Origin of the sequence: Escherichia sp. E10V5, assembly GCF_004212315.1 — a bacterium.
GTDB lineage: Bacteria > Pseudomonadota > Gammaproteobacteria > Enterobacterales > Enterobacteriaceae > Escherichia.
This window is the reverse complement of sequence record NZ_RHJM01000020.1, coordinates 57,672-173,014: the sequence shown is the minus strand read 5'-3', so window position 1 is coordinate 173,014 and position 115,343 is coordinate 57,672. Positions and strand designations below refer to the sequence as shown.

95 protein-coding genes and 3 pseudogenes (1 of these 98 only partly in view) are annotated in these 115,343 nt (G+C 51.7%); 64 read left to right on the top strand and 34 right to left on the bottom strand.

The genetic code is table 11. The features are described 5' to 3' along the window. Both yfbR and alaA read right to left on the bottom strand, forming a co-directional pair. Positions 1-358, bottom strand: the 5' portion of a protein-coding gene (gene yfbR, locus D9738_RS15345) for a 5'-deoxynucleotidase (RefSeq protein ID WP_130207221.1). 242 nt of this gene lie to the left of the window's left edge; the window shows 358 of its 600 coding nt (coding positions 1-358); its start codon is at positions 356-358; the stop codon falls past the left edge of the window. Between the two features lie 83 nt (positions 359-441). Continuing rightward, on the bottom strand, positions 442-1,659 hold the full coding sequence (alaA, locus tag D9738_RS15340) for an alanine transaminase AlaA (protein ID WP_064526608.1): 1,218 nt from the start codon (positions 1,657-1,659) through the stop codon (positions 442-444). 924 nt (positions 1,660-2,583) lie between these two features. On the opposite strand from alaA, the gene lrhA reads away from it, so the two are divergent. From lrhA to nuoN, 14 genes are all read left to right on the top strand, one after another. After that, the gene (gene lrhA / locus D9738_RS15335; RefSeq protein ID WP_130207219.1) at positions 2,584-3,522 is read left to right on the top strand and encodes a transcriptional regulator LrhA; all 939 of its coding nucleotides are present in this window, start codon (positions 2,584-2,586) and stop codon (positions 3,520-3,522) included. Positions 3,523-4,142: 620 nt separating this feature from the next. Continuing rightward, positions 4,143-4,586: an NADH-quinone oxidoreductase subunit NuoA gene (nuoA, locus tag D9738_RS15330; RefSeq protein WP_000062997.1), complete on the top strand. Its 444-nt coding sequence runs from the start codon at positions 4,143-4,145 to the stop codon at positions 4,584-4,586. A 15-nt stretch (positions 4,587-4,601) separates the two neighbouring features. After that, positions 4,602-5,264 carry an NADH-quinone oxidoreductase subunit NuoB gene (gene nuoB, locus D9738_RS15325; protein ID WP_000386733.1) on the top strand — a complete coding sequence of 221 codons (663 nt, stop codon included), beginning with the start codon at positions 4,602-4,604 and terminating at the stop codon, positions 5,262-5,264. A 93-nt stretch (positions 5,265-5,357) separates the two neighbouring features. Then, complete coding sequence (gene nuoC / locus D9738_RS15320) at positions 5,358-7,160, top strand: NADH-quinone oxidoreductase subunit C/D (protein WP_000247878.1); 1,803 nt, start codon at positions 5,358-5,360, stop codon at positions 7,158-7,160. 2 nt (positions 7,161-7,162) lie between these two features. Then, a complete protein-coding gene (gene nuoE / locus D9738_RS15315; RefSeq protein WP_000545042.1) occupies positions 7,163-7,663 on the top strand; it encodes an NADH-quinone oxidoreductase subunit NuoE in 501 nt (166 codons plus the stop codon). Then, complete coding sequence (nuoF, locus tag D9738_RS15310) at positions 7,660-8,997, top strand: NADH-quinone oxidoreductase subunit NuoF (RefSeq protein ID WP_000789507.1); 1,338 nt, start codon at positions 7,660-7,662, stop codon at positions 8,995-8,997. The genes nuoE and nuoF overlap by 4 nt, the downstream gene beginning before the upstream one ends. Before the next feature lie 52 nt (positions 8,998-9,049). Then, complete coding sequence (nuoG, locus tag D9738_RS15305) at positions 9,050-11,776, top strand: NADH-quinone oxidoreductase subunit NuoG (protein ID WP_130260562.1); 2,727 nt, start codon at positions 9,050-9,052, stop codon at positions 11,774-11,776. Then, a complete protein-coding gene (gene nuoH / locus D9738_RS15300; protein ID WP_000118507.1) occupies positions 11,773-12,750 on the top strand; it encodes an NADH-quinone oxidoreductase subunit NuoH in 978 nt (325 codons plus the stop codon). The genes nuoG and nuoH overlap by 4 nt, the downstream gene beginning before the upstream one ends. 14 nt (positions 12,751-12,764) lie before the next feature. Then, on the top strand, positions 12,765-13,307 hold the full coding sequence (gene nuoI, locus D9738_RS15295) for an NADH-quinone oxidoreductase subunit NuoI (protein ID WP_000172749.1): 543 nt from the start codon (positions 12,765-12,767) through the stop codon (positions 13,305-13,307). 11 nt (positions 13,308-13,318) lie between these two features. Then, a complete protein-coding gene (nuoJ, locus tag D9738_RS15290) occupies positions 13,319-13,873 on the top strand; it encodes an NADH-quinone oxidoreductase subunit J (RefSeq protein ID WP_000393511.1) in 555 nt (184 codons plus the stop codon). Then, a complete protein-coding gene (gene nuoK / locus D9738_RS15285; RefSeq protein WP_000612644.1) occupies positions 13,870-14,172 on the top strand; it encodes an NADH-quinone oxidoreductase subunit NuoK in 303 nt (100 codons plus the stop codon). The genes nuoJ and nuoK overlap by 4 nt, the downstream gene beginning before the upstream one ends. Then, positions 14,169-16,010: an NADH-quinone oxidoreductase subunit L gene (nuoL, locus tag D9738_RS15280; protein WP_130260561.1), complete on the top strand. Its 1,842-nt coding sequence runs from the start codon at positions 14,169-14,171 to the stop codon at positions 16,008-16,010. Before nuoK ends, nuoL begins: the two co-directional genes overlap by 4 nt. A 230-nt stretch (positions 16,011-16,240) precedes the next feature. Next, a complete protein-coding gene (gene nuoM / locus D9738_RS15275; protein ID WP_130260560.1) occupies positions 16,241-17,770 on the top strand; it encodes an NADH-quinone oxidoreductase subunit M in 1,530 nt (509 codons plus the stop codon). Positions 17,771-17,776: 6 nt separating this feature from the next. After that, positions 17,777-19,234, top strand: coding sequence for an NADH-quinone oxidoreductase subunit NuoN (gene nuoN, locus D9738_RS15270; RefSeq protein ID WP_000156701.1), 1,458 nt, complete (start codon positions 17,777-17,779; stop codon positions 19,232-19,234). A gap of 52 nt (positions 19,235-19,286) precedes the next feature. On the opposite strand, the gene D9738_RS15265 is transcribed toward nuoN, so the two are convergent. Continuing rightward, on the bottom strand, positions 19,287-20,624 hold the full coding sequence (locus D9738_RS15265) for a hypothetical protein (protein WP_130260559.1): 1,338 nt from the start codon (positions 20,622-20,624) through the stop codon (positions 19,287-19,289). After that, positions 20,569-20,991 carry a hypothetical protein gene (locus tag D9738_RS15260; protein WP_130207206.1) on the bottom strand — a complete coding sequence of 141 codons (423 nt, stop codon included), beginning with the start codon at positions 20,989-20,991 and terminating at the stop codon, positions 20,569-20,571. The genes D9738_RS15265 and D9738_RS15260 overlap by 56 nt, the downstream gene beginning before the upstream one ends. 208 nt (positions 20,992-21,199) lie before the next feature. Between D9738_RS15260 and D9738_RS15255 the strand changes: the two are divergent. Further along, positions 21,200-21,910 (top strand): annotated as a pseudogene (locus tag D9738_RS15255) (hypothetical protein); the annotation flags it as partial. Positions 21,911-22,199: 289 nt separating this feature from the next. Here D9738_RS15255 and D9738_RS15250 read toward each other — a convergent pair. Both D9738_RS15250 and D9738_RS15245 read right to left on the bottom strand, forming a co-directional pair. Further along, positions 22,200-22,703, bottom strand: coding sequence for a YfbM family protein (locus D9738_RS15250; protein WP_130260558.1), 504 nt, complete (start codon positions 22,701-22,703; stop codon positions 22,200-22,202). 102 nt (positions 22,704-22,805) lie between these two features. Beyond that, complete coding sequence (locus D9738_RS15245) at positions 22,806-23,768, bottom strand: M28 family metallopeptidase (RefSeq protein ID WP_130260557.1); 963 nt, start codon at positions 23,766-23,768, stop codon at positions 22,806-22,808. A 147-nt stretch (positions 23,769-23,915) separates the two neighbouring features. Between D9738_RS15245 and D9738_RS15240 the strand changes: the two are divergent. Beyond that, positions 23,916-24,700: pseudogene (locus D9738_RS15240) on the top strand (von Willebrand factor type A domain-containing protein). Positions 24,701-24,821: 121 nt separating this feature from the next. On the opposite strand, the gene rbn reads toward D9738_RS15240, so the two are convergent. Next, a complete protein-coding gene (rbn, locus tag D9738_RS15235) occupies positions 24,822-25,739 on the bottom strand; it encodes a ribonuclease BN (RefSeq protein ID WP_130260556.1) in 918 nt (305 codons plus the stop codon). A gap of 64 nt (positions 25,740-25,803) precedes the next feature. Here rbn and D9738_RS15230 point away from each other — a divergent pair, with 64 nt between their 5' ends. From D9738_RS15230 to pmrD, 9 genes are all read left to right on the top strand, one after another. Then, complete coding sequence (locus D9738_RS15230; protein ID WP_130260555.1) at positions 25,804-26,265, top strand: GNAT family N-acetyltransferase; 462 nt, start codon at positions 25,804-25,806, stop codon at positions 26,263-26,265. 54 nt (positions 26,266-26,319) lie between these two features. Continuing rightward, positions 26,320-26,625, top strand: coding sequence for a stress response protein ElaB (gene elaB / locus D9738_RS15225; protein ID WP_000070621.1), 306 nt, complete (start codon positions 26,320-26,322; stop codon positions 26,623-26,625). A 78-nt stretch (positions 26,626-26,703) separates the two neighbouring features. Next, positions 26,704-27,999: an isochorismate synthase MenF gene (menF, locus tag D9738_RS15220; RefSeq protein ID WP_130207196.1), complete on the top strand. Its 1,296-nt coding sequence runs from the start codon at positions 26,704-26,706 to the stop codon at positions 27,997-27,999. A gap of 88 nt (positions 28,000-28,087) precedes the next feature. After that, on the top strand, positions 28,088-29,758 hold the full coding sequence (gene menD / locus D9738_RS15215) for a 2-succinyl-5-enolpyruvyl-6-hydroxy-3-cyclohexene-1-carboxylic-acid synthase (protein WP_130260554.1): 1,671 nt from the start codon (positions 28,088-28,090) through the stop codon (positions 29,756-29,758). Next, positions 29,755-30,513: a 2-succinyl-6-hydroxy-2,4-cyclohexadiene-1-carboxylate synthase gene (gene menH, locus D9738_RS15210; RefSeq protein ID WP_130260553.1), complete on the top strand. Its 759-nt coding sequence runs from the start codon at positions 29,755-29,757 to the stop codon at positions 30,511-30,513. The genes menD and menH overlap by 4 nt, the downstream gene beginning before the upstream one ends. Before the next feature lie 14 nt (positions 30,514-30,527). Beyond that, positions 30,528-31,385 carry a 1,4-dihydroxy-2-naphthoyl-CoA synthase gene (gene menB, locus D9738_RS15205; RefSeq protein WP_000639996.1) on the top strand — a complete coding sequence of 286 codons (858 nt, stop codon included), beginning with the start codon at positions 30,528-30,530 and terminating at the stop codon, positions 31,383-31,385. Beyond that, a complete protein-coding gene (gene menC / locus D9738_RS15200; RefSeq protein WP_130260552.1) occupies positions 31,385-32,347 on the top strand; it encodes an o-succinylbenzoate synthase in 963 nt (320 codons plus the stop codon). The genes menB and menC overlap by 1 nt, the downstream gene beginning before the upstream one ends. Continuing rightward, the gene (menE, locus tag D9738_RS15195; RefSeq protein ID WP_130260551.1) at positions 32,344-33,699 is read left to right on the top strand and encodes an o-succinylbenzoate--CoA ligase; all 1,356 of its coding nucleotides are present in this window, start codon (positions 32,344-32,346) and stop codon (positions 33,697-33,699) included. The genes menC and menE overlap by 4 nt, the downstream gene beginning before the upstream one ends. Before the next feature lie 109 nt (positions 33,700-33,808). Beyond that, on the top strand, positions 33,809-34,072 hold the full coding sequence (gene pmrD, locus D9738_RS15190) for a signal transduction protein PmrD (RefSeq protein ID WP_130260550.1): 264 nt from the start codon (positions 33,809-33,811) through the stop codon (positions 34,070-34,072). On the opposite strand, the gene arnF is transcribed toward pmrD, so the two are convergent. From arnF to arnB, 7 genes are read right to left on the bottom strand one after another with little or no spacing between them, the layout of a single operon-like run. After that, complete coding sequence (arnF, locus tag D9738_RS15185) at positions 34,069-34,455, bottom strand: 4-amino-4-deoxy-L-arabinose-phosphoundecaprenol flippase subunit ArnF (protein WP_130260549.1); 387 nt, start codon at positions 34,453-34,455, stop codon at positions 34,069-34,071. The two genes, pmrD and arnF, sit on opposite strands and share 4 nt — an antisense overlap. Next, a complete protein-coding gene (gene arnE / locus D9738_RS15180; protein ID WP_130207182.1) occupies positions 34,455-34,790 on the bottom strand; it encodes a 4-amino-4-deoxy-L-arabinose-phosphoundecaprenol flippase subunit ArnE in 336 nt (111 codons plus the stop codon). The genes arnF and arnE overlap by 1 nt, the downstream gene beginning before the upstream one ends. Then, positions 34,787-36,439 (bottom strand): lipid IV(A) 4-amino-4-deoxy-L-arabinosyltransferase, encoded by a 1,653-nt coding sequence (arnT, locus tag D9738_RS15175; RefSeq protein WP_130260548.1) that lies wholly within the window; start codon positions 36,437-36,439, stop codon positions 34,787-34,789. Before arnT ends, arnE begins: the two co-directional genes overlap by 4 nt. Beyond that, positions 36,436-37,329, bottom strand: a complete 894-nt coding sequence (gene arnD / locus D9738_RS15170; protein ID WP_130207178.1) for a 4-deoxy-4-formamido-L-arabinose-phosphoundecaprenol deformylase — start codon at positions 37,327-37,329, stop codon at positions 36,436-36,438. Before arnD ends, arnT begins: the two co-directional genes overlap by 4 nt. Further along, a complete protein-coding gene (gene arnA, locus D9738_RS15165) occupies positions 37,326-39,308 on the bottom strand; it encodes a bifunctional UDP-4-amino-4-deoxy-L-arabinose formyltransferase/UDP-glucuronic acid oxidase ArnA (RefSeq protein ID WP_130260547.1) in 1,983 nt (660 codons plus the stop codon). The genes arnD and arnA overlap by 4 nt, the downstream gene beginning before the upstream one ends. Next, positions 39,308-40,276 carry an undecaprenyl-phosphate 4-deoxy-4-formamido-L-arabinose transferase gene (gene arnC / locus D9738_RS15160; RefSeq protein WP_130257477.1) on the bottom strand — a complete coding sequence of 323 codons (969 nt, stop codon included), beginning with the start codon at positions 40,274-40,276 and terminating at the stop codon, positions 39,308-39,310. Before arnC ends, arnA begins: the two co-directional genes overlap by 1 nt. A gap of 3 nt (positions 40,277-40,279) precedes the next feature. Beyond that, entirely contained in the window at positions 40,280-41,419 is a 1,140-nt protein-coding gene (arnB, locus tag D9738_RS15155) for a UDP-4-amino-4-deoxy-L-arabinose aminotransferase (RefSeq protein ID WP_130260546.1), read from the bottom strand. Between the two features lie 318 nt (positions 41,420-41,737). On the opposite strand from arnB, the gene ais reads away from it, so the two are divergent. Then, a complete protein-coding gene (gene ais / locus D9738_RS15150; RefSeq protein ID WP_130260545.1) occupies positions 41,738-42,340 on the top strand; it encodes a lipopolysaccharide core heptose(II)-phosphate phosphatase Ais in 603 nt (200 codons plus the stop codon). A 38-nt stretch (positions 42,341-42,378) separates the two neighbouring features. Here the strand turns inward: ais and nudI are convergent, their stop codons facing one another. Then, positions 42,379-42,804, bottom strand: a complete 426-nt coding sequence (gene nudI / locus D9738_RS15145) for a nucleoside triphosphatase NudI (protein ID WP_130207172.1) — start codon at positions 42,802-42,804, stop codon at positions 42,379-42,381. A gap of 279 nt (positions 42,805-43,083) precedes the next feature. Here nudI and D9738_RS15140 point away from each other — a divergent pair, with 279 nt between their 5' ends. From D9738_RS15140 to yfaU, 6 genes are all read left to right on the top strand, one after another. Further along, complete coding sequence (locus D9738_RS15140; RefSeq protein WP_130207171.1) at positions 43,084-43,626, top strand: YfaZ family outer membrane protein; 543 nt, start codon at positions 43,084-43,086, stop codon at positions 43,624-43,626. Between the two features lie 99 nt (positions 43,627-43,725). Further along, on the top strand, positions 43,726-44,928 hold the full coding sequence (locus tag D9738_RS15135; RefSeq protein WP_130260544.1) for a nicotinamide mononucleotide deamidase-related protein YfaY: 1,203 nt from the start codon (positions 43,726-43,728) through the stop codon (positions 44,926-44,928). Positions 44,929-45,144: 216 nt separating this feature from the next. Continuing rightward, the gene (locus D9738_RS15130; protein ID WP_130260543.1) at positions 45,145-45,927 is read left to right on the top strand and encodes an IclR family transcriptional regulator; all 783 of its coding nucleotides are present in this window, start codon (positions 45,145-45,147) and stop codon (positions 45,925-45,927) included. A 14-nt stretch (positions 45,928-45,941) separates the two neighbouring features. After that, a complete protein-coding gene (gene rhmD / locus D9738_RS15125) occupies positions 45,942-47,147 on the top strand; it encodes an L-rhamnonate dehydratase (protein ID WP_130260542.1) in 1,206 nt (401 codons plus the stop codon). Positions 47,148-47,203: 56 nt separating this feature from the next. Further along, positions 47,204-48,493: an MFS transporter gene (locus tag D9738_RS15120; protein ID WP_130207167.1), complete on the top strand. Its 1,290-nt coding sequence runs from the start codon at positions 47,204-47,206 to the stop codon at positions 48,491-48,493. Positions 48,494-48,509: 16 nt separating this feature from the next. Next, a complete protein-coding gene (yfaU, locus tag D9738_RS15115) occupies positions 48,510-49,313 on the top strand; it encodes a 2-keto-3-deoxy-L-rhamnonate aldolase (protein ID WP_130260541.1) in 804 nt (267 codons plus the stop codon). Positions 49,314-49,355: 42 nt separating this feature from the next. Here yfaU and D9738_RS15110 read toward each other — a convergent pair. From D9738_RS15110 to glpA, 5 genes and pseudogenes are all read right to left on the bottom strand, one after another. Beyond that, a pseudogene (locus D9738_RS15110) lies at positions 49,356-49,565 on the bottom strand (hypothetical protein); the annotation flags it as partial. Further along, positions 49,566-50,465 carry an ISNCY family transposase gene (locus D9738_RS15105; protein WP_130260539.1) on the bottom strand — a complete coding sequence of 300 codons (900 nt, stop codon included), beginning with the start codon at positions 50,463-50,465 and terminating at the stop codon, positions 49,566-49,568. A gap of 193 nt (positions 50,466-50,658) precedes the next feature. Beyond that, positions 50,659-51,849: an anaerobic glycerol-3-phosphate dehydrogenase subunit GlpC gene (gene glpC, locus D9738_RS15100; protein WP_130260538.1), complete on the bottom strand. Its 1,191-nt coding sequence runs from the start codon at positions 51,847-51,849 to the stop codon at positions 50,659-50,661. Next, positions 51,849-53,105 (bottom strand): glycerol-3-phosphate dehydrogenase subunit GlpB, encoded by a 1,257-nt coding sequence (glpB, locus tag D9738_RS15095; protein ID WP_130260537.1) that lies wholly within the window; start codon positions 53,103-53,105, stop codon positions 51,849-51,851. The genes glpC and glpB overlap by 1 nt, the downstream gene beginning before the upstream one ends. After that, entirely contained in the window at positions 53,095-54,723 is a 1,629-nt protein-coding gene (gene glpA / locus D9738_RS15090) for an anaerobic glycerol-3-phosphate dehydrogenase subunit A (RefSeq protein WP_130260536.1), read from the bottom strand. Before glpA ends, glpB begins: the two co-directional genes overlap by 11 nt. 271 nt (positions 54,724-54,994) lie before the next feature. Here glpA and glpT point away from each other — a divergent pair, with 271 nt between their 5' ends. The 3 genes from glpT to inaA all read left to right on the top strand — a co-directional run bounded on the left by glpT (position 54,995) and on the right by inaA (position 58,239). Then, the gene (gene glpT / locus D9738_RS15085; RefSeq protein WP_064526704.1) at positions 54,995-56,353 is read left to right on the top strand and encodes a glycerol-3-phosphate transporter; all 1,359 of its coding nucleotides are present in this window, start codon (positions 54,995-54,997) and stop codon (positions 56,351-56,353) included. Positions 56,354-56,357: 4 nt separating this feature from the next. After that, positions 56,358-57,437, top strand: a complete 1,080-nt coding sequence (gene glpQ, locus D9738_RS15080) for a glycerophosphodiester phosphodiesterase (protein WP_130260535.1) — start codon at positions 56,358-56,360, stop codon at positions 57,435-57,437. 151 nt (positions 57,438-57,588) lie between these two features. Continuing rightward, complete coding sequence (inaA, locus tag D9738_RS15075; protein ID WP_130260534.1) at positions 57,589-58,239, top strand: lipopolysaccharide kinase InaA; 651 nt, start codon at positions 57,589-57,591, stop codon at positions 58,237-58,239. A gap of 53 nt (positions 58,240-58,292) precedes the next feature. Here inaA and yfaE read toward each other — a convergent pair whose 3' ends face one another. The 3 genes from yfaE to nrdA form a co-directional block, all read right to left on the bottom strand. Next, positions 58,293-58,547: a ferredoxin-like diferric-tyrosyl radical cofactor maintenance protein YfaE gene (gene yfaE / locus D9738_RS15070; protein ID WP_130260533.1), complete on the bottom strand. Its 255-nt coding sequence runs from the start codon at positions 58,545-58,547 to the stop codon at positions 58,293-58,295. Beyond that, a complete protein-coding gene (nrdB, locus tag D9738_RS15065; RefSeq protein WP_130207160.1) occupies positions 58,547-59,677 on the bottom strand; it encodes a class Ia ribonucleoside-diphosphate reductase subunit beta in 1,131 nt (376 codons plus the stop codon). Before nrdB ends, yfaE begins: the two co-directional genes overlap by 1 nt. A gap of 154 nt (positions 59,678-59,831) precedes the next feature. Further along, positions 59,832-62,117: a class 1a ribonucleoside-diphosphate reductase subunit alpha gene (nrdA, locus tag D9738_RS15060; protein WP_130207159.1), complete on the bottom strand. Its 2,286-nt coding sequence runs from the start codon at positions 62,115-62,117 to the stop codon at positions 59,832-59,834. Between the two features lie 688 nt (positions 62,118-62,805). Here nrdA and yfaL point away from each other — a divergent pair. Further along, positions 62,806-66,546 carry an AIDA-I family autotransporter adhesin YfaL/EhaC gene (yfaL, locus tag D9738_RS15055; RefSeq protein ID WP_130260532.1) on the top strand — a complete coding sequence of 1,247 codons (3,741 nt, stop codon included), beginning with the start codon at positions 62,806-62,808 and terminating at the stop codon, positions 66,544-66,546. Positions 66,547-66,686: 140 nt separating this feature from the next. Here the strand turns inward: yfaL and ubiG are convergent, their stop codons facing one another. After that, positions 66,687-67,409, bottom strand: a complete 723-nt coding sequence (gene ubiG, locus D9738_RS15050) for a bifunctional 2-polyprenyl-6-hydroxyphenol methylase/3-demethylubiquinol 3-O-methyltransferase UbiG (RefSeq protein ID WP_130207157.1) — start codon at positions 67,407-67,409, stop codon at positions 66,687-66,689. 146 nt (positions 67,410-67,555) lie between these two features. Between ubiG and gyrA the strand changes: the two genes are divergently transcribed. The 6 genes from gyrA to D9738_RS15020 all read left to right on the top strand — a co-directional run bounded on the left by gyrA (position 67,556) and on the right by D9738_RS15020 (position 79,609). Then, positions 67,556-70,183, top strand: coding sequence for a DNA topoisomerase (ATP-hydrolyzing) subunit A (gyrA, locus tag D9738_RS15045; protein WP_130260531.1), 2,628 nt, complete (start codon positions 67,556-67,558; stop codon positions 70,181-70,183). Between the two features lie 148 nt (positions 70,184-70,331). Next, positions 70,332-72,020 carry a DUF2138 domain-containing protein gene (locus tag D9738_RS15040; RefSeq protein ID WP_130260530.1) on the top strand — a complete coding sequence of 563 codons (1,689 nt, stop codon included), beginning with the start codon at positions 70,332-70,334 and terminating at the stop codon, positions 72,018-72,020. After that, complete coding sequence (locus D9738_RS15035; RefSeq protein ID WP_130207155.1) at positions 72,017-72,640, top strand: DUF1175 domain-containing protein; 624 nt, start codon at positions 72,017-72,019, stop codon at positions 72,638-72,640. Before D9738_RS15040 ends, D9738_RS15035 begins: the two co-directional genes overlap by 4 nt. A gap of 23 nt (positions 72,641-72,663) precedes the next feature. Then, positions 72,664-77,178, top strand: coding sequence for an alpha-2-macroglobulin (locus tag D9738_RS15030; RefSeq protein WP_205712959.1), 4,515 nt, complete (start codon positions 72,664-72,666; stop codon positions 77,176-77,178). Next, a complete protein-coding gene (locus D9738_RS15025) occupies positions 77,179-78,828 on the top strand; it encodes a YfaQ family protein (protein WP_130260529.1) in 1,650 nt (549 codons plus the stop codon). It begins immediately after the preceding gene. A 4-nt stretch (positions 78,829-78,832) separates the two neighbouring features. Further along, the gene (locus D9738_RS15020) at positions 78,833-79,609 is read left to right on the top strand and encodes a YfaP family protein (RefSeq protein ID WP_001225847.1); all 777 of its coding nucleotides are present in this window, start codon (positions 78,833-78,835) and stop codon (positions 79,607-79,609) included. A gap of 73 nt (positions 79,610-79,682) precedes the next feature. On the opposite strand, the gene atoB is transcribed toward D9738_RS15020, so the two are convergent. The 6 genes from atoB to atoS form a co-directional block, all read right to left on the bottom strand. Continuing rightward, the gene (gene atoB / locus D9738_RS15015) at positions 79,683-80,867 is read right to left on the bottom strand and encodes an acetyl-CoA acetyltransferase (RefSeq protein ID WP_130260528.1); all 1,185 of its coding nucleotides are present in this window, start codon (positions 80,865-80,867) and stop codon (positions 79,683-79,685) included. Positions 80,868-80,891: 24 nt separating this feature from the next. Further along, positions 80,892-82,214 carry a TIGR00366 family protein gene (locus D9738_RS15010; RefSeq protein WP_130260527.1) on the bottom strand — a complete coding sequence of 441 codons (1,323 nt, stop codon included), beginning with the start codon at positions 82,212-82,214 and terminating at the stop codon, positions 80,892-80,894. Further along, a complete protein-coding gene (locus tag D9738_RS15005) occupies positions 82,211-82,861 on the bottom strand; it encodes a 3-oxoacid CoA-transferase subunit B (RefSeq protein WP_130217054.1) in 651 nt (216 codons plus the stop codon). The genes D9738_RS15010 and D9738_RS15005 overlap by 4 nt, the downstream gene beginning before the upstream one ends. Further along, positions 82,861-83,523 carry an acetate CoA-transferase subunit alpha gene (gene atoD, locus D9738_RS15000; protein WP_000850521.1) on the bottom strand — a complete coding sequence of 221 codons (663 nt, stop codon included), beginning with the start codon at positions 83,521-83,523 and terminating at the stop codon, positions 82,861-82,863. The genes D9738_RS15005 and atoD overlap by 1 nt, the downstream gene beginning before the upstream one ends. A 194-nt stretch (positions 83,524-83,717) precedes the next feature. Further along, positions 83,718-85,103, bottom strand: a complete 1,386-nt coding sequence (gene atoC / locus D9738_RS14995; RefSeq protein ID WP_130260526.1) for an acetoacetate metabolism transcriptional regulator AtoC — start codon at positions 85,101-85,103, stop codon at positions 83,718-83,720. After that, positions 85,100-86,926: a two-component system sensor histidine kinase AtoS gene (gene atoS, locus D9738_RS14990; RefSeq protein ID WP_130260525.1), complete on the bottom strand. Its 1,827-nt coding sequence runs from the start codon at positions 86,924-86,926 to the stop codon at positions 85,100-85,102. Before atoS ends, atoC begins: the two co-directional genes overlap by 4 nt. A 168-nt stretch (positions 86,927-87,094) precedes the next feature. Here atoS and rcsC point away from each other — a divergent pair, with 168 nt between their 5' ends. Further along, positions 87,095-89,944, top strand: a complete 2,850-nt coding sequence (rcsC, locus tag D9738_RS14985) for a two-component system sensor histidine kinase RcsC (RefSeq protein ID WP_130260524.1) — start codon at positions 87,095-87,097, stop codon at positions 89,942-89,944. A 286-nt stretch (positions 89,945-90,230) separates the two neighbouring features. Here rcsC and rcsB read toward each other — a convergent pair whose 3' ends face one another. Both rcsB and rcsD read right to left on the bottom strand, forming a co-directional pair. Beyond that, complete coding sequence (gene rcsB, locus D9738_RS14980; RefSeq protein WP_042290573.1) at positions 90,231-90,881, bottom strand: response regulator transcription factor RcsB; 651 nt, start codon at positions 90,879-90,881, stop codon at positions 90,231-90,233. A gap of 16 nt (positions 90,882-90,897) precedes the next feature. Then, complete coding sequence (gene rcsD, locus D9738_RS14975; protein WP_130260523.1) at positions 90,898-93,570, bottom strand: phosphotransferase RcsD; 2,673 nt, start codon at positions 93,568-93,570, stop codon at positions 90,898-90,900. Positions 93,571-94,306: 736 nt separating this feature from the next. On the opposite strand from rcsD, the gene ompC reads away from it, so the two are divergent. The 6 genes from ompC (at position 94,307) to mqo (ending at position 101,948) form a co-directional block, all read left to right on the top strand. After that, positions 94,307-95,410: a porin OmpC gene (ompC, locus tag D9738_RS14970; protein ID WP_130260522.1), complete on the top strand. Its 1,104-nt coding sequence runs from the start codon at positions 94,307-94,309 to the stop codon at positions 95,408-95,410. Positions 95,411-95,520: 110 nt separating this feature from the next. Then, positions 95,521-96,576 (top strand): FAD:protein FMN transferase ApbE, encoded by a 1,056-nt coding sequence (gene apbE / locus D9738_RS14965; RefSeq protein ID WP_130260521.1) that lies wholly within the window; start codon positions 95,521-95,523, stop codon positions 96,574-96,576. A 73-nt stretch (positions 96,577-96,649) separates the two neighbouring features. Next, the gene (gene ada, locus D9738_RS14960; protein WP_130260520.1) at positions 96,650-97,714 is read left to right on the top strand and encodes a bifunctional DNA-binding transcriptional regulator/O6-methylguanine-DNA methyltransferase Ada; all 1,065 of its coding nucleotides are present in this window, start codon (positions 96,650-96,652) and stop codon (positions 97,712-97,714) included. Further along, positions 97,714-98,364: a DNA oxidative demethylase AlkB gene (gene alkB, locus D9738_RS14955; RefSeq protein WP_130260519.1), complete on the top strand. Its 651-nt coding sequence runs from the start codon at positions 97,714-97,716 to the stop codon at positions 98,362-98,364. The genes ada and alkB overlap by 1 nt, the downstream gene beginning before the upstream one ends. A gap of 75 nt (positions 98,365-98,439) precedes the next feature. After that, positions 98,440-100,083: a microcin J25 efflux ABC transporter YojI gene (gene yojI / locus D9738_RS14950; RefSeq protein ID WP_130260518.1), complete on the top strand. Its 1,644-nt coding sequence runs from the start codon at positions 98,440-98,442 to the stop codon at positions 100,081-100,083. A 218-nt stretch (positions 100,084-100,301) separates the two neighbouring features. Next, positions 100,302-101,948, top strand: coding sequence for a malate dehydrogenase (quinone) (mqo, locus tag D9738_RS14945; RefSeq protein ID WP_130260517.1), 1,647 nt, complete (start codon positions 100,302-100,304; stop codon positions 101,946-101,948). A 149-nt stretch (positions 101,949-102,097) separates the two neighbouring features. Here the strand turns inward: mqo and eco are convergent, their stop codons facing one another. Both eco and D9738_RS25455 read right to left on the bottom strand, forming a co-directional pair. Next, the gene (eco, locus tag D9738_RS14940; protein ID WP_130207134.1) at positions 102,098-102,586 is read right to left on the bottom strand and encodes a serine protease inhibitor ecotin; all 489 of its coding nucleotides are present in this window, start codon (positions 102,584-102,586) and stop codon (positions 102,098-102,100) included. A gap of 132 nt (positions 102,587-102,718) precedes the next feature. Continuing rightward, positions 102,719-102,883 carry a hypothetical protein gene (locus tag D9738_RS25455; protein ID WP_276320297.1) on the bottom strand — a complete coding sequence of 55 codons (165 nt, stop codon included), beginning with the start codon at positions 102,881-102,883 and terminating at the stop codon, positions 102,719-102,721. A gap of 108 nt (positions 102,884-102,991) precedes the next feature. Between D9738_RS25455 and napF the strand changes: the two genes are divergently transcribed. The 15 genes from napF to ccmH are packed head-to-tail and all read left to right on the top strand — an operon-like array spanning position 102,992 to position 115,133. Next, the gene (napF, locus tag D9738_RS14935) at positions 102,992-103,486 is read left to right on the top strand and encodes a ferredoxin-type protein NapF (protein WP_000686723.1); all 495 of its coding nucleotides are present in this window, start codon (positions 102,992-102,994) and stop codon (positions 103,484-103,486) included. Continuing rightward, the gene (napD, locus tag D9738_RS14930; RefSeq protein WP_000557378.1) at positions 103,476-103,739 is read left to right on the top strand and encodes a chaperone NapD; all 264 of its coding nucleotides are present in this window, start codon (positions 103,476-103,478) and stop codon (positions 103,737-103,739) included. Before napF ends, napD begins: the two co-directional genes overlap by 11 nt. Then, positions 103,736-106,222 (top strand): periplasmic nitrate reductase subunit alpha, encoded by a 2,487-nt coding sequence (napA, locus tag D9738_RS14925; RefSeq protein WP_000778067.1) that lies wholly within the window; start codon positions 103,736-103,738, stop codon positions 106,220-106,222. The genes napD and napA overlap by 4 nt, the downstream gene beginning before the upstream one ends. Positions 106,223-106,228: 6 nt before the next feature. After that, the gene (gene napG / locus D9738_RS14920; RefSeq protein ID WP_130260516.1) at positions 106,229-106,924 is read left to right on the top strand and encodes a ferredoxin-type protein NapG; all 696 of its coding nucleotides are present in this window, start codon (positions 106,229-106,231) and stop codon (positions 106,922-106,924) included. Further along, the gene (gene napH / locus D9738_RS14915) at positions 106,911-107,774 is read left to right on the top strand and encodes a quinol dehydrogenase ferredoxin subunit NapH (protein WP_130260515.1); all 864 of its coding nucleotides are present in this window, start codon (positions 106,911-106,913) and stop codon (positions 107,772-107,774) included. The genes napG and napH overlap by 14 nt, the downstream gene beginning before the upstream one ends. Beyond that, positions 107,771-108,220 carry a nitrate reductase cytochrome c-type subunit gene (gene napB / locus D9738_RS14910; RefSeq protein WP_000835174.1) on the top strand — a complete coding sequence of 150 codons (450 nt, stop codon included), beginning with the start codon at positions 107,771-107,773 and terminating at the stop codon, positions 108,218-108,220. Before napH ends, napB begins: the two co-directional genes overlap by 4 nt. A gap of 9 nt (positions 108,221-108,229) precedes the next feature. After that, the gene (gene napC, locus D9738_RS14905) at positions 108,230-108,832 is read left to right on the top strand and encodes a cytochrome c-type protein NapC (protein ID WP_130260514.1); all 603 of its coding nucleotides are present in this window, start codon (positions 108,230-108,232) and stop codon (positions 108,830-108,832) included. A 14-nt stretch (positions 108,833-108,846) separates the two neighbouring features. After that, on the top strand, positions 108,847-109,470 hold the full coding sequence (gene ccmA, locus D9738_RS14900; RefSeq protein ID WP_240780593.1) for a cytochrome c biogenesis heme-transporting ATPase CcmA: 624 nt from the start codon (positions 108,847-108,849) through the stop codon (positions 109,468-109,470). Beyond that, positions 109,467-110,129 carry a heme exporter protein CcmB gene (gene ccmB, locus D9738_RS14895; RefSeq protein WP_000971724.1) on the top strand — a complete coding sequence of 221 codons (663 nt, stop codon included), beginning with the start codon at positions 109,467-109,469 and terminating at the stop codon, positions 110,127-110,129. Before ccmA ends, ccmB begins: the two co-directional genes overlap by 4 nt. A gap of 41 nt (positions 110,130-110,170) precedes the next feature. Continuing rightward, entirely contained in the window at positions 110,171-110,908 is a 738-nt protein-coding gene (gene ccmC, locus D9738_RS14890; protein WP_001295447.1) for a heme exporter protein CcmC, read from the top strand. Continuing rightward, on the top strand, positions 110,905-111,114 hold the full coding sequence (gene ccmD / locus D9738_RS14885; protein ID WP_000186540.1) for a heme exporter protein CcmD: 210 nt from the start codon (positions 110,905-110,907) through the stop codon (positions 111,112-111,114). Before ccmC ends, ccmD begins: the two co-directional genes overlap by 4 nt. Next, positions 111,111-111,590 (top strand): cytochrome c maturation protein CcmE, encoded by a 480-nt coding sequence (ccmE, locus tag D9738_RS14880; protein WP_001026416.1) that lies wholly within the window; start codon positions 111,111-111,113, stop codon positions 111,588-111,590. Before ccmD ends, ccmE begins: the two co-directional genes overlap by 4 nt. Then, on the top strand, positions 111,587-113,530 hold the full coding sequence (gene ccmF / locus D9738_RS14875) for a cytochrome c-type biogenesis heme lyase CcmF (protein WP_130260513.1): 1,944 nt from the start codon (positions 111,587-111,589) through the stop codon (positions 113,528-113,530). Before ccmE ends, ccmF begins: the two co-directional genes overlap by 4 nt. Then, positions 113,527-114,084, top strand: a complete 558-nt coding sequence (gene dsbE, locus D9738_RS14870; protein ID WP_033545454.1) for a thiol:disulfide interchange protein DsbE — start codon at positions 113,527-113,529, stop codon at positions 114,082-114,084. The genes ccmF and dsbE overlap by 4 nt, the downstream gene beginning before the upstream one ends. After that, on the top strand, positions 114,081-115,133 hold the full coding sequence (gene ccmH, locus D9738_RS14865; protein WP_130260512.1) for a cytochrome c-type biogenesis thiol:disulfide oxidoreductase CcmH: 1,053 nt from the start codon (positions 114,081-114,083) through the stop codon (positions 115,131-115,133). Before dsbE ends, ccmH begins: the two co-directional genes overlap by 4 nt. Positions 115,134-115,343: the final 210 nt, after the last annotated feature.

The following is a 115,343-nucleotide window of genomic DNA, read 5'->3' as shown; positions in this document are numbered from 1 at the left end:
TTAATGGCGCGAAAATATCCCGCAACTCCTCCGGAACCATATCGACCAGCTTTTGTTGGGCGATTTTTTCAATGGCTTTGTATTCCTGAGCGATTTGCGAGTTGAAATATTTCACTGGGGTAGGGAGATCGCCGGTGAGCACTTCAGAGGCATCGTGGTACATCGCCAGCAGAGCGATGCGTTCAGCGTTGACATTTCCGCCAAACTTACGGTTTTTAATGGCAGCCAGCGCATGGGCGACCATCGCCACCTGCAAACTGTGCTCAGACACATTTTCTGTCCGTACATTGCGCATTAACGGCCAGCGGTTAATGAGTTTCAGACGGGAGAGATGGGCAAAAAAATGGCTCTGCTTCATAACGACCTTGCGTGTGATGACTTCATGAGATCATTGTGGGGGGATAACACTGCCGGACGCAATCTCCGGCAGTGAATTTAAGATTACAGCTGATGATAGCCAGAAAGGAAACGAGCGAATTTACTTAATGACAGTTCGATATCATCAACGCGCGGCAGCGTAACTATGCGGAAGTGGTCCGGCCACGGCCAGTTAAAAGCCGTCCCCTGAACCAGCAGAACTTTTTCCTGTAACAGGAAGTCCAGCACCATCTTCTGGTCGTCGTGAATATTAAAACGTTTGGCGTCGATTTTTGGGAACATGTACAGCGCGCCGCGTGGCTTCACGCAGGAAACGCCTGGAATGTCGTTAATCAATTCCCATGCGCGATTACGCTGCTCGTAAAGACGCCCGCCTGGTAAGATAAATTCACTGATACTCTGATAGCCACCCAATGCGGTCTGAATCGCGTGTTGTGCGGGAACGTTGGCGCAAAGTCGCATTGAGGCCAGCATCTCCAGACCTTCGATGTAGCCTTTGGCGTGTTTTTTCGGCCCGTTCAGCACCATCCAGCCCTGACGGAAGCCTGCCACGCGATACGTTTTCGACAGACCGTTAAAGGTAATGGTCAGCAGGTCAGGCGCCATCGCCGCGATCGAGTGATGCTCGGCGTCGTCGTAGAGAATTTTGTCGTAAATTTCATCGGCGAAGATAATGAGATTATGCTGACGCGCAATCTCCACAATTTCCATTAAAAGCTCTTTGGAATAAACCGCGCCGGTAGGGTTGTTCGGGTTGATAATAACGATACCGCGCGTACGAGGCGTAATTTTAGCGCGAATATCATCAAGGTCCGGAAACCAGTCAGAGGACTCGTCACAAAGGTAGTGCACCGCTTTACCGCTGGAGAGCGAAACCGCCGCGGTCCATAGTGGGTAATCAGGTGCAGGAACCAACATTTCATCCCCGCTGTTCAGCAAGGCCTGCATTGCCTGAACGATAAGCTCCGATACACCATTGCCGATGTAAATATCTTCCACGGTAACATCACGCATGCCTCGCGCCTGATAGTGCTGCATGATGGCTTTACGCGCAGAGTAGAGGCCTTTTGAATCACAATAGCCCTGAGCGGTCGGGAGGTTGCGTATCACGTCAACCAGGATCTCATCAGGAGCGTCAAAACCGAACGGGGCTGGGTTGCCGATGTTCAGTTTCAATACCTTGTTACCTTCTTCTTCCAGGCGTTTTGCTTCTTTCAGCACCGGACCACGGATGTCATAACAGACATTCTCTAACTTGCTGGATTTTTCAATGGGTGACATGAATCTTGACCTTTTTTGCTGTTATCGCCACTCCCTGCCGTGGAAGTCAGCTTAGAACAATGTACTCCCCCGAGGCGGTGTTTTGAAGTTCTGCAGAACAAGATTTTGCGAGAGTAAAAGAAGGGAATGTGCTGTTAATAACTTAATAATCGTTAAATATTGAGATGCATATGCTTAATGATTTGTGTTTTGTAGTGATTTATTCTAAGTATTAATCTAATGCATAGTTTTTTGTCTGGTAGATAAATGTGCGAATTTCCTTTGATTTAAGAAATCACGAACATAACATATTCATGATATTTTCATTATAAGTGAAACATTAACAGAGTAGTGATTGCCGAAGTGTCGTATAGGTGATGACGTGCGAAACTATTGTTAAGCGTAATTAATGAATGCAGGGTGTGCTAATTAATTATTATTTAATATTCAAAAAGGTTTTGTTGTGCTTATTAATAATAGAAGATTACTTTGCCTAACATAACATAACTTTGCATCAGATAATTCGCAATGGCCCTTATAAATAAATGGGTTTTAGGGTAAAATGCTCGCTTAAATGACGGAACCCCCACTTTTGATGCAGACAAATCATCGCCGCTTATGCGTGTTCACGCTGGGTTGGCGCCGCTTTGCTAGTAGTGGAACAAGGATCAACATTTACATTTACACAAACACTCGCATGTCATAAATAGAAAAGAGTGAGTAACTTAATAGATATGCGATTCCTGAAGATATATTCTGTGAACTACTTCAGGCATTATAACGGAACAATGTGAGTCGTTCTTATTAGTGCAACTCATATGCATTTTAACTTTCATCCAGACTTCCGGATGAAACTGCCAGGGAGGCACATTACAAATGGAATTGCTTGTTTGTGTGTGCACAGCATTAACCAGCTCAGTATGAGCCGCCAGTAAGTGATAATATATGATAAGTGCAAATCGTCCGATAATTAACCTCGACCTCGATCTGCTGAGAACATTTGTTGCTGTTGCCGATCTGAACACTTTTGCTGCCGCAGCTGCCGCCGTGTGTCGTACTCAGTCCGCTGTTAGTCAGCAAATGCAACGTCTTGAACAACTCGTTGGGAAAGAACTGTTCGCTCGGCATGGTCGTAACAAACTGTTAACTGAACATGGCATTCAGCTTCTTGGCTATGCCAGGAAGATCCTGCGTTTTAATGATGAAGCTTGCTCATCATTAATGTTCAGTAATCTTCAGGGCGTGTTAACAATCGGCGCTTCAGATGAATCTGCTGATACGATCTTACCTTTCCTGCTTAATCGCGTGAGTTCGGTTTATCCGAAACTTGCGCTGGATGTCCGCGTTAAGCGTAATGCTTATATGGCAGATATGCTGAAGTCCCAGGAAGTGGATTTAATGGTTACCACAAATCGTCCTGATACCTTTAAGGCGTTGAATCTGAGAACTTCTCCAACGCACTGGTATTGCGCTGCGGAATACGTATTGCAAAAAGGCGAGCCGATCCCTCTGGTGTTGTTGGATGATCCTAGTCCGTTCCGCGATATGGTTCTGGCAACACTCAATAAAGCAGATATTCCATGGCGTCTGGCTTATGTCGCCTCCACGTTGCCGGCGGTCCGTGCTGCCGTGAAAGCGGGATTGGGTGTAACAGCCAGGCCGGTTGAGATGATGAGTCCGGACCTGCGCGTCTTGAGTGCTGTGGACGGTTTACCACCACTGCCAGATACCGAATATTTGCTCTGCTATGATCCGTCCAGCGGTAATGAACTGGCCCAGGTGATATATCAGGCTATGGAGAGTTATCAGAATCCATGGCAGTTCAGCGCGACAGGAGCCCATGAAGGGGATGATTCTCTGTTAATTGAAGGCGATTACGAATAATTGCCTGGTACCAGGTAACCACATTTGTAAAAACAAGCCACTGATGTTTTTTTGAACGTCAGTGGCTTTTTTTTACAATAAATGATGACGACTTTTCCTGATTTTGAACAAATGTGTTCATTTTTCAATCGACCTCCATTCTCTATACGCGCGAACAAAAAATCGCCTGATAAAAATCTCCTGCTACAATAATGTTAAAAAATACGTGAACTTGTTGCTGTATTTTTGTTATGGATTAACAAAAGCGTGTCACAGATCAAGAAAATACTCTCTTTTAGGGGGAGGAATCGACACAAATTCCTGTCAAAATAGGCCCGTATTTTTTCCATTGCTTCACAACGGACACGATTCAACAACATCTAATTTTCCTGGAGTCGTCAATGATCTGGGATGAAGAGCATTAAATGCAAGGGTTGTTGGTATTATGTAAATTAATGTGAAGAAACTTTTGTTAAAGTTGACAAAAGGTTATAGAAAGGGGTAAAAGACCACATCAATTCACTGTATAAAATTGTTATTACAGTAGTTGTAAGGTTTTTTTTATTCCTCCCCATGAATCGATGTGGCGTCCATCTGCCGTGAAGAGCAGTGAATCTGGCGCTACTTTTGATGAGTAAGCAATGAGTATGTCAACATCCACTGAAGTCATCGCTCATCACTGGGCATTCGCTATCTTTCTTATCGTTGCCATTGGCCTGTGTTGCCTGATGCTGGTAGGCGGTTGGTTTTTAGGCGGTCGCGCACGCGCGAGGTCGAAAAACGTGCCGTTTGAATCCGGTATCGACTCGGTCGGCTCCGCCCGCTTACGCCTGTCCGCCAAGTTTTATCTGGTGGCCATGTTCTTCGTTATCTTCGACGTTGAAGCGCTGTATCTGTTCGCATGGTCAACCTCTATTCGCGAAAGCGGCTGGGTAGGCTTTGTGGAAGCTGCAATTTTTATTTTTGTGTTACTGGCAGGTCTGGTTTATCTGGTGCGTATTGGCGCGCTGGACTGGACGCCCGCGCGTTCACGCCGCGAGCGTATGAACCCGGAAACGAACAGTATCGCTAATCGTCAACGCTAACCGCGAGGCATTAAGATGGATTATACGCTCACCCGCATAGATCCCAACGGTGAGAACGACCGTTACCCCCTGCAAAAGCAGGAGATCGTAACCGACCCTCTGGAGCAAGAAGTTAACAAAAACGTGTTTATGGGCAAGCTCAATGACATGGTTAACTGGGGTCGTAAAAACTCAATTTGGCCGTATAACTTCGGTCTTTCCTGCTGTTACGTTGAGATGGTGACTTCGTTTACCGCGGTGCATGACGTGGCGCGTTTTGGCGCAGAAGTATTGCGTGCTTCGCCGCGTCAGGCTGACCTGATGGTGGTGGCAGGAACCTGCTTTACAAAAATGGCACCGGTTATTCAGCGTCTTTATGACCAGATGCTGGAACCAAAATGGGTTATCTCAATGGGTGCCTGTGCCAACTCCGGCGGTATGTACGATATTTATTCCGTTGTGCAGGGCGTCGATAAATTCATCCCGGTTGATGTGTATATCCCGGGCTGCCCGCCGCGTCCTGAAGCGTACATGCAGGCACTGATGCTGTTGCAGGAATCTATCGGTAAAGAACGTCGTCCGCTCTCCTGGGTGGTTGGCGATCAGGGCGTTTATCGCGCCAATATGCAATCAGAGCGCGAACGCAAGCGCGGTGAACGCATTGCCGTAACCAACCTGCGTACACCTGACGAGATTTAATTTGCGCCTGTCGGCAAAGGGATTTTTCTTCGCTTATTCCTAAATCTATTTCGCGAAGCTTACTGTGCCGACAGTCACCACGGACCATTTGCAATGGTGAACAATATGACCGACTTAACCGCGCAAGAACCCGCCTGGCAGACCCGCGATCATCTTGATGATCCGGTGATTGGCGAACTGCGCAACCGTTTTGGGCCGGATGCCTTTACTGTTCAGGCGACTCGCACCGGGGTTCCCGTTGTGTGGATCAAGCGTGAACAATTACTGGAAGTTGGCGATTTCTTAAAGAAACTGCCGAAACCTTACGTCATGCTGTTTGACTTACACGGCATGGACGAACGTCTGCGCACACACCGCGAAGGGTTGCCTGCCGCGGATTTTTCCGTTTTCTACCATCTGATTTCTATCGATCGTAACCGCGACATCATGCTGAAGGTGGCGCTGGCAGAAAACGACCTGCACGTACCGACCTTTACCAAACTGTTCCCGAACGCTAACTGGTATGAGCGTGAGACCTGGGATCTGTTTGGCATTACTTTCGACGGTCACCCGAACCTGCGCCGCATCATGATGCCGCAAACCTGGAAAGGTCACCCGCTGCGTAAAGATTACCCGGCGCGCGCTACCGAATTCTCGCCGTTTGAGCTGACCAAAGCCAAACAGGATCTGGAGATGGAAGCCCTGACCTTCAAACCGGAAGAGTGGGGGATGAAGCGCGGCACCGAAAACGAGGACTTCATGTTCCTCAATCTCGGTCCGAACCACCCGTCGGCGCACGGGGCTTTCCGTATCGTTTTGCAACTCGATGGCGAAGAGATTGTCGACTGCGTACCCGACATCGGCTACCACCACCGTGGCGCTGAGAAAATGGGCGAACGCCAGTCCTGGCACAGCTACATTCCGTATACCGACCGTATCGAATATCTCGGCGGCTGCGTTAACGAAATGCCTTACGTGCTGGCGGTAGAGAAACTGGCCGGGATCACCGTGCCGGATCGCGTTAACGTCATTCGCGTAATGCTCTCCGAACTGTTCCGCATCAACAGTCACCTGCTCTATATCTCCACCTTTATTCAGGACGTCGGCGCAATGACGCCAGTGTTCTTTGCCTTTACCGATCGGCAGAAAATTTACGATCTGGTGGAAGCAATCACTGGTTTCCGTATGCACCCGGCGTGGTTCCGTATTGGCGGCGTAGCGCACGACCTGCCGCGTGGCTGGGATCGTCTGCTGCGTGAGTTCCTCGACTGGATGCCGAAACGTCTGGCGTCTTACGAGAAAGCGGCGCTGCAAAACACCATTCTGAAAGGTCGTTCCCAGGGCGTTGCCGCCTATGGCGCGAAAGAGGCGCTGGAGTGGGGCACCACCGGTGCTGGCCTGCGTGCTACCGGGATCGACTTCGACGTGCGTAAGGCGCGTCCTTATTCTGGCTATGAAAACTTCGACTTTGAAATCCCGGTGGGTGGTGGTGTTTCTGACTGCTACACCCGCGTAATGCTTAAAGTGGAAGAGCTGCGCCAGAGTCTGCGCATTCTTGAGCAGTGCCTCAACAACATGCCGGAAGGCCCGTTCAAAGCGGATCACCCGCTGACCACACCGCCGCCGAAAGAGCGCACGCTGCAACATATCGAAACCCTGATCACCCACTTCCTGCAAGTGTCGTGGGGTCCGGTGATGCCTGCCAATGAATCTTTCCAGATGATTGAGGCGACTAAAGGGATCAATAGTTACTACCTGACCAGCGACGGTAGCACCATGAGTTATCGCACCCGTATCCGTACGCCGAGTTATGCGCATTTGCAGCAAATTCCGGCGGCGATCCGCGGCAGCCTGGTGTCTGACCTGATTGTTTATCTGGGCAGTATCGATTTTGTTATGTCAGATGTGGACCGCTAATTATGCACGAGAATCAACAACCACAAACCGAGGCTTTTGAGCTGAGTGCGGCAGAGCGTGAAGCGATTGAGCACGAGATGCACCACTACGAAGACCCGCGTGCGGCGTCCATTGAAGCGCTGAAAATCGTTCAGAAGCAGCGTGGCTGGGTGCCGGATGGCGCGATCCACGCGATCGCCGATGTGCTGGGTATTCCGGCGAGCGACGTCGAAGGTGTGGCAACGTTCTACAGCCAGATCTTCCGTCAGCCGGTAGGCCGCCATGTGATCCGTTATTGCGACAGCGTGGTTTGTCACATCAACGGTTACCAGGGCATTCAGGCGGCGCTGGAGAAAAAGCTGAACATCAAACCAGGGCAAACGACATTTGATGGCCGCTTTACGCTGCTGCCAACTTGCTGCCTGGGGAACTGTGATAAAGGGCCAAACATGATGATCGATGAGGACACTCACGCGCATCTGACCCCGGAAGCGATCCCTGAACTGCTGGAGCGGTATAAATGAAAAACATTATCCGTACTCCCGAAACGCATCCGCTAACCTGGCGTCTGCGTGATGACAAACAGCCAGTATGGCTGGACGAATACCGCAGCAAAAACGGTTACGAAGGCGCGCGTAAGGCGCTGACCGGGCTGTCTCCGGACGAGATCGTTAATCAGGTTAAAGACTCTGGTCTGAAAGGGCGCGGCGGTGCAGGCTTTTCAACTGGCCTGAAGTGGAGCCTGATGCCGAAAGACGAATCCATGAACATCCGTTACCTGCTATGTAACGCCGATGAAATGGAGCCTGGCACTTATAAAGACCGTCTGCTGATGGAGCAACTGCCGCACCTGCTGGTGGAAGGCATGCTTATTTCCGCGTTTGCGCTGAAAGCCTACCGTGGCTACATCTTCCTGCGTGGCGAATATATTGAAGCAGCCGTGAATCTGCGCCGTGCCATTGCCGAAGCGACCGAAGCGGGTCTGCTCGGTAAAAATATTATGGGAACAGGTTTTGATTTTGAACTGTTCGTCCATACCGGGGCAGGGCGCTATATCTGCGGTGAAGAAACGGCGTTAATCAACTCCCTGGAAGGGCGTCGCGCTAACCCACGCTCGAAACCTCCCTTCCCGGCAACCTCCGGCGCATGGGGTAAACCGACCTGCGTCAACAACGTCGAAACTCTGTGTAACGTTCCGGCAATCCTCGCAAACGGCGTGGAGTGGTATCAGAACATCTCGAAAAGCAAAGATGCTGGCACCAAGCTGATGGGCTTCTCCGGTCGGGTGAAAAATCCGGGCCTGTGGGAACTGCCGTTCGGCACCACCGCACGCGAGATCCTCGAAGATTACGCCGGTGGTATGCGCGATGGCCTGAAGTTCAAAGCCTGGCAGCCAGGCGGCGCTGGGACTGACTTCCTGACCGAAGCGCACCTTGACCTGCCGATGGAATTCGAAAGTATCGGTAAAGCGGGAAGCCGTCTGGGTACGGCGCTGGCGATGGCGGTTGACCACGAGATCAACATGGTGTCGCTGGTGCGTAACCTGGAAGAGTTTTTCGCCCGTGAGTCCTGCGGCTGGTGTACGCCGTGCCGCGACGGTCTGCCGTGGAGCGTGAAAATTCTGCGTGCGCTGGAGCGTGGCGAAGGTCAGCCGGGCGATATCGAAACACTTGAGCAACTGTGTCGATTCTTAGGCCCGGGTAAAACTTTCTGTGCCCACGCACCTGGTGCAGTGGAGCCGTTACAGAGCGCCATCAAATATTTCCGCGAAGAATTTGAGGCGGGAATCAAACAGCCGTTCAGCAATACCCATTTGATTAATGGGATTCAGCCGAACCTGCTGAAAGAGCGCTGGTAACCGAATTTCGATTAACGCTCGGTCCCTGACCGAGAAAACTGGAAGCATGCTAATGGCTACAATTCATGTAGACGGCAAAGAATACGAGGTCAACGGAGCGGACAACCTGCTGGAAGCTTGTCTGTCTCTGGGCCTTGATATTCCTTACTTTTGCTGGCATCCGGCGCTGGGAAGCGTCGGTGCTTGCCGCCAGTGTGCGGTGAAGCAATACCAAAACGCGGAAGACACGCGTGGTCGCCTGGTGATGTCCTGTATGACACCGGCTTCCGATGGCACCTTTATTTCCATTGACGACGAAGAAGCGAAACAGTTCCGTGAAAGTGTGGTCGAGTGGTTGATGACTAACCATCCGCACGACTGTCCGGTATGTGAAGAAGGCGGTAACTGCCATCTTCAGGATATGACCGTGATGACCGGGCATACCTTCCGTCGCTACCGTTTCACCAAACGTACCCACCGCAATCAGGACCTGGGGCCGTTCATCTCTCACGAAATGAACCGCTGCATCGCCTGCTACCGCTGCGTGCGTTACTACAAAGATTACGCTGACGGTACAGATCTGGGCGTTTATGGCGCGCACGACAACGTCTACTTCGGTCGCCCGGAAGACGGCACGCTGGAAAGCGAATTTTCCGGTAACCTGGTCGAAATTTGCCCGACCGGCGTATTTACCGACAAAACGCACTCCGAGCGTTACAACCGTAAATGGGATATGCAGTTTGCGCCGAGCATCTGCCAGCAATGTTCCATCGGCTGTAACATCAGCCCCGGCGAGCGTTATGGCGAACTGCGTCGTATCGAAAACCGTTACAACGGTACGGTAAACCACTACTTCCTCTGCGACCGTGGTCGTTTCGGTTACGGCTACGTCAACCTGAAAGATCGTCCGCGTCAGCCAGTACAGCGTCGTGGCGATGATTTCATTACCCTCAACGCCGAACAGGCAATGCAGGGCGCGGCAGATATTCTGCGTCAGTCGAAGAAAGTGATCGGTATTGGTTCTCCGCGCGCCAGCGTGGAAAGCAACTTTGCGCTGCGTGAGCTGGTGGGCGAAGAAAACTTCTATACCGGTATCGCTCACGGTGAGCAGGAACGTCTGCAACTGGCGCTGAAAGTACTGCGTGAAGGCGGCATTTATACTCCGGCTCTGCGCGAAATCGAATCTTACGATGCGGTACTGGTGCTGGGCGAAGACGTTACCCAGACCGGCGCGCGCGTCGCGCTGGCAGTGCGTCAGGCGGTGAAAGGTAAAGCGCGCGAAATGGCGGCAGCACAGAAAGTGGCTGACTGGCAGATTGCGGCAATCCTCAACATCGGTCAACGTGCGAAGCATCCGCTGTTTGTTACCAACGTTGATGACACCCGCCTGGATGATATCGCGGCGTGGACTTACCGCGCACCGGTTGAAGATCAGGCGCGTTTAGGTTTTGCCATCGCTCATGCGCTGGATAACTCTGCACCAGCGGTTGACGGTATTGAACCTGAGCTGCAAAGCAAAATCGACGTCATCGTGCAGGCACTGGCTGGTGCGAAGAAACCGTTGATTATCTCCGGGACGAACGCCGGTAGCGCTGAAGTGATTCAGGCTGCGGCTAACGTGGCGAAAGCCCTGAAAGGTCGCGGCGCTGACGTCGGTATCACCATGATTGCCCGTTCTGTAAACAGCATGGGGCTGGGCATTATGGGTGGTGGTTCGCTGGAAGAAGCGTTAACCGAACTGGAAACCGGACGCGCCGACGCGGTGGTGGTGCTGGAAAACGATCTGCATCGTCACGCTTCCGCTACCCGCGTGAATGCTGCGCTGGCTAAAGCGCCGCTGGTGATGGTGGTTGACCATCAACGCACAGCGATCATGGAAAACGCCCATCTGGTGCTTTCTGCCGCCAGCTTTGCTGAAAGCGACGGTACGGTAATTAATAATGAAGGCCGCGCCCAACGTTTCTTCCAGGTTTACGACCCGTCCTATTACGACAGCAAAACTGTCATGCTGGAAAGCTGGCGCTGGTTGCACTCGTTGCACAGCACCCTGCTGAGCCGAGAAGTGGACTGGACGCAGCTCGACCACGTGATTGACGCCGTTGTGGCGAAAATCCCGGAACTGGCGGGTATCAAAGATGCTGCGCCGGATGCGACATTCCGTATTCGTGGGCAGAAACTGGCCCGTGAGCCGCACCGTTACAGCGGTCGTACTGCCATGCGCGCCAACATCAGCGTTCATGAGCCGCGTCAGCCGCAGGACATTGACACCATGTTCACCTTCTCGATGGAAGGTAACAACCAGCCGACCGCGCACCGTTCGCAAGTGCCGTTTGCCTGGGCGCCAGGCTGGAACTCCCCGCAGGCGTGGAACAAATTCCAGGACGAAGTGGGCGGCAAACTGCGCTTTGGCGATCCGGGCGTGCGTCTGTTTGAAACCAGCGAAAACGGTCTGGATTACTTCACCAGCGTACCGGCACGCTTCCAGCCGCAGGACGGGAAATGGCGTATCGCGCCTTACTACCACCTGTTTGGCAGCGATGAATTGTCACAGCGTGCTCCGGTCTTCCAGAGCCGTATGCCGCAGCCGTACATCAAACTCAACCCAGCGGATGCCGCGAAGTTAGGTGTGAACGCAGGTACACGCGTCTCCTTTAGTTACGATGACAACACGGTCACGCTGCCGGTTGAAATCGCCGAAGGGCTGACGGCAGGGCAGGTTGGCTTGCCGATGGGTATGTCCGGCATTGCTCCGGTGCTGGCCGGCGCGCATCTTGAGGATCTCAAGGAGGCACAACAATGAGTTGGATATCACCGGAACTGATTGAGATCCTGCTGACCATCCTCAAAGCGGTGGTGATCCTGCTGGTGGTTGTCACCTGTGGGGCATTCATGAGCTTTGGCGAACGTCGCCTGCTGGGTCTGTTCCAGAACCGTTACGGACCTAACCGTGTTGGCTGGGGCGGTTCGCTCCAGCTGGTTGCGGACATGATCAAAATGTTCTTTAAAGAAGACTGGATCCCGAAATTCTCGGATCGCGTCATCTTTACCCTGGCACCGATGATTGCTTTTACCTCGCTGCTGCTGGCCTTTGCGATTGTGCCAGTCAGCCCAGGTTGGGTGGTTGCCGACCTGAACATCGGGATTTTGTTCTTCCTGATGATGGCCGGTCTGGCGGTTTACGCGGTGCTGTTTGCGGGCTGGTCAAGTAACAACAAATACTCGCTGCTGGGTGCGATGCGTGCTTCTGCGCAGACCCTGAGCTACGAAGTGTTCCTAGGGCTTTCCCTGATGGGCGTGGTGGCGCAGGCCGGTTCATTCAACATGACCGACATCGTCAACAGCCAGGCGCATGTGTGGAACGTCATCCCGCAATTCTTTGGTTTTATTACCTTTGCCATCGCGGGCGTGGCGGTGTGTCACCGTCACCCGTTTGACCAGCCGGAAGCCGAGCAGGAACTGGCGGATGGTTACCACATTGAATATTCCGGCATGAAGTTCGGTCTGTTCTTCGTGGGTGAATACATCGGGATTGTGACCATCTCTGCACTGATGGTGACGCTGTTCTTCGGTGGCTGGCAAGGCCCGTTGTTACCGCCATTCATCTGGTTCGCGCTGAAAACCGCGTTCTTTATGATGATGTTCATTTTGATTCGTGCGTCGTTACCGCGTCCGCGTTATGACCAGGTAATGTCCTTCGGCTGGAAAATCTGCCTGCCGCTGACGCTGATCAACTTGCTGGTAACGGCGGCTGTCATTCTCTGGCAGGCGCAATAAGGGGCAATAAGACCATGACCTTAAAAGAATTGTTAGTAGGTTTCGGCACCCAGGTTCGTAGTATCTGGATGATCGGCCTGCACGCGTTCGCCAAACGCGAAACGCGAATGTACCCGGAAGAGCCGGTCTATCTGCCGCCCCGTTATCGTGGTCGTATCGTTCTGACCCGCGACCCGGACGGCGAAGAGCGTTGCGTAGCCTGTAACCTCTGCGCGGTAGCCTGCCCGGTCGGCTGTATCTCGCTGCAAAAAGCAGAAACCAAAGACGGTCGCTGGTATCCGGAATTTTTCCGCATCAACTTCTCACGCTGCATTTTCTGTGGTTTGTGCGAAGAAGCCTGTCCGACCACGGCGATTCAGTTAACCCCGGATTTCGAAATGGGGGAATACAAGCGCCAGGATCTGGTTTACGAGAAAGAGGATCTGCTGATCTCCGGTCCGGGCAAATACCCGGAATATAACTTCTACCGGATGGCAGGTATGGCAATCGACGGCAAAGATAAGGGCGAAGCAGAGAACGAAGCCAAGCCTATCGACGTCAAGAGCCTGTTACCGTAAGGAGAGGGGCAATGGAGTTCGCTTTTTATATCTGTGGCCTGATAGCCATACTTGCGACCTTGCGAGTGATCACCCATACCAATCCGGTACACGCACTGCTGTACCTGATTATTTCGCTGCTGGCGATTTCCGGGGTGTTCTTCTCGCTGGGCGCTTACTTCGCCGGTGCGTTGGAAATTATCGTCTACGCGGGTGCCATTATGGTGCTGTTCGTGTTCGTGGTGATGATGCTCAACCTGGGCGGTTCGGAAATCGAACAAGAACGCCAGTGGCTGAAACCGCAGGTGTGGATTGGTCCGGCAATTTTGTCGGCCATCATGCTGGTGGTGATTGTTTACGCCATCCTCGGTGTTAACGATCAGGGTATCGACGGTACGCCAATCAGTGCTAAAGCAGTGGGTATTACGCTGTTCGGGCCTTATGTACTGGCGGTAGAACTGGCTTCTATGCTGCTGCTCGCGGGTCTGGTTGTGGCCTTCCACGTCGGTCGTGAAGAGCGTGCGGGTGAAGTGCTGAGCAATCGTAAAGACGACAGCGCGAAAAGAAAAACGGAGGAGCACGCATGATCCCCTTACAACATGGACTGATCCTCGCGGCAATCTTATTCGTTCTTGGCTTAACCGGTCTGGTTATCCGTCGCAATCTGCTGTTTATGCTGATTGGTCTGGAAATCATGATTAACGCCTCCGCGCTGGCCTTTGTGGTCGCCGGAAGCTACTGGGGCCAGACCGACGGTCAGGTGATGTACATTCTCGCCATCAGCCTCGCGGCGGCAGAAGCGAGTATCGGCCTTGCGCTGCTGCTGCAACTTCACCGTCGTCGCCAGAACCTGAACATCGATTCAGTAAGTGAGATGCGCGGATGAACATGCTTGCCTTAACCATTATTTTGCCATTGATTGGCTTCGTCCTGCTGGCATTCTCCCGTGGGCGCTGGTCTGAAAACGTCTCGGCGATCGTCGGCGTTGGCTCTGTGGGCCTGGCGGCGCTGGTAACTGCCTTTATCAGCGTTGACTTCTTCGCTAACGGTGAGCAGGCATACAGCCAGCCGCTGTGGACGTGGATGTCGGTAGGCGACTTTAACATCGGTTTCAATCTGGTGCTGGACGGCCTGTCGCTGACCATGCTCTCGGTGGTTACCGGTGTGGGTTTCCTGATCCACATGTACGCCTCCTGGTACATGCGCGGTGAAGAGGGCTACTCTCGCTTCTTCGCCTACACCAACCTGTTCATCGCCAGCATGGTAGTTCTGGTGCTCGCCGATAACCTGCTGCTGATGTACCTCGGCTGGGAAGGCGTGGGCCTGTGCTCCTATCTGCTGATCGGTTTCTATTACACCGATCCGAAGAATGGCGCAGCGGCAATGAAAGCGTTCGTCGTGACCCGTGTGGGTGACGTGTTCCTCGCTTTCGCGCTGTTCATTCTCTACAACGAGCTGGGTACGCTGAACTTCCGCGAAATGGTGGAACTGGCGCCTGCGCACTTTGCTGACGGCAATAACATGCTGATGTGGGCGACGCTGATGCTGCTGGGCGGTGCGGTTGGTAAATCTGCGCAGTTGCCGTTGCAGACATGGCTTGCCGACGCGATGGCGGGCCCGACGCCTGTCTCCGCGCTGATCCACGCCGCAACGATGGTAACCGCGGGTGTCTACCTGATCGCCCGTACCCACGGCCTGTTCCTGATGACCCCGGAAGTTCTGCATCTGGTAGGCATTGTTGGGGCGGTTACGCTGCTGCTGGCCGGTTTTGCCGCGCTGGTACAGACCGACATCAAACGTGTTCTCGCTTACTCTACCATGAGCCAGATTGGCTACATGTTCCTCGCGCTTGGCGTGCAGGCATGGGATGCGGCGATTTTCCACTTGATGACCCACGCGTTCTTTAAAGCGCTGCTGTTCCTGGCATCCGGTTCCGTCATTCTGGCCTGCCATCACGAACAGAACATCTTCAAGATGGGCGGTCTGCGTAAATCTATTCCGCTGGTTTATCTCTGCTTCCTGGTGGGCGGCGCAGCACTGTCGGCACTGCCGCTGGTCACTGCGGGCTTCTTCAGTAAGGATGAGATCCTCGCGGGTGCGATGGCGAATGGTCATATCAATCTGATGGTGGCAGGTCTGGTCGGTGCGTTTATGACCTCGCTCTACACCTTCCGTATGATTTTCATCGTCTTCCACGGAAAAGAACAAATTCACGCTCACGCCGTGAAAGGGGTAACTCACAGCCTGCCGCTGATTGTGCTGCTGATCCTTTCCACCTTCGTTGGCGCACTGATTGTACCGCCGCTGCAGGGCGTGCTTCCGCAAACGACGGAACTGGCGCACGGCAGCATGTTGACCCTGGAAATTACCTCTGGCGTGGTCGCGGTTGTCGGCATTCTGCTGGCAGCCTGGCTGTGGCTGGGTAAACGTACTCTGGTGACCTCCATCGCCAACAGTGCGCCGGGCCGCCTGCTGGGCACCTGGTGGTACAACGCCTGGGGCTTCGACTGGCTGTATGACAAAGTATTCGTCAAGCCGTTCCTGGGGATTGCCTGGTTGCTGAAACGCGATCCGCTGAACTCAATGATGAACATCCCGGCGGTTCTTTCCCGCTTTGCAGGTAAAGGTCTACTGTTAAGCGAGAACGGCTACCTGCGCTGGTATGTGGCATCCATGAGCATCGGTGCGGTCGTGGTGCTGGCACTGTTGATGGTACTGCGTTGAGTTGTTGGCTGAGTGAATATACCCGGCGCTGAGCCGGGTCTGTGAACTAAGAATAAATTTTAGGTAACTGTTCCTGAAGTACAGGCGTCATCGGCGAAGTCAGACCGGATACCGCCAGCGCACAGCAACCGGAACGTACTTAAGTACGTGAGGATTGCGAGCACTGCCGGGATTCGGGCTGGCGAGTGAGATAGCCTGAGCAGGAGTAAATATAAGGGACATACTTAGCTATGTTATTACCCTGGTTAATACTAATCCCCTTTATCGGCGGCTTCCTGTGCTGGCAGACCGAACGCTTTGGCGTCAAGGTGCCGCGCTGGGTAGCGCTGATCACCATGGGATTGACGCTGGCGCTGTCGCTGCAACTGTGGTTGCAGGGCGGTTATTCACTGACGCAATCCGCCGGAATTCCGCAGTGGCAGTCTGAATTCGACATGCCGTGGATCCCGCGTTTTGGTATCTCTATCCATCTCGCCATTGACGGTCTGTCGCTGCTGATGGTCGTGCTGACCGGTTTGCTCGGTGTGCTGGCGGTACTCTGTTCGTGGAACGAGATCGAAAAATATCAGGGCTTCTTCCACCTCAACCTGATGTGGATCCTGGGCGGCGTTATCGGCGTGTTCCTTGCCATCGACATGTTCCTGTTCTTCTTCTTCTGGGAAATGATGTTGGTGCCGATGTACTTCCTGATCGCACTGTGGGGGCATAAAGCTTCTGACGGTAAAACGCGTATCACGGCGGCAACCAAGTTCTTCATTTATACCCAGGCGAGTGGTCTGGTGATGTTGATCGCCATCCTGGCGCTGGTCTTTGTTCACTACAACGCGACCGGCGTCTGGACCTTCAACTATGAAGAGCTGCTGAATACGCCAATGTCTGGCGGCGTGGAATACCTGTTGATGCTGGGCTTCTTCATCGCCTTTGCGGTGAAAATGCCGGTGGTTCCGCTGCATGGCTGGCTGCCGGATGCGCACTCCCAGGCACCAACTGCGGGTTCCGTTGACCTCGCGGGGATCTTGCTGAAAACCGCCGCTTACGGTCTGCTGCGTTTCTCCCTGCCGCTGTTCCCGAACGCGTCGGCAGAGTTTGCACCAATTGCTATGTGGCTGGGTGTTATCGGCATCTTCTACGGTGCGTGGATGGCCTTCGCCCAGACCGATATCAAACGTCTGATCGCCTACACCTCGGTTTCCCACATGGGCTTCGTGCTGATTGCCATCTACACCGGCAGCCAGTTGGCCTACCAGGGCGCGGTAATTCAGATGATTGCGCACGGCTTGTCAGCGGCGGGTCTGTTTATTCTCTGCGGTCAGCTCTATGAACGTATCCATACCCGCGACATGCGCATGATGGGCGGTCTGTGGAGCAAGATGAAATGGCTGCCAGCACTGTCGCTGTTCTTTGCGGTGGCAACGCTTGGGATGCCAGGCACCGGTAACTTCGTCGGCGAATTTATGATTCTGTTCGGCAGCTTCCAGGTTGTCCCGGTGATTACCGTTATCTCTACCTTTGGGCTGGTCTTTGCATCTGTTTATTCGCTGGCAATGTTACATCGCGCTTACTTCGGTAAAGCGAAAAGCGAGATTGCCAGCAAAGAACTGCCAGGGATGTCGCTGCGCGAGCTGTTTATGATCCTGTTGCTGGTGGTGCTGCTGGTACTGCTGGGCTTCTATCCGCAGCCGATTCTGGATACCTCGCACTCCGCGATTGGCAATATCCAGCAGTGGTTTGTTAATTCCGTTACTACTACAAGGCCGTAAATCGCCATGACAATAACTCCACAAAACCTGATCGCACTGCTACCGTTGCTGATCGTCGGCTTGACGGTGGTGGTTGTGATGCTCTCCATTGCGTGGCGACGCAATCATTTCCTCAACGCTACGCTCTCGGTTATTGGGCTTAACGCGGCGCTTGTTTCGCTCTGGTTTGTCGGCCAGGCGGGCGCTATGGACGTTACGCCGCTGATGCGCGTTGATGGTTTCGCCATGCTTTACACCGGGCTGGTATTGTTGGCGAGCCTCGCCACCTGTACTTTCGCCTACCCGTGGCTTGAAGGCTATAACGACAACAAGGACGAGTTCTACCTGTTGGTGTTAATTGCTGCGCTGGGCGGGATCCTGCTGGCGAATGCCAACCATCTGGCGTCTCTGTTCCTCGGTATCGAACTGATCTCTTTGCCGCTGTTTGGTCTGGTCGGTTACGCTTTCCGCCAGAAACGTTCGCTGGAAGCCAGTATCAAATACACCATTCTTTCTGCCGCAGCGTCTTCTTTCCTGCTGTTTGGTATGGCGCTGGTGTATGCGCAGTCTGGGGATCTGTCGTTCGTTGCACTGGGTAAAAACCTCGGCGACGGTATGCTCAACGAGCCGCTGTTGCTGGCAGGTTTCGGCCTGATGATTGTTGGCCTCGGCTTCAAACTCTCTCTGGTGCCGTTCCACCTGTGGACGCCAGACGTATACCAGGGCGCGCCTGCGCCGGTTTCCACTTTCCTGGCGACGGCGAGCAAAATCGCTATCTTCGGTGTGGTGATGCGTCTGTTCCTTTACGCACCAGTGGGTGACAGCGAAGCGATTCGCGTGGTGCTGGCGATTATCGCCTTTGCCTCCATCATCTTCGGTAACCTGATGGCGCTGAGCCAGACCAACATCAAACGTCTGCTCGGTTACTCATCTATCTCTCACCTCGGCTATCTGCTGGTGGCGCTGATTGCGCTGCAAACTGGCGAGATGTCGATGGAAGCGGTAGGGGTTTACCTGGCCGGTTATCTGTTCAGCAGCCTCGGCGCGTTCGGCGTGGTCAGCCTGATGTCCAGCCCATATCGTGGCCCGGATGCTGATTCCCTGTTCTCTTACCGCGGTCTGTTCTGGCATCGTCCGATCCTCGCGGCAGTGATGACGGTGATGATGCTGTCTCTGGCCGGTATCCCGATGACGCTGGGCTTTATCGGTAAGTTCTACGTGCTGGCGGTCGGTGTCCAGGCACACTTGTGGTGGCTGGTGGGTGCCGTGGTTGTCGGTTCGGCAATCGGCCTTTACTACTACCTGCGCGTAGCGGTGAGCCTGTACCTGCACGCCCCGGAACAACCAGGTCGCGATGCACCGTCAAACTGGCAGTACAGCGCGGGCGGTATCGTGGTGCTGATCTCTGCACTGTTGGTACTGGTGCTGGGTGTATGGCCGCAACCGCTGATTAGCATTGTGCGGTTAGCCATGCCGCTGATGTAAGGTTGAATATTGATGTTAAAAAACCGCCGATTTCGGCGGTTTTTTTATGGTGTTATGATTTGATTGGGTTTGTGCAGGTTTTATTTTGGAAACGTTTATTGTATTTATAATTATAGTCTGAAGAGACAATAGTATTATAGTTTATGGTTGACGCACTTGCATAACACGCCACATCAACGTTTAAATCGTTAATGATGAAGTCGATCATGTCTTCTGTACCATTCATTATAATAAACTTTACTAATGTTATATTTTCACCAAAATCACCATATTCTTGACCAATCACGGAAGGTAGGTATTCTTTGTTCTTTATTTTTGATATTACGGACTGGTTATCACCTAAAACAACATGCATAGCGATAATGTCATTTTCATTTTCAGGTTGAACAAATTTTGAAAAATAAGAAGCACTAAGCTTATTTGAGTTTAAAATAGAATTATGCAAGTCTACCGGTTTGATAAATAAATGCTTTTGCCATTTTGGAACGAGCTTTAGTAGAAAATCGAGCATTTGGATTTTTTGTGCACTGCACTTTTCGTCTCTTAAACATCGCTTTAAATCAATTAATCTAGTGTCTATAATACCTTTATCATTCTGAATCTCTTTCTTTTTATTATCATCTATTTTGCTATATAGAAATTTTAAGAAATTAATGCTTGTTACGTTAGCAAAAGAATAGTTGACAGCATAATCGCTGGTAAAGTCGTCTTTAAATTCACTACACTGGATAACTTTCTCGAATGAAGTGATTGGGTAGTCAAAGTTATATGTTCTGTTATAGTTAAATTTCATATTGAACAAAAGTGAATTGATACCCTCCGGGCATGTTTTCCAAAGTTTATCCAATGCAGTACCATCCCCTTGTCTTAGTGCCGTATTCACAGCAGTGTCATAATCTGATTCGTTTTTCATGGGGAATAAATAGAATGTATGTAAAACAAATATAATGGCAAAGGCGCGCCAGCCTGTAAATAAAATCTTGCGTGGGCTGCAATATATGCTTTTCCTTAGAAAACACACATACCATAAAATTAATGTATAGGGTATCAGGTTGAAAATATATTCAAAGAAAGAATCGAAATACTTATTGAAATAAAACAAATAGGCTAATGCGGTAGTGCCGATTGGCAATTCCAGATAGATTAAAGAAATGAAACCGGTGTTATCCATTTTCTCTTTATCCCATCGAAGAAGAAACGGTACGATAAAGAGTATTGGTATGATAAAGGCTAATGCATAACACGCAAAAATGATAATTACAGCACCCGTTGAAAATGACAATATACATCCTCCATGAAGTATTTTAAAAATTTTTCGTAATGAGCAATATGTTTTAATCCCACCAACAATTAACCGGATGCATACCCGCAGGGACTTCAACCCATCCATGATCTGTATCTTCTTCCCATCCTTCCCGGCACTCATCAGGGGCAATTTCTTCTGCAAACCAATTCTGAACTTCTTCGGGTGAGGCAGAAGTGATAACTGAAATTCTTTCGCTAAAGGGCCAGTTAGGGTCATCGAACATCGTAATTTCTACCAAAACATCACTGACATCGTTACGCTCACGAATTTTCAGCAAATGGTGGTAGATAGCTTGCGGAGATTGTTCTGGAGTCACATTGCAACATATTGAACCGAGGATATTATTTCCGATAAAAAAATCCTCAAGAGATAACAATGGACGGGGGGTAGCAGGCTCGTTAACATCACCATTGATATTAACAAGTTGGGTAATGCGTTCTAAAGGTGTCATAATTATTCCCTGAAATAATTCATTCATCAAATGAATGGCATTGTTTGAATTCAATAGCGGATAAATAGTGACAATGCCACACGTCTTATTAGTTTCAGGCACATCATAGCATGGATGTTAAGCAGGGAAAGGTGAAATATTCAGTCAGGCTGGGTCGTGATCCAGACGTTGTTATATATAACATCATAAATATTTAAAGGGGTTTGACATGGAATGGTTAAGTGAAATTCGCAAACTTCGGGAGCACGTACCTGTCGGTATCCAGTCTGCCAGACGTTTGCTAGAGAGGACTGGCGGTAATGTTGATGAGGCCATTAAATTCTTTCATATTGATCAAATCAATATATTGACTGCAAAAGCAGACGTCACACATCAGGAAGCAGAGAATGTTTTGTTGGCTACAAACTATGATATTGCAGAAACTCTTCGGCGTATTGATGAACAACGCTATACACTGACGGAATTGATTTTGCGTAAAAATAAGGATGCCGGAGATGCCTTAAACAAAATAGCATTGGCGATTGAATATGAGTGGGATCTCAAGCGTAAGTTTTGGTTTAGTTTTGCAGATATCCAATTATTACAGCCAGTTTTACAAACTTTTATGCTGGTTTATGAATGGCATGAATATGTTGGTTGGGAAGGAATGGATTGTGGGATCTTTTTTGAAAGTGATCATATTCACCAACAATTGCAAGCGTTGGGATTGTTAGAACTTGCCAAAAAAATGGTTACTGCAAGAATCCGATATAATGAGTTAAAAGAGAAGGTAGAAAATTTTCATGAGATTACAAAGGATGAAATATTCAAAATGCTTATCACACATTGTGACCAACTTGCAAAAGATGTTGATTCTGTGTTACTGCAATTTGTGGAGGATAATATTGAGTTTTTCCCATGTCGTCACAATGGACACGATTTTTTAAAAAATCATCTCAAAATTGAACAGGCTTTTTATCTGCCTGGTAATTTCCAGGTAATGACAGGTTGAGTTCCGTTTTCATCCAAGATTCCAAATCGTTGCCAGCACAGATGACATCGCTGTTATATACCGAATACACGGCATTGCTTTAAGAATGCGACTAAGCAAGCATTTAGCGATATTTATACAAGGGGATAAAAACCGGACCATGGTTAAATATTTTTTCAAGATGATCTTGGCGTAAATTTTAACTAATGGGTATTTCTCCCCCAGGCATCAAGCTATATCACCCAACAATAACCGTCAGCGCATGATTCCCTTGTCGCAGCATACGTCGATACGCGCTAATCAGCTTTTCCATATCAAGCATGATCGAAGCAAAGAGTTGCCCCTCTAACTCTTCTGAAAAGGTCACTCCCGGATAAATCTCCATTTCATTGAGTCGCTGAATGGAAAACTGTTTACGCAGCTCACTTCGATCCAGTGATTCCAGGCGGTCGATTGTCGCGGCTAACTCCTGATTCCAGGTCAATCCCAGGAAACCATCTATGCCATCTTCGAGGCTGTGTTCACCAAGCACGGCACGACTCAGCGGATCATTCTTCGCTGGATCAAAAGCATAGGTACCCGTTAGGCCAAAATGTAAAAAATCCCAGCGTTTATCAATATCCAGTCGCCGTAAACCTGAAAGCGTGTCATGAATATTGTCCATTAAGGGTTTTTCAGTAGACTCAAGCAGTCGGTTAATTCTTTCTGAGTCAATTTCTGCAAAATAGCCAATCATTCCCATTTGTTTTTCCTCCGTTGAATTTAATTTTTCGCATCTTAAAACAGACGAGGGAAAATAAAATGCGCATGTTGCTTTTTCTGGATCTTCCTCGAGAAATTTTTATTATTTACTGTTTTGCAACAAGGTTATAACGCCATCCACCACCTGAGCCATTTTCTGATAATTGAGTCTGTCTGCGGTATCGCCAGGTAAGTGATATTGTTTATTACGATAAAAAGCGGTGTCAGTAATCATTACGGCGGGAATATCGTGTTGCCAATAATTAAGGTGGTCGGAGAAATCGATACCGGGAATAAAACCAGGTGCATTAATAGAATAAACAGGCAACTTTTTTGCTGATAACAACGCAGATTTTACCTGACGCACAGCGCTGATATCCTGCACTCTGCCGACGACAGCAATAAAATCACCATGGTCGGGATAAAGCCAGGACATGACAGAGTAAGGGTAATCCTGACTCCCTGGTGCGGAGTCGTAATAACCTATCATCTCCAGTGCTATCATTAATTTCACCGGACGCTCAAGCGAAGCGGCGTGTACCGCGCTCCCCATTTCATTGCTACGAAAGAAGGGCGGTTCTTCCGACGCATAGGCGACCAGTTGCACACCTATTTTCGGCGCTTGCTGCTGTAACAAACGTGCCAGTTCGAGTAATCCTGCCACACCGCTGGCGTTATCATCCGCTCCCGGCGTATAGGTTAATTGATCGTTTTCGTAACTACTGGCAGAGTCATAGTGCGCACCGATAATAATCTGTGGTCCATCGGTAGGACCATAATCAGCAACAATGTTTTTGTAGGGGCCACCAGTAATGGGGACATCCTGCCCGGTAACTCTGGCGCCGCTACTGACAAAGACCTCTTTTATATACTCTGCGGACCCATTCAGATTATCAATATTGTCGGCACTACGTGGATGCACAGTTTGTGTAAAATAACGAACTGTTTTTTCTAATTGCTCGGGACTTGCGTGCTGGGGCGTTGGTGGTAATGCATTGACCCAGGGTTGGTAAAAAACAATCAGAGGAAGTGAAAACAGGAACAATATAAAAAAGGAAAAGGTTATTTTTTTTCATATATAAATTGTTGATAGGTTTCGTTGTTGAATCATTATTTGTTATAGGTTTCGAGATCGTATTTTATTAAGATTAGCCGGATTATACAAAGAGTCTATTTTATGTCTGGTGGTTGAGTTTATTTAAAAGGATTTTATATGCGAAATAAAAATATAATCATGTTGCTTATTAGTAGTTTGATTTTGTCAGGATGTGGGCCGGAATCTGATGATAAGGAAAGTCAGCAACAACAATCTACTACACCCACAGACCAGCAAGTACTTGCCGCGCAACAAGCGGCAACAAAAGTGGCGGAGCAAAGAGCCGCCGCCGCTAAAGCCGCGAAAGCAAAAACCTTAGCCCAGCATGAAGCGCAACAATCCTCAGACAAACAGGCTTTGCAGGGGCGATTGCAGGAAGCGCCAACATTTGAAAGAGCGGCTAAAGCAAAAGCTACACGTATCGCAAATCCAGGAACCGCTCGCTATCAGCTGTTCGATGATAATCCGGTTAAGCAGGTAGCGCAAAACCCGTTGGCGACGTTTAGCCTTGACGTCGACACCGGCAGCTAACGCTGAATGGGCAAAAAGCATCAATTGATAAGTTACGCTATGCCCCGGATAACAAATCAGTGAAATCAGATAAAGCGAAAGAACTGGCCTGGTTAAAGATTCGTTGGAAATACCCGCAGGGAAAAGAAAGTCAGTTAGTTGAATTCCCGTTGGCACCCACAATAAACGCACCTTCAGAAGATATGCGTTTTCGCGCAGCAGTCTCTGCGTATGGGCAAAAATTGCGCGGTTCTGAATACCTGAATAATACATCCTGGCAGCAGATCGAACAGTGGGCGCGGCAAGCAAAAGGACCGGATCAACAAGGCTACAGAGCGGAATTTATTCGCCTGATTGGGCTGGCGAAAGGTCTGGATAATTCACAAAACTAAAAATGATAAATCTGTTTGCCTGATACCGACATCAAACGTATCCGGCAAACAGATGAAAAATACGTCAAATAAGTGCGTTGGCATCATTAAATTAATCTGCCAACTAACCACCGCTTTCGACTTAAATGCTAAACACCGCGAAATCGCTCGCCAGTTCAGTTGCCGGGAAAATCGTCCGGCACTCGTGTAACAAGTGCTGACAGCCTTTATCATCATAGCGCGAACTAACATGGGTAATGATTAGCTTACCGACACCAGCTTCACGGGCCAGTACCGCCGCTTGGCGTGTGGAGCTGTGGCCGCGACTGTTGGCTTTGGCCTCCATCGCCAAATCCAGAGTCGCTTCGTGAACCATTACGTCGACACCTTTGGCCAGCGCCAGCGCGGCATCGCAAGGACCAGTATCGCCGAAAATGGCGATCGCTTTTCCTGGTGTAGGCGCGGCTAAGTAATCAGCGCCGTTAATCTGCCGACCGTCTTCCAATGTGACAGTTTTTCCGGCTTTCAAATCCTGAAACAATGGGCCTGGCGGTACGCCTGCGGCCTTTAATGCCTGGGCATTCAGCGCACCAGGCTTATCATGTTCTTCTACACGATAGCCGTAACACTCCAGCGGATGTTCCATCGGATAAGCTGTCACTTTACGCAAGCCATCATCAAGAATTTCGCCTGCGCTAATTTCAATAATCTCCAGTGGATAATCGGTCCACGAGCCACTAATGCGTAGCGCTGTCTCAACAAATTCACGGATACCTTTCGGACCATAAATGGTTAAGGGTTGCACAATACCTGACATGGAACGACTGCACAGCAAACCGGGCAGACCGAAAAGATGATCGCCATGAAGATGGCTAATAAAAATCCTGTCCAGTTTGCCGGGATTAAACACCGTGTGCAGCATTTGGTGTTGAGTGCCTTCGCCACAGTCAAATAACCAAAGTCCGGCCTGGGTCGGATGTTGCAGATTAAGCAATATCGCCGTGACATTACGCGCCCGGGTCGGAACTCCCGCCGAAGTACCTAAGAAAATTAATTCCATAAGACCATCACATTTCTAAAAATAATCCGGCTAGTATAAGGCATACAACCAAAAGGAGCGCATCATGATCGACTGGCAGGATCTTCATCACTCTGAATTATCGGTTTCTCATCTTTATGCCTTATTACAACTGCGTTGTGCGGTATTCGTTGTCGAACAAAACTGTCCTTATCAGGATGTCGATGGTGACGATCTGGTAGGGGAAAATCGTCATATTCTCGGCTGGCAAAACGGGAAACTGGTAGCGTATGCGAGGATTCTGAAAAGTGATGATGATCTCGAACCGGTGGTGATTGGTCGGGTGATTGTCAGCGAAGCGTTGCGGGGCGAAAAAGTGGGGCAGCAACTGATGAGTAAGGTGCTGGAATCATGTACGCGCCACTGGCCGGACAAGGCGATTTATCTGGGAGCGCAGGCGCACTTACAAAACTTTTACCGCAGTTTTGGCTTTATCCCTGTGACCGACATTTACGAGGAAGATGGTATTCCCCACATTGGGATGGCGCGCGAAGTCAGTCAGGCGTAATTGATAACCGTTGTCTATAGTTAGTGGCAGGTTTTAAGCAAATGGAGAACGAGAATGTCTAATCAATTTGGTGATACACGCATCGATGACGACCTGACGTTGCTGAGTGAAACACTGGAAGAAGTGCTGCGCTCCTCTGGCGATCCCGCCGATCAGAAATATGTTGAGCTGAAGGCGCGAGCAGAGAAGGCGCTGGATGATGTGAAAAAAAGAGTCAGTCAGGCTTCAGACAGCTATTACTATCGGGCGAAGCAAGCGGTTTATCGTGCCGACGACTACGTTCATGAAAAACCGTGGCAGGGGATTGGCGTTGGCGCTGCGGTTGGTTTGGTATTAGGACTGTTGCTGGCACGCCGTTAAAACCTCCCTACACTGGGGTACTGCATTTTTTTTGCAGTACCCCGTATAATGTGAGGCTTTTAACAGGGAGAGGTCCGCGTGCAATCACTCACTACGGCGCTGGAAAATCTATTGCGCCATCTGTCGCAAGAGTTTCCAGCGACGCCCGGCATTCGGGTTTTTGATGTTCCTTTCCCATTAAATGACGCCTTTGATGCCTTAAGCTGGCTGGCCAGCCAGAAAATGTATCCGCAATTTTACTGGCAACAACGCAATGGTGATGAAGAGGCTGCCGTGCTGGGTACAATAGCCAGCTTTTCGTCGCTGGCGCAGGCGCAGCGTTTTCTCCGACAATACCCGGATCACACCGACTTACGTATCTGGGGGCTGAATGCGTTTGACCCTTCCCAGGGCAATTTACTCCTCCCGCGGTTGGAATGGCGACGCTGTGCAGGCAAAGCGACCCTTCGACTGACCCTTTTCAGCGAAAACTCCCTTCAGCAAGACGCACATCAGGCAAAGGAATACATTGCTGCTCTGGCAAATATTAAACCGTTGCCAGCTCTGCATTTAACCATCACCCAAGAAAATCACTGGCCGGACAAACCAGCCTGGACGGGGTTAATTAAACTGGCGACCGACACCATTGCTGAAGGTGAACTGGATAAAGTGGTGTTGGCGCGGGCGACCGACCTGCATTTCTCCGATTCAGTTAACGCGGCGGCAATGATGGCTGCCAGCCGTCGGTTGAACCTGAACTGCTACCATTTCTACATGGCCTTTGATGGCGAAAGCGCGTTCCTGGGTTCATCTCCTGAGCGGCTTTGGCGGCGGCGTGACAAAGCGTTGCGTACTGAAGCACTGGCGGGAACGGTGGCGAATCATCCTGATGATAAACAGGCGCAGCAACTGGGCGAGTGGCTGATGGCGGATGATAAAAACCAGCGCGAGAATATGCTGGTGGTGGAAGATATCTGCCAGCGATTACAGAGCGACACCCAGGCGCTGGATGTTTTACCGCCGCAGGTGCTTCGTCTGCGTAAAGTGCAGCATCTGCGTCGCTGTATCTGGACCTCGCTTAATACGGCAGATGATGTGGTTTGTCTGCATCAGTTGCAGCCAACGGCAGCGGTGGCAGGTTTACCGCGCGATTTGGCACGGCAGTTCATCGCCCGGCACGAACCGTTTACCCGTGAATGGTATGCGGGTTCTGCGGGCTATCTCTCATTACAACAAAGCGAATTCTGCGTTTCCCTGCGCTCGGCGAAAATCAGTGGCAATGTCGTGCGATTGTATGCCGGAGCGGGTATTGTCCGAGGCTCAGACCCCGAACTGGAGTGGCAGGAAATCGACAACAAAGCGGCAGGACTGCGCACTTTATTACAATTGGAATAGTAATGAGTCGCATCATTACCGATTCATATCAATAATCTCTTTTTGTAGCTCCTTATACTTAGCCGCAATATTGATACCGGACAAACTCATGTCAGTAAGCGCATTTAACCGACGCTGGGCGGCGGTCATTCTGGAAGCATTAACACGTCATGGCGTCAGACACGTCTGCATCGCCCCTGGCTCTCGTTCTACGCCATTAACTCTGGCGGCGGCGGAAAATTCCGCTTTCATTCATCACACTCATTTTGATGAGCGTGGGCTGGGGCATTTGGCGCTGGGGCTGGCGAAAGTCAGCAAGCAGCCGGTGGCGGTGATAGTGACTTCCGGCACGGCGGTAGCGAATCTCTATCCGGCACTGATTGAAGCTGGGTTAACCGGAGAAAAACTGATCCTGTTAACCGCCGATCGTCCTCCGGAATTGATTGACTGCGGCGCAAATCAGGCAATTCGTCAGCCGGGCATGTTCGCCTCTCATCCTACGCATAGCATTTCACTACCGCGCCCGACGCAGGATATTCCCGCCCGTTGGCTGGTTTCTACTATCGACCACGCTTTAGGCACGCTGCATGCGGGTGGAGTCCATATCAACTGCCCGTTTGCCGAACCGCTTTATGGCGAGATGGACGATACCGGACTTAGCTGGCAACAACGTCTTGGCGACTGGTGGCAGGGCGACAAACCGTGGCTGCGTGAAGCGCCTCGTCTTGAGAGCGAAAAACAGCGCGACTGGTTCTTCTGGCGGCAAAAGCGCGGCGTGGTGGTTGCCGGGCGCATGAGTGCGGAAGAGGGCAAAAAAGTTGCCCTGTGGGCGCAAACACTTGGCTGGCCGCTGATTGGCGACGTGCTGTCGCAAACCGGGCAGCCGCTGCCGTGTGCCGATCTCTGGTTAGGCAATGCCAAAGCGACCAGCGAACTGCAACAGGCGCAGATTGTCGTGCAACTGGGGAGCAGCCTGACCGGTAAACGGTTACTGCAATGGCAGGCAAGCTGTGAACCAGAAGAGTACTGGATTGTTGATAACATCGAAGGGCAGCTTGACCCGGCACACCACCGTGGACGTCGCCTGGTCGCCAATATTGCCGACTGGCTGGAGCTGCATCCGGCTGAAAAACGCCAGCCCTGGTGCGTGGAGATCCCGCGTCTAGCTGAACAGGCAATGCAGGCAGTTGTTGCCCGTCGTGATGCGTTTGGCGAAGCACAACTGGCGCACCGCATCAGCGACTATTTGCCTGAACAGGGGCAACTGTTTGTCGGTAATAGCCTGGTGGTACGTTTGATCGATGCTCTCTCGCAACTTCCGGCAGGCTATCCGGTGTACAGCAACCGTGGGGCCAGCGGAATTGATGGGTTGCTCTCTACCGCCGCAGGCGTTCAGCGGGCCAGCGGCAAACCGACGCTGGCGATTGTGGGCGATCTCTCTGCTCTTTACGATCTCAACGCGCTGGCGCTATTGCGTCAGGTTTCCGCGCCGCTGGTATTAATTGTGGTGAACAACAACGGCGGACAAATTTTCTCGCTGTTGCCGACGCCGAAAAGCGAGCGCGAGCGTTTCTATCTGATGCCGCAAAACGTCCATTTTGAGCACGCTGCCGCGATGTTTGAGCTGAAATATCATCGTCCGCAAAACTGGCAGGAACTTGAAACGGCACTTGCCGACGCCTGGCGCACTCCGACCACCACGGTGATTGAGATGGTGGTTAACGACACCGACGGCGCGCAAAACCTCCAGCAACTGCTGGCGCAGGTAAGCCATTTATGATCCTGCACGCACAGGCAAAACACGGCAAGCCAGGTTTACCCTGGCTGGTGTTTTTGCATGGTTTCTCCGGCGATTGCCTCGAATGGCAGGAAGTCGGCGAGGCGTTTGCAGACTACTCGCGGTTGTATGTTGATCTGCCAGGTCACGGTGGTTCGGCGGCAATTAGCGTCGATGGATTTGATGATGTCACCGACTTACTGCGTAAAACTTTGGTTAGTTACAACATCCTTAACTTCTGGCTGGTGGGGTACTCGCTCGGTGGACGGGTGGCGATGATGGCGGCTTGTCAGGGGATGGCGGGGCTTTGTGGCGTGATTGTCGAAGGTGGGCATCCCGGGCTGCAAAATGCTGAACAACGCACGGAACGTCAGCTTTCCGATCATCGCTGGGCGCAGCGTTTTTGTTCAGAACCGTTAACGGCGGTATTTGCCGACTGGTATCAACAGCCTGTTTTTGCCTCGCTCAATGACGATCAACGCCGGGAGCTGGTGGCGCTGCGCAGCAACAATAACGGCGCAACCCTTGCCGCGATGCTGGAGGCCACTTCTCTCGCCGTCCAGCCTGATTTACGTGCTAACCTTAGCGCCCGCACATTTGCGTTTTATTATTTATGTGGTGAACGTGACAGCAAATTCCGCGCTCTGGCAGCGGAACTGGCTGCCGACTGCCATGTCATTCCTCGCGCCGGACATAACGCGCATCGGGAAAATCCCGCTGGCGTAATCGCAAGTCTGGCGCAGATCTTGCGTTTCTGACTAAAGGACACAATATGATTTATCCTGATGAAGCAATGCTTTACGCACCGGTTGAATGGCACGATTGCTCCGAAGGTTTCGAGGACATTCGTTATGAAAAATCCACCGACGGTATCGCAAAAATCACCATTAATCGTCCGCAGGTGCGCAATGCCTTCCGTCCTCTGACGGTAAAAGAGATGATCCAGGCGCTGGCGGATGCCCGTTATGACGACAACATCGGCGTGATCATTTTGACTGGCGCGGGCGATAAAGCGTTCTGCTCCGGTGGTGACCAGAAAGTACGTGGCGACTACGGCGGTTATAAAGATGATTCCGGCGTACATCACCTCAACGTGCTGGACTTCCAGCGTCAGATCCGTACCTGTCCGAAACCGGTTGTCGCGATGGTGGCTGGCTACTCCATCGGCGGCGGTCATGTTCTGCACATGATGTGCGACCTGACTATCGCGGCAGATAATGCCATCTTCGGTCAGACTGGCCCGAAAGTCGGTTCCTTCGACGGCGGCTGGGGAGCTTCCTATATGGCTCGCATCGTCGGGCAGAAAAAAGCGCGTGAAATCTGGTTCCTGTGCCGTCAGTACGATGCAAAACAGGCGCTGGATATGGGCCTTGTGAACACCGTGGTGCCGCTGGCCGATCTGGAAAAAGAGACCGTCCGCTGGTGCCGCGAAATGCTGCAAAACAGCCCGATGGCGCTGCGTTGCCTGAAAGCTGCACTGAACGCCGACTGTGACGGTCAGGCGGGTCTGCAGGAACTGGCGGGTAACGCCACCATGCTGTTCTACATGACGGAAGAAGGTCAGGAAGGTCGCAACGCCTTTAACCAGAAACGTCAGCCTGACTTCAGCAAATTTAAACGGAATCCGTAATGCGTAGCGCGCAGGTATACCGCTGGCAGATCCCCATGGACGCGGGGGTGGTTCTGCGCGACAGGCGGTTAAAAACCCGCGACGGGCTATACGTTTGCCTGCGTGAGGGCGAGCGCGAAGGGTGGGGGGAGATCTCCCCACTGCCGGGCTTCAGTCAGGAAACCTGGGAAGAGGCGCAAAGTGTGCTGCTTGCCTGGGTACATAACTGGCTGGCAGGCGATTGCGAGCTACCACAGATGCCTTCCGTCGCCTTTGGCGTAAGCTGCGCGCTGGCTGAACTGGCAGATACGCTCCCGCAGGCGGCCAATTACCGTGCTGCGCCGCTGTGTAATGGCGATCCGGACGATCTGATCCTCAAACTTGCCGATATGCCTGGCGAGAAAGTGGCGAAGGTCAAAGTGGGATTGTACGAAGCCGTGCGCGACGGCATGGTGGTCAATCTTTTGCTGGAGGCAATTCCGGATCTGAATTTGCGTCTTGACGCGAACCGCGCCTGGACGCCGCTGAAAGGCCAGCAGTTTGCCAAATACGTTAACCCGGACTATCGCCACCGCATCGCGTTTCTCGAAGAGCCGTGCAAAACCCGCGATGATTCGCGTGCGTTTGCCCGTGAAACCGGCATTGCCATTGCCTGGGATGAAAGCCTGCGCGAGCCGGATTTTGCCTTTGTGGCGGAAGAGGGCGTGCGTGCGGTGGTGATCAAACCCACGCTCACGGGCAGCCTGGAGAAAGTCCGCGAGCAGGTGCAGGCGGCGCACGCGCTGGGGCTGACGGCGGTGATCAGTTCTTCCATCGAGTCGAGCTTAGGCTTAACGCAACTGGCGCGGATTGCTGCCTGGTTAACGCCAGACACCATTCCGGGGCTGGATACGCTGGATCTGATGCAGGCGCAGCTGGTTCGTCGCTGGCCGGGTAGCCCGCTGCCATTAGTGGAAGTTGATGCACTGGAGCGGCTGTTATGATCTTCTCTGACTGGCCGTGGCGTCACTGGCGGCAGGTGCGGGGAGAAGCCATCGCCTTACGTCTTAATGACGAGCAACTCAACTGGCGCAAGCTTTGTGCTCGCGTCGATGAATTAGCCTCCGGCTTTGCGGCGCAGGGTGTGGTTGAGGGCAGCGGCGTAATGTTGCGGGCGTGGAATACGCCGCAAACGCTGCTGGCCTGGCTGGCGTTACTGCAATGTGGGGCGCGGGTGCTGCCCGTGAATCCACAACTGCCGCAACCGTTGCTTGAGGAATTGCTGCCAAATCTCACTCTGCAATTTGCGCTGGTGCCGGAAGGGGAAAACACGTTTCCGGCGTTAACGTCGCTGCACATTCAGCTGGTTGAAGGCGCACATGCCGCTGCGTGGCAGCCGACGCGCCTGTGCTCAATGACGTTAACCTCTGGCTCCACTGGCTTGCCGAAAGCCGCAGTTCATACTTATCAGGCCCATCTTGCCAGTGCCGAAGGGGTGTTATCGCTGATTCCGTTTGGCGATCACGATGACTGGTTGCTCTCTTTGCCGTTGTTTCACGTCTCTGGTCAGGGAATTATGTGGCGCTGGTTATACGCTGGTGCGCGGATGACGGTACGTGATAAACAGCCATTGGAGCAAATGCTGGCAGGCTGTACTCACGCTTCACTGGTGCCAACACAGCTCTGGCGTTTGCTGGTTAACCGCAGTTCAGTTTCCCTGAAAGCGGTGTTACTTGGCGGCGCGGCAATTCCGGTTGAGTTGACGGAGCAGGCGCGCGAGCAGGGCATTCGTTGCTTTTGCGGCTATGGTCTGACGGAGTTCGCTTCCACGGTTTGCGCGAAAGAAGCGGACGGCCTGGCTGACGTCGGTTCGCCTCTGCCGGGGCGGCAAGTAAAAATCGTTAACGATGAAGTGTGGCTGCGGGCTGCCAGTATGGCAGAAGGTTACTGGCGTAACGGGCAACTGGTGCCGCTGGTTAATGACGAAGGCTGGTACGCCACGCGCGATCGCGGTGAGATGCATAATGGCAAGCTGACCATTGTCGGACGTTTAGACAATCTGTTCTTCAGTGGTGGCGAAGGCATTCAGCCAGAAGAAGTCGAACGTGTGATTGCCGCGCATCCTGCGGTTTTGCAGGTGTTTATCGTCCCCGTTACTGACAAGGAGTTTGGTCATCGACCGGTAGCGGTGGTGGAGTATGACCACGAAACCGTTGATCTTAGCGAATGGGTGAAAGACAAGTTGGCCCGTTTTCAACAACCGGTGCGTTGGCTGACGCTTCCGCCGGAGCTGAAAAACGGCGGCATTAAGATTTCACGTCAGGCATTAAAAGAGTGGGTGCAACGCCAGTATTAAGAAATCATTAGTTTCATCTCTCATTTCCGCTATTCCATTGCCATTGATAATGAGTTTATCTGTTAATCTGTAAATTAATGTGACAATTCTTATCGGGCAGGATAGTGCAATGGAATGGCTGGTTAAAAAATCATGCAGCGATAAACAAGACAACAGACATGTACTGAAGCTTTGTGATACTGGCGGCACGATAAAAATGATTGCCGAAGTGCAAACTGACTTTAGCGTTAAATCAGGTGACCTGCTTTCTCCGCTACAGGATGCGCTTTATTGCATCAACCGGGAAAAACAGCGCACGGTGAAAGTCATTTCGGCGAGCAGTTATAGTGTTGAAGAATGGGGGCGACAATGTCAGTCTGGCTGCAAAAGTTAGCAGCGTTGTTTTGCTGCTGGTAGAAAAATCAGCGTTAATCCACCCATAATACAGGCTACGCCCAGCATAGCCTTCAACGAGAAGGTCCCTTCCCAGCCGGGAAGTACCATTGATGCAATCCATACCAGTACATAACTCATACTCAGTAAGGCATAGGCTTTGCTGAGTGCCAGCCGATGCAACGCCTTATACCAGCAAAAAACGGAGATCAGATAGCCAACCAGGCCGACGACCAGCATCCGGGCACCGAAATCAAAAGTAAAAAGCGCCGCGATAAAATTCCATAATTGCGTCATCGGCGGCAGATGATTCGCCGCAAAACCGAGGCTTAATTGCGCAGCAGAAGCAATAATGACGCTGAATAATCCCCACATCAGGCCCATTACACCGTACTCCCGAGAATCACAATGCCGCCAATAATGAAGGCCACCCCACACCAGTGACGAAAAGACACTGGTTCGTGCCACAGTTTTACTGCTGCCAGCGTCACCCAGACAAAATTCAGGCTCAACATTGGATAGGCAATGCCTACCGGCACGTTCTGTAATACCAGCAGCCAGAGCACCATTGCCAGCCCCAGACACATCAATGCCAGCGCCAGCCACAGTGCAATATGTTTGCGCCGTTTACTTATTGCCACAAAGCGAGTTGCCTGTTTCTGGCAGAGCTGCCCGGCTACGCTAAGCAGGCTGGCAAAGACTAAAATCAGCCAGATCATTTGGGCCGATACTGAATGAGCACCAGACGCCCCTGATGATCGATAGCATCTGCAGGTGGAATGGCAAGGCTGTTGATATCCTCATCGCGGTCGACCGAAAGCACGAGAGTAATAATCCCCTCCTGGCGATGTTGAGTAAGCCAGCTGGCGAAATCATCACCGCTGACAAATCTGCCTTTCGCATCCGGATAATTGAGGCCATATTTCAACTCCCCCGTTTGGCGATACATGATGATGTCATCGCGTTGCAGACTCCATGCCAGACCTGCGGCAACGCCGACGCTATCCGTAAGAATATAGCGGCTCGGCTGAAGTGATTCTTGCGTCATCTCGACAAAAAATTGCGGATGTTTGCCTTCCATGACTCTGTCGGGGATCGCAATACCCACGAGCAACGCCAGCCCCAACGGGCAAAGTGCCGCAAAAGGCCAGTTTTTTTCAATGTTCGTTAATGTGTACCAGCCGAAAAATGCCCATAGCGAAAAAATCGACCATGCGCAAAAGACTTTATAGATTTCGAAAGTTTGCCAGACTGGCGTACTCATTGGTCCCCAGGGAGAGACTATAAACGTGGCAATAATGCCAGTGACGCCAAATGCGATATTGATCCAGCCATTAATCCGCAGCGCCAGAGGATTATTTTTTGCTGCCTGCAACGCGTAATACGCCACCAGTATTGCCAGAGGCGCAAAGCAGGAAAGAATATAGGTCGGCAGCTTGCCTTTAGCGACGGAGAAAAACAGCAGTGGCATCACCGTCCAACTCAAGAGATAGACGGTTGCGGAATGGTTGCGGTTTTTCCAGCCAGAACGCAGCGCACCGGGGAGTAATCCCAGCCATGGCAGGCTACCGGCAATGATGATAGGCAAGTAGTACCAGAACGGGGCTTTATGTTGGGCATCATCCATCGCAAAGCGTTGAATATGCTCAATCCAGAAAAAATAGTGCCAGAAGTCAGGCTCCCGTTGCGCTATTGCTAACCCCCAGGGGAGAACCGTCAGTACACAACTGATGATTGCCAGCCAGCCGTAAATAAAGAAATCTTTCCAGCGTTTTTGCGTCGCCACCCATGGCAGCACGCTTAATACCGGCACGGCGAGGGCGAGAAAACCTTTGGTCATTACCCCCATACCGCAGGTGATTCCCAGCAGTAAAAATCCCGCGCTTTTGCCTTTCCACGTTTGCGCATCCATTGCCAACCAGAAGCTACACATTCCCGCCACCAGCCAGAATGCAATAAACGGATCGAGCACGGCGTAAGTGCCGATGGCGTAGACAATAAGCAGCGAGAGATAAATCACAGCGGCGAGTAGTGCCAGACGTTTATCGCGCCATAAGCGCAGAGTAAACCAGACCACCAACGCGGCGGTTAACAGGGTCGCAAAGATAACGCCTGCCCGAACACCAAAGTTATTCGCGCCAAATAGCCATTGCCCAATACTGTTAATCCAGTATCCGGCAATCGGTTTTTCGAAATAACGTAGCCCTAACAGATGGGGCACAATCCAGTCGCCGGAAGCCAGCATTTCCCGACTGATTTCCGCATACCGCGTTTCATCAGGTTGCCAGAGCAGGCGATAATTAATCGGCAAGAGATAATAGACGGTAATAAACGCAAAGAATGCGGCGTAATAGCGAATGGATTTCATGGACGAGTTCCCGCAACTTGTTGGCAACCCAGCCAGCCTTCACGTCCAGCGATTCTTCCACGCACCACATGTCCGAGCGGCAACGTCTCCGGCAGCAGCTCGCCTAATGGACAAAAAGTAATGCCTTCACGGGCGGCACGCTTCAGGAGATCAACAAAATCAGGATGATAAGCACAACCTTCAACTTCAGCATGGATGGTATAAACCGGCGTCCCTTTATCTCGCAGGATGCGGTTGAGTAGCCAGCCGTTAAAATCTTGCGCTTTCACATCCCGGCCAATCACTTCATCCCAGGTAGGTAATGTCACTGGAATTTGTGCAGTGCCAGGTTTTCCTGATTCGAGCAAGGGACGAAACGGCATCGCCCCACGACAATCGCTGTTGTAGCGCAAATGGAACGCTTCTTTTGCTTCGATCACCTGTTGGTCGGCACGCCAGCCAGCAGCAGCGGAGCAGGTTATCGGTTGGCCGATAATCTCTTCCAGGGTACGAAGGCCGCGGGCAATATCGTCTACCATTGTTTGCCGATCCCAGTTGCCGCTATGGGCTTGCCAGGCGTGGTGATCCCAGGCGTGCAGGCCGACTTCGTGGTATTTAGCCGCTTCACGAATGATATCGGCATTGGCATGACCAATCTCTTTTCCTGGCCATGCCGTACCTGCCAGTAAAATATCCCAGCCATAAAGTGATGCCGCGTTTGAGCGCAGCATCTTCCACAAAAACTGGGGCTTCACCAGTCGCCAGAGATGGCGGCCCATATTGTCCGGGCCGACGCTGAAAAAAATGCTGGCCTGAATATTATGCTTACTTAAGGTTTCCAGCAGACGTGGCACCCCTTCGCGGGTGCCACGAAAAGTATCGACATCAATACGTAAACCTACTTTGGTCATGATGACTTATCCGTAAGATCGACAGTGCGCAGGAAGAAATCCAGCGTCTCATCGATGGTTTCCTGCATATCAATTTTCGGTTCCCAGCCGAGGCAACGGCGGGCATTGCGGATGCTCGGTTTACGATGCTCTACGTCCTGATATCCTTTGCCGTAGTAGCTGCTACTTTCTACCACGCGAAAGCCCGCAAACGGTGGGAAGTGATGGCGCAGCGGATGTTTTTCGAAGCTCGCCAGCAGCATCTCGCCGAGCTCTTCAATACTCGCTTCGTTATCAGGATTGCCAATGTTGATAATTTCGCCGTCGCAGCGATTTCCCGCATTTTCGATAATGCGGTATAACGCCTCGATACCATCCCGAATATCAGTAAAGCAGCGTTTTTGTTTTCCGCCATCAATCAGCTTAATCGGTGAACCTTCCACCAGATTGAGAATGAGTTGCGTAATAGCGCGTGAGCTACCAATTCGCGCAGCATTAAGGTTATCCAGTCGTGGCCCCATCCAGTTAAACGGGCGGAAGAGGGTGAACTGCAACCCCTCTTTTTCGCCATACGCCCAGATCACCCGATCAAGTAATTGTTTTGATACTGAATAAATCCAGCGTGGTTTATTCACCGGGCCGACGATTAAATTAGAATGGTCCTCATCGAAGTATTTATCGCTACACATCCCATAAACTTCTGAAGTCGACGGGAAGATGATTCGCTTACGGTACTTCACGCAGTAACGGATAATGCGCAGATTCTCTTCAAAATCGAGTTCAAATACGCGTAGCGGGTTGCGGGTATATTCAATCGGCGTAGCTATCGCCACCAGCGGCAACACGACATCACATTTTTTGACGTGATACTCAATCCATTCGGAATGAATGCTGATATCGCCTTCAACAAAATGAAAATGCGGATGATTCAGAAAACGGCTTATCGCGTCGCTGCCAATATCCAGACCGTAAACTTCATAGTGATCTTCGCGCAGCAGGCGTTCTGTCAAATGGTTACCGATAAAGCCATTCACCCCGAGGATGAGTACCCGGGTACGGCGTCGGGCGGCACAGGCAGGCTGGCTATTCAAGCGTGAACCTTGCACCAGGCCCAGTGTCTGCGCTAATTGTGAGCCCTGCATAGTAATGCCGTCGCCCGCTTGTCCGGTGACGATTTCCAGCGCGCCATCGCCACAGGCAATTAGCAACGGCGCAACAGAAATCACGCTTCCCGGCTGCGCTGCGGATGTATGAGGATGTACGCGTGACGACCAGACGGTAAATTTTTGATTACCAACATAGCTGAAGGCACCCGGCCACGGATCGGCGACGGCGCGGACCATGTTATGCAATACGGCTGCCGGTTTGTGCCACTCGAGGAAGCTGTCTTCTGGTGTTCTGCGACCAAAACAGGTGGCTTCGTTCTCGCGTTGGGCTATTTCCAGAATCTTACCGTGTTTAATGGCGGGTAACGTCTGTTCCAGCAACTGACGCGCGGTATGGCACAATTTATGATGCAGCGTAATGGCGATATCATCTGGCGCAATGGCAACGCGCAGTTGGGCAACAATGGCCCCGGCATCGGCACGTTTAACCATTCGGTGCAATGTAACGCCCGTTTCCGTTTCACCGTTCACCAGCACCCAGTTCAGCGGCGCGCGACCACGATATTTTGGTAACAGCGAACCATGCAGATTAAATGCACCTGCGGGAGCGAGCTGCAAAATCTCATCGCTAATGAGATGGCGATAATAAAAAGAGAAAATCACCTCTGGTGACAGTTGGGCAATGCGTTCCACCCACAGCGGATGATTAATGTTATCCGGCGCGTAAACCGGAATGCCTTTTTCCGCCGCCAGACGGGCCACCGAACCATAAAAGGCTTTTTCGCCAGGATTATCAGTATGGGTAAAAATGGCGCTAATTTCGTAACCGGCAGCCAGCAGGGCTTCAATACCGAGGCATCCCATATCGTGGTAGGCAAAAACGACGGTTTTCATTATTCATTTTCCTTGCTGGATGGACGGATAACTTGCTGAACAAAATAGCGGGGACGGGCGCGGACATCGGTGTAGATCCTGCCAATATATTCACCGAGCAATCCCATGCCGATAAACTGAGCGCCAATAAAAGTAAACAGCACGGCAAATAGCATAAAGACGCCTTCTGCCGCCCATTGTGGTCCGAAGGTCAGGCGTAAAATCACCAGCAGTACCGCAATGCTGAACCCCCCAATCGCAATCACGCTGCCGAGAAGACTCAGCATACGTAGCGGTGTGGTCGTGAGGCAGGTCACCAGGTCGTACATCAAATTAATCAGGCGCATAAAGCTGTATTTAGATTCGCCATACTCACGCTCGGCATGATGTACCGGAATTTCAATGGCGCGGCGAGCGAAGATATTCGCCAGAATCGGGATAAAGGTGCTGCGTTCATGGCAGTGCAACATGGCATCGATAATATGACGGCGATAGGCGCGTAACATACAGCCATAGTCGCCCATCGCTTTGCCGGTGGTGCGCTGAATAAGTCGATTAATCATCTTCGATGCCGTTTTACGAAACCAGGTATCCTGGCGATTCTGGCGCACAGTACCCACTACGTCGTAACCTTCATCGGCTTTTTCTACCAGACGGGGGATCTCCTCTGGCGGATTCTGGAGATCGGCATCGAGGGTAATAATTAAGTCGCCGGTAACGTGGCTGAAACCTGCCATGATCGCCGAATGCTGTCCGTAATTACGATTAAGCAAAATAGACACGATGTGGCTGCCCTCTGCTTGTGAGGCATCGACGAGCATTTGTGCAGAATTATCGCTACTGCCGTCATCAATCAGCAGGATCTCATACTCTTTCCCCAGCGATTCACAGGCTGCGGTGGTGCGCCTGATTAATTCCGGTAAGCTTTCCTGCTCGTTATAGACGGGAATAACCACCGAGACTTTCTTAACAGGGTGGATTTCAAACATGGCTTATTGTCCTGCGAGTTGCTGAAGGGCAGCGATGACGCGGTCGGCATCGGCGGTGGTCATATCTGGAAAAAGCGGCAACGAACAGATGCGTTCGCTGTTCCATTCGGTATTCGGTAACGACAGTGTGGGAAAACGCTCGCGATAATATTTTTGCGTGTGAGCGGCGCGGAAATGTAACCCGGTGCCAATGCCTTTTTCTTTTAACGCTTCCATCAACGCATCGCGGCTGATACCACAACGTTGTTCATCAACACGAATAATAAACAGATGCCAGGCGTGAATGTGCGGCCATGCGGGAAGGCTTAAAGGCTGGAACGGGAGAGCTGCCAGTGCTTGCTGATATTGCAGGGCAATTTCCCGACGACGGGTGTTGAGTTGCTCTAATTTGGCTAACTGTGTCAGGGCAATCGCGGCGTTAATATCGGTCAGATTGTACTTGTAGCCCGGCGTTAATACTTCTGCCTGCGGCGCGCGGCCCCAGGTTTGTCTGTCATATGCATCGACGCCCAGACCATGAAATTTCAGCATACGTAGCTGGCGGGCGAGGTTTTCATCATCAGTAACAATCAGGCCGCCTTCTGCACAGGTAATATTTTTGATGGCGTGAAACGAAAAAATAGCAGTACCTTTCGCACCAATATGTCGGCCTTTGTAATACGTACCGACGGCATGGGCGGCATCTTCAATAACCGCGATACCGTAACGTTCGCCAATGGCGCGAATGGCGTCAATATCTGCTGGCGCACCGGCATAATGCACTGGAATGATGGCTTTGGTACGCGGCGTAATGGCTGCTTCGATCGCTTCAGGCGTGACCATCAGCATATCGCGATCGACATCTACCATTACCGGCGTAGCGCCCAACAAAGAAATCATATTAAGAGTTGATACCCAGGTCAGAGAAGGCGTGATCACTTCATCGCCAGCACCTATCTCCAGCGCCATCAGCGTAATATGCATTCCGGCTGTGGCTGAACTGACCGCGATGGCATGTTGGTTTCCCGTCAACTGGCAAAAGGCTTGTTCAAGCGCCTGATTCTTCGGACCTGTGGTGATCCATCCAGATTCGAGAACATCTTTAACCGCAGCGAGTTCTTCCACACCCATTGCCGGACGTGAAAAGGGCAAAAAATCTGACATTATTATTCCTTCGGCCATTGAATACTTTTCCCATCTATTCACTAATATTTGTTATAGGGAGCGTTATATGTATTTTGCCATTTGGCGTAAAATTCTAAGGGTAGAATATTAATTTAACCTTAAGGAACTAATATAGTACTTAAATATTATTTTTTTCGTTTTTTTATCTTTTTCAGGCTTTTCATTTGACAAGATTTAAGGCATTTTGCGTGCATCGTAATGTTTTAATACTATCCCCAGCCCCTATTTTCCGGTGAAAATGTTATTTTTTTTTCACGGTCATTTAGCTGGCTACGCGTGTCTATAGGTGGAGCTTAAGTGTTAGCTTTTTGTCGGACTTCGATGAAGTCTAAAAAATATATCTTCATTTTACTGGTGCTTGCTGTAATTGCCGGGTTGGGTAGTCATGCTGCCTGGAGTAGCAATGGGTTGCCACGAATCGACAATAAAACGTTGGCCAGGCTAGCGCAGCAGCACCCGGTGGTGGTTCTGTTTCGCCATGGAGAACGTTGCGATCGTTCCTCCAATCAATGCTTGTCAGACAAAACAGGTATTACGGTAAATGGCTCTCAGGATGCGCGTGAACTGGGCAAAGCCTTCAGCGCAGATATCCCTGATTTCGATCTTTATTCCAGTAATACCGTTCGGACTATTCAGTCGGCAACCTGGTTTTCTGCGGGCAAAAAACTGACGGTAGATAAACGACTGCTACAATGTAGTAATGAGATTTATAGCGCAATTAAAGACTTACAAAGTAAAGCGCCTGATAAAAATATTGTTATCTTCACCCACAATCACTGTCTGACGTATATCGCGAAAGATAAACGTAACGTGACATTTAAACCAGATTATCTGGATGGACTGGTGATGCATGTGGAAAACGGTAAAGTTTTACTGGATGGGGAATTTGTCAATCACTGATCTTTGAATCTGACAGCCAGTAATGGCTGTCATCACTATCACAGAAGACCCTTCAAACGTAATGTTTTCTTGGTCGCAACATTCAAATCGTATTGCGCCAGATCTTCAGGTTTTACCCACGCGTATTCCTGAAACTCTTCGTTTATTTTCACTTCACGGTTGGCAGAAACACAGTCAAAGATCAGGTAAATCATATAAATCTCTTCCTTACGACCATCTGCATATGTCTTAGTGCGAATGTCATCGCTGAAAGTCCACGGAGTGATGTCGGTAAGAATCAGTTGCTCGCCTAACTCTTCTCTGATTTCACGGCGTAATGCTTCTTCAATACGTTCGCCAGGTTCCACGCCACCACCCGAAAGCGCCCATTGACCCGGGAAAACGCCGCGATCGTCAGCCATTTTGCATAGCAGATAAGCACCATCATTTTGAATCAAAGGGCAAACAATAGTCCGTTGTCGCACAGGGATGTTCCTTATAATCGAAAATAAACCAAGAGAATACGGCAACTCAGAAATATGCGAAAGTGACATTAGTCTCTTTTGCGATGATAACTGCGCTGATTATTATTTTGGTTTATAACGTAAATCATGTTTATTTTTTCGGCGTTAAATTATTAAAGACGTATTTAGTTACAATAAGTTAGCAGATCGCTTTTTTCACGCATTGAATCCTCTGCGTCAGGCAGTACAATCCCGCAGCTTTGGGGAATGTTGATTATCTTCTTGCGGAAAAAGGTAAAAATGAAAAAATTTGCGCTACCAGTTCTGGCTGGAATGCTGTTGGTTTCTGCATCGGCAAATGCGATAAGCATCAGCGGCCAGGCAGGTAAGGAATACACCAATATTGGCGTCGGTTTCGGGACCGAGTCTACGGGACTGGCGTTAAGCGGTAACTGGACACATAACGACGACGACGGTGATGTCGCGGGCGTGGGGTTGGGCCTGAATCTTCCTCTGGGGCCGTTAATGGCAACTGTAGGTGGGAAAGGTGTTTATACCAACCCGAATTACGGTGATGAAGGTTATGCGGCGGCAGTCGGTGGTGGTTTGCAGTGGCAAATTGGCGACAGCTTCCGTCTGTTTGGCGAGTATTATTACTCTCCGGATTCGCTCTCCAGCGGTATTCAAAGTTATGAAGAAGCGAATGCTGGCGCGCGTTATACCATTATGCGTCCAGTCAGTATTGAGGCAGGCTACCGTTATCTGAACCTGTCGGGGAAAGACGGCAATCGCGATAATGCCGTGGCCGACGGCCCTTATGTCGGGGTTAACGCCAGCTTCTGATACCTTCCGGCGCGGCGTTCTGTCGCGCCATTCAGTTTCTTACTACGCCTTATCTCCCTTTGCGTTATAGTGATTCGATAACAAAAGCAGGAGATAACCATGTTAAAAGTGGAAATGCTATCCACCGGGGATGAGGTGTTACACGGGCAAATCGTTGACACGAATGCAGCCTGGCTGGCCGACTTTTTCTTTCATCAGGGCTTGCCGCTATCTCGCCGTAATACGGTAGGCGATAACCTTGAAGATTTAGTCACCATTCTTCGAGAGCGCAGTCAGCACGCCGATGTGCTGATCGTCAACGGCGGACTGGGGCCAACCAGCGATGATTTAAGCGCGCTCGCTGCTGCGACAGCAAAAGGTGAAGGTCTGGTGCTACATGAAGCCTGGCTTAAAGAGATGGAACGTTATTTCCGCGAACGTGGTCGCGTGATGGCGCCGAGCAACCGTAAACAGGCAGAATTGCCAGCGAGTGCCGAGTTCATCAATAACCCCGTAGGCACCGCCTGTGGTTTTGCCGTGCAGCTTAATCGTTGCCTGATGTTCTTTACCCCCGGCGTACCGTCAGAATTTAAGGTGATGGTCGAGCACGAAATCCTGCCGCGCCTGCGCGAGCGTTTTTCTTTACCGCAGCCGCCGGTTTGTCTGCGTTTGACCACCTTTGGTCGTTCGGAAAGCGATCTGGCACAAAGCCTGGACACTCTACAACTGCCGCCGGGCGTAACAATGGGCTATCGCTCCTCGATGCCGATAATTGAACTGAAGCTGACCGGACCGGCAAGCGAGCAACAGGCGATGGAAAAACTGTGGCTGGACGTTAAACGTGTTGCCGGACAGAGCGTGATTTACGAAGGCACCGAAGGACTGCCCGCGCAGATCAGTCGCGAATTGCAAAACCGCCAGTTCAGCCTGACGTTGAGCGAGCAATTCACCGGTGGTTTATTGGCTTTGCAACTTTCTCGCGCAGGTGCGCCATTGCTGGCGTGTGAAGTGGTTCCTTCACAGGAAGAGACTCTGGCACAAACCGCGCACTGGATTACAGAACGGCGGGCCAACCATTTTGCCGGGCTGGCACTGGCTGTTTCGGGTTTCGAGAACGAATATCTCAACTTTGCGCTAGCCACGCCGGACGGCACTTATGCTCTGCGCGTACATTTCAGCACTACGCGCTACAGTCTGGCTATTCGTCAGGAAGTGTGTGCAATGATGGCGTTGAATATGCTGCGCCGTTGGCTGAACAATCAGGACATCGCCAGCGAGCACGGCTGGATTGAGGTTGTTGAGTCCATGACCTTATCCGTCTGATCAGTCATTCTGTGCCGGTTTACTGCACCGGCACATTCCCCTCCTGCAAATTTGTCCAACCTGTTGTACTCAATAAGAAAAAATCCGTGCGCTGATTCACAAATTTGTGCGTAATTTCTCCAGTCCGCTGGACGAGAAACGGGATTTGATGCGCTTCACAATTTTACTCACCCTGAGCGACGAGACTGATTCCAGTATCTAAGACTGGAGTCCAGTATGTTGGAATCAAGCAAAGTACCCGCCCTGACACGGGCTATTGATATTCTCAATCTGATTGCCCGCATTGGCCCTTGTAGTGCTGCAACGATCATTGACACATTGGGGATCCCGAAAAGCACGGCCTATCTGCTGCTTAACGAACTTAAACGCCAGCGTTTTCTTAGCCTTGATCACCAGGAAAATTTTTGTTTGTGGACCAAGCTGGTGGAGCTTTCCGCTCATGCGTTAAGCAAGATGGATCTCAGGGAGCCGGCGCGACCACGCCTGACGCAACTGATGGATACCACTGGGCTGTTATGCCACCTTGGGATCATCGATAACGGTAGTGCTTATTACATTCTGAAAGTGGAGTCTTCAGCCACCATCAGTGTGCGTTCCCATGAAGGGAAAAGCCTTTCGCTTTATCGTTCCGGCATCGGGAAATGCCTTCTTGCCTGGCAACCAGCCGCTGTCCAGCAAAGCATTATCGAAGGACTGGTCTGGGAAAAGGCGACACCTACCACAATGACTCATCCACAACTGCTCCACGAGGAACTGGCGCGTATTCGCCGTCAGGGCTGGAGCTATGACAACGGCGAAGATTACGCCGATGTTCGTTGCGTCGCCGCTCCGGTGTTTAACGCCAATAACGAACTTACCGCCGCGATCTCGGTGGTCGGTACTCGCTTACAAATCAACGAAGAATACCGTGATTATCTGGCGGGCAAAGCCATTGCCTGCGCCAGGGATATTTCACGTCTGTTGGGATGGAAAAGTCCCTTTGACTTACAGGCCTCATAACAATGGAGAACATCATGACCTTACCAAAAATCAAACAGGTTCGCGCCTGGTTTACTGGCGGTGCTACAGCAGAAAAAGGCGCTGGTGGCGGTGATTATCACGACCAGGGGGCGAATCACTGGATTGACGATCACATTGCTACCCCGATGAGTAAATACCGCGATTACGAACAGTCGCGCCAGTCATTTGGCATTAACGTTCTTGGCACGTTGATTGTCGAAGTTGAAGCAGAAAACGGCCAGAGCGGTTTCGCCGTTTCAACTGCCGGTGAAATGGGGTGTTTTATCGTCGAAAAACACCTTAACCGTTTTATCGAGGGCAAATGTGTCAGTGATATCAAACTGATTCACGATCAAATGCTCAATGCCACTCTGTATTACTCCGGTTCTGGTGGCCTGGTGATGAACACGATTTCCTGTGTCGATCTGGCACTGTGGGACCTGTTCGGCAAAGTGGTTGGGCTTCCGGTTTACAAACTGTTAGGTGGCGCAGTCCGTGATGAAATCCAGTTCTACGCCACTGGCGCACGTCCGGATCTGGCAAAAGAGATGGGCTTTATCGGTGGCAAAATGCCGACGCACTGGGGGCCACATGATGGCGATGCGGGGATCCGCAAAGATGCCGCTATGGTCGCGGATATGCGTAAGAAATGTGGTGAAGATTTCTGGTTAATGCTCGACTGCTGGATGAGCCAGGACGTGAACTATGCCACCAAACTAGCCCATGCTTGCGCTCCCTATAACCTGAAATGGATCGAAGAGTGCTTGCCGCCACAGCAGTATGAAGGTTATCGCGAACTAAAACGCAACGCGCCAGCGGGAATGATGGTCACCAGTGGTGAGCACCACGGCACACTGCAATCTTTTCGTACGCTTTCAGAAACCGGTATCGACATCATGCAGCCGGATGTTGGCTGGTGTGGTGGCTTAACCACGCTGGTGGAAATTGCCGCAATTGCCAAATCACGCGGACAGCTGGTGGTGCCGCACGGTTCGTCTGTTTACTCCCACCATGCGGTAATCACTTTCACTAATACTCCATTTAGCGAATTCCTGATGACCAGTCCGGATTGTTCAACGATGCGTCCGCAGTTTGACCCCATTCTGCTTAATGAGCCGGTTCCGGTGAATGGTCGTATTCATAAATCAGTGCTTGATAAACCCGGTTTCGGCGTCGAACTCAATCGTGACTGCAATTTGAAACGCCCCTACAGCCACTAATCACTCCGGGCGTTGCTGTGACAATGGTAACGCCCACATATTCTAAGGAGCTTTTTATGAGCACCGCTTTGCTTGACGCCGTGGTGAAGAAAAACCGCGCGCGTTTGATCCCGTTTATGTTGGCACTGTATGTGCTGGCGTTTCTCGATCGTTCGAACATTGGCTTTGCTAAACAGACCTACCAGATTGATACCGGGCTGAGTAATGAAGCTTATGCGCTGGGGGCGGGGATTTTCTTTGTGGTTTACGCGTTTCTTGGTGTACCGGCGAATCTGTTGATGCGCAAACTGGGGGCCAGAACCTGGATTGGTACGACGACACTGCTGTGGGGATTTCTTTCGGCAGCAATGGCATGGGCCGATACTGAAGCGAAATTTCTGATCGTTCGCACTCTGCTTGGCGCTGCGGAAGCCGGATTCTTCCCCGGTATGATTTATCTCACCTCGCAATGGTTTCCGCAGCGTAATCGCGCCAGCATTATGGGGCTGTTCTATATGGGCGCACCGCTGGCATTAACGCTGGGATCACCGCTTTCCGGCGCGCTGCTGGAGATGCATGGATTTATGGGGCATCCCGGCTGGTTCTGGATGTTTGTGATTGAAGGATTGTTGGCAGTCGGCGCTGGGGTATTCACTTTCTTTTGGCTTGATGACACACCAGATCAGGCACGTTTTCTGAGTAAAGAAGAAAAAACGTTGCTTATCAATCAACTGGCAAGTGAAGAACAACAGAAAGTGACTTCTCGACTGAGCGATGCGTTGCGTAATGGACGAGTCTGGCAACTGGCAATTATCTACCTGACCATTCAGGTCGCGGTTTATGGATTAATTTTCTTCCTGCCGACGCAGGTTGCGGCATTGCTGGGGACAAAAGTGGGCTTTACGGCCTCTGTGGTCACCGCTATTCCGTGGGTTGCGGCATTGTTTGGGACCTGGCTTATCCCGCGCTATTCCGATAAAACCGGCGAACGACGCAATGTCGCGGCGCTGACATTGCTGGCCGCGGGCATTGGTATTGGCCTTTCCGGGCTACTTTCGCCAGTACTGGCAATCGTTGCGCTGTGTGTTGCAGCAATAGGGTTTATTGCCGTGCAGCCGGTGTTCTGGACTATGCCGACACAACTGCTTTCTGGTACGGCGCTGGCGGCGGGGATTGGTTTTGTCAACCTGTTTGGCGCAGTGGGCGGATTTATCGCCCCGATCCTGCGCGTAAAAGCAGAAACCTTGTTTGCCAGCGATGCGGCAGGATTGCTGACGCTGGCTGCGGTGGCGGTCGTCGGCTCGCTGATTATTTTCACTCTACGTGTAAGTCGCTCAGTTGTGCAGACTAACGTGGCACATCACTAATAGGTTAAGGAATATGATGAACGCATTATTAACCAACCCCTTCAAAGAACGCTTACGCAAAGGTGAAGTGCAAATTGGTCTATGGTTAAGCTCAACGACTGCCTATATGGCAGAAATCGCCGCTACTTCCGGTTATGACTGGTTGCTGATTGACGGAGAGCACGCGCCAAATACCATTCAGGATCTTTATCACCAGTTACAGGCGATAGCGCCCTATGCCAGCCAACCCGTGATCCGCCCGGTGGAGGGGAGTAAGTCGCTGATTAAACAAGTACTGGATATTGGCGCTCAAACCCTACTGATCCCGATGGTCGATACTGCCGAACAGGCACGTCAGGTGGTGTCTGCTACCCGATATCCACCCTACGGTGAGCGTGGTGTCGGGGCCAGTGTAGCTCGTGCTGCTCGCTGGGGACGCATTGAGAATTACATGGCGCAAGTCAACGACTCGCTTTGTCTGTTGGTGCAGGTGGAAAGTAAAACGGCACTGGATAACCTGGACGAAATCCTCGAAGTCGAAGGGATTGATGGCGTATTTATTGGGCCTGCGGATCTCTCAGCGTCGTTGGGGTATCCGGATAACGCCGGCCACCCGGAAGTTCAGTGTATTATTGAAGCAAGCATTCGTCGGATCCGCGCTGCGGGTAAAGCGGCTGGTTTTCTGGCTGTGGCTCCTGATATGGCGCAGCAATGTTTGGCGTGGGGAGCGAACTTTGTCGCTGTTGGCGTTGACACGATGCTCTATAGCGATGCCCTGGATCAACGACTGGCGATATTTAAATCAGGCAAAAATGGGCCACGCATAAAAGGTAGTTATTGATATCAAAGGCCCATAGGGATTACCTGTGGGCCGGTATGTTAGTTAGTGGTTTTTCGCTGTCAGATCGGCTTCGTTTAGCTGGGTAGTTGCGAATACCAGGTCACGATCGATGCCCTGTTCCAGCATTCGCAAGGCAATTTTAATGGCTTGTTCATGCATGCCTTCCTGCAAACCTTCCAATTTACCTTCCTGCCAACCAATTTGATGCCCCTCCTGCCGTAGCCGTTCAGCAATAGTCATCAATTTCTCCTTTTAATGACAGTTCGGAATATCAGCATCAGTGAGTTGGGTTGTCGCCAGCACAATCTCACGTTCAAAGCCCTGTTCCAGCATGCGCAAAGCAATTTTAATGGCTTGTTCATGCATGCCCTCCTGCCAGCCAATTTGGTGTCCTTCCTGCCGCAGCCGTTCAGCAATAGTCATTAATCTCTCCTTTTGTAGTGGTGAACGTTCGGCAATCTCCTCAATAAAGCGGGTGAAACGGGAGGTATCGCCGCATTGCAGCAGATAATTAAACAGCGTTTGCACCTGGCTGTCATTAGTGAAGCCCCTAACCAAAAGCGTGGTGATCCTGTCGACCAGACCGATTAAATCGCGCTCGCGAATATGCTTTTGAATCAGTTCCAGCAGAGCTATACGCCGATGTTGCATGATCTCATCGTCAGGTACGATGGTGATATCCACCAACGGAAAAGCTTCGGTGTACAACTGCCGGGCAAGCTGCGGGTCGTCAAATTCATCCAGCCAGTTAAGTGAATATGGGTAGGGTGAGGTTTCGCCGTGATAAAACAGCATTGGCACTACCAGAGGGACTCTGTCATAGCCTTTGTCCAGATGGCGCTGCATGACGGCAGTGGCATAACGCATCAGTCGAAAGGCCATGTTTTTTTCCGCAGTACTCTGATGCTCAATCACGCAGTAGATATAACCTTCGCCGTCGGTGGTTTCTACCGACCACAAAACATCCGAGTAGTAAGCGCGTAAACTTTTTTCAATAAAACTGGTGGGTTCCAGGCGTAAGGTTTGCAGGTTGCAAAGTTTTCTCAGCGGTTCCGGCAGATGTATTTCCAGAAAATCCCGCGCGGTTTCGGGCGAGAACATAAACGTTTTAAACACCGCATCATGCGGGGAGGATGTTGTTGATTCAGTCATGGTTGTCCGTCACCTGATTTTTATGATGACGGGACATTACGGGGATCGCAGGCCGATGGCATCTGGCAGTTTTAGCCTTTGCGAGACGTTTTCAGAAGTATTTTTACTGCGATGCAACGCATACATTGGGTCCGGAACCGTGCACGCAAAAATGCCCGATAAGCCATGAACTCATCGGGCATCAGAAGGTCGCTTAAGCCAGCGCTTTTGCCAGCAGTGTGATCGGATGCTCGCAGCGAAGGCTTGTGGACATCTCAATCTGCCATTTGCAGGTTTCGCAGTCGGTAACGACCAGATCCGCGCCGCTCTCTTCTATCTGGCGGAACAGTGGCGCACCAATGGCTTGTGAAGTGGGGTAGTTCTCTTTTTTGAAGCCGTATGTTCCGGCAATGCCGCAGCACTGGGAATCCAGCACTGTCAGCTCAAGACCTGGGATTTTACGCAACAGCTCCAGGGTGTAGAGCGTCCAGCCCATTTTTTCCATATGGCATGGGGTGTGGTAAACCACTTTCAGCGGCAGCGGTTTCAGCGGTAACGTTTTGCCTTCGTCCAGCTTGCGCCACAGCCAGCGGGTCGCCAGTTCAATATGATCGCGCAAGCCTTTGTTGTCGACATTCAGCACTTCCGGGTATTCGTCGCGAAGGGCAAATGTACAGGTTGAGGAGGTGGCAATCACCGGAATGCCTTTTACCCCCACCGCTTCGCGGATCGACTCTACATTTGTGATCGCCTGTTTACGCGCTTTATCAGTAAAGCCGTTGGCGATTAGCGGCACACCGCAGCATTTTTCTTTGCTGAGTAATTGCACTCCCGTTCCCATCGCGTTGAGCACTTTAATTAAATCTTTACCCAGTTGCGGATGGTTGTAGTTGATGAAGCAGCCGTGGAAAAAGGCGACCTGGTCTTTATACTGCGCTTGCTGGGCCGCTACGCTGCGATACCAGCGACGGAACGTACCGAAGGAGTATTTTGGCAGCGTGCGACGATGGTCTATTTTTAAAGCCGCATCAAGCAGTTGCCGCACCGGTTTCAGTGAAGTTGCGGTGTTGACGATTGGCGCGAACGGTGTGGAAACGCTGCCCATCAGATCGGTATGACTTAAAACGAAGTTACGCAGCGAGGGACGCGTGGTGTCATATTTCGCTCGTGCGCGCTGGATGATATCGCCAATCTTCACATCGGACGGGCAGGCGACTTCGCAACGTTTGCAGTTGATGCAATATTTCAGCGCCTCGTCATACAGTGCGCCATCTTTCAAACGCAGACGCTCGCCATCCGGCCCGGCTTGTTTTGGCCCTGGATAGCCGGGATTCACCCGGCTCACCGGGCAGGCGGTGGTGCAGACGGTGCACTTAATGCAATTTTCGAAGCTGGTATCGTTCATTATTGGCCTCCTGCGCGTTGGGCAATCTGTTGAGCGGCATGTAAAGCACTGACAGCACAAACGCCGCCGCCGCATCCCTGGGCGATGGGATCAAATCCGCCCAGCACCGAACCGATGGCAAACAGGTTTTCAATGGTTTGCCCTGCCTGCGACGGGCGTAGCGCCTCGTCAGTGGTTACGCCGAACTGTTGCCACGGTTGCGCAGCAAAAAAGTCACTTCTATACCACTCACCCCGCGTGGGGGTTTGCAGTACATCAAGGCCGAGAATTGGTTCGCGAATGCCGTCGCGTTCTGCCACCAGCCCGCCGCTAAAGAAACTGCCGCTGGCGAGAACCGCGAAACGTGGACGCAGCGGGATGTCGGCGTGATTGCGGGTCCAGATTTCACTCACCACGCCGTTTTTACAGGTGACTTTTTTCACTTCATCGCCCGGCATCCACACGCCGCCCTGGCGTACAAACTGGCGCTGTAACTGGTTTTGCAGACGAATACCCAGCACGGAAGGCGGCAGCGTTGGCAAAAGCATCAGTGAGCAAGGTAATTTTTCATTCAGCCAGCGCCACAGTTTGTCATCGGCCAGGCCGAAGCAGGCGGGCATCAGGATCATTTCACAGGTATTGGCGACAGGGATTAGTGCATCAATTAACAGCGGCCAGTTTTCTTCGTTATCAAGGAAACGGGCGATATTCACCGCGCGAAACTCGGTGGCGTTATTGCGTAGCACATCCAGTTCCGGCAGTTCAATTTCAGCAGTTTCAACCGAAAGATCCAGTTCGCGCAACGAAGCCGCCGCAAGATGCGCCTGAAAATCCATCAGCCCGCTAATTCCCACCACACATATCTTCTTCGCGGGTAGCGGCCAGACGGGAACTTCTGGCGAACTTAACCAGGTCGAACGCAAAGTGCCGAGCGGGGTAACGCGCTGATGGGCCAGTTCCACGCTGCCCTGCAATTGCGCGCCGCTTTCCGCAATTAATGTCTGCGCCTGACAAGCGAGATCCAGTACGCGTTGTGGGCCGAGAAGACTGTAAGGGTGGGCAGGTGCCTGATGGCACAAGGACTCCAGCCCTGCATGAATGTCTGCCACCGGCTGACCGTCTGGCAGGTGGCTCAGTAAGTCCAGCGATCCGGATGAGAAATGCAGAGCGCTCTGTCCACGGGTGACAATGGCACAGCGCAGACCGTGTTTTTGCAATCGCAGGCCGCAGAGTAATCCGGCAAGACCGCCGCCCATAATGACAGTATCAAATCGCATCTTTCTGCTCCTTCTCCAGACCACACAGTCCCTGATAAACCCAGCGGGTAAATTCGCTTTCGCGCAATGCGTCTCCCCATGCAATGGGCTGCACACCTTTCCAGCGTTCGTTAAGGAAAGTGGAAAGTTGTTCGATAGATTGTGCGGAGGTGGTGACGTTAAAGCGTTGCAACAATCCAGCTGCCCGGCAGGCGCAGAGCTCGCCCTGGCAGGTGCCCATCCCCACACGGGTGCGACGGCGTAAATCTAACAGGCTATTCACGTTTAGATTTTCTACCGCGTACCGTACTTCGCCAGCGGTAACGGCTTCACACTCACAAACCAGGCTGCGGTGCAAACGGCCTTCGCTTAACCATGCTGGCGTGCGATCGCCATGACGGTAAACCGCAGAGCCGCGTAGTGGGGCAGGGAGGGAAATGACTTTACGTAAGGTGACTTCAGCAGGTTCCTGTGAACCAGGAAGTGCCAGATCGGCGGTCGTACAGGGGCGCGTGTTGCCCAGCTTGCGGCAGACGGCATCCGTAGCCCATTCCGCCATCAGACGATAGGTCATCAGTTTGCCGCCGGTGATGGTGATAAATCCGTCCAGACCATCGCGTTCGGCATGGTCGAGCAGCACGATGCCACGACTGACGTTACGGCCGCTTGGGTCGTCATCGCTGGCAACCAACGGGCGCACGCCAGAGTAGGCCCGCAAAATGCGCGTTTTCGCCATAACGGGGGCCAGTTTTTCCCCTTCACGCAGCAGAATATCCACTTCTTCTGCCGTCACTCGGTTGTCGTCTATCTCATCGTAATTAATGCGTAAAGAGGTGGTGCCAATCAGCGAAATGGTATCGCCAGGCACCAGAATATCGGCGTCGGAAGGTTTACGGCAGCGGTTGATCACATGCTGATTAATGCGGTGGTCCATGATCAGCAGCGATCCTTTCGCCGGGAACATGCGAATGCGCAGATCGGCATATTCGGCAATGTGTTGCCCCCAGATCCCGGCGGCATTAACTACGACAGGCGCATGAAGTGCCTGAGTTTCGCCGGTGAGATGATTACGTACACGAACACCGCACACCGTCGCGCCTTCACGAATTAGTCCCGTAACTTCATGAGCGGTAAGGATAACGGCACCATGTTCTTTTGCATCGAGCATGTTCGCTGCGGTCAGCCGGAATGGGTCAACGGTGCCATCCGGAACTTTTACCGCGCCAATCAGTGCCGGGTTAACGGAAGGTTCGATAATGCGTGCTTGCTGCGGATCAATGGCTTCAGCACTGATTCCAGCCTCTTCGCAAGCACGAATAAAAGTCGCCTGGAAGGAGAGATCATCTTCCGGCAGGGTGATAAACAGGCCGTTGGTTGGTTCGACACAGTGACGCGCAATGCGTTTTAAAATCTGGTTTTCACTAATACATTCGCGGGCCGATTCCGCATCGGTAACCGCATAGCGTGCGCCGCTGTGCAGCAGACCGTGGTTACGCCCGGTGGCTCCCGTTGCGATGTCGTGGCGTTCAACCAAAATCACTTTCAGCCCGCGCAGGGCACAGTCGCGGGCAATCCCGGCTCCCGTTGCGCCGCCGCCAATGATAATCACGTCACTTGTTTGCGAATCGCGAGTTTTCATTGTTATCCCTCAAAAGTTCGTTTTGTCTCATTTAGCCACAGAAAAAACATAGATTGTTTGATTTCGCGCATAATCGCTCATAATTCGAAAGTGAAACGTGACTTCATGCGTCATTTTGAACATTTTGCAAATCTTATTTAATAATGTGTGCGGTAATTCACATTCATGGAATGAATGATTAATTAACATCGCGGCAACTCAAGAAACGGCAGGTTCTTCCATTGAATCAGGCTGTTAATCATAAATAAGACCACGGCCACGGAGGCTATAAATGTTGAGTATTTTTAAACCAGCGCCACACAAGGCGCGCTTACCTGCTGCGGAGATCGACCCGACTTACCGTCGATTACGCTGGCAAATTTTCCTGGGGATATTCTTTGGTTATGCCGCTTACTATTTGGTTCGTAAGAACTTTGCTCTCGCGATGCCCTACCTGGTGGAGCAGGGGTTCTCACGAGGTGATTTAGGTTTTGCCCTTTCAGGGATCTCAATTGCCTACGGATTTTCCAAATTCATCATGGGGTCAGTGTCGGACCGCTCGAATCCGCGCGTTTTCCTGCCGGCAGGTCTGATTCTTGCTGCGGCAGTTATGCTTTTTATGGGCTTTGTACCGTGGGCGACATCGAGCATTGCTGTGATGTTTGTGCTGCTGTTCCTCTGCGGTTGGTTCCAGGGGATGGGATGGCCGCCGTGCGGTCGTACTATGGTGCACTGGTGGTCGCAGAAAGAACGTGGCGGCATTGTGTCGGTGTGGAACTGTGCGCATAACGTCGGTGGTGGTATTCCGCCGCTGCTGTTCCTGCTGGGGATGGCCTGGTTTAATGACTGGCACGCGGCGCTTTATATGCCGGCTTTCTGTGCCATTCTGGTGGCTCTGTTCGCCTTTGCGATGATGCGCGATACCCCACAATCTTGTGGCCTGCCGCCGATCGAAGAGTACAAAAATGATTACCCGGACGACTATAACGAAAAAGCGGAACAGGAACTGACCGCGAAACAGATCTTCATGCAGTACGTGCTGCCGAATAAACTGCTGTGGTACATCGCCATCGCCAACGTGTTCGTCTATCTGCTGCGCTACGGTATCCTCGACTGGTCACCGACTTACCTGAAAGAGGTGAAACACTTCGCGCTGGATAAATCCTCCTGGGCCTACTTCTTCTATGAGTATGCGGGCATTCCAGGCACTCTGCTGTGCGGCTGGATGTCGGACAAAGTCTTCCGCGGTAACCGTGGGGCAACCGGCGTCTTCTTTATGACTCTGGTGACTATCGCCACCATCGTTTACTGGATGAACCCGGCAGGCAACCCAACTGTCGATATGATTTGTATGATTGTTATCGGCTTCCTGATCTACGGCCCAGTCATGCTGATTGGTCTGCACGCGCTGGAACTGGCGCCGAAGAAAGCGGCAGGTACGGCGGCGGGCTTTACCGGACTGTTTGGTTATCTTGGTGGCTCCGTAGCGGCAAGCGCGATTGTCGGCTACACCGTTGACTACTTTGGCTGGGATGGCGGCTTCATGGTGATGATTGGCGGCAGCATCCTGGCGGTTATCTTGTTAATTGTCGTGATGATTGGCGAAAAACGTCGCCATCAGGAATTACAGCAAAAACGCAACGGAGGCTAATGGCATGAAATTGACGCTGAAAAACCTTAGCATGGCTATCATGATGAGTGGAATGATCATGGGAAGCAGTGCAATGGCGGCGGATAACAGTGAGAAAATAGTGATTGCCCATCGCGGCGCCAGTGGTTATTTGCCGGAGCATACGCTGCCTGCAAAGGCGATGGCGTATGCGCAGGGGGCCGATTATCTGGAACAGGATTTGGTGATGACGAAGGACGACCATCTGGTCGTTCTGCATGACCACTATCTTGACCGGGTAACCGATGTTGCCGATCGTTTCCCGGATCGGGCGCGTAAAGATGGCCGTTACTACGCGATAGATTTTACACTGGATGAAATTAAGTCTTTAAAATTCACTGAAGGCTTCGATATTGAAAACGGTAAAAAAGTGCAGACTTTTCCCGGGCGTTTCCCGATGGGTAAATCTGACTTCCGGGTGCACACTTTCGAAGAGGAAATTGAATTTGTTCAGGGGCTAAACCATTCGACCGGGAAAAATATTGGTATCTATCCAGAGATTAAAGCGCCGTGGTTCCATCATCAGGAAGGGAAGGATATTGCGGCAAAAACCCTGGAAGTGCTGAAGAAATATGGCTACACCGGTAAGGATGATAAGGTTTATCTGCAATGCTTTGATGCTGATGAACTGAAGCGTATTAAGAATGAGCTGGAACCTAAAATGGGTATGGACCTCAACCTGGTACAGCTGATTGCCTATACCGACTGGAACGAAACTCAGCAGAAACAACCGGACGGAAGCTGGGTTAATTACAGCTATGACTGGATGTTCAAGCCGGGTGCCATGAAACAGGTGGCGGAATACGCTGATGGTATTGGCCCGGATTACCATATGGTGATTGATGAGACATCGCAGCCGGGTAATATCAAGCTTACCGGAATGGTAAAAGATGCACAGCAGAATAAGCTGGTGGTGCATCCTTATACCGTGCGGGCCGACAAGCTACCGGCCTACACAACGAATGTGAATCAGCTTTATGACATTTTGTATAACAAAGCTGGAGTGAACGGTTTGTTCACTGACTTCCCGGATAAAGCGGTTACCTTCCTGCAACAACAGAAATAATCTCACCTTCGGCATTCCGGTCTGCCCGGAATGCCGCTTTGCTTCTGTAACAAGTCCATTTTTGTACACAAAAATCTTAAGGATTTCTTAAGGCAACACTTTATATTTCCATCCTGATAATTAACGTGCACATAGTGCCGGATGGTAAGTAATGGTGTCAGGAACGGAAGACGAACAATTTGAACGTTGGTGGGCGACCAAAGGAGACTGGGTCGAAGAACCCAATTATCGACGCAATGGTATGAGTGGTGTGCAGTGTGTAGAGCGCGATGGTAAAAAGCTTTATGTGAAGCGTATGACTCAGCATCTCTTTCATTCGCTGCGCTATCCCTTTGGACGCCCGACGATTGTGCGGGAGATTGAGGTGATAAACGATTTGGAGCGCGCGGGCGTTATCGTGCCGAAAATCGTATTTGGTGAAGCAATCAAACGAGAAGGGGAATGGCGGGCGCTACTGGTTACCGAGGATATGACCGGTTTCATCAGTATTGCAGACTGGTATACACAACATGCTATTACCCCTTACCCAGACGATGTGCGTGAAGCAATGCTACACGCGGTGGCACAAGCGTTTAAAAAAATGCATAGCGTCAAGCGTCAGCATGGCTGTTGCTACGTTCGTCATATTTATGTGAAAACGAAGGGTGTGGCGGAAGCGGGGTTTCTTGATCTGGAAAAAAGTCGCCGCCGATTGCGTCGTCAAAAAGCAGCTCAGCATGATTTCGCCCAACTGGAGAAGTATTTATCTCCCATTCCTCCCGACGACTGGGAGCAGGTGAAAGCGTATTACTACGCCATGTAATCGTTGTAGGCCAGATAAGACGCATAAGCGTCGCATCTGGCACTAGTACCCGATTACAACTCTATTTCAATATCGCCTTTTGCCCGGCAATAACAGGGCAAAATCTCCCCTGGCTGAATAAAGGCTAACGGTTCGGCAATCCAGTCAACCTGACCTGCAACCAGGCGAGTGCGACAGGAGCCGCAGTAGCCTTCGCGACACTGGTACTCAACCGCCACATTATGGGATTCCAGCGCCGCCAGAAGGGAAGGGTGTTCATCCTGGCACAGCAGTTGTGTGCCAGTGATGCGCAAGGTAACGCGGGTCATCAGAGCTGGAAGTTACTCAAATCGTCGGTGTCCACTTCCGAGTCAATTTGACCGACCAGATAAGAACTCACCTCAACTTCCTGTGGGGCAACCTGCACGTTATCCGACACCAGCCAGGTATTGATCCACGGGATCGGGTTGGAACGTGTCTGGAACGGCAGATCCAAACCGACAGCTTGCATGCGGATGTTGGTGATGTACTCCACGTACTGGCAGAGAATGTCTTTATTCAGACCAATCATCGAACCGTCACGGAACAGATAATCCGCCCAGTCTTTCTCCTGCTGTGCCGCCTGGACAAACAGCTCATAGCACTCCTGCTTACACTCTTCGGCTATTTCCGCCATTTCCGGATCATCCGCGCCGCTGCGCAGTAGATTCAGCATATGCTGAGTACCGGTCAGGTGCAGGGCTTCGTCACGGGCAATCAGGCGAATAATCTTGGCGTTACCTTCCATCAGTTCGCGTTCTGCAAAGGCAAAGGAACAAGCAAAGCTGACGTAGAAACGAATGGCTTCCAGCGCGTTAACGCTCATCAGGCAGAGATAAAGTTTTTTCTTCAGCTCGCGCAGGCTAACGGTCACGGTTTTACCGTTGACGGTGTGGGTGCCTTCGCCCAGCAAATGCCAGTAACTGGTCATCTCGATCAGTTCATCGTAATAGCGGGAAATGCCTTCCGCGCGTTTCTGGATCTGTTCATTGGTGACGATATCGTCGAATACAACAGACGGATCGTTAACGATATTACGAATGATATGGGTATAAGAACGAGAGTGAATCGTTTCTGAAAATGCCCACGTTTCTACCCAGGTTTCCAGTTCCGGGATCGAGATCAGCGGCAGCAGAGCCACGTTCGGACTACGACCCTGAATGGAATCCAGCAGTGTCTGGTACTTCAGGTTGCTGATAAAAATGTGCTTTTCGTGTTCAGGTAGTGCCTGGTAATCAATACGGTCGCGAGAAACGTCAACTTCTTCCGGACGCCAGAAGAAAGAGAGCTGCTTTTCGATCAGCTTTTCGAAGATTTCATATTTTTGCTGATCGTAGCGGGCCACGTTGACCGGCTGACCAAAGAACATCGGTTCTTTGAGCTGATCATTCTTCGTCTGTGAAAATGTGGTATATGCCATGAATATGTCCTGTTGGGAGTTTAATGCCGGATAAGGCATTTTACGCCGCATCCGGCATCCAGAGCCTGATGCGACGCTGGCGCGTTTTATCAGGCCTACAAAATTCGAGACGTAGGCGGATAAGACATTTTACGCCGCATCCGGCATCTCAATATCAGATCTTACATGCGCCGCTTTCGCAGCCATCGTCCTGGATTGACGGCACCAGATCGTCCTGCGCATCTTCTGCGCCGTCACGGGTGTTCTGATAATACAGCGTTTTGACCCCGAATTTGTAGGCGGTGAGCAGGTCTTTCAGCAACTGCTGCATCGGCACTTTTCCTGACGGGAAGCGTGACGGATCGTAGTTAGTATTCGCAGAGATCGACTGATCGATAAATTTCTGCATGATACCAACCAGTTGCAGATAACCATCGTTACCCGGCATTTCCCACAGCAGTTCATAGGCATCGTGCAGGTGTTCGTAGTCTGGAACGACCTGGCGCAGAATACCGTCTTTCGACGCTTTAATGCTGACATAACCGCGCGGCGGTTCAATGCCGTTAGTAGCATTAGAGATCTGCGAAGAGGTCTCGGAAGGCATCAGCGCTGACAGTGTAGAGTTACGCAGGCCGTAAGTTTTGATCGACTCACGCAATGCTTCCCAGTCGTAATGCAGCGGCTCATTAGCGATGGCATCCAGATCTTTCTTATAGGTATCGATCGGCAGGATCCCTTTCGCATAGGTGGTTTCGTTAAACCACGGGCACGCGCCTTGCTCTTTCGCCAGCTCATTAGACGCTTTCAGCAGGTAATACTGAATGGCTTCGAAGGTTTTATGCGTCAGGTTGTTGGCGCTGCCGTCGGAGTAGCGTTTACCGTGCTTCGCCAGATAGTAAGCGAAGTTGATCACACCAATACCCAGTGTACGACGACCCATCGCTCCACGTTTGGCTGCCGGGATCGGGTAATCCTGATAATCCAGCAGCGCGTCGAGTGCGCGTACCGCCAGAACGGCCAACTCTTCCAGTTCATCCAGGCTGTTAATTGCACCCAGGTTGAAAGCCGAAAGCGTACACAGCGCGATTTCACCGTTTTCGTCGTTAACGTCATTCAGCGGTTTGGTCGGCAGAGCGATTTCCAGACACAGGTTAGACTGGCGCACTGGCGCGATGGCCGGATCAAACGGGCTATGGGTATTGCAGTGGTCAACGTTCTGAATATAGATACGACCAGTAGACGCACGTTCCTGCATCATCAGTGAGAACAGCTCAACGGCTTTCACACGCTGCTTGCGGATGCTGTCGTCTTTCTCATATTTGGTGTACAAGCGCTCAAACTCTTCCTGATCGGCGAAGAATGCGTCATACAGCCCCGGTACGTCGGACGGGCTGAACAGGGTGATATCTTCACCTTTCAGCAGACGGGTATACATCAGTTTGTTGATTTGTACCCCGTAGTCCATATGACGCACGCGGTTGCCTTCAACCCCACGGTTGTTTTTCAACACCAGCAGGCTTTCCACTTCCAGATGCCAGATTGGGTAGAACAGCGTTGCCGCACCGCCGCGCACGCCGCCCTGGGAGCAGGATTTCACCGCTGTCTGGAAATGTTTGTAGAACGGAATGCATCCGGTATGGAACGCTTCACCGCCACGAATCGGGCTACCCAGTGCACGAATACGCCCGGCGTTGATGCCGATCCCCGCACGCTGGGAAACGTATTTCACAATCGCGCTGGAGGTCGCGTTAATGGAATCCAGGCTGTCGCCGCACTCGATCAGCACGCAGGAGCTGAACTGGCGAGTTGGGGTACGCACGCCGGACATGATTGGCGTCGGCAGCGAAATTTTAAATGTGGAAACCGCGTCGTAAAAACGCTTCACGTATTGCAGACGCGTTTCGCGCGGGTAGTTCGAGAACAGGCACGCAGCAACCAGAATATAGAGGAACTGTGCGCTCTCGTAGATTTCGCCGGTCACGCGGTTCTGTACCAGATATTTGCCTTCCAGTTGCTTAACGGCAGCATAAGAGAAGGTCATATCACGGTCGTGAACGATAAACGTGTCCATCTGCTTGAACTCTTCTTCCGTGTAGTCTTCCAGCAGATGATTATCGTATTTGCCCATTTCGACCATTTTCACCACGTGGTCGTACAGCGCAGGCGGCTCAAACTGGCCGTAGGCTTTTTTACGCAGGTGGAAAATTGCCAGGCGCGCGGCGAGATACTGATAGTCCGGTGCATCACGGGAGATCAGGTCAGCGGCAGCCTTGATAATAGTTTCGTGGATGTCGGAGGTCTTGATTCCGTCATAAAACTGAATATGGGAGCGCAGCTCGACCTGGGAAATCGAAACGTTATGCAGTCCTTCTGCCGCCCAGTCCAGAACGCGATGGATTTTGTCGAGATTGATGCGCTCTGTGCTACCGTCGCGCTTTGTCACCAGCAGATTCTGATTCATGTATGTCGTACCTGTTTTTGGAATTCTTTCCGCAATAGTTTCACGGCAACTACCTGTAGTAAGGAAAGCTGCAACGAACACTATATATAGGGGGTATGTTTGGGATTCACTGCAAGATAGTGTGAAAACGGCCCTCTTGCAAGTGCATAACTTTGTGGATAACTCAGGAAGGAAAAAACGACTTCCGCGTACCTTAGGTCAGACAAGGTGTCCGGGAAAGTCAATGGGAAGAGAAAAATTTGTTAAAAATAACCGTTCGGTGATTTCTTGAACGCTCAATTTAAGATAATTATTGATCCAGGTTATTTGTTGCGCTTTTGTCAGGTGTGGTGAAAATTGATGCCATCACAAATTCATATAACGTCGGCACTTAATGTTATGTTTATGATGTGAGCGAATGTAAATGGCTGCGGTTCACGGAACAGGTATTTTTTAATCAACAGATGTGAAATAAAAGTTTGTTATGTTGATTATTCCAGGTAAACAAGAAACGAATTAATCAGTTTAATGTGTTTTAATTATTGTTATTTCATAATTTGGTCAGTGTCAAAAGGAATAATTTATTTCTTTTAGAAGATGTTATTTTAGTATATATATTTTAAATGTTTCTTATTTACAATTAATCATTATCTACAATCACAATATGTCTTTTAATGATGGCGTGTTATTTCTCACAGGCTGTCAGATTATGAATAAAAAACGGATTGTTTTTATCAGGAAAGGATATCTATTAATTATCCCAGCCGTCGTTGCTTGCGTGTTTACGCGTGCAAACGCCGCGTCGCAGGTTCTGGCTTCATGTCAGGGTGTTAACGTTACTGCCAGTTGTCGGGCCAGCTATCAAAGTCTTTCAGGTAGTACACAGACCTGGAATGTTGCTGACGGGCAATGGCTTGTTTTTTCCTCTATGGCAAATGATGCCAGTGGAGGCGCGGTATTTTTACAACAAGGTGCTGATTTCACATTATCAGCACAAGACGGAACAGGGATGACTCTGTTTGAAAATAATGCCGTGAGCGGTGAATATAATAATGGCGGAGCTATCTTTGCAAAAGAAAACTCAACGCTGAACCTTACTCAGGTTATTTTTGATAATAACATCGCTGGAGGGTATGGAGGGGCGATCTACTCTGCGGGAACAAATGACGCTGGTGATATTGATCTTAGCATTACCAATGCTGTATTTACGGATAATGTTGCTAATGATGGTAAAGGTGGCGCAATCTATTCGATTAATAATAATGTCTACTTAAATAACACTGTTTTTGATAATAATCAGGCATATACATCAACAAGTTACAGTGATGGTGATGGTGGAGCCATCGATATTACTGATAATAATAGCGATAAAACACACCCATCAGGATTTACCATTATTAACAATACTTCGTTCATAAATAACACTGCTGAAGGTTATGGTGGCGCAATTTATACCAGTAGCACGACTTCTCCTTATCTTATTGATATCGCTGTTGATGACAGCTACAGCCAGAACGGGGGCGTATTAGTAGATGTGAATAACAGCGCATCCGCTTATGGTGAAGACGCTTCGGCAGCAGCTGGAGGCTTTCTGTATACAGGGTCAAGTGAAATCCGTTTTGATGTTGCGGCTGATAAAACCTTGATCATTGGCAGTACAGAAAATGATGGGGCTATCGACTCCATTGCGGGGACTGGCGTTATTACCAAAGCCGGAGCGGGAGAACTGGTACTTAACGCTGATAACAATGATTTTACCGGCGAGATGAGAATTAAAAACGGTGAAGTCACGCTAGGGCGGAATAATTCGCTGATGAATGTGGGTGACAGCCAGTGCCAGAGCAATCCTCAAGATTGTTATGGACTGAGCGTTGGCAGTATCGGACACACAGATAATCAGGCAGAGCTTAACGTCGGTTCGACTCAGCAAACATTTGTACATTCGTTAACGGGTTTTCAGAATGGCACTTTAAATATTGACGCTGGCGGCAATGTTACCGTCAACCAGGGCGGTTTTGCCGGAACTATACAAGGGGAAGGGCAACTGACTATTGCTGAAAACGGGAGTTATGTACTGGCGGGTGCGCAGTCGATGGCGCTGACCGGCGATATTGTGGTGGAAGATGGCGCAATCCTCTCGCTTTCGGGTAACGCCACGGATCTTGCGGAGATGCAAGACGATCCGCAGTCCATCGTGTTAAATGGCGGCGTATTGGATCTCTCCGATTTTACTACCTGGCAGAGCGGTACGTCAGAGAACGATGGTCTGAAAATCAGTGGCAGCGGCGGTACGGTGATTGGTCAGCAGGATGTTGTCGATCTTTACGGTGGCGACGATCTGCATATTGGCGATGACGGGAATAATGGTGTTTATGTGGTGGTGGATGCAGGTGACGGGCAGGTCAGCCTGGCAAATGACAATCAATACCTCGGCACAACACAAATCGCTTCCGGTACGCTGGTGGTGAGCGACAACTCTCAGCTTGGTGATACCCACTATAACCGCCAGGTTATCTTTACTGATAATCAACAAGATAGCACGATGGAGATTAACTCCAACGTTGACACGCGTTCAGATGCGGCAGGCCACGGACGTGATATCGAAATGCGCGCCGATGGTGAAGTGATGGTGGATGCGGGTGTAGACACGCAGTGGGGCGCACTGATGGCTGACAGCAGCGGGCAGCAGCAGGACGTGGGAACCACACTGACGAAAACCGGTGCAGGAACGTTGGAACTGACTGCCAGTGGCACGGCGCAGTCGGCGGTGCGAGTGGAAGAAGGCACGTTGAAAGGCGATGCTGTGGATATCTTTCCTTATGCATCATCGCTGTGGGTCGGTGATGGGGCGACGTTCGAGACTGGTGCGGATCAGGATATTCAGTCTATTGATGCTACTTCCAGCGGCACTATCGACATCAGCGATGGTACGGTTTTGCGCCTGACCGGGCAGGATACTTCCGCCGCACTGGATGCCTCGCTGTTTAACGGCGACGGTACGTTGGTGAATGCCACCGATGGTGTGATGTTGACAGGTGAGCTTAATACCAACCTGGAAACCGACAGTCTGACTTATCTTTCAGACGTGACGGTTAATGGTGATCTGACCAATACGTCCGGTGCGGTTAGCCTGCAAAATGGCGTCGCTGGCGATACGCTGACGGTAAACGGTGATTATACCGGCGGCGGTACGCTACTGCTCGATAGCGAATTAAACGGCGATGACTCAGCAAGCGACCAACTGGTGTTGAACGGTAATACTGCTGGCAACACGACCGTGGTGGTTAACCCCATTACCGGGATTGGTGAGCCGACATCTACAGGCATTAAAGTGATTGATTTCACAGCCGATCCCACGCAATTTCAAAACAATGCGCAGTTTAGTCTGGCGGGCAGTGGCTACGTCAATATGGGCGCTTACGACTATACGTTGGTGGAAGATGATAATGACTGGTATCTGCGCTCGCAAAAAGTCACTCCGACGCCACCGCCCGATCCGGATCCGACTCCCGATCCCACGCCGGAGCCCGACCCAACACCCGCTTATCAGCCTGTGCTGAATGCCAAAGTTGGGGGATATTTTAATAACCTTCGGGCGGCAAATCAGGCGTTTATGATGGAGCGACACGATCACGCTGGTGGCGATGGTCAGACGCTGAATTTACGCGTTATCGGCGGAGATTATCATTACACAGCAGCAGGGCAGTTGGCCCAGCATGAAGACATTTCTACGGTACAGCTTAGCGGCAACCTGTTAAGCGGAGACTGGGGCGATGATGGCCAGTGGATGCTAGGGGCCGTAGGTGGCTACAGTGATAATCAGGGGGACAGTCGCTCAAACATGACCGGAACTCGCGCCGATAACCAGAACCACGGTTATGCTGTTGGGCTGACCTCAAGCTGGTTTCAGCACGGTAGCCAAAAACAAGGGGCATGGCTGGATAGCTGGCTGCAATATGCCTGGTTTAGCAATGATGTTTCTGAACAAGGTGATGGTGCGGATCATTACCATTCGTCGGGGATCGTTGCTTCGCTGGAAGCCGGCTATCAGTGGTTACCGGGGCGTGGTGTGTTAATTGAACCGCAGGCGCAGGTGATTTATCAGGGCGTGCAGCAGGATGATTTTACCGCCGCTAACCATGCGCGGGTGTCACAATCGCAGGGCGATGATATTCAGACGCTGCTGGGATTACACAGCGAATGGCATACTGCGCTTCATATCACGCCAACGTTGGATTTGAATTATTATCACGATCCCCATTCGACGGAAATTGAAGAAGATGGTAGCCAAATCAGCGACGATGCGGCGAAGCAGCGTGGTGAAATAAAAGTGGGAGTAACGGGCAATATCAGTCAGCGAGTTTCCCTGCGTGGCAGCGTGGCGTGGCAGAAAGGAAGCGATGATTTTGCCCAGACGGCAGGGTTTTTGTCGATGACGGTGAAATGGTAATCGCTGTCCGCCCGGCATCGTTGCCGGAGGCGGCGTAAACGCCTTATCCGGTCGGCGGGGAGCATTTGTAGGCCTGATAAGACGCGGCAAGCGTCGCATAAGGCATTGGCACGGTTGCCGGATGAATCCAAACAACAACCTTACTTATTCTGTGTGTGCAGCATATAGTTCACATCAACGCCGGGGCCGAGCTTAAAAGTATTAGTGATCGGGTTATAATGCAGCCCGATCATATGGCGCTCTTTTAGACTGGTTTGATCCACCCAGCCCAGCAATTCTGCCGGTTTAATAAACTTCTTCACGTCGTGCGTGCCTTTAGGCACCATGCGCAAAATATATTCAGCGCCGACCACCGCCATTAGCCACGACTTGCCATTACGATTAAGCGTGGAGAAAAAGACATCGCCACCCGGTTTTACCAGTTGTGCACAGGCTCTGACCACTGACTGCGGATCGGGAACGTGTTCCAGCATCTCCATGCAGGTCACCACATCATACTGCCCGGCATGTTTTGCCGCGTGTTCTTCCACGGTTTCCTGTACGTACTCTACCTGAATACCGCTTTCCAGCGCGTGCAGCTTTGCCACCTGCAATGGCTCAAAGCCCATATCCAGACCGGTCACCGTCGCGCCTTCGCGCGCCATACTCTCGGCCAGAATGCCGCCGCCACAACCGACATCGAGCACCTTTTTGCCAAATAAACCGCCAGCACGCTCGGCAATATAGCCCAGACGCAGCGGGTTAATGCGGTGCAGTGGTTTGAACTCGCCTTCCAGATCCCACCAGCGGGAGGCGACGGCTTCAAATTTAGCGATCTCTTCGTGGTCTACGTTATGGTTTACCGGCGATTTTTCGGCATTCATTGGCACTTCTACTCCGTAATTGGCAAGACAATCGAGTATATCAGGCATTGGATGTGAATAAAGCGTATTGGTTTACCTCAATCTGCGCGGCTGTGTTATAATTTGCGACCTTTGAATCCGGGATACAGTAGAGGGATAGCGGTTAGATGAGCGACCTTGCGAGAGAAATTACACCGGTCAACATTGAGGAAGAGCTGAAGAGCTCCTATCTGGATTATGCGATGTCGGTCATTGTTGGCCGTGCGCTGCCAGATGTCCGAGATGGCCTGAAGCCGGTACACCGTCGCGTACTTTACGCCATGAACGTACTAGGCAATGACTGGAACAAAGCCTATAAAAAATCTGCCCGTGTCGTTGGTGACGTAATCGGTAAATACCATCCCCATGGTGACTCGGCGGTCTATGACACGATCGTCCGCATGGCGCAGCCATTCTCGCTGCGTTATATGCTGGTAGACGGTCAGGGTAACTTCGGTTCTATCGACGGCGACTCTGCGGCGGCAATGCGTTATACGGAAATCCGTCTGGCGAAAATTGCCCATGAACTGATGGCCGATCTCGAAAAAGAGACGGTCGATTTCGTTGATAACTATGACGGCACGGAAAAAATTCCTGACGTCATGCCGACCAAAATTCCTAACCTGCTGGTGAACGGTTCCTCCGGTATCGCCGTAGGTATGGCAACCAACATCCCGCCGCACAACCTGACGGAAGTCATCAATGGTTGTCTGGCGTATATCGATGATGAAGACATCAGCATTGAAGGGCTGATGGAACACATCCCGGGCCCGGACTTCCCGACGGCGGCAATCATTAACGGTCGCCGCGGTATTGAAGAAGCTTACCGTACCGGTCGCGGCAAGGTGTATATCCGCGCTCGCGCAGAAGTGGAAGTTGACACCAAAACCGGGCGTGAAACCATTATCGTCCACGAAATTCCGTATCAGGTGAACAAAGCGCGCCTGATCGAGAAGATTGCGGAACTGGTAAAAGAAAAACGCGTGGAAGGCATCAGCGCGCTGCGTGACGAGTCTGACAAAGACGGCATGCGCATCGTGATTGAAGTGAAACGCGATGCGGTCGGTGAAGTGGTGCTCAACAACCTCTACTCCCAGACCCAGTTGCAGGTTTCTTTCGGTATCAACATGGTGGCATTGCACCATGGTCAGCCGAAGATCATGAACCTGAAAGACATCATCGCGGCGTTTGTTCGTCACCGCCGCGAAGTGGTGACCCGTCGTACCATTTTCGAACTGCGTAAAGCTCGCGACCGTGCGCATATCCTTGAAGCATTAGCTGTGGCGCTGGCAAACATCGACCCGATCATCGAACTGATCCGTCATGCGCCGACCCCTGCAGAAGCGAAAACCGCGCTGGTTGCTAATCCGTGGCAGCTGGGCAACGTTGCCGCGATGCTGGAACGTGCTGGCGACGATGCTGCGCGTCCGGAATGGCTGGAGCCAGAGTTCGGCGTGCGCGATGGTCTGTACTACCTGACCGAACAGCAAGCTCAGGCAATTCTGGATCTGCGTTTGCAGAAACTGACCGGCCTTGAGCACGAAAAACTGCTCGACGAATACAAAGAGCTGCTGGATCAGATCGCGGAACTGTTGCGTATTCTGGGTAGCGCCGATCGTCTGATGGAAGTGATCCGTGAAGAGTTGGAGCTGGTTCGTGAACAGTTCGGTGACAAACGTCGTACTGAAATCACCGCCAACAGCGCAGACATCAACCTGGAAGATCTGATCACCCAGGAAGATGTGGTGGTCACGCTCTCTCACCAGGGCTACGTGAAGTATCAGCCGCTTTCTGAATACGAAGCGCAGCGTCGTGGCGGGAAAGGTAAATCTGCCGCACGTATTAAAGAAGAAGACTTTATCGACCGACTGCTGGTGGCGAACACTCACGATCATATCCTGTGCTTCTCCAGCCGTGGTCGTGTCTATTCGATGAAAGTTTATCAGTTGCCGGAAGCCTCTCGTGGTGCACGCGGTCGTCCGATCGTCAACCTGCTGCCGCTGGAGCAGGACGAACGTATCACCGCGATCCTGCCGGTGACCGAGTTTGAAGAAGGCGTGAAAGTCTTCATGGCGACCGCTAACGGTACTGTGAAGAAAACCGTCCTCACCGAGTTCAACCGTCTGCGTACCGCCGGTAAAGTGGCGATCAAACTGGTTGAAGGCGATGAGCTGATCGGCGTTGACCTGACCAGTGGCGAAGATGAAGTAATGTTGTTCTCCGCCGAAGGTAAAGTGGTGCGCTTTAAAGAGTCTTCTGTCCGTGCGATGGGCTGCAACACCACCGGTGTTCGCGGTATTCGCTTAGGCGAAGGCGATAAAGTCGTCTCTCTGATCGTGCCGCGTGGCGATGGCGCCATCCTCACCGCAACGCAGAACGGTTATGGTAAACGTACCGCAGTGGCGGAATACCCAACCAAGTCGCGTGCGACGAAAGGGGTTATCTCCATCAAGGTTACCGAACGTAACGGTTTAGTGGTTGGCGCGGTGCAGGTAGATGATTGCGACCAGATCATGATGATCACCGATGCCGGTACGCTGGTACGTACTCGCGTTTCGGAAATCAGCATCGTTGGCCGTAACACCCAGGGCGTGATCCTCATCCGTACTGCGGAAGATGAAAACGTAGTGGGTCTGCAGCGTGTTGCTGAACCGGTTGACGAAGAAGATCTGGATACCATCGACGGCAGTGCCGCGGAAGGGGACGATGAAATCGCTCCGGAAGTGGACGTTGACGACGAACCGGAAGAAGAATAATTTCATCGCTTCATGACTGAAGGGAGTAAACATCCCTTCTTCGAAATGAAAAGTCCAGGCTGCAAAGTCTGGGCTTTTGTCGTATTAGGGCGCGCTAAAGGGCGAGTTCGTTCGTCAAAAATGACGGTTATACACAAGGAATGTGGCAATGAGCGGTGAAAAAAAGGCGAAAGGCTGGCAGTTTTATGGCCTTGTAGGTGTCGGTGTTGTTGCGCTCCTTTCCGCGGGCGTCTGGGCATTGCAATACACTGGCAGCGGTCCAGAAAAAACGTTGTCGCCGCTGGTAGTGCACAATAATTTGCAAATCGATCTCAATGAGCCTGACCTCTTTCTCGATAGCGACTCTCTAAGCCAGCTTCCCAAAGATCTCCTTACTATTCCTTTTCTCCACGATGTCCTGAGTGAAGATTTCGTTTTCTATTATCAGAATCATGCCGATCGTCTGGGCATTGAAGGCAGTATTCGCCGCATTGTCTATGAACACGATCTCACGCTGAAAGATAAGCTCTTTTCGTCGCTCTTAGACCAGCCCGCGCAGGCGGCACTGTGGCACGATAAACAAGGCCATCTTTCACATTATATGGTGCTTATCCAGCGTAGTGGCTTGAGCAAGTTGCTGGAGCCATTGCTGTTTGCTGCTACCAGCGACAGCCAGTTAAGCAAGACGGAAATCAGTAGTATTAAGCTAAATAGTGAAACCATCCCTGTTTATCAGTTGCGCTATAACGGCAATAATGCCCTGATGTTCGCGACATATCAGGACAAGATGCTGGTGTTTTCCAGCACGGATATGTTGTTTAAAGATGACCAGCAGGATACCGAAGCCACGGCGATCGCAAGTGATTTGTTGAGCGGCAAAAAACGTTGGCAAGCCAGCTTCGGTCTGGAAGAGCGTGCTGCCGAAAAAACGCCAGTACGCCAGCGCATCGTGGTCAGTGCAAATTTGCTGGGTTTTGGCTACCAGCGATTAATGCCTTCTTTTGCTGGCGTACGCTTCGAAATGAGCAACGACGGCTGGCATAGCTTTCTGGCGTTAAATGATGAATCCGCTAGCGTGGATGCCAGTTTCGATTTTACGCCGGTATGGAGCAGTATGCCTGCCGGGGCAAGCTTCTGCGTGGCGGTGCCTTACTCGCACGGTATTGCTGAAGAGATGCTCTCACAAATCGCTCAGGAAAACGACAAGTTGAATGGGGCATTAGATGGTGCCGCCGGGCTGTGCTGGTATGAGGATTCAAAACTGCAAACCCCGCTGTTTGTTGGTCAGTTTGATGGCACTGACGAACAGGCGCCATTGCCAGGGAAACTGTTTACCCAAAATATTGGTGCTCGTGAAAGCAAAGCGCCAGAAGGCGTATTACCGGTAACTCAAACTCAGCAGGGCGAAGCGCAAATCTGGCGTCGCGAAGTGAGTTCCCGATACGGTCAGTATCCGAAAGCGCAGGCGGTGCAACCAGATCAATTAATGTCGGATTATTTTTTCCGCGTGTCGCTGGCGATGCAAAACAAAACGCTGCTTTTCTCCCTCGATGACACGCTGGTTAATAATGCGCTGCAAACACTGAATAAAACCCGCCCGGCAATGGTGGATGTGATACCCACTGATGGCGTCGTTCCGGTCTATATCAATCCACAAGGAATGGCGAAACTGCTGCGTAACGAAACGCTGACCAGTCTGCCGAAGAATCTCGAACCGGTTTTTTATAACGCCGCACAAACTTTATTAATGCCGAAACTGGACGCTTTATCGCAACAGCCTCGTTATGTCATGAAGCTGGACCAGATGAAACCGGGCGCCGCCTGGCAATGGTTGCCAATCAACTGGCAGCCATTATGAGGCGTGGACTGCTGGCACTGATTTGCTGGCTGTGTTGTTTTGTTGCTCATAGCGAAATGCTGAATGTCGAACAATCGGGACTATTTCGTGCCTGGTTTGTGCGCATTGCGCAGGAACAGCTACGCCAGGGGCCAAGTCCACGTTGGTATCAACAGGATTGCGCAGGCCTGGTGCGCTTTGCAGCGAACGAGTCGCTGAAAGTTCACGATAGCAAATGGCTTAAAAGTAACGGTCTGTCAAACCAGTATCTACCGCCAGAAATGACGCTAACACCTGAGCAACGACAACTGGCACAAAACTGGAACCAAGGGAACGGGAAAACCGGCCCCTACGTGACCGCGATTAATTTGATTCAGTACAACAGCCAGTTTATTGGCCAGGATATAAACCAGGCACTGCCAGGCGATATGATTTTTTTCGATCAGGGCGATGCCCAGCACTTAATGGTCTGGATGGGGCGTTACGTCATCTACCACACCGGAAGCGCCACGAAAACTGACAACGGAATGCGCGCAGTCAGTCTGCAACAACTTATGACATGGAAGGACACCCGATGGATACCCAACGATTCCAATCCCAATTTCATTGGCATTTATCGTTTAAATTTTCTGGCGCAATAGCGGCCTGCCTGTGCCTGTCTCTTGTGGGGGCGGGGCTTGTTAATGCTGACGATTCGCTTCCTTCCAGCAACTATGCGCCGCCAGCCGGGGGAACGTTCTTTTTGCTCGCTGACAGCAGTTTTAGCAGCAGCGAAGAGGCGAAAGTACGTCTGGAAGCGCCGGGGCGCGATTATCAACGTTATCAGATGGAAGAGTACGGCGGCGTGGATGTTCGCCTGTATCGTATTCCTGATCCGATGGCATTTCTGCGTCAGCAGAAAAACCTGCACCGCATTGTAGTACAACCGCAGTATCTGGGTGACGGTCTGAACAATACGCTAACCTGGCTGTGGGATAACTGGTACGGCAAATCTCGCCGTGTCATGCAGCGTTCTTTCTCTTATCAGTCACGGCAGAATGTGACCCAGGCATTACCGGAATTGCAGCTCGGCAATGCCATCATCAAACCTTCCCGTTATGTACAAAACAGCCAGTTTTCACCGCTGAAGAAATATCCACTGGTGGAACAGTTCCGTTATCCACTATGGCAGGCAAAACCGGTTGAGCCGCAGCAAGGGGTAAAACTGGAAGGCGCATCCAGTAACTTCATCTCGCCGCAGCCGGGCAACATCTATATTCCTCTCGGCAAACAAGAGCCGGGGCTGTATCTCGTCGAAGCGATGGTGGGTGGGTATCGGGCGACGACGGTGGTGTTTGTCTCCAATACCGTGGCGTTGAGTAAAGTGTCGGGTAACGAGCTTCTGGTGTGGACCGCGGGCAAAAAGCAGGGGGAAGCGAAGCCTGGATCAGAAATCCTGTGGACTGACGGTCTTGGCGTGATGACCCGAGGCGTCACCAATGACAGCGGCACCTTGCAGTTACAACATATATCGCCTGAACGTTCATATATTCTGGGTAAAGATGCTGAAGGCGGCGTTTTTGTCTCCGAGAACTTCTTCTACGAAAGCGAAATCTACAATACCCGCTTGTTTATCTTTACCGATCGCCCGCTGTATCGCGCAGGCGATCGTGTCGATGTTAAAGTGATGGGCCGCGAGTTTCACGATCCGTTGCATTCATCCCCTATCGTCAGCGCACCGGCGAAGCTTTCAGTGCTGGACGCCAACGGCAGCCTGTTGCAAACCGTCGATGTCACGCTTGATGCGCGTAATGGCGGGCAGGGGAGTTTCCGCCTGCCAGAAAATGCCGTTGCCGGAGGTTATGAGTTACGCCTGGCTTACCGCAAGCAGGTCTATAGCAGCAGTTTTCGCGTGGCAAACTACATCAAACCACATTTCGAAATTGGTTTAGCTCTCGACAAAAAAGATTTCAAAACTGGCGAAGCGGTCAGCGGCAAACTGCAACTGCTCTACCCGGATGGCGAGCCGGTAAAAAATGCCCGCGTGCAGTTAAGTTTGCGCGCCCAACAACTTTCGATGGTCGGTAACGATTTGCGTTATGCCGGGCGCTTCCCTGTGTCGCTTGAAGGCAGTGAAACAGTTTCAGACGCCAGCGGTCATGTGGCGTTAAATCTTCCCGCAGCAGATAAACCGAGCCGCTATTTACTGACCGTCTCCGCCAGCGACGGCGCGGCATATCGTGTTACCACAACCAAAGAGATCCTCATTGAACGCGGTCTGGCGCATTACTCTCTAAGCACCGCCGCACAATACAGTAATAGCGGCGAGTCGGTTGTTTTCCGTTATACCGCGCTGGAATCTTCAAAGCAGGTTCCTGTTAAGTATGAGTGGTTACGTCTGGAAGACCGAACAAGCCACAGCGGAGATCTACCGTCTGGCGGTAAATCCTTCACCGTTAATTTCGAAAAACCTGGCAACTACAATCTGACATTACGCGATAAAGACGGCTTAATTCTCGCCGGGTTAAGCCATGCCGTCAGCGGTAAGGGCAGCACGGCGCATACTGGTACGGTAGATATCGTGGCGGATAAAACGCTGTACCAGCCAGGCGAAACCGCGAAGATGCTGATTACCTTCCCGGAGCCTATTGATGAAGCGTTATTGACGCTGGAACGCGATCGCGTGGAACAGCAGTCGCTGCTATCGCATCCGGCAAGCTGGCTGACGCTACAACGCTTAAACGATACCCAGTATGAAGCCCGCGTTCCGGTGAGCAATACCTTTGCGCCCAACATCACTTTTTCGGTGCTGTATACCCGTAATGGTCAGTACAGTTTTCAGAACGCTGGGATCAAAGTTGCCGTTCCTCAGCTGGATATCCGGGTGAAAACGGACAAAACCCATTACCAGCCAGGTGAACTGGTCAATGTCGAATTAACCTCGTCGCTGAAAGGTAAACCTGTTTCTGCACAGCTAACGGTTGGCGTGGTCGATGAAATGATCTACGCGCTGCAACCGGAAATCGCGCCGAGTATCGGCAAATTTTTCTATCCGCTGGGACGTAACAATGTACGCACCAGTTCCAGTCTGTCATTTATCAGCTACGACCAGGCGCTCTCCAGCGAGCCGGTTGCGCCTGGCGCGACTAACCGCAGCGAGCGGCGAGTAAAAATGCTTGAACGTCCACGGCGTGAAGAGGTGGATACCGCGGCATGGATACCGTCGCTAACCACGGATAAACAAGGCAAAGCGTACTTCACATTCCTGATGCCGGATTCGTTAACGCGCTGGCGCATTACCGCTCGAGGGATGAACGGCGACGGACTGGTCGGGCAGGGGCGTGCGTATTTGCGCTCGGAAAAAAATCTCTACATGAAGTGGAGCATGCCAACGGTCTATCGCCTTGGCGACAAACCAGCGGCAGGGCTGTTTATCTTCAGTCAGCAGGATAACGAACCGGTAGAGCTGGTGAGTAAATTTGCGGGCGACGAGATGCACCAGACGCTGACACTGCATAAGGGGGCGAACTATATTTCGCTGGCGCAGAACATTCAGCAATCTGGCTTGTTAAGCGCAGAACTGCAACAAAATGGGCAAGTGCAGGACAGCATTAGCACAAAACTGTCTTTTGTTGATAACAGCTGGCCCGTTGAACAGCAGAAAAACGTCATGCTCGGCGGTGGCGATAATGCGCTGATGTTGCCCGAGCAGGTGAGCAATATCCGGCTGCAAAGTAGCGAAACGCCGCAGGAGATTTTCCGCAACAATCTTGATGCGTTAATAGAGGAACCCTGGGGTGGTGTGATCAACACCGGTAGCCGTCTGATCCCGCTCAGTCTTGTCTGGCGTTCGCTTGCCGATCATCAAAGTGCCGCCGCTAACGACATTCGTCAGATGATTCAGGATAACCGTCTGCGGCTGATGCAACTGGCGGGGCCAGGAGCGCGCTTTACCTGGTGGGGTGAAGATGGCAATGGCGATGCATTCCTCACGGCATGGGCATGGTACGCCGACTGGCAAGCGAGCCAGGCCCTTGGCGTGACGCAACAACCGGAATACTGGCAACATATGCTCGACAGCTACGCGGAGCAGGCGGATAACATGCCGTTATTGCATCGGGCGCTGGTGCTGGCGTGGGCGCAGGAGATGAATCTGCCGTGCAAAACGTTGTTGAAAGGGTTGGATGAAGCTATCGCCCGGCGCGGAACTAAAACAGAAGATTTCTCTGAGGAAGACACCAGCGATATCAATGACAGTTTGATCCTTGATACACCGGAATCTCCGCTGGCAGATGCGGTGGCAAACGTCTTAACCATGACGTTGCTGAAAAAAACGCAGTTGAAGTCCACTGTGATGCCACAGGTTCAGCAATATGCGTGGGATAAAGCGGCAAACAGCAATCAGCCGCTGGCGCATACGGTTGTGCTGCTTAATAGCGGTGGCGACACCACCCAGGCGGCCGCTATTTTAAGTGGTTTGACCGCTGAGCAATCCACTATTGAGCGCGCGCTGGCCATGAACTGGCTGGCGAAATATATGGCGACGATGCCCCCGGTTGTATTACCTGTGCCTGCGGGCGCATGGGCCAAACATAAGTTAACCGGAGGGGGCGAATACTGGCGTTGGGTTGGTCAGGGCGTGCCGGAAATTCTCTCTTTTGGTGACGAATTACCGCCGCAAAACGTGCAGGTCCGCTGGCGTGAACCGGCAAAAACGGCTCAACAAAGTAATATTCCGGTGACCGTTGAACGCCAGTTGTATCGGCTTATCCCCGGTGATGAAGAAATGAGTTTTACGTTGCAGCCGGTGACCAGCAATGAGATTAACAGCAATGCGCTGTATCTCGATGAAATCACGCTTACCAGCGAGCAGGATGCAGTTCTGCGCTACGGTCAGGTGGAAGTCCCACTGCCGCCGGGAGCCGATGTTGAACGGACAACGTGGGGCATTTTGGTCAATAAACCCAACGCCGCGAAACAGCAGGGGCAATCGCTGGAAAAAGCGCGTAATGAAATGGGCGAACTGGCCTATATGGTGCCGGTGAAAGAACTGACGGGAACGGTCACTTTCCGCCATCTGCTGCGCTTCTCACAAAAAGGGCAATTCGTTCTGCCGCCTGCTCGCTATGTGCGTTCCTATGCACCTGCGCAGCAAAGCGTTGCGGCAGGTAGCGAATGGACCGGAATGCAGGTGAAATAAGTGAACTGGCGCAGAGTCGTTTGGCTATTAACGCTGGTTACCCTGCCGACGTTTGCACAGGAGACGCCGTTACAACTGGCGCTGCGGGGCGCGCAGCATGACCAACTGTATCAGTTATCGTCGTCAGGCGTGACAAATGTCTCGACGTTACCTGACACGCTCACCACGCCGTTAGGGAGTTTGTGGAAACTGTATGTTTACGCCTGGCTGGAGGATACCCATCAACCGGAGCAGCCATACCAGTGTCGCGGCAACTCCCCGGAAGAAGTTTATTGTTGCCAGGCAGGGGAGAGCATAACGCGCGATACCGCGCTGGTACGCTCCTGCGGACTCTATTTTGCACCGCAGCGGTTGCACATTAGCGCGGATGTATGGGGGCAATACTGGCAACCGCGTCAGGCTCCGGCGTGGTTAGCATCTCTTTCTACGCTGAAACCAGAAACGTCGGTAACCGTTACATCGCTGCTTGATTCATTAGCGACGTTACCCGCGCAAAACAAAGCTCAGGAAGTCTTACTGGATGTTGTGCTGGACGAGGCGAAAATCGGTGTTGCGTCTATGCTCGGTAGTCGGGTGCGGGTGAAAACCTGGAGCTGGTTTGCCGATGATAAACAGGAAATCCGCCAGGGTGGTTTTGCCGGATGGTTAACTGATGGCACGCCGCTGTGGGTTGCAGGTGGTGGCACCAGCAAGACAGTACTGACCCGTTATGCGACGGTACTTAATCAGGTTTTGCCTGTGCCGACGCAAGTTGCCAGCGGGCAATGTGTACTGGTGGATCTGTTTGCTCGCTATCCGTTGAAGAAAGTCACTGAGGAAAAGAGCACGACGGCAGTAAAACCTGGTGTGCTCAATGGGCGCTATCGTGTGACGTTCGCCAATGGTAACCACATTACGTTTGTTAGCCGTGGTGAGACGACGTTACTGACGGAGAAGGGCAAACTGAAATTACAGTCGCATCTCGATCGTGAAGAGTACGTTGCCAGAGTTCTGGATCGCGAGGCGAAAAGTACGCCCCCTGAGGCAGCGAAAGCCATGACCGTGGCGATTCGCACTTTTTTACAGCAAAACGCCAATCGGGAAGGCGATTGCCTGACCATTCCCGACAGCAGCGCCACGCAGCGTGTTTCTGCTTCGCCAGCTACCACGGGGGCGCGAACGATGACCGCCTGGACGCAGGATCTCATCTATGCGGGCGATCCGGTTCATTATCATGGCAGTCGCGCTACCGAAGGGACGCTTTCCTGGCGGCAAGCCACGTCCCAGGCGGGGCAGGGAGAGCGTTACGACCAGATACTGGCGTTTGCTTATCCCGATAACAGCCTTAGCCGCTGGGGAGCGCCACGCTCAACCTGCCAGTTATTACCCAAAGCGAAAGCCTGGCTGGCGAAAAAAATGCCGCAGTGGCGGCGTATATTACAAGGCGAGACGGGGTACAACGAACCAGACGTGTTTGCGGTCTGTCGTTTAGTCTCAGGTTTCCCCTATACCGATCGGCAGCAGAAACGGCTGTTTATTCGTAACTTCTTTACGCTTCAGGATCGGCTGGATTTAACCCATGAGTATCTGCACCTGGCCTTTGATGGTTATCCCACCGGGCTTGATGAGAACTATATCGAAACGCTGACCCGACAATTATTAATGGACTAATGCTATGCGAAAGATTTTTCTTCCGTTGTTACTGGTGGCGCTTTCGCCTGTCGCTCACAGTGAAGGTGTGCAGGAAGTCGAGATTGATGCTCCGCTCTCTGGCTGGCATCCGGCAGAGGGCGAAGATGCCAGTTTTTCACAATCGATCAATTACCCGGCGTCATCCGTCAACATGGCTGATGATCAAAATATCTCTGCGCAAATCCGCGGCAAAATAAAAAATTATGCTGCGGCGGGCAAAGTCCAGCAGGGGCGACTGGTGGTCAACGGTGCCAGTATGCCGCAGAGAATTGAATCCGATGGTTCATTTGCACGCCCTTATATTTTCACGGAAGGCAGTAACAGCGTGCAGGTCATCAGCCCCGATGGGCAAAGCCGACAAAAAATGCAGTTTTACTCTACGCCGGGGGCTGGAGCGATTCGCGCGCGTTTACGGCTGGTTCTCTCGTGGGATACGGACAATACCGACCTCGACCTTCACGTTGTTACGCCCGATGGAGAGCATGCCTGGTACGGTAATACCGTGCTGAAAAACAGTGGTGCACTGGATATGGATGTCACGACGGGGTACGGACCCGAGATTTTCGCCATGCCAGCGCCAGTTCACGGCCGTTATCAGGTGTATATCAACTACTACGGCGGGCGCAGTGAAACGGAATTAACTACCGCCCAACTGACACTGATCACCGATGAAGGATCGGTCAATGAGAAACAGGAAACATTTATTGTACCGATGCGTAATGCTGGCGAGCTGACGCTGGTGAAAAGTTTTGACTGGTGATTAATGGGGTTACCTTCGCTGCCGATGTTCAAGAAAACGCCCGATAACTTTCGCTATCGGGCGTTTTTGTTCGTTAATTCAACCGTTCAATCACCATTGCAATTCCCTGGCCGCCACCAATGCACAGTGTTGCCAGCCCCAGCGTTTTATCGCGTGCCTGCATTGCATGTAATAGTGTGACCAGAATACGAGCACCACTGGCACCGATAGGATGCCCGAGCGCGATGGCACCACCGTTGACATTCACTTTCTCAGGATCAAAGCCCAGTGTTTTCCCTACAGCAAGAAACTGTGCAGCAAACGCTTCATTAGCCTCAATGAGATCAATATCCGCCAGTTGTAGCTCCGCCAGTTGTAACGCTTTTTGCGTGGCGGGAACGGGGCCCATTCCCATCAACGCGGGGGCCACGCCGCCGCTGGCATAACTTTTAATGCGTGCCAGTGGTTTAAGGCCAGCCGCCAGTGCTGCAGATTCTTCCATAATCACCAGAGCGGCAGCACCGTCGTTAATACCAGATGCGTTCCCGGCGGTGACTGTTCCTGCTTTATCGAAGGCCGGGCGTAATGCGCCTAACGCTTCTGTCGTAGAATCCGCTTTCGGGAATTCGTCTTGACTGAAGACGAGGGTTTTCTTCCGAGTGACAACATTTACCGGGACGATTTCGGCTGTAAAAGCACCGGACTCAATGGCGGCTGCCGCTTTACGCTGTGAATGTAGCGCCAATTCATCCTGCATTTCACGGGTTATTCCATACTCTTTGGCAACGTTCTCGGCGGTAATCCCCATGTGATAACCGTGGGTGGCGCACATCAGGCCATCGCGCAGGATTACGTCATAAATCTGTCCGTCTCCCAGTCGATAACCAGAGCGTGCTTTTGCATCGAGCAAGTAGGGCGCTAAACTCATGTTCTCCATTCCACCCGCCACGATGCTCTGCGCCTGACCTGCCTGAATCGCCTGGGCGGCAAGCGCCACGCTTTTCAGACCTGAACCACACACTTTGTTGACCGTGAATCCGCACACCGTTTCAGCTAGTCCGCTTTTTAGCAGCGCCTGACGCGCCGGGTTTTGCCCCAGCCCGGCTTGCAACACGTTACCCATAATCACTTCATCGATATGTTGTGAATCGATTCTCGCGCGTTTAATGGCGGCTTGAATCACCGTTGCCCCCAAATCGATGGCACTGGTGGAGGCGAGAGAACCGTTAAAGCTACCGATGGCAGTACGTACCGCACTGACGAAGACACAATTTTTCATTTTTCTTCCTTTTATGAGTTGCCGTCAGAACAGCGTTAAACCAATGACGAAAATGACGCCGGAAAAGAGCAGGGCGGTGATGCAATAGCCCATGATGTCTCGGACACCGAGCCCGGCTATTGCCAGTGCAGGTAGCGCCCAGAACGGTTGTGCCATGTTCATCCACTGTTCACCGTAAGCAATCGCCATGACTGATTTACCCAGATCGGCCCCTAACGCCTGCGCGGCAGGAAGGACGAATGGCCCCTGAATAACCCAGTGTCCACCGCCAGAAGGCACGGCGAAGTTAATTAGCGCAGAGCTAAAAAAGGTCATCAGCGGGAAGGTATCTTTGTTGGCGACATTGATGAAAAATTCGGTGATCAGGCCACCGAGGCCGGAGTGTTCCATCATTAACTGGATCCCAGCATAGAAGGGGAATTGCACCAGAATCCCGGCGGTACTGCGCGCAGCCGCACTTACCGCCCGCATATAGGCCATCGGCGTTTTATGCAACAACAGACCGGCAATCATAAACATCAGGTTGACGGTGTTGATGGTGATGTTGAATCCCTTCTCGGAGAAGTACAGCACCAGATAAGCAATGCCCAGAGCACCAATAATCAACGCCAGGATGCGACTTTCTTCCAGTTTCTCTGAAGGTGGGGCATCTTCAGGGAGCTTCTTCTGGAAATCTGCTTCTTCCAACAACAGCTTCGGATCGATACTCACCACGTCGGAAGGCTTAGGCGTCATCATGCGAGTGATAAACGGCATCACCACAATCAGGGCCAGGGTGATAAAGATGTTGTAGCCAGTAAACAGGGTATCGCTGACCGGAATTAACCCTGCGACGTGCTCAACGGGATTCCCCGGTGTTGCTGCCAGTAGCGGCATTGAGCCGGAAAAACCACCGCCCCAGGTGAGAAAGCCGATATAGGCGCAAGCGATCAACAACGGATAGTCGGAGCCTGGTACCCGACGAGCAACTTCGCGAGCAAACATTGCGCCAACCACCAGACCGAATCCCCAGTTGATTACGCAGGCGACGGAACCAAAAAAGGTGACCAGCATGACCCCTTGGGTAGGCGTTTTGGCTGCTGATGCCGCAGTACGTAACAAACTTTTCACCGGACCAGAACTGGCGAGTGCATGTCCGGTCACGATGATGAGCGCCATCTGCATCCCGAATGCCAGCAGATTCCAGAAGCCGTCGCCCCAGAGCTTCACCATGCTGACTGGAGTTTGTGGCGTTAACCAGAGAGCTACGGCAAAGGTGATTAATGTCAGTAGCATGGCGAAGATCAGGGGATCGGGAAGCCAGCGACTGACAAAGCGCGTCATAAAACGCGAGATGCGACCGATCATAGCGCCCCCTGTGGGAGCAAAAGATCATCAGCGACGGCGAACTGCGCTTCAGTTTTGGCTCGCACAGTTTCTAAATCACAACCTTCGGCAATTTCAGTGAGCCACATCTTGCCATCGATAAAGCGGAACACCGCCAGTTCTGTCACCAGCATATGAACTGCATGAAGCGCGGTTAGCGGCATGGTGCATTGACGTAAAATTTTTGCTGAACCATCTTTGGCGCAATGTTCCATGGCAATGATCACTTTGCGCGACCCGGTCACCAGATCCATCGCACCACCCATACCAGGCACCATTTTTCCTGGCACGACCCAGTTGGCGAGATTGCCTTGTTCATCGACCTGTAAGCCACCGAGTACACAGGCATCAATATGACCACCACGAATCAGCGCAAATGACATCGCGCTGTCGAACATCGCTGCGCCGGGTAAAACGCCACACGGTTGTCCGCCTGCGTTAACCAGATCTGGATGCGCTGTTGTGACCGGGCCTAAACCGAGGAAGCCGTTTTCCGATTGCAGAGTAATATGAATACCCTCCGGCAAATAGTTGGCGACCATTGTGGGTAAACCGATCCCTAAGTTAACGATGTCACCATCACAAAGTTCCTGCGCCACGCGGCGCGCAATACGTTGTTTTGCGTCCATTATTTGCTCTCCTGCGGAATGATGATGTGGTCGATAACGGCACCGGGGGTGACAATGTGGTCAGGTTGCAATTCGCCGGTGTCGACCAGTTCGTCGGGTTCCACCAGCGTGATGTCTGCTGCGAGAGCAATCAGGGGGTTAAAGTTGCGGGCGCTGAGTTGGTAGGTGAGGTTTCCGAGTGCGTCGCAACGGTGGGCGCGGATCAACGCCAGGTCTGCCCGCAATGGACGTTCAAGCAACCAGGTTTTGCCATCGAGGGTGAGCGTTTGTTTGCCTTCTTCGACGACGGTGCCGACACCGGTTGGGGTGAGAAAACCACCAAGTCCGGCACCGCCACAGCGAATTTGCTCAATCAACGTACCTTGCGGTACGAGAACGACCTCCATTTCGCCAGAAATCATACGCCGTCCGGTTTCCGGGTTGGTGCCGATATGTGAAGCGATGACTTTGCTGACCCGACCGTTGACGATCAGCGGGCCAGTACCAGTATCAATAAATGCCGTGTCATTGGCGATTAATGTCAGATCCCTGACACCGGACTCCAGTAATGCCTCAACGAGGCGGGGAGGCGTGCCAATTCCCATAAAACCACCAACCATAATGGTCATGCCATCACGAAAGAAGCTGGCGGCGTCCTCTATGCTCATCAATTTTGTTTTCATTTTTTATCCCTCTTGAATACACCGTTGTGGGTACACAGAAGGCATAGCAAGGGGAGTGCCAGAATGAAGTTATTCGATGTCGATTTCTAATGTATTGAAAAAAAGGGAATTAAAAAAATAAGGAGGGAAGGAGGTAATACACTGCTATGCAGAAATTTGCGCACTGTGCAAATTTCTGCATAGCAGTTTTTGTCTTACGTACCAGCTGGATCAATACCGTATTCTTGCAGTTTGTACATTAACGCGCGGCGACTGATACCGAGCATCAGTGCGGTGCGGGTACGGTTTCCCTCCTGTTGCTCCAGCACTTCAATAATGATCCGTTTCTCTTCACGCTTAATCTCTTCTTTGAGATTGCGTTCGCCAACTGGAGTGCTCTTCGCATCGCTATTCAGGCTTACAGACTGGCGAAATTGTGGTGGTAGATCTTCTGCAAAAATCACCGGTCCTGAGTTCATTACCACGGCGCGTTCAATGACGTTGGAAAGCTCTCGGATATTGCCTGGCCACGACCAGCTGGCGAGCAACGACATCGCGCTGGGGTCTATTTCGATAATATCGCGCTGGTTTTCGCTACTGAATTTTTGCAGAAAATGGTTGGCTAACAGGGAAATGTCTTCACGTCTCTCGCGAAGCGGCGGCAATATTAAATGAATTACGTTAAGGCGATAAAAGAGATCTTCACGGAAAGTCCCTTCTTTTACCATTGCGTCCAGGTCACGATTGGTAGCGGCAATAATGCGAATATCGACTTTGATGGTTTGATGACCACCAATCCGTTCAAATTCCCTTTCCTGTAAAATACGCAATAATTTGGCCTGCAATACCAATGGCATTTCACCTATTTCATCCAGGAATAACGTTCCGCTGTCGGCACGCTCAAAAAGCCCCTGACGTAGCGCTTGTGCACCAGTAAATGTGCCCTTTTCATGACCAAAAAGTTCGCTTTCAAGCAGGGATTCTGGTAGCGCGGCACAATTAATTTTAATAAATGGCCCATTGGCGCGTCGGGAGTTGTAATGGATCGCCCGGGCGATCAGCTCTTTACCCGTACCACTTTCGCCGCTGACTAATACGCTGGCCTGGGAGAGGGCGATTTTTGCCGTATCCTTGCAGATTTCCTTCATGGCCAGGCTGTTGGTTAATATGTGGCCCCACTGCCAACTGGCGCTTAGCGCTTGATGTAGCTGGCGAATCTCTTTCTTCATTGACTGCAGCTGTAATGCGCGCTGCACGACCAGGTTCAGTTCATCCAGAGCAAACGGTTTGATTACGTAATCAAACGCACCGCTGCGTAAGGCTTCCACCGCCGTTTCGACCTCCGCATACGCGGTCATCAGGACAACGGGCGTACGAGGGTTGTGACCACGCATCGCTTTTAACGCGCTGATGCCATCCATTTCCGGCATCCGGATATCCATCAGCACTACGTCCGGCTGCACACGGGTGAACAGAGGCAAGGCTTCTTGTCCATTACTGGCGCAGTGAGTGTCATAACCCTGCAAAGAAAATGCGGTGGACAACATACGACGCACATTCTCTTCGTCGTCGACAATCAGGACTCGGTAAACAGCATTCATAAGGGCAAATTTTCCTGCGGATCAATCGGTAAGATAAGGGTAAATGTGGCACCACAGCCGGGGAGGCTGGCGACGCGTATATCGCCCTGATGCGCATTAATAATTCGTTGGCTTAGGGCGAGGCCAAGTCCCGTACCGGACGCTTTGGTGGTAAAGAAGGGATCAAAGATTTTTCTCTGTAGTGACAGGTCGATGCCGCAGCCGTTGTCTTCAATCGTGATCGCCTGCTGGTTAGCCGTATACATCCACGTGCGAATGCGGATTTCCCCGCGCGCGGTGATAGCTTGCACGGCATTGATCAACATATTCAGGATTACCTGCTTGAGTAGTTCTCGATCTGCCACGATCGCAGTGAGTGAAGGATCAAGCTCTGTAATAAAGTCGATCCGTGCCTGTACGCCGGAGGTTTGGGCAAGAATCAGCGTCTCTTCGATCAAGGCATTGAGATACACTTGTTGCCACTGGCTTTTACGCGGACGGGAAAAATCCAAAAGCTGCTGAATAACTTTATTAATGGAATCAATCTCATTCAGCACAATTGAGAGATACTCCTTGTGCTCTGACTGGGGAGTCTGTTGGCGAATGATTTGCACGTAACCCCGGATGGCGGTGAGAGGATTGCGCACTTCATGGGCTACGCCCGCCATCAGTTCCCCCAGGGTGGCGAGTCTTTCCGTCTGCGCCAGTCGCCGCTGGCCCTCTTTACGCGCCGTCAGATCGGAAAAAATCACTAAAGCGCCAATCATTTGGCCATGTCCGTCATGGATTCGGCTGGTGGTGGCGCTGATTTCAATGGTTCGGTCGCGTCCGGGATAGCTGATTTCCAGTGCCATATGTTCAATGCCGTGCGCCAGCGTATCGAGGACAGGGCTATAAAAATGGGTGTTGGCAAATAGCGTGGCGTAAGGCTGGCCTACCAGCTCGTGACGTTTGTATCCGGTAATGGCTTCCGCTGCGGGATTCATGGTGATCACATCGCCTTGTCGGTCAATGGCAATCACGGCATCGGCGGCATTTTCAATAATCAGGTCATTGAGTGTTTTCGATTCACGAAGCGCATCGGCAAGGTTATTCACACAACGGCTGATTTGCCCAAGTTCGCCAGGTAGCGGTGGCAATTGCGTAGGATTATTCTGCGCCAGCGTCGACAGACCCGCAGTGATGATATCGATGTTGGCGCTTAAACGGCGGGAAAAAAGCACAATCAACAGCAGGCTAATCAGCAGACCGGCAGAAAGGACAATGATTATCCGCACGTCCATTTTCCATGCCTGACGACGAATATCCTCCGTTAATTCATTCGCCCATATATAACCAAGCACGATGCCCTGGCGTTCTATTGGGATCATGGAATTCATAATATCGCCGCGGACTTGCCTGCCGGAAAAGAGTTGTGGCGTGTTGGTTTGCATGACGATATTGCCGGGATGATCCGGGGTGATGCTAATACCTACATTGCCTTGATAGAGTGCCGACGGGGCATAAGTGATAATTGCATCCAGTCCTTTGTGGTAATAGCCAGCCCCGACACCGGGAAATGCTCGGGTAATACGTTCAGTGATGGGAGCCAACTCATGATTCAGTGCCTGGATGCGTGCCTCACGAGGCAGATGTTGGTAAAGCGCAAAGCGTTCTTCCAGTGCGGCGTTCAGCAACTGCACAACTGCCGCTAATTTTTTCTCTTTTTCAGATAAGACCGCTGACCGACCCTCAGTTTCTACGATATAACCAATAGATAGCGTCGGAATGATGACCATCAGGATTGCCATCATAATGAGCTGGTTGCGCAGACGACGTGGGTACAACCACTTCAGAGAGTGCATGCTGGGTATCCGGGTTGGTTTTTCAGGCAAACGACGATTATCAGGGGTTAAGGTAATGATTTCTCGGCGGTGTATCATATTCCAGAGAAGACAGAACATTGCGGTAACACGCTTTTACCGCTACCTTAACCACACTCCATCGGTCACCTGAGGCGGAGCTTCGCCCCTTTGAAATACCTTGCTTCTTTTCGCACAACCCTGAAAGTCTCGCGCTACATGTTCAGAGCGCTGGCGTTATTGATCTGGCTGTTGATTGCTTTTTCATCAGTGTTTTACATCGTCAACGCTTTACATCAACGAGAATCTGAGATTCGTCAGGAATTTAATCTGAGCTCCGATCAGGCCCAGCGGTTTATTCAGCGCACCTCTGATGTCATGAAAGAGCTGAAGTACATTGCTGAAAATCGCTTATCCGTGGAAAACGGCGTGCTTTCTCCGCGTGGGCGTGAAACGCAAGCAGATGTGCCGGTTTTCGAACCGCTGTTTGCTGATTCCGATTGTTCCGCAATGAGCAATACCTGGCGAGGCTCCCTGGAGTCACTGGCGTGGTTTATGCGCTACTGGCGCGATAATTTCTCTGCGGCTTACGATCTCAACCGCGTGTTTTTAATCGGCAGCGATAACCTCTGTATGGCTAACTTTGGCCTGCGTGATATGCCCGTCGAACGTGACACCGCTCTGAAAGCCCTGCATGAACGCATTAACAAATATCGTAACGCGCCACAGGATGACAGTGGCAGTAATCTTTTCTGGATCAGTGAAGGGCCGCGTCCTGGGGTGGGATATTTCTACGCGCTGACGCCGGTTTATCTGGCAAACCGTTTGCAAGCGCTTTTAGGCGTAGAACAGACAATTCGGATGGAGAACTTCTTCCTGCCGGGGACGTTGCCGATGGGCGTCACCATTCTTGATGAAAATGGCCATACCCTGATTTCGCTGACCGGACCGGAAAGTAAGATTAAAGCCGAACCGCGTTGGATGCAGGAGCGATCCTGGTTTGGCTATACGCCAGGTTTCCGTGAGCTGGTGCTGAAAAAAAATCTACCGCCGTCTTCGCTAAGTATTGTCTATTCCGTGCCTGTTGATCAGGTGCTGGAACGTATTCGCATGTTGATACTTAACGCGATTTTGCTGAACGTGATTGCGGGTGCTGCATTGTTTACCCTCGCACGGATGTATGAGCGACGTATTTTTATTCCGGCGGAAAGTGACGCCCAGCGACTGGAAGAGCATGAGCAGTTTAACCGCAAGATAGTCGCCTCAGCGCCTGTGGGGATCTGCATTTTGCGAACTGTCGATGGCGTTAATATTTTGAGTAACGAACTGGCGCATACCTATCTCAACATGCTTACGCATGAGGATCGTCAACGGCTGACGCAAATTATTTGTGGCCAGCAGGTCAATTTTGTCGATGTCCTTACCAGTAACAATACCAACCTGCAAATCAGCTTTGTTCATTCTCGCTATCGTAATGAAAACGTGGCAATTTGCGTACTGGTCGATGTGTCTTCACGTGTGAAGATGGAAGAGTCGCTGCAAGAAATGGCGCAGGCAGCAGAACAGGCGAGCCAGTCAAAATCGATGTTCCTTGCTACCGTCAGTCACGAACTGCGAACGCCGCTGTATGGCATTATTGGTAACCTGGATCTATTACAAACCAAAGAGTTACCAAAAGGTGTCGACCGTCTGGTGACGGCAATGAATAACTCTTCCAGCCTGTTATTGAAAATTATTAGCGACATTCTCGATTTCTCGAAGATTGAATCGGAACAGTTGAAAATCGAACCTCGCGAGTTTTCACCGCGCGAAGTCATGAACCACATCACCGCCAACTATTTGCCGCTGGTGGTACGCAAGCAACTTGGTTTGTACTGTTTTATTGAGCCAGATGTACCGATGGCGCTCAATGGCGACCCAATGCGCTTACAGCAGGTGATCTCCAACCTGTTGAGTAATGCTATTAAATTTACCGATACCGGCTGCATTGTTCTGCATGTTCGCGTTGATGGTGATTATCTTTCTATTCGCGTACGCGATACCGGGGTGGGCATTCCAGCTAAAGAAGTGGTGCGGTTATTTGATCCGTTCTTCCAGGTAGGGACGGGCGTACAGCGTAACTTCCAGGGTACTGGTCTGGGGCTGGCGATTTGTGAAAAACTGATCAGCATGATGGACGGTGACATCTCGGTGGATTCTGAACCGGGAATGGGCAGCCAGTTTGCGGTGCGTATTCCACTGTATGGCGCGCAGTATCCGCAGAAAAAAGGTGTCGAAGGATTAACGGGTAAACGTTGCTGGCTGGCGGTACGCAATGCGTCGCTCTGTCAGTTCCTTGAAACCAGTTTGCAGCGTAGCGGCATAGTCGTTGCTACATACGAAGGGCAGGAGCCGACTTCCGAAGATGTGTTGATCACCGATGATGTGATGAGTAAAAAATGGCAGGGCAGGGCGGTTGTGACTTTCTGTCGTCGCCATATCGGTATCCCTCTTGAGAAAGCGCCTGGTGAATGGGTACACAGTGTGGCAGCTCCGCACGAGCTACCGACATTGCTGGCGCGCATCTATCTGATAGAAATGGAGAGCGACGATCCTGCTAACTCTCTGCCGTCGACCGACAAAGTGGTCAGCAATAACGACGATATGATGATTCTGGTCGTGGACGATCATCCAATTAACCGTCGTCTGTTGGCCGATCAGCTTGGATCGTTGGGCTATCAGTGTAAGACGGCGAATGATGGTGTTGATGCGCTTAATGTTCTTAGTAAGAATCACATTGATATCGTGTTAAGTGATGTCAACATGCCGAATATGGATGGCTATCGGTTAACGCAACGTATCCGCCAGCTGGGACTGACGTTGCCGGTAATAGGGGTAACGGCCAATGCGTTGGCTGAAGAGAAACAGCGGTGTCTGGAGTCCGGTATGGATAGCTGTCTGTCTAAGCCAGTGACGTTGGATGTTATAAAACAGACGCTGACGATGTATGCCGAGAGGGTCAGGAAAGCGCGAGAATCGTAAGCCGGATAAGGCGTTTACGCCGCATCCGGCAATCGGAGCAAATGCCAGATGCGACGCTGACGCGTCTTATCTGGCCTACATTATCGAAATCCATTGAAATAATGGAATTTGTAGGCCGGATAAGGCGTTTACGCCGCATCCGGCAATCGGTGCAAATGCCAGATGCGAAGCTGACGCGTCTTATCTGGCCTACATTATCGTAATCCATTGAAATAATGGAATTTGTAGGCCGGATAAGGTGTTTACGCTGCATCCGGTAATCGGAGTTTATCGGGAATGCGGGAAATTACTCTTTATCCGCCGGACTTAACGTCACAGAAGAGAGATAATTCAACAGAGCGATATCGTTCTCGACTCCCAGCTTCATCATTGCGGATTTTTTCTGGCTACTGATGGTTTTAATGCTTCGGTTCAGCTTTTTAGCAATCTCGGTAACCAGGAAGCCTTCGGCAAACAGGCGCAGAACTTCACTCTCTTTTGGTGAGAGGCGCTTGTCACCGTAACCGCCAGCACTGATTTTCTCTAACAGCCGAGAAACGCTTTCCGGAGTAAATTTCTTACCTTTCTGTAGCGCGGCGAGCGCTTTCGGCAGGTCGGTCGGCGCGCCTTGTTTCAGAACGATCCCTTCAATATCCAGGTCCAGCACCGCGCTAAGAATAGCCGGGTTGTTGTTCATGGTCAGAACAATAATCGACAGACTTGGGAAGTGGCGCTTGATGTACTTGATTAAGGTAATGCCATCGCCGTATTTATCGCCAGGCATGGAGAGATCGGTAATCAAAACATGCGCATCCAGCTTCGGCAGGTTATTGATCAGTGCTGTAGAGTCCTCAAATTCGCCGACAACATTCACCCACTCGATTTGCTCAAGTGATTTGCGAATACCGAACAAGACTATCGGATGGTCATCAGCAATAATTACGTTCATATTGTTCATGTAATAGGCTACCTTGCTACAGCAAGCTCTTGACATAGCTGTCAATGTCGCTGATGTATTTTTCTATTCCTGGGACATCCTTCTCGCGAATAAGATGTTCCAGCGTTTCACATAACTGCTTGCCGGGTACCAGATTAAGCATGGCAAACACGCCTTTCAGACGATGAGCCGTTTGGGCTAACGCAGCAAAGTCACTGGTTGCTGCCTCAGTATATAGCCTCTTAACATCATCCGGTACTGTGTCTACAAAGAGCGCATAATAGCCGCTGGCATGGAGTTGTGCATTTTCATCTCCGCCCAGAGGCGATTCTGTCACCTCTTCCTGCGCCAGTTGCACTTCGATCAATTGTAAGACCGCTTCCTGCATAGCGTTGCTCATATTGAAGTTGACGCACAATTGACCAGGTCCAATTTCCCGTACGCCAGACTCATCATCGCTTAAAAGCAAGCCAGAGGCAGTAAGATTAGACGGATTATCCGTTAAAAAGATATCATAATCTTGACTAATTAATCTTTCATCCGGTGTGATGCAGGTTGCCCCCCAATTTTCTAACTGGCGAGTGACAATATTCCGAATTTCTGCGGAAGTTATGTCCATCATCACGCTAACATCATCCAGTAAACGCTCTTCTTCCTCTTCTACTTCCGGTTCCGCAGTGGGCATTTTGATATGCACGGAATAACGTGTACCAAGCTCGTCGCGCGTTTTGATGTTTAAATGACCGCCTAGCTTGCGCGCCAGTTGATCGCTCAACCAGAATGCTAACGGATCCGCCTTGCCGTAGCGATCGCTTTGGGTCTGGTTGATGAACGGGAAGTGCAAATTATCCATTTCATGAATACTTATGCCATCTCCGGTGTCCAGAATGCGGAAAGTCAGACGTTCTTCGGAAGATTCGTCCTGGTCAACCTCAAGGGTAATTTTCCCCATTTGCGTTGAGGTGACAGCATATTGCATCAGTAACAGCAAAATACGGCGTAGGGCATCGCGATCGCCGCAGCGCATATCGTGTGCTTTTAGATGATTGTTAATCAATAGCTGCAAACCTTTACGCTTGATGGCTGGCAACACGGAAGGCACGACTTCATCAATTAAATCCTGCACGGAGAAAAGCTCGCTCTCGCTTTTCCAGCTATCGTCGGCAAGCATATTTGCTAACTGGATTTCATCGACCATGCGCACCAGCACATCAGCCTGATTCGCCAGTTGTTTGCTTTCCGGTGTGTTGAGTTTGGCTGCGCTTTCCGCCAGGGAGTGTGCAGGTTCTTTTAGTGCATCGCCAATATTTTTCATAAAGGCCATCCGGCCTTGCTGATTTTTCTCGTACAGACGCTGCGCCTGCTTGAGTTTCTTGTTCACCAGTACTTCGCGATCTTGATCGCGAATAATGAAGATTTGTGTACGCGGCGCGACCTGGCTGCGGAACATACGGATCTCATACAGTTCGTTATTGATCGTCGCCTGAATGATGCCTTGATGCTGCTCTGCCATAGTGGTGATGTTTTGCAGATTCAAATGCGGCAGCAGGTGGTCGGCAATTTTGTTGCTTATTACTGTGCGATTCGATTCCTGATCGTGAACCAGCAGGCCGAGCGGCAGCAGTGACACAATCTCTTCATTGATGGCCCGCAAAACGCGCAGTTCATTGTTCACTGCCGTGCTGGGTACGCTTTCGGTGGTGCGGCCAGAGAAATGGCGGAAGGTGGTATAGCCAAACAGCGCCAGCGCCAGCAAACCGATGTTCAGCAGCAGCGGCAGGAGAATGTTTTGCAACGTATCCAGCAGCAATGTGCCATAAGGAACCTGCCAGACCAGACGCATATCCGTGGAGTTTAGCGCCGAAGAGATTTCAATCTTCGAACTATTAAAGTGGATACTGACGCTATCCGTCGCTTCTTTCTCATTATTATTGGTTCCCGCAGCTGTCGCGTCTGGCTCCAGACGGAAACTATCCAGCGGCATCCCCGGCGGGATCAAATCATTAATAGGCAGATCAAAAGCGACTACCGTCGCCAGATGCCCCGGCTGGTTAAAGGTGGTGCGCAGGGTAAAATAATGGCCGTTCTGCCAGGCCAGGCGGCGCAGGTTAGAAAAACTTTCGCGTTCATCCAGGGCGTTGGCCTGTTGCAACATCTCTGCGCGACGAGAATCAACAATGTCACTGACGGTCGACTCTTTAAATCCCGAGGTGAGATCTTTGAGCGGTAGGGTGGAGATCAAAACCAGGCTGTTATCCTGGCCGTTCAGATAGTACATCGACCAGGGGACATTCTCTGCGCCCCATAATGTGTCCAGATAAGTGGACATTCTTTGGGTCATCTCAAGCGTTGAGTTGTCGTGGGAACCAAAGATCAGGGCTTCCGTTTTGCGGCGCGGTTTTTCCAGATAATAGACATCCTGTTTCAGGCGTGTCTCCTGCAACCCTTCGCTGGAGGAAGTAGAGGCCGTCGCGGCAATGTTGTCGTAGATTTGCCAGGTCACATAACGCCATGTATCGACGCGCTTTTGTATGGCATGGGTAATATCAACGATCTGGTAGCTTTTATCTTTCAGCCAGGCGTTAACGGCGCTTTGTACCATTACACCCATCGTCACCAGTAACACGATGATCAGCAGTAAAAAGAAGCGGGTAATGCTCCCCGGTAGGAGTGAAAAGCGGGTCGTGGCCGTTGTCTCTTTCTGACGCATTCGTGTTTATGACCTGTTAAAACTTCGCAAAGTGATAGGGCAGTATAAAGGGTACAGTGTGAAATTCCAGACTCTTACCTGATTGATGTTAAGGCATTAGCCGACGATATTTCACATTTTGCGCTGCGGTAAATAAATGTACAAATGCGTTGTTAATGTACAAATAACCCACAGGCATGAAGAAAATTATCAGGAAAATAGCGCAGATAGATTTTGTCGGTAATTGTTGTCGTTTTTTACGAAATAGTTAACGATTGTTATAATTTTGCTACGGTAGCACAGGAAAATAAAAGATGTGTAAAGAAGGGTAAAAAAAACCGGATGCGATGCATCCGGCCGAAATAGGGGTAAACAGACATTCAGAAATGAATGACGGTAATAAATAAAGTTAATGATGATAGCGAGAGATATTTTAGTTGCGAGTGAAGAATTTGTTTTAACATTCAGTGCGGTCAAAGACTTAAGATTAAGTTATTGTTTTAAAGGTCGAAATAATCTTACTTGATGTTTAGTGCGTTATTTGCTCAACCATTAGAATTTGAAAAAGTTCCATCACATTTACATTTTGAAATACCTATGTGGATATTTGAAACATCTTAAAAGTTTTAGTATCATATTCGTGTTGGATTATTCTGCATTTTTGGGGAGAATGGACCTGCCGACTGATTAATGAGGGTTAATCAGTATGCAGTGGCATAAAAAAGCAAATAAAGGCATATAACAGAGGGTTAATAACATGAAAGTTAAAGTACTGTCCCTCCTGGTCCCAGCTCTGCTGGTAGCAGGCGCAGCAAATGCTGCTGAAGTTTACAACAAAGACGGCAACAAATTAGATCTGTACGGTAAAGTAGACGGCCTGCACTATTTCTCTGACGACAAGTCTGTAGATGGCGACCAGACCTACATGCGTCTTGGCTTCAAAGGTGAAACTCAGGTTACTGACCAGCTGACCGGTTACGGCCAGTGGGAATATCAGATCCAGGGCAACGCTCCGGAAAGCGAAAACAACTCCTGGACCCGTGTGGCATTTGCTGGTCTGAAATTCCAGGACATCGGTTCTTTCGACTACGGTCGTAACTACGGCGTTGTTTACGACGTAACTTCCTGGACCGACGTACTGCCAGAATTCGGTGGCGACACCTACGGTTCTGACAACTTCATGCAGCAGCGTGGTAACGGCTTCGCGACCTACCGTAACACCGATTTCTTCGGTCTGGTTGACGGCCTGAACTTTGCTGTTCAGTACCAGGGTACTAACGGCAGCGTAAGTGGCGAAGATGTGACCGCCAACGGCCGTGGCGCTCTGCGTCAGAACGGCGACGGTGTCGGCGGTTCTATCACTTATGATTACGAAGGCTTCGGTATCGGTGCTGCAGTTTCCAGCTCCAAACGTACCTGGCAGCAGAACAACGATGGTTACATCGGTACTGGCGACCGTGCTGAAACCTACACTGGTGGTCTGAAATACGACGCTAACAACATCTACCTGGCTGCTCAGTACACCCAGACCTACAACGCAACTCGCGTAGGTTCCCTGGGTTGGGCGAACAAAGCACAGAACTTCGAAGCTGTTGCTCAGTACCAGTTCGACTTCGGTCTGCGTCCGTCTGTAGCATACCTGCAGTCTAAAGGTAAAAACCTGGGTGTCGTTGCTGGTCGTAACTACGACGACGAAGATATCCTGAAATATGTTGATGTTGGTGCTACCTACTACTTCAACAAAAACATGTCCACCTACGTTGACTACAAAATCAACCTGCTGGACGACAACCAGTTCACCCGCGCTGCTGGCATCAACACTGATGACATCGTAGCTCTGGGTCTGGTTTACCAGTTCTAATTTCGATTTCTATCGACAAAGGGCCTTCGGGCCCTTTTTTCATTGTTTTGAGCGTACAAACGCGTTTTTTTGGTGTACTCTTGCGACCGTTCGCATGAGGATAATCACATATGGAAATAAACTTTACCCGCGTGGCATTGCTGGCTGCCACGCTCTTCTTTGTCGGTTGCGATCAAAAACCACAACCCGCCAACACCCACGCTACTGAAGTGACTGTTCTTGAAGGCAAAACCATGGGAACCTTCTGGCGTGCCAGCATCCCGGGCATTGACGCCAAACGTAGTGCCGAGCTCAAAGAGAAGATTCAGACCCAGCTGGACGCTGACGATCAGCTGCTTTCGACCTATAAAAAAGACTCCGCTCTGATGCGCTTTAACGACTCGCAAAGCCTGACACCGTGGCCGGTAAATGAAGCGATGGCGGATATCGTCACTACCTCGCTGCGTATTGGCGCAAAGACCGATGGCGCGATGGATATTACTGTCGGGCCACTGGTGAATCTGTGGGGCTTTGGTCCGGAACAACAACCGGTACAAATTCCGAGCCAGGAACAAATTGATGTAATGAAAGCCAAAACCGGCTTACAGCACCTGACGGTCATCAATCAGTATCATCAGCAGTACCTGCAAAAAGATCTTCCGGATTTATATGTCGATCTCTCCACCGTCGGCGAAGGCTATGCCGCCGATCATCTGGCACGCTTGATGGAGCAGGAAGGTATTTCTCGCTACCTGGTGTCGGTGGGCGGGGCGCTGAACAGCCGCGGTATGAACGGCGAGGGCCAGCCGTGGCGAGTGGCGATTCAAAAACCAACCGATAAAGAAAACGCGGTTCAGGCGGTAGTGGATATCAATGGTCACGGTATCAGTACCTCCGGCAGCTATCGCAATTATTACGAACTGGACGGCAAACGCCTTTCTCATGTTATCGATCCGCAAACCGGACGACCTATCGAACATAATCTGGTGTCCGTGACTGTGATTGCTCCGACGGCACTGGAAGCTGACGCCTGGGATACAGGTTTGATGGTGCTCGGGCCAGAGAAAGCCAAAGAAGTCGTTCGCCGGGAAGGGCTGGCGGTTTATATGATCACCAAAGAAGGTGATAGTTTTAAAACCTGGATGTCGCCGCAGTTTAAAAGCTTCCTGGTGAGCGAAAAAAATTAAAGCGCAAGATTGTTGGTTTTTGCGTGATGGTGACCGGGCAGACTAAAGGCTATCCTTAACCAGGGAGCTGATTATGAAAAACGCCACACGCTTAACTGACGATCAACGCTGGCAATTGGTCTTAGCCCGCGACCCGAACGCCGACGGCGAATTTGTTTTCGCCGTGCGTACCACAGGTATCTTTTGCCGCCCTTCTTGCCGAGCCAGACATGCCTTGCGGGAAAACGTTTCTTTCTATGCCAATTCCAGTGAGGCACTTACCGCCGGATTTCGCCCCTGCAAACGCTGCCAACCTGATAAAGCCAATGCCCAGCAACACCGGTTGGATAAAATCACCCACGCGTGTCGACTGCTGGAACAGGAAACGCCTGTAACGCTGGAAGCCTTAGCCGACCAGGTGGCGATGAGTCCATTCCATCTGCATCGTTTATTTAAAGCCACCACCGGAATGACGCCAAAAGCCTGGCAACAGGCCTGGCGCGCTCGTCGCTTGCGCGAATCGCTGGCGAAAGGGGAGAGTGTCACCCAGGCGATTCTGAACGCAGGATTCCCCGACGGCAGCAGTTACTACCGCAAAGCTGACGAAACGTTGGGCATGACGGCTAAACAGTTTCGTCACGGTGGCGAAAACCTGGCAGTGCGTTATGCGCTGGCTGATTGTGAGCTGGGGCGTTGCCTGGTGGCGGAAAGCGAGCGGGGGATTTGCGCGATTCTGCTGGGCGACGATGACGGGACGTTGATTAGCGAACTCCGTCAGATGTTTCCTGCCGCTGACAACGCGCCAGCTGACCTGACGTTTCAGCAACATATACGTGAGGTTATCGCCAGCCTCAATAACCGCGATACGCCGCTGACGTTACCGCTGGATATTCGCGGCACCGCTTTTCAGCAACAAGTCTGGCAGGCGCTTCGCACTATACCTTGTGGTGAAACGGTGAGTTACCAGCAACTGGCGAACGCGATTGGCAAACCGAAAGCCGTTCGCGCCGTAGCCAGCGCCTGCGCCGCCAATAGATTAGCTATTATTATCCCTTGTCATCGGGTAGTACGCGGTGATGGCGCACTTTCTGGTTACCGCTGGGGCGTGTCGCGCAAAGCGCACTTGCTGCGCCGCGAAGCTGATCATGAGGAGAGGTAATGTTGGATCTGTTTGCTGATGCTGAACCGTGGCACGAATCGCTGGCTTCCGGCGCGGTGATTTTGCGCCGTTTTGCTTTTAACGTTGCGGAACAACTGATGCACGATATCAGTGGCATTGCCAGCCAGTCGCCGTTTCGCCAGATGGTCACTCCTGGCGGATATACCATGTCGGTGGCGATGACCAACTGCGGGCATCTGGGCTGGACGACCAATCGGCAAGGTTATCTCTATTCGCCCATTGATCCGCAAACAAATCAACCGTGGCCTACCATGCCGCAAAGTTTTTATGATTTATGTCGGCGCGCGGCCACGGCAGCGGGCTATCCAGATTTCCAGCCTGACGCTTGCCTTATCAACCGCTACGCCCCGGGCGCGAAACTGTCGCTGCATCAGGATAAAGACGAACCGGATCTGCGCGCGCCGATTGTTTCTGTTTCTCTGGGCTTACCCGCGATTTTTCAATTTGGCGGCCTGAAACGAAATGATCCGCTCAAACGTTTGTTGCTGGAACATGGCGATGTGGTGGTGTGGGGCGGTGAATCACGGCTGTTTTATCACGGCATTCAACCGCTCAAAGCGGGGTTTCATCCACTCACCGCCGACTGCCGCTACAACCTGACATTCCGTCAGGCAGGTAAAAAAGAATAAAAATAAGAATTATTATTGCTGTGCACGCGGAGATGTTTAAACTGCGGGCTGTAATTCATTGTCCGGGTTTTCTGCATGGAACTTCTTGTACTTGTCTGGCGGCAGTATCGCTGGCCATTTATCAGTGTGATGGCGCTAAGCCTCGCCAGTGCGGCATTAGGCATTGGCTTAATTGCTTTTATCAATCAGCGCCTTATCGAAACGGCGGATACCAGTCTGCTGGTGTTGCCGGAGTTTCTGGGTTTATTGCTGCTGTTAATGGCGGTAACACTGGGATCGCAACTGGCACTTACTACGCTGGGGCATCATTTCGTTTACCGACTGCGTAGAGAATTTATCAAGCGGATTCTGGATACTCACGTCGAGCGTATCGAACAACTCGGTAGCGCCTCGTTGCTGGCGGGGTTAACCGGCGATGTGCGCAATATCACCATTGCTTTTGTGCGTCTGCCGGAACTGGTGCAGGGGATCATTCTCACTATCGGTTCAGCGGCGTATCTCTGGATGTTGTCGGGCAAAATGTTGCTGGTAACGGCTATCTGGATGGCAGTCACCATCTGGGGCGGTTTTGTGCTGGTGGCGCGGGTGTACAAGCATATGGCGACTCTGCGTGAAACCGAAGACAAACTGTACTCGGATTTTCAAACCGTGCTGGAAGGGCGCAAAGAGCTGACGCTGAATCGCGAGCGCGCCGAGTATGTGTTTAACAACCTCTACATCCCTGATGCGCAAGAGTATCGCCATCATATTATCCGCGCAGACACCTTCCATCTTAGTGCCGTGAACTGGTCGAACATTATGATGCTGGGCGCTATCGGCCTGGTGTTCTGGATGGCAAATAGCCTCGGTTGGGCTGATACCAACGTTGCCGCGACCTATTCATTGACGCTGTTATTCCTGCGTACGCCACTGCTTTCGGCGGTTGGCGCATTGCCGACGCTGCTGACGGCGCAGGTGGCGTTTAACAAGCTGAACAAATTCGCGCTCGCACCTTTCAAAGCGGAGTTTCCGCGTCCGCAGGCGTTTCCCAACTGGCAAACGCTTGAGCTGCGTAATGTTACGTTTGCTTATCAGGATAACGCGTTTTCCGTTGGGCCGATTAACCTCACCATTAAACGTGGCGAACTGCTTTTTCTGATTGGTGGCAATGGTAGCGGCAAATCGACGCTGGCGATGTTGTTGACGGGGTTGTATCAGCCACAAAGCGGCGAAATCTTGCTGGATGGCAAACCTGTCAGCGGCGAACAACCGGAAGATTATCGCAAACTGTTTTCGGCGGTGTTTACCGATGTCTGGTTATTTGATCAACTGCTGGGGCCGGAGGGCAAACCTGCTAACCCGCAACTGGTTGAGAAGTGGCTGGTGCAGCTGAAAATGGGTCATAAGCTTGAGTTAAGTAACGGGCGTATTGTTAACCTGAAGTTATCGAAAGGACAGAAAAAACGCGTGGCGCTGTTGCTGGCTTTGGCAGAAGAACGCGATATTATTCTGCTGGATGAATGGGCGGCGGATCAGGATCCACATTTCCGCCGTGAGTTTTATCAGGTGCTGCTGCCGTTGATGCAGGAGATGGGTAAAACAATTTTCGCTATCAGCCATGATGATCACTACTTCATCCACGCCGACCGCCTGCTGGAAATGCGCAACGGGCAACTTAGCGAGCTGACCGGCGAAGAGCGTGACGCTGCTTCGCGTGATGCCGTTGCCCGGACGGCATAATATTTTGGCGCTGACCTGGCGGGATACTGTCGCCAGGTCAATATTCTAAAAATCCCCCCCGTTTCTAATAACCCTATAATTAATCAACGAAATTATAATGTTTATAAAATTAGAAGATAATTTATAAACATTATTTAAATGTTGTTACTTAAGTGTTACCGTTGATGCCGCGCAAATCTCACCTGCAATAAAGCGACTAAAAGTAAGGCATTAACAAGATGAAAAAAGTGACTGCCATGCTCTTCTCGATGGCCGTGGGGCTTAATGCCGTTTCGATGGCGGCAAAAGCGAAAGCGTCCGAGGAGCAGGAAACTGATGTACTGTTGATTGGCGGCGGCATTATGAGCGCCACGTTGGGGACCTATTTACGCGAGCTGGAGCCTGAATGGTCGATGACCATGGTGGAGCGCCTGGAGGGTGTCGCGCAGGAGAGTTCGAACGGCTGGAACAACGCCGGAACCGGGCATTCTGCACTGATGGAACTGAACTACACCCCGCAAAACGCCGATGGCAGCATCAGTATCGAAAAAGCAGTCGCCATTAACGAAGCATTTCAGATTTCCCGCCAGTTCTGGGCGCACCAGGTCGAGCGCGGCGTGCTGCGTACTCCGCGTTCATTTATCAATACCGTTCCGCACATGAGCTTTGTCTGGGGCGAAGATAACGTCAACTTCCTGCGCGCCCGTTACGCGGCCTTGCAACAAAGTTCGTTGTTCCGCGGTATGCGTTACTCCGAAGATCACACGCAAATCAAAGAGTGGGCGCCACTCGTGATGGAAGGACGCGATCCGCAGCAGAAAGTGGCTGCGACACGTACAGAAATCGGCACCGATGTGAACTATGGTGAAATCACTCGCCAGTTAATTGCTTCCTTGCAGAAAAAATCTAACTTCTCGCTGCAACTCAGTAGCGAAGTCCGCGGCCTCAAACGTAATGACGACAACACCTGGACCGTCACCATTGCCGATCTGAAAAATGGCACAGTACAGAACATTCGCGCGAAATTTGTCTTTATCGGTGCGGGCGGTGCGGCGCTGAAGCTTTTGCAAGAATCCGGTATCCCGGAAGCGAAAGAGTACGCTGGTTTCCCAGTGGGCGGTCAGTTCCTCGTCTCGGAAAACCCTGACGTGGTTAATCACCATCTGGCGAAGGTTTACGGTAAAGCATCTGTCGGTGCGCCGCCGATGTCGGTTCCGCATATCGATACCCGTGTTCTGGACGGTAAACGCGTAGTGCTGTTTGGACCATTTGCCACCTTCTCAACCAAATTCCTCAAAAACGGTTCGTTGTGGGATCTGATGAGTTCCACCACCACCTCTAATGTGATGCCGATGATGCACGTCGGGCTGGATAATTTCGATCTGGTGAAATACCTGATTAGTCAGGTGATGTTGAGTGAAGAGGATCGTTTTGCAGCGCTGAAAGAGTACTATCCACAGGCGAAAAAAGAGGACTGGCGTTTATGGCAAGCGGGGCAGCGCGTACAGATTATCAAGCGTGATGCCGCGAAAGGTGGCGTACTGCGCCTGGGAACAGAAGTGGTCAGTGACCAGCAAGGAACCATTGCTGCGCTGCTGGGGGCATCGCCGGGGGCGTCAACCGCCGCACCGATTATGTTGAATCTGCTGGAAAAAGTGTTTGGTGATCGTGTTTCCAGCCCGCAATGGCAGGCCACGCTGAAAGCGATCGTTCCGTCTTATGGACGTAAGCTGAACGGTGATGTGGCAGCAACAGAGCGTGAGTTGCAGTACACCAGCGAAGTGCTGGGGCTGAAATACGACAAGCCGCAGGCGGCAGACAGTACGCCGAAACCGCAGTTGAAACCGCAACCCGTTCAAAAAGTAGTCGCGGATATTGCGTTGTAATGATGTGCCACATTCGGCATGGTATGCCGGATGTGGCGTATGCTGATAAGACGCGCCAGCGTCGCATCAGGCAACCGGCTCGGGCGTTGGATGTCGGATGCGGCGTAACCGCCTTATCTAACCTACCGGTTGCCGCACTTCACAGCAGTTTAGCGAACTACTGCGTTGTCAATCTTCTCTTCCGCCTTCCAGATGCGGTACTTCACATCTACATTGTCTGGCGTATACACCACGATCGGCAGCTTGCTGTTGTAACGCAGCATTCCGGTATCGCCCAGATACGCGGTGACAAATTTCTTCTCTTTCTTGCCATCCGGGCAGGCCATCATCGTGGAAACCGGGGAGCTAACTTTATCAAAGACATAATAATCATAGCCCCAGCCTTCCAGCGTTTTGCTTTCCAGTTTCCCGCCGAGACGATGCAGATTGCAGTCAACTTCCAGCGTCTGACCGATTAACAGTTCTACTTTCAGGGTAGATTCATCTTCTTGCGGGGTTAACTGAATCACCTGACGCTTCATCCCTTTTTCAGCTTGCGGATAAGGGGCGATTTTTTCCAGTGGCTGAACGCTTTCTGCCGCCCAGGCTGAAGTTGTGGCGAAAGCGGCAAACAATACTGCAGGTAGAATGGTCTTCATTTTTGCTTTCCTTCTTCATTTATAGGTTTTCACCGATGATGTCGCTGAAGGTTAACATATTCATCAGATTTATTAATTTGCTTTATGAATAATGCATAGAATATTCAGACAACTTTACCTTCTCTTTTGGAGTTATATGCTGATGGATGGCGAAGCCTGGAAGAATATCTTTGGTGAATTTATCGCTATGTAAAGTTGTTTATAACCGATTGAAATGTGAATAAAAGCCCGTTTTTGCCACGCTTCCCGCCACTCTTTTGATCCTGCTACAGGTTTTACCCCGATCGGGGTATGCATCTTTGACACATCCTTTAATATCTTAGCGCCTATAAAAATGGCTTATTAATTATGCGGTTTATTTGGTCGCTCTCAATTTTCAGAGCGCGTTAATGATGGAAGGTCAATGTGAAGATTGATGCATCCCGTCGGGGCATACTCACTGGTCGCTGGCGCAAAGCCAGTAACGGTATCCGTCCGCCCTGGTCCGGTGATGAATCTCATTTTCTGACCCATTGCACCCGCTGCGATGCCTGTATTAATGCTTGTGAAAACAACATTCTGCAACGCGGCGCGGGTGGCTATCCGAGCGTTAATTTCAAAAATAACGAGTGCAGCTTCTGTTACGCCTGCGCGCAGGCTTGCCCCGAATCGCTATTTTCTCCGCGCCACACCAGGGCCTGGGATTTGCAGTTCACCATTGGGGACGCGTGCCTGGCGTATCAGTCAGTTGAATGTCGCCGCTGTCAGGATAGCTGTGAGCCAATGGCAATTATCTTTCGCCCGACGCTCTCCGGGATCTACCAGCCGCAACTTAATAGCCAACTTTGCAACGGATGTGGAGCATGTGCAGCCAGTTGTCCGGTATCAGCCATAACTGCGGAGTATCTCCATGCACACTAACTGGCAAGTTTGCAGCCTGGTCGTGCAGGCCAAAAGCGAACGAATTTCAGACATCAGCACCCAACTGAACGCCTTTCCCGGCTGTGAAGTTGCTGTCAGCGACGCGCCGAGCGGTCAGTTGATTGTGGTGGTGGAAGCAGAAGACAGCGAAACGCTGATCCAAACCATTGAGTCAGTACGCAACGTAGAGGGCGTGCTGGCGGTGTCGCTGGTTTATCACCAGCAGGAAGAGCAAGGTGAGGAAACACCATGAAACTCAGTCGTCGTAGCTTTATGAAAGCTAACGCCGTTGCGGCCGCTGCGGCGGCTGCCGGTCTCAGCGTGCCGGGCGTTGCCCGCGCCGTTGTTGGTCAGCAGGAAGCCATTAAATGGGATAAAGCGCCGTGCCGTTTCTGCGGTACTGGTTGCGGCGTTCTGGTCGGAACGCAGCAGGGGCGTGTGGTGGCCTGTCAGGGCGACCCGGACGCACCGGTTAACCGTGGCCTGAACTGCATTAAGGGCTATTTCCTGCCCAAAATCATGTACGGTAAAGACCGTTTGACGCAGCCGCTTCTGCGTATGAAAAACGGTAAATATGACAAAGAAGGCGAGTTCACCCCAATCACCTGGGATCAAGCCTTTGATGTGATGGAAGAGAAATTCAAAACCGCCCTGAAAGAAAAAGGGCCGGAATCGATCGGTATGTTCGGTTCTGGTCAGTGGACTATCTGGGAAGGTTATGCCGCGTCCAAGCTGTTCAAAGCGGGCTTCCGCTCGAACAACATCGACCCGAACGCGCGTCACTGTATGGCGTCGGCAGTAGTTGGCTTTATGCGTACCTTTGGTATGGATGAGCCGATGGGCTGCTATGACGACATCGAGCAGGCTGACGCGTTTGTGCTGTGGGGCGCAAACATGGCGGAAATGCACCCGATTCTTTGGTCGCGCATCACTAACCGTCGTCTCTCTAACCAGAACGTCACCGTGGCGGTGCTTTCTACCTACCAGCATCGTAGCTTCGAGCTGGCGGATAACGGCATCATCTTTACGCCGCAATCTGACCTGGTGATCCTGAACTACATCGCCAACTATATCATTCAAAACAATGCGATAAATCAGGACTTCTTCAGCAAGCACGTTAACCTGCGCAAAGGGGCGACGGACATCGGCTACGGTTTACGTCCGACCCATCCGCTGGAAAAAGCAGCGAAGAATCCGGGTTCTGACGCCTCCGAACCGATGAGCTTTGAAGATTACAAAGCCTTCGTTGCCGAGTATACGCTGGAAAAAACCGCCGAAATGACTGGCGTACCAAAAGATCAGCTGGAACAGCTGGCGCAGCTGTATGCCGATCCGAACAAGAAAGTCATCTCCTACTGGACGATGGGCTTCAACCAGCATACCCGCGGTGTGTGGGCCAACAACCTGGTCTACAACCTGCACCTGCTGACCGGCAAAATTTCCCAGCCGGGTTGCGGTCCGTTCTCCCTGACCGGGCAGCCTTCCGCGTGTGGTACTGCGCGTGAAGTGGGCACCTTTGCTCACCGTCTGCCTGCGGACATGGTGGTGACTAACGAGAAACACCGTGATATCTGCGAGAAGAAGTGGAATATCCCGAGCGGCACCATTCCGGCGAAAATCGGTCTGCACGCGGTGGCACAAGACCGTGCGCTGAAAGACGGCAAGCTGAATGTTTACTGGACCATGTGTACCAACAACATGCAGGCCGGGCCGAATATTAATGAAGAGCGTATGCCGGGCTGGCGCGATCCGCGCAACTTTATCATCGTTTCTGATCCGTATCCGACAGTCAGTGCGCTGGCCGCAGACTTGATCCTGCCGACCGCGATGTGGGTTGAGAAAGAGGGCGCTTACGGTAACGCCGAACGCCGTACTCAGTTCTGGCGTCAGCAGGTACAGGCTCCGGGCGAAGCGAAATCGGATCTCTGGCAGTTAGTTCAGTTCTCCCGCCGCTTCAAAACTGAAGAAGTATGGCCGGAAGAGCTGCTGGCGAAGAAACCGGAACTGCGTGGCAAAACGCTGTACGAAGTTCTGTATGCCACTCCGGAAGTGAGCAAATTCCCGGTATCCGAACTGGCAGAAGATCAGCTGAACGATGAATCCCGCGAGCTGGGCTTCTATCTGCAAAAAGGGCTGTTCGAAGAGTACGCATGGTTTGGTCGCGGTCACGGTCACGATCTGGCACCGTTCGATGACTACCACAAAGCACGCGGTCTGCGCTGGCCGGTAGTGAACGGTAAAGAAACGCAGTGGCGTTACAGCGAAGGTAACGACCCGTACGTGAAAGCGGGCGAAGGCTATAAGTTCTACGGTAAACCGGATGGCAAAGCGGTGATCTTCGCGCTGCCGTTCGAACCGGCGGCGGAAGCACCGGATGAAGAGTATGACCTGTGGCTCTCTACCGGACGCGTTCTGGAGCACTGGCATACCGGCAGTATGACTCGCCGTGTACCGGAACTGCACCGTGCCTTCCCGGAAGCGGTCCTGTTTATTCACCCGCTGGATGCGAAAGCGCGCGATCTGCGTCGTGGCGACAAAGTGAAAGTGGTTTCTCGCCGTGGCGAAGTGATCTCGATTGTCGAAACGCGCGGTCGTAACCGTCCGCCGCAGGGCCTGGTGTATATGCCGTTCTTCGACGCTGCACAGCTGGTTAACAAACTGACGCTGGACGCGACCGATCCGCTCTCGAAAGAGACGGACTTCAAGAAGTGCGCGGTCAAACTGGAGAAGGTGTAAGCCATTATGTCCCGGTCAGCGAAACCTCAAAATGGTCGCCGCCGCTTTCTGCGCGATGTCGTTCGCACAGCTGGCGGGCTGGCAGCCGTGGGTGTGGCGCTGGGGTTACAACAGCAAACCGCACGCGCATCTGGCGTGCGGTTGCGCCCGCCCGGAGCCATAAACGAGAACGCCTTTGCCAGTGCCTGTGTGCGTTGCGGTCAGTGTGTTCAGGCTTGCCCTTACGACACATTAAAACTGGCGACGTTGGCCTCTGGTCTGTCGGCTGGTACGCCGTATTTTGTCGCGCGGGATATTCCTTGCGAAATGTGTGAGGACATTCCGTGCGCCAAAGTGTGCCCAAGCGGTGCGCTGGATCGTGAGATCGAATCGATCGACGACGCGCGGATGGGGCTGGCGGTGCTGGTGGACCAGGAAAATTGTCTCAACTTTCAGGGGCTGCGCTGTGATGTTTGTTATCGCGAATGCCCGAAAATTGATGAGGCAATCACCCTGGAGCTGGAGCGCAACACGCGTACCGGTAAGCACGCCCGTTTTCTGCCGACGGTTCACAGCGACGCCTGTACCGGCTGCGGTAAGTGCGAAAAGGTGTGTGTGCTGGAACAACCGGCAATCAAGGTGTTACCGCTGTCACTGGCGAAAGGGGAGTTAGGTCACCATTACCGCTTCGGCTGGCTGGAGGGGAAAAATGGCAAATCGTAAACGTGACGCCGGGCGCGAAGCGCTGGAGAAAAAAGGCTGGTGGCGCAGTCACCGTTGGCTGGTGTTGCGTCGCCTTTGTCAGTTCTTCGTGCTGGGGATGTTTTTGAGCGGCCCGTGGTTTGGTGTGTGGATCTTGCATGGCAACTACAGCAGTAGCCTGTTATTCGACACCGTTCCGCTGACCGATCCGCTGATGACGCTGCAAAGCCTTGCCAGCGGCCATCTGCCTGCCACGGTGGCGCTGATCGGTGCGGTGATTATCACCGTGCTCTACGCCCTGGCAGGAAAGCGATTATTTTGCAGCTGGGTCTGCCCGCTGAACCCGATTACCGATTTAGCGAACTGGTTGCGCAGGCGCTTTGACCTCAATCAGTCTGCGACGATCCCTCGCCACATTCGCTACGTGCTGTTGGTGGTCATTCTGGTGGGCTCAGCCTTAACTGGCACGCTCATCTGGGAATGGATCAACCCCGTTTCTCTGATGGGGCGTAGCCTGGTAATGGGATTCGGCAGCGGCGCACTGCTTATTCTCGCGCTGTTTTTATTTGATCTACTGGTCGTTGAACACGGCTGGTGCGGCCATATTTGTCCGGTCGGCGCGCTGTATGGCGTGTTGGGTAGCAAAGGTGTTGTCACCGTTGCGGCCACCGATCGACAGAAATGTAACCGCTGTATGGATTGTTTTCATGTTTGCCCGGAACCGCATGTGCTACGTGCCCCGGTGCTGGATGAACAAAGCCCGGTGCAGGTCACCAGCCGCGATTGCATGACATGCGGTCGCTGCGTGGATGTCTGTTCTGAGGATGTATTTACAATAACTACACGATGGAGTTCGGGAGCGAAATCATGAAAAGCCATGACCTGAAGAAAGCGCTGTGTCAATGGACGGCGATGCTGGCCCTGGTGGTGAGCGGCGCGGTTTGGGCGGCAAATGGCGTCGATTTTAGCCAGTCGCCGGAAGTATCCGGGACGCAGGAAGGGGCCATTCGGATGCCAAAAGAGCAGGATCGGATGCCGCTGAACTATGTGAATCAGCCGCCAATGATCCCGCATAGCGTTGAAGGTTATCAGGTAACGACCAATACCAACCGCTGCTTGCAGTGCCACGGTGTCGAAAGCTATCGCACCACTGGCGCACCGCGCATCAGTCCTACTCACTTTATGGACAGCGACGGCAAAGTGGGCGCGGAAGTGGCTCCACGTCGTTATTTCTGTCTGCAATGTCACGTACCGCAGGCCGATACCGCGCCAATCGTGGGGAATACCTTTACCCCATCAAAAGGTTACGGGAAATAAGAGGTTATTATGGGAAATTCTGACCGTAAGCCTGGTCTGATTAAGCGCCTGTGGAAATGGTGGCGTACCCCCAGCCGTCTGGCGCTGGGGACGCTGCTGTTGATCGGCTTTGTTGGCGGCATCGTCTTCTGGGGCGGCTTTAACACGGGTATGGAAAAAGCTAACACTGAAGAGTTTTGCATTAGCTGCCACGAAATGCGCAACACGGTGTATCAGGAATACATGGATTCCGTGCATTACAACAACCGTAGCGGCGTACGTGCGACCTGTCCGGATTGTCACGTTCCGCACGAGTTTGTGCCGAAAATGATACGCAAGCTCAAAGCAAGTAAAGAGCTGTATGGTAAAATTCTGGGCGTTATTGACACGCCGCAGAAATTCGAAGCTCATCGCCTGACGATGGCACAGAATGAGTGGCGGCGAATGAAGGACAACAACTCGCAGGAGTGCCGTAACTGTCACAACTTCGAGTTTATGGATTTAACCGCCCAGAAATCGGTTGCCGCGAAGATGCACGATCAAGCGGTGAAAGATGGGCAAACCTGTATTGACTGCCATAAAGGGATAGCGCACAAGCTACCCGATATGCGCGAAGTTGAACCAGGTTTTTAACAGGATGTCATTGCGTGGGGATGCTTGAAGCCAGAGAATTGCTCTGCGAGCGGGATGAACGAACCTTGTTTAGTGGTTTGTCATTTACGCTGAACGCAGGAGAGTGGGTACAAATCACCGGCAGCAACGGCGCGGGGAAGACAACGCTTCTTCGTCTGCTGACCGGATTGTCTCGCCCTGATGCGGGAGACGTTCTCTGGCAAGGGCAGCCCTTGCATCAGGTACGCGATAGCTACCATCAAAACCTGTTATGGATAGGCCATCAGCCGGGGATTAAAACCCGGCTGACGGCGTTAGAAAATCTGCATTTCTATCACCGTGACGGTGATACCGCACAATGTCTGGACGCCCTGGCGCAGGCCGGGCTTGCCGGATTCGAAGATATTCCCGTAAACCAGCTCTCTGCCGGGCAACAACGCCGCGTCGCGCTGGCGCGATTATGGCTGACCCGCGCTACGTTGTGGATCCTCGACGAACCTTTTACCGCGATTGACGTCAACGGCGTCGATCGTCTGACCCAGCGCATGGCGCAGCATACGGAGCAGGGGGGAATTGTGATTCTGACCACCCACCAGCCGCTCAACGTTGCTGAAAGTAAAATCCGCCGCATTTCTCTGACGCATACAAGGGGCGCATGATGTTCTGGCGCATTTTCCGTCTTGAGCTGCGCGTGGCGTTTCGCCATAGCGCCGAAATCGCTAACCCGCTGTGGTTCTTCCTGATTGTTATTACCCTTTTTCCACTTAGTATCGGTCCGGAGCCGCAATTGCTGGCGAGGATTGCACCGGGCATTATCTGGGTGGCGGCGCTGCTTTCCTCTTTGCTGGCGCTGGAGCGACTGTTTCGTGACGATTTGCAGGACGGCAGTCTTGAACAACTGATGTTGTTGCCATTACCCTTGCCCGCCGTTGTGCTGGCGAAGGTGATGGCGCACTGGATGGTGACAGGTTTGCCTCTGCTCATTCTCTCACCACTGGTGGCATTGCTACTGGGAATGGACGTGTACGGTTGGCAAGTGATGGCGCTAACGCTGTTGTTGGGAACCCCCACGCTTGGCTTTCTTGGTGCGCCAGGCGTGGCGCTGACGGTCGGACTTAAGCGCGGTGGAGTGCTACTCAGCATTCTCGTGTTACCACTCACCATCCCCTTACTCATCTTTGCCACCGCTGCGATGGACGCGGCTTCGATGCATTTGCCCGTGGACGGGTATCTGGCAATTTTAGGCGCGTTGCTGGCTGGCACCGCGACATTAAGTCCTTTTGCGACGGCGGCAGCGTTACGAATCAGCATTCAATAACGCTGGATTACTGATTTTTGTTCGAGTCTGGTATCGAAATTATGTGGAAAACACTACATCAACTGGCGATCCCTCCACGGTTATATCAAATCTGTGGCTGGTTTATACCGTGGCTGGCAATCGCCAGTGTGGTCGTGCTCACCGTCGGCTGGATCTGGGGATTCGGCTTTGCTCCGGCGGATTATCAGCAAGGAAATAGCTATCGCATTATTTATCTACATGTGCCTGCGGCAATCTGGTCGATGGGTATTTATGCCTCGATGGCGGTAGCGGCGTTCATCGGTCTTGTCTGGCAGATGAAAATGGCTAACCTGGCGGTCGCGGCGATGGCGCCTATTGGCGCGGTATTTACTTTTATTGCCCTGGTTACTGGCTCCGCATGGGGAAAACCGATGTGGGGTACTTGGTGGGTATGGGACGCGCGTCTGACTTCTGAACTGGTGCTGCTGTTTTTGTATGTGGGTGTGATTGCCCTATGGCACGCCTTCGACGACCGCCGTCTGGCGGGCCGTGCGGCAGGTATTCTGGTGCTAATTGGCGTGGTGAACCTGCCGATTATTCATTATTCCGTGGAGTGGTGGAACACCCTACATCAGGGATCAACGCGGATGCAGCAAAGTATCGATCCGGCAATGCGTTCGCCGCTGCGCTGGTCGATTTTTGGCTTCCTTCTGCTGTCTGCCACGCTGACGCTGATGCGGATGCGTAATTTGATTTTGCTGATGGAAAAACGCCGTCCGTGGGTGAGTGAACTGATACTGAAAAGAGGCCGTAAATGACCCCTGCATTTGCTTCCTGGAATGAATTTTTCGCAATGGGCGGTTACGCCTTTTTTGTCTGGTTGGCGGTGGTGATGACCGTGATTCCGCTGGTGGTTTTGGTCGTGCACTCGGTGATGCAGCATCGCGCAATTCTGCGTGGCGTGGCGCAACAGCGGGCGCGTGAGGCGCGTTTACGTGCTGCGCAACAGCAGGAGGCTGCATGAATATTCGCCGTAAAAATCGTTTGTGGATTGCCTGCGCCGTGTTGGCAGGTTTGGCGCTGACCATCGGTCTGGTGCTGTATGCGCTGCGCTCTAATATCGATCTCTTTTATACACCGGGAGAAATTCTCTACGGTAAGCGTGAAACTCAGCAGATGCCGGAAGTCGGTCAGCGTCTGCGCGTTGGCGGGATGGTGATGCCGGGGAGTGTGCAGCGCGATCCCAATTCGCTAAAAGTAACTTTCACCATTTACGACGCTGAAGGTTCAGTAGATGTCTCTTACGAAGGCATTTTGCCGGATCTGTTCCGTGAAGGGCAGGGCGTTGTGGTTCAGGGCGAGCTGGAAAAAGGCAATCATATCCTCGCGAAAGAAGTGCTGGCGAAACACGACGAAAACTACACGCCGCCAGAAGTTGAGAAAGCGATGGAGGCTAACCACCGTCGCCCGGCAAGTGCTTATAAGGATCCCGCATCATGATGCCAGAAATTGGTAACGGACTGCTGTGCCTGGCGTTAGGGATTGCACTTTTGCTGTCTGTTTATCCGCTATGGGGTGTGGCGCGTGGTGATGCACGGATGATGGCCTCCTCCCGGCTGTTTGCCTGGCTGCTGTTTATGTGCGTGGCTGGCGCGTTTCTGGTGCTGGTTAACGCCTTCGTGGTCAACGATTTTACCGTCACCTATGTTGCCAGTAATTCCAATACCCAGCTTCCGGTGTGGTATCGCGTGGCGGCTACCTGGGGCGCGCATGAAGGCTCGCTACTGCTGTGGGTGCTGCTGATGAGCGGCTGGACGTTTGCGGTAGCGATTTTTAGCCAGCGTATTCCGCTGGATATTGTGGCGCGCGTACTGGCGGTAATGGGCATGGTCAGCGTCGGCTTTTTGCTGTTCATTCTCTTTACCTCTAACCCGTTCTCTCGCACATTGCCGAACTTCCCGATTGAGGGGCGCGATCTTAACCCGTTGTTGCAGGATCCGGGGCTGATCTTCCATCCGCCTCTGCTTTATATGGGCTACGTTGGTTTCTCGGTGGCATTTGCTTTTGCCATTGCTTCTTTGCTGAGTGGGCGTCTGGACAGCACTTATGCACGTTTTACTCGTCCGTGGACGCTGGCAGCGTGGATCTTCCTGACGCTCGGCATCGTACTCGGTTCCGCGTGGGCCTATTACGAACTCGGCTGGGGCGGCTGGTGGTTCTGGGATCCGGTAGAAAATGCCTCGTTTATGCCATGGCTGGTGGGTACTGCGCTGATGCACTCGCTGGCGGTCACTGAACAACGCGCCAGTTTCAAAGCGTGGACATTACTGCTGGCAATCAGTGCCTTCTCGCTGTGTCTGCTGGGGACTTTCCTGGTGCGCTCCGGCGTGCTGGTATCGGTACACGCGTTTGCCTCGGATCCGGCGCGCGGCATGTTCATTCTCGCCTTTATGGTACTGGTGATTGGCGGTTCGCTGCTGCTGTTTGCTGCCCGTGGACACAAAGTCCGTTCACGGGTGAACAATGCGCTGTGGTCGCGGGAATCTCTGCTGTTAGCGAACAACGTTTTGCTGGTCGCCGCGATGCTGGTGGTATTGCTGGGGACGCTGCTACCGCTGGTGCACAAGCAACTGGGACTGGGCAGCATTTCGATTGGCGAACCGTTCTTTAACAGCATGTTTACCTGGCTGATGGTGCCATTTGCACTGGTGCTGGGCATTGGTCCGCTGGTGCGTTGGGGGCGCGATCGCCCGCGTAAAATCCGCAATTTATTGATTATCGCCTTCTTCTCTACGCTGGTGCTGTCGCTGCTGTTGCCGTGGCTGTTCGAAAGCAAAGTTGTGGCGATGACGGTGCTCGGCCTGGCAATGGCCTGCTGGATTGCGGTGCTGGCAATTGCCGAAGCTGCGCTGCGTATTTCACGCGGCACGAAAACCACCTTCAGTTATTGGGGGATGGTGGCGGCTCACCTGGGGCTGGCAGTGACAATTGTTGGCATTGCTTTTAGCCAGAACTATAGCGTTGAGCGTGATGTGCGCATGAAGTCCGGCGATAGCGTCGATATTCATGAATATCGCTTCACCTTCCGTGATGTCAAAGAGGTGACTGGCCCGAACTGGCGTGGCGGTGTGGCGACTATCGGCGTAACGCGAGATGGCAAGCCGGAAACGGTGCTGTATGCGGAAAAACGTTATTACAACACTGCCGGGTCGATGATGACCGAAGCGGCGATTGACGGCGGCATCACTCGTGATCTGTACGCCGCGCTCGGTGAAGAGCTGGAAAACGGCGCGTGGGCTGTGCGTCTTTACTACAAACCGTTTGTTCGCTGGATTTGGGCGGGCGGGCTGATGATGGCGTTGGGCGGGCTGCTGTGCCTGTTTGATCCTCGCTATCGTAAGCGCGTAAGTCCGCAAAAAACTGCGCCGGAGGCTGTATGAAGCGTAAAGTATTGTTACTTCCTTTGATTATCTTCCTGGCGATTGCCGCGGCGCTGCTGTGGCAGCTGGCGCGTAATGCCGAAGGGGATGATCCGACCAATCTGGAATCGGCGCTGATTGGCAAGCCTGTGCCGAAATTTCGCCTCGAATCACTGGACAATCCGGGGCAGTTTTATCAGGCAGATGTGCTGACTCAGGGCAAACCGGTGCTGCTTAATGTCTGGGCGACCTGGTGTCCGACCTGCCGTGCGGAACATCAATATCTGAATCAGCTTTCTGCGCAGGGTATCCGCGTGGTCGGCATGAACTATAAAGACGATCGCCAGAAAGCGATTAGCTGGCTGAAAGAGCTGGGCAATCCTTACGCGCTAAGCCTGTTTGATGGCGACGGCATGTTAGGGCTGGATCTCGGTGTCTATGGCGCGCCAGAAACGTTCCTTATTGACGGCAACGGCATCATTCGCTATCGCCATGCGGGCGATCTCAATCCTCGCGTCTGGGAAGAAGAGATCAAGCCGCTGTGGGAGAAATACAGTAAGGAGGCCGCACAATGAGGTTTTTATTGGGTGTGCTGATGCTGATGATCTCCGGCTCTGCGCTGGCAACCATTGACGTGTTGCAGTTTAAGGATGAAGCACAGGAACAACAGTTCCGTCAGCTCACTGAAGAACTGCGCTGCCCGAAATGCCAGAACAACAGCATTGCCGATTCTAACTCGATGATTGCCACCGACCTGCGCCAGAAAGTGTACGAACTGATGCAGGAAGGTAAAAGCAAGCAGGAGATTGTCGATTATATGGTGGCGCGTTACGGCAACTTCGTTACTTACGATCCGCCGTTAACGCCGCTGACCGTGCTGCTGTGGGTGCTGCCAGTGGTGGCTATTGGTATCGGCGGTTGGGTTATTTATGCCCGCTCGCGGCGGCGTGTACGGCTGGCGGTGGAGGAGTTTCCTGAACAAAGCGTGCCGGAAGGTAAGCGTGCCGGATTTGCTGTTTACCTGCCGGGGATTGTTGTGGCGTTGATTGTGGCAGGCGTCGGCTACTACCAGACTGGCAATTATCAGCAGGTAAAAATCTGGCAGCAGGCCACTGCGCAGGCTCCGGCATTGCTGGACAGGGCGCTGGATCCGAAAGCCGATCCACTCAATGAAGAAGAGATGTCGCGCCTTGCACTTGGAATGCGTACTCAACTGCAAAAAAATCCGGGAGATATAGAAGGCTGGATTATGTTGGGCCGCGTTGGGATGGCGCTGGGTAACGCCAGTATCGCGACCGATGCATACGCTACTGCGTATCGCCTCGATCCGAAAAACAGCGATGCCGCACTCGGATACGCGGAAGCGTTGACACGTTCATCTGATCCCAACGACAACCGCCTTGGCGGCGAACTGCTACGCCAGTTGGTGAGAACGGACCACAGCAATATTCGTGTGTTAAGTATGTATGCATTTAATGCCTTTGAGCAGCAGCGATTTGGCGAAGCCGTTGCCGCGTGGGAGATGATGTTAAAAATGCTGCCTGCTAACGATACTCGCCGTGCGGTGATTGAACGCAGTATCGCGCAGGCGATGCAGCATTTATCACCACACGAAAGTAAATAAGAAGAAGCCCGATGGTGATGCCATCGGGGCCAGACTGATGACAAAGTGCGTTTTGTTTATTCCGGATGCGGCGTAAACGCCTTATCCAGTCTACAAAATCGTGCGAATTCAATACATTGCTCGATCCGTGTAGGCCTGATAAGCGTAGCGCATCAGGCAGTGTTGCGTTTGTCATCAATATCAGCCCGATGGTAAATCCATCGGGCTATT

Excerpts from the sequence above, each read along its gene's own strand:
- rhmD (WP_130260542.1), top strand. The coding sequence starts at position 45,942 with ATGACCTTACCAAAAATCAAACAGGTTCGCGCCTGGTTTACTGGCGGT.
- menC (WP_130260552.1), top strand. The coding sequence starts at position 31,385 with ATGCGTAGCGCGCAGGTATACCGCTGGCAGATCCCCATGGACGCGGGG.
- D9738_RS15040 (WP_130260530.1), top strand. The coding sequence starts at position 70,332 with ATGAGCGGTGAAAAAAAGGCGAAAGGCTGGCAGTTTTATGGCCTTGTA.
- atoD (WP_000850521.1), bottom strand. The coding sequence starts at position 83,523 with ATGAAAACAAAATTGATGAGCATAGAGGACGCCGCCAGCTTCTTTCGT.
- napD (WP_000557378.1), top strand. The coding sequence starts at position 103,476 with ATGCACACTAACTGGCAAGTTTGCAGCCTGGTCGTGCAGGCCAAAAGC.
- glpB (WP_130260537.1), bottom strand. The coding sequence starts at position 53,105 with ATGCGATTTGATACTGTCATTATGGGCGGCGGTCTTGCCGGATTACTC.
- glpT (WP_064526704.1), top strand. The coding sequence starts at position 54,995 with ATGTTGAGTATTTTTAAACCAGCGCCACACAAGGCGCGCTTACCTGCT.
- arnD (WP_130207178.1), bottom strand. The coding sequence starts at position 37,329 with ATGACCAAAGTAGGTTTACGTATTGATGTCGATACTTTTCGTGGCACC.
- D9738_RS15250 (WP_130260558.1), bottom strand. The coding sequence starts at position 22,703 with ATGGGAATGATTGGCTATTTTGCAGAAATTGACTCAGAAAGAATTAAC.
- napA (WP_000778067.1), top strand. The coding sequence starts at position 103,736 with ATGAAACTCAGTCGTCGTAGCTTTATGAAAGCTAACGCCGTTGCGGCC.
- eco (WP_130207134.1), bottom strand. The coding sequence starts at position 102,586 with ATGAAGACCATTCTACCTGCAGTATTGTTTGCCGCTTTCGCCACAACT.
- apbE (WP_130260521.1), top strand. The coding sequence starts at position 95,521 with ATGGAAATAAACTTTACCCGCGTGGCATTGCTGGCTGCCACGCTCTTC.
- nuoK (WP_000612644.1), top strand. The coding sequence starts at position 13,870 with ATGATCCCCTTACAACATGGACTGATCCTCGCGGCAATCTTATTCGTT.
- atoB (WP_130260528.1), bottom strand. The coding sequence starts at position 80,867 with ATGAAAAATTGTGTCTTCGTCAGTGCGGTACGTACTGCCATCGGTAGC.
- nuoI (WP_000172749.1), top strand. The coding sequence starts at position 12,765 with ATGACCTTAAAAGAATTGTTAGTAGGTTTCGGCACCCAGGTTCGTAGT.
- arnE (WP_130207182.1), bottom strand. The coding sequence starts at position 34,790 with ATGATCTGGCTGATTTTAGTCTTTGCCAGCCTGCTTAGCGTAGCCGGG.
- nuoJ (WP_000393511.1), top strand. The coding sequence starts at position 13,319 with ATGGAGTTCGCTTTTTATATCTGTGGCCTGATAGCCATACTTGCGACC.
- arnC (WP_130257477.1), bottom strand. The coding sequence starts at position 40,276 with ATGTTTGAAATCCACCCTGTTAAGAAAGTCTCGGTGGTTATTCCCGTC.
- nuoC (WP_000247878.1), top strand. The coding sequence starts at position 5,358 with ATGGTGAACAATATGACCGACTTAACCGCGCAAGAACCCGCCTGGCAG.
- lrhA (WP_130207219.1), top strand. The coding sequence starts at position 2,584 with ATGATAAGTGCAAATCGTCCGATAATTAACCTCGACCTCGATCTGCTG.
- ccmB (WP_000971724.1), top strand. The coding sequence starts at position 109,467 with ATGATGTTCTGGCGCATTTTCCGTCTTGAGCTGCGCGTGGCGTTTCGC.
- D9738_RS15020 (WP_001225847.1), top strand. The coding sequence starts at position 78,833 with ATGCGAAAGATTTTTCTTCCGTTGTTACTGGTGGCGCTTTCGCCTGTC.
- alaA (WP_064526608.1), bottom strand. The coding sequence starts at position 1,659 with ATGTCACCCATTGAAAAATCCAGCAAGTTAGAGAATGTCTGTTATGAC.
- inaA (WP_130260534.1), top strand. The coding sequence starts at position 57,589 with ATGGTGTCAGGAACGGAAGACGAACAATTTGAACGTTGGTGGGCGACC.
- D9738_RS15260 (WP_130207206.1), bottom strand. The coding sequence starts at position 20,991 with ATGACACCTTTAGAACGCATTACCCAACTTGTTAATATCAATGGTGAT.
- D9738_RS15105 (WP_130260539.1), bottom strand. The coding sequence starts at position 50,465 with ATGACTGAATCAACAACATCCTCCCCGCATGATGCGGTGTTTAAAACG.
- ccmF (WP_130260513.1), top strand. The coding sequence starts at position 111,587 with ATGATGCCAGAAATTGGTAACGGACTGCTGTGCCTGGCGTTAGGGATT.
- glpQ (WP_130260535.1), top strand. The coding sequence starts at position 56,358 with ATGAAATTGACGCTGAAAAACCTTAGCATGGCTATCATGATGAGTGGA.
- D9738_RS15010 (WP_130260527.1), bottom strand. The coding sequence starts at position 82,214 with ATGATCGGTCGCATCTCGCGTTTTATGACGCGCTTTGTCAGTCGCTGG.
- D9738_RS15265 (WP_130260559.1), bottom strand. The coding sequence starts at position 20,624 with ATGGATGGGTTGAAGTCCCTGCGGGTATGCATCCGGTTAATTGTTGGT.
- pmrD (WP_130260550.1), top strand. The coding sequence starts at position 33,809 with ATGGAATGGCTGGTTAAAAAATCATGCAGCGATAAACAAGACAACAGA.
- ccmC (WP_001295447.1), top strand. The coding sequence starts at position 110,171 with ATGTGGAAAACACTACATCAACTGGCGATCCCTCCACGGTTATATCAA.
- napB (WP_000835174.1), top strand. The coding sequence starts at position 107,771 with ATGAAAAGCCATGACCTGAAGAAAGCGCTGTGTCAATGGACGGCGATG.
- napC (WP_130260514.1), top strand. The coding sequence starts at position 108,230 with ATGGGAAATTCTGACCGTAAGCCTGGTCTGATTAAGCGCCTGTGGAAA.
- nuoM (WP_130260560.1), top strand. The coding sequence starts at position 16,241 with ATGTTATTACCCTGGTTAATACTAATCCCCTTTATCGGCGGCTTCCTG.
- mqo (WP_130260517.1), top strand. The coding sequence starts at position 100,302 with ATGAAAAAAGTGACTGCCATGCTCTTCTCGATGGCCGTGGGGCTTAAT.
- ada (WP_130260520.1), top strand. The coding sequence starts at position 96,650 with ATGAAAAACGCCACACGCTTAACTGACGATCAACGCTGGCAATTGGTC.
- menD (WP_130260554.1), top strand. The coding sequence starts at position 28,088 with ATGTCAGTAAGCGCATTTAACCGACGCTGGGCGGCGGTCATTCTGGAA.
- elaB (WP_000070621.1), top strand. The coding sequence starts at position 26,320 with ATGTCTAATCAATTTGGTGATACACGCATCGATGACGACCTGACGTTG.
- D9738_RS15230 (WP_130260555.1), top strand. The coding sequence starts at position 25,804 with ATGATCGACTGGCAGGATCTTCATCACTCTGAATTATCGGTTTCTCAT.
- ompC (WP_130260522.1), top strand. The coding sequence starts at position 94,307 with ATGAAAGTTAAAGTACTGTCCCTCCTGGTCCCAGCTCTGCTGGTAGCA.
- glpA (WP_130260536.1), bottom strand. The coding sequence starts at position 54,723 with ATGAAAACTCGCGATTCGCAAACAAGTGACGTGATTATCATTGGCGGC.
- D9738_RS15140 (WP_130207171.1), top strand. The coding sequence starts at position 43,084 with ATGAAAAAATTTGCGCTACCAGTTCTGGCTGGAATGCTGTTGGTTTCT.
- menB (WP_000639996.1), top strand. The coding sequence starts at position 30,528 with ATGATTTATCCTGATGAAGCAATGCTTTACGCACCGGTTGAATGGCAC.
- D9738_RS15130 (WP_130260543.1), top strand. The coding sequence starts at position 45,145 with ATGTTGGAATCAAGCAAAGTACCCGCCCTGACACGGGCTATTGATATT.
- nuoA (WP_000062997.1), top strand. The coding sequence starts at position 4,143 with ATGAGTATGTCAACATCCACTGAAGTCATCGCTCATCACTGGGCATTC.
- menH (WP_130260553.1), top strand. The coding sequence starts at position 29,755 with ATGATCCTGCACGCACAGGCAAAACACGGCAAGCCAGGTTTACCCTGG.
- D9738_RS15120 (WP_130207167.1), top strand. The coding sequence starts at position 47,204 with ATGAGCACCGCTTTGCTTGACGCCGTGGTGAAGAAAAACCGCGCGCGT.
- nuoF (WP_000789507.1), top strand. The coding sequence starts at position 7,660 with ATGAAAAACATTATCCGTACTCCCGAAACGCATCCGCTAACCTGGCGT.
- nrdB (WP_130207160.1), bottom strand. The coding sequence starts at position 59,677 with ATGGCATATACCACATTTTCACAGACGAAGAATGATCAGCTCAAAGAA.
- ccmD (WP_000186540.1), top strand. The coding sequence starts at position 110,905 with ATGACCCCTGCATTTGCTTCCTGGAATGAATTTTTCGCAATGGGCGGT.
- D9738_RS25455 (WP_276320297.1), bottom strand. The coding sequence starts at position 102,883 with ATGCATACCCCGATCGGGGTAAAACCTGTAGCAGGATCAAAAGAGTGG.
- rbn (WP_130260556.1), bottom strand. The coding sequence starts at position 25,739 with ATGGAATTAATTTTCTTAGGTACTTCGGCGGGAGTTCCGACCCGGGCG.
- menE (WP_130260551.1), top strand. The coding sequence starts at position 32,344 with ATGATCTTCTCTGACTGGCCGTGGCGTCACTGGCGGCAGGTGCGGGGA.
- yfaE (WP_130260533.1), bottom strand. The coding sequence starts at position 58,547 with ATGACCCGCGTTACCTTGCGCATCACTGGCACACAACTGCTGTGCCAG.
- nuoN (WP_000156701.1), top strand. The coding sequence starts at position 17,777 with ATGACAATAACTCCACAAAACCTGATCGCACTGCTACCGTTGCTGATC.
- arnT (WP_130260548.1), bottom strand. The coding sequence starts at position 36,439 with ATGAAATCCATTCGCTATTACGCCGCATTCTTTGCGTTTATTACCGTC.
- D9738_RS15035 (WP_130207155.1), top strand. The coding sequence starts at position 72,017 with ATGAGGCGTGGACTGCTGGCACTGATTTGCTGGCTGTGTTGTTTTGTT.
- napG (WP_130260516.1), top strand. The coding sequence starts at position 106,229 with ATGTCCCGGTCAGCGAAACCTCAAAATGGTCGCCGCCGCTTTCTGCGC.
- ubiG (WP_130207157.1), bottom strand. The coding sequence starts at position 67,409 with ATGAATGCCGAAAAATCGCCGGTAAACCATAACGTAGACCACGAAGAG.
- rcsB (WP_042290573.1), bottom strand. The coding sequence starts at position 90,881 with ATGAACAATATGAACGTAATTATTGCTGATGACCATCCGATAGTCTTG.
- yojI (WP_130260518.1), top strand. The coding sequence starts at position 98,440 with ATGGAACTTCTTGTACTTGTCTGGCGGCAGTATCGCTGGCCATTTATC.
- nuoL (WP_130260561.1), top strand. The coding sequence starts at position 14,169 with ATGAACATGCTTGCCTTAACCATTATTTTGCCATTGATTGGCTTCGTC.
- D9738_RS15135 (WP_130260544.1), top strand. The coding sequence starts at position 43,726 with ATGTTAAAAGTGGAAATGCTATCCACCGGGGATGAGGTGTTACACGGG.
- dsbE (WP_033545454.1), top strand. The coding sequence starts at position 113,527 with ATGAAGCGTAAAGTATTGTTACTTCCTTTGATTATCTTCCTGGCGATT.
- arnB (WP_130260546.1), bottom strand. The coding sequence starts at position 41,419 with ATGTCAGATTTTTTGCCCTTTTCACGTCCGGCAATGGGTGTGGAAGAA.
- nuoH (WP_000118507.1), top strand. The coding sequence starts at position 11,773 with ATGAGTTGGATATCACCGGAACTGATTGAGATCCTGCTGACCATCCTC.
- gyrA (WP_130260531.1), top strand. The coding sequence starts at position 67,556 with ATGAGCGACCTTGCGAGAGAAATTACACCGGTCAACATTGAGGAAGAG.
- ccmH (WP_130260512.1), top strand. The coding sequence starts at position 114,081 with ATGAGGTTTTTATTGGGTGTGCTGATGCTGATGATCTCCGGCTCTGCG.
- atoC (WP_130260526.1), bottom strand. The coding sequence starts at position 85,103 with ATGAATGCTGTTTACCGAGTCCTGATTGTCGACGACGAAGAGAATGTG.
- arnF (WP_130260549.1), bottom strand. The coding sequence starts at position 34,455 with ATGGGCCTGATGTGGGGATTATTCAGCGTCATTATTGCTTCTGCTGCG.
- atoS (WP_130260525.1), bottom strand. The coding sequence starts at position 86,926 with ATGCACTCTCTGAAGTGGTTGTACCCACGTCGTCTGCGCAACCAGCTC.
- yfaU (WP_130260541.1), top strand. The coding sequence starts at position 48,510 with ATGAACGCATTATTAACCAACCCCTTCAAAGAACGCTTACGCAAAGGT.
- rcsD (WP_130260523.1), bottom strand. The coding sequence starts at position 93,570 with ATGCGTCAGAAAGAGACAACGGCCACGACCCGCTTTTCACTCCTACCG.
- nrdA (WP_130207159.1), bottom strand. The coding sequence starts at position 62,117 with ATGAATCAGAATCTGCTGGTGACAAAGCGCGACGGTAGCACAGAGCGC.
- D9738_RS15005 (WP_130217054.1), bottom strand. The coding sequence starts at position 82,861 with ATGGACGCAAAACAACGTATTGCGCGCCGCGTGGCGCAGGAACTTTGT.
- arnA (WP_130260547.1), bottom strand. The coding sequence starts at position 39,308 with ATGAAAACCGTCGTTTTTGCCTACCACGATATGGGATGCCTCGGTATT.
- nuoG (WP_130260562.1), top strand. The coding sequence starts at position 9,050 with ATGGCTACAATTCATGTAGACGGCAAAGAATACGAGGTCAACGGAGCG.
- yfaL (WP_130260532.1), top strand. The coding sequence starts at position 62,806 with ATGAATAAAAAACGGATTGTTTTTATCAGGAAAGGATATCTATTAATT.
- ccmE (WP_001026416.1), top strand. The coding sequence starts at position 111,111 with ATGAATATTCGCCGTAAAAATCGTTTGTGGATTGCCTGCGCCGTGTTG.
- napH (WP_130260515.1), top strand. The coding sequence starts at position 106,911 with ATGGCAAATCGTAAACGTGACGCCGGGCGCGAAGCGCTGGAGAAAAAA.
- nuoE (WP_000545042.1), top strand. The coding sequence starts at position 7,163 with ATGCACGAGAATCAACAACCACAAACCGAGGCTTTTGAGCTGAGTGCG.
- alkB (WP_130260519.1), top strand. The coding sequence starts at position 97,714 with ATGTTGGATCTGTTTGCTGATGCTGAACCGTGGCACGAATCGCTGGCT.
- nuoB (WP_000386733.1), top strand. The coding sequence starts at position 4,602 with ATGGATTATACGCTCACCCGCATAGATCCCAACGGTGAGAACGACCGT.
- glpC (WP_130260538.1), bottom strand. The coding sequence starts at position 51,849 with ATGAACGATACCAGCTTCGAAAATTGCATTAAGTGCACCGTCTGCACC.